The sequence below is a fragment of the Ruminococcus sp. AF17-12 genome (assembly GCF_003479245.1).
In the GTDB taxonomy this organism is placed as follows: domain Bacteria; phylum Bacillota; class Clostridia; order Lachnospirales; family Lachnospiraceae; genus Blautia_A; species Blautia_A fusiformis.
Genome location: NZ_QUGY01000007.1, coordinates 57,672 through 173,014 on the forward strand (window position 1 = coordinate 57,672; position 115,343 = coordinate 173,014).

The window sequence follows — 115,343 nt, forward strand, 5'->3', positions numbered from 1 at the left end:
TTGAATATACCTCTGATCGTATTCTTATAATTCATAGTTTTTCCCTCGTAACCTTTACTATAACATAAAATCTTCAAAAGCGCAGTTGCTTTTTTTTCTTTTCTCATATAGAATTGTTTTGATGTTACTGAGAATGGAATGAACAGTAACTTGTTTTTGTACTATGTCCGGTACAAAGGGTTGCATTTTTTACATATCATAGTTTTTGGGGAGGTTTTTCTGATGGACAGTATTATTTTTGATGTTGACGGTACGCTCTGGGATTCCACTGGGATCGTAGCTGAGGCCTGGAGCGATTACCTTATCCATACGGAGCACATGGATACCGATGTAAGCGCCAAACGACTGATGGGGCTTTTTGGCCAGCTGCTGCCGGATATCGCAAGGGCTCTTTTCCCTGAGCTTCCGGAAGCAGAACAGCTTCGTATCATCGACGGCTGCTGCCAGGCAGAGCACGAGGCACTGCTTCGCAAATGTGCTCCGCTGTATCCGGATCTTGAGGAAACACTGAAGATTCTTTCCAGCCGTTTTCCTCTTTTTATCGTCAGTAACTGCCAGGCCGGATATATTGAAGTGTTCCTGAAATCCACAGGCTTCGGACACTATTTCAAGGGCCATCTCTGTCCCGGTGACACCGGCATGGCCAAAGCGGAAAATATCATGAAGATCCGCGAGGACAATAATCTATCCGATCCGGTTTATATCGGTGATACCTTAGGAGACTTTAATGCCTGCCGGAAAGCAGGAGTTCCTTTTATCTTTGCCGAATACGGTTTCGGGCAGGTGGATAAACCGGATTACCGGATCACCAGGCCTTTTGACCTTACGGAGATATGCAGATGAGTATGAAAAGATCAAAATCCATAGACCTTACTTCCGGTCCGATCTTGAAAACGCTTTCAGAGCTTGCTCTGCCAATCATGGCATCTTCCCTTCTTGGAACTGCCTATAATATCACAGATATGGCCTGGATCGGACTTCTGGGCTCCAAGGCAGTTGCCGGTGTCGGTGTGGGCGGCATGTATGTGTGGCTTTCCCAGGGACTGGTAGCCCTTCCGCGAATGGGCGGACAGGTAAACACAGCACAGTCCTGCGGCCGGAAGGATTATAAAGAGGCACGTTCCTACGCGGCCAGTGCCCTGCAGATGACCATTCTGTTCGGTCTTTTATTTGCTGCAGCAAGTATTATATTTCTTGATCCTCTGATCGGATTTTTTAATCTGACAGACCCGGAAGCATATTCTTCTGCCAGATCTTATATGCTGATCACCTGCGGACTGATCATTTTTTCCTTCCTGAACCTGACTCTCACCGGACTTTTTACAGCCCAGGGAGACTCCAGGTCTCCGCTGATGGCCAATTTTCTTGGACTTGTGGGAAATATGTTCCTGGATCCGCTCCTGATCCTTGGCATTGGACCTTTTCCACGGCTTGAAACGGTAGGTGCTGCCATTGCCACAGTAACTGCACAGTTCCTGGTTTTTGCAGTGCTGTTTTTCCGGATCTTTACTTCCGGGCTGGAACCAAATGTACTTCGTGAACTTCATCTTTTTTCACGTTTTCCGGGAAAATTTTATAAAAATATCTTCCGCATTGGTTTTCCAACCGCTATCCAGAGCATGATCTACTGTATGATCTCCATGGTACTGACCAGAATGGTTTCCGCCTTCGGTGCTGCTGCCATTGCTGTCCAGCGTGTGGGCGGACAGATCGAATCCGTTTCCTGGAACACCGCGGACGGCTTTGCCTCTGCCTTAAATGCTTTTACCGCACAGAATTTCGGTGCAAAAAAATACGACCGCATCCGCCATGGCTACCGTATTTCCTTTGGTATCCTGACAATCTGGGGCCTTATCATAACTGCAGCCTTTGTGCTGCTCCCACGCCCGATCTCCGGTTTATTTTTCCATGATCCGGAATCCCTTGGGATTTCTGTAAATTACCTGATCATCATCGGCTTCTGTGAGGCTTTCATGGCCATTGAGCTGATGACCATCGGTGCACTGTCCGGCCTTGGTATGACCAAGCTCTGCAGTATCATCAGTATTATCCTGACAGGGGCCAGAATCCCGCTTGCCATGCTGCTGACTCATGCAGGAATGGGACTTAATGGTATCTGGTGGGCACTTTCCCTTACTTCCATCGTAAAGGGAATCATCTTTACTCTGACATTCCGACAGACCAGCCGAACGAAATTAAAATAAATACAGACAGAAAAACTCCCCGCAAATACCGGAGCCTGATCAGACAGGTTACCGTTTCACGGGGAGTTCTGATATTTTTGATCATTTTTTGATACATTTTGTTCTGAGTACAAACAGAAATACCACAAGTATCACAAACAGAATTACTACATAGGCGATCTTTGCTGCTACACTTGTGGTGAATGCGTCAACTCCTGTAGCCACTCCGATAAGTATCAGACAGATTCCTGAAGCCTTTTCCATTTTTTTCTCATCATACTTCTGGTTTCTGGCCTGTGTGTTTCCGCCTTTCATAAAAATGGAACCGTGTCCGGTAAAAAGCATAAAGCCTACTACCAGTGCTGCGATTGTAAGTATAAAGCTGAATGACTGATCAAACATAATATTTTCCTCCTGCTAAAGAACAGGAGCCACACACCGGATCACCGGCTGGCTCCTGTTTGTTTTTTGATTACAGATCCGATCAATAGAAACAGACGATCGGTACATTATACTGGATAATGTTGTAAAGCTCTCCCGCTTTATCCGGTGGCATATTGATACAGCCGTGGGAACCTCCGGTCAGATACCGGTCGCCTCCAAAATACGGCTGCCAGTCTGCATCATGGAATCCAATGCCTCCGTTAAACGGCATCCAGTAGGTTACCGGCTGTTCATAGGAATAGGTTCCGTCTGCTTTCTTGGTGCCACGGAGCACATCCGGGCTCTTCTTATAGTACAAGGTGAAGATTCCAGGAGGTGTTTTTCTCTCCGGATCACTTGCAAGTCCGGATACGATATCTGATTCAAAGATCACATTTCCATCCTGATAATACCACATATACTGTTCTGTAAGGTCCACTTCAATGTAGGTATTTCCCAGATCATTCACACCATAAGAATTGGCTCTCATGGAATAAACCGGCTCTCTGGTCGTCTGAGCCCCGGACTGGATCTCCTGGGTAAGCTGTGCCACCTCTCCGTCCTGATCGATTTTCCAGCCATATGCAGAACCGGAAACCGAAACAGTTCTTCCGCTTGTTGTCTGGAACTGACGCTCTGTACCTACTGTATCATGATCCGCAGCAAGCTGTGCCACATAATCCACGATATGCTGTTTGAAGGATGCATCATCCTGGATCAGCTGCCCCTTTTCGCCAAACTGCAGCCAGTTTTTGATGGTGCTTCCATCAAGTGTTACTGTCTCATCTCCAAATGTGTAGGTGATGCTTGCCCTCGCAAAGTTATTATATGCATCCACCGTTGCCTGCAGATCTGCATTGTCACTGGTCACATCTGCCTTCACATAAGCATCCGGGTTACTGCCAAGATCTACTTCACCTTCATCGCTGCTGATAGCATCACTGATCATCTGATAGGCTTCTTTTACCTTCAGCTGACTTCCCTCTGTATCCGGCACGATCGTAAATTCGGAATCATTAAAGCTTACGTACGCGTTCTCCGGTGCTACCTGATTCTCTTTCCGGGCACAATTCAGTCCTTTCACTTCTGTCTCCAGCTTTAACTTGTCAAAAGCAGTCTGCTCACTGGCCGTGTAAGTCGTCTTTTCAAAAAATCCTTTCACCCATTCGTAGGGCTTCTGCTCTTTCAGAAGCTTCAGAACTTCACCACTGGATATATAACGATAATCAATATCCGCTCCCTCTATGGTCTGCGTATCCTGATTTCTGGCCTTTACCTGGATGGAATAGCCTTCCATTTTTTTTGCGATTTCCTGCTCCACCTCATATGCAGTCCTGTTGGAGCTGTCAATCCCGTTGATCGTTGTGCCCTCAAAGAAATGACTGGTGTAATAATAGGATAATCCTGCATATGCACAGCCCACCACTACAAAAACCATGGCAGCGATCATTCCGGTCACCTTCAGTGCCTTATGCTTTTTCTTTTCGGGTATAACGATAGGTTCAAATTCAGATTCATCGATAGGTACGTAGGTGATTTTCCTTGGCCTTGCTGATTTCGAAGGTCTTGCCGACTTGTGAGCAGCTGATCTGTCTTTTTTATTTTCAGGATGAGGCTCTCCTACAGTATCACTGACGATCTTTGCCATGGCATCATTGATCCTGTCCTCGATATCCCTCTTTTCATCGTTGCTCATATTTATCCACCTCTATGTTCATGTGCCTTCAAAAAGGCACCTTTCCATTGATACTTTCTGGTCTTACTCACCAGCCTTTTCATTATATCATACTTTCCAGAAATTGCATCTCATTTCATGTTTTTTTTATAACTTATTTGTACCGTACAGCTTCCGCGCCATATCTTTCATAACATAGAAGTACATTACCCAAAGGAGCACCGTCGCAAAGATCCAGGCCACCGGACTTGCAAGACAGGTACCGATATAGCTGCTTTTTCCGGCCGCAATGGTAGCGGTGATCCCTCTTCCTGCAAGCTCAGCCACACCGGCCATCATAGGAAGAAGACCATAGCCCATTCCCTGGATCCCGTTTCGCAGCACATTGACAAAATACAGAGGAATAAAAAACAATGCCACACATTTTACATAGATTGCTACCATAGGAAGTACTTCTCCAATGTTGTCTGAGATAAACAGATATGCGAAATATTTTCCCGCAAAGAACAGAAAACCACCAACAACAACAGAATATACAATTCCTATAAAATGCGAAGCTCGAAAACCTTCCCGCACTCTCTCAAGCTTTCCGGCTCCGATATTCTGTGCATTGTAGGTAGCGCTGGCAGTTCCCTGTGCCACAAATGCCTGGGTGAAGATCTGCTCGATCTTACTTCCTGCTGTAAACGCCGCCACCGCATAGGAGCCAAGCATATTTAAGGCGGACTGTACCATCATGGTTCCGATCGCCGTGATAGAATACTGCAGTCCCATTGGGATTCCCACACCGATCTGCTTGGCTGCGAGGTTACGTCTGAAATACCAGTCTTCTTTTTTCATACGGAGCTCCGGCACAAACTTCCAGATATATACCAGACATAAGACTCCTGAAACTCCCTGAGAAATAATGGTAGCCCAGGCTGCTCCAGGTGCTCCCAGTTTAAACACGATGATAAATACAAGGTCAAGCACAATATTCAGCATTGCAGACAAGATCAGAAAATACAGTGGTACCTTACTGTTTCCCAGTGCACGAAGAATACTGGCCAGGATATTATATAATGCCTGGGCAAAAATCCCTCCGCAGATGATCATAACGTAAGCATATGCATCCTTGAAAATATCATCCGGCGTGTGCATAAATTTCAGAAGTGCATGCATACCTGTCATGCTGACTGCTGTCATCACTGCCGAGATCAGCGCTGTCAGGATCAGTGCATTTCCCACGGTCTGACGCATCTCATCCATTTTTCCCGCACCGTACTTCTGTGCAGTCAGTACGGTAAAACCGGCAGTAAGTCCCAGAAGAAAGCCTATGATCAAAAAGATGATAGTTCCTGTTGAGCCAACTGCCGCCAGTGCCTTTGTTCCTACAAATTTTCCTACAACCACCGCATCTACCATATTGTAGAACTGCTGAAATACATTACCGATAAATACCGGGATCGTAAATCCCAGGAGCACTTTTACCGGTTTTCCCTGCGTCATGTCTGTTTTCATGAAATCTTCCTTCCCCCCATTTAATTTGATCGTTCATAAACTTTGTGCTGCTTTTTGTTATTCTTTTTATTATTCTTTCTGTAACTTTACAGTTAATCAAAAGTTACCTGTTTTTATGTATCAGAGGGATTATAGTTGAAATGGAATGATTTTACAAGATGATTTTGAAAATTTTTTTCATGTGTGGAAGCAGGAACGATCGGATAAAAAAACCCGGCAGATCCGTAAAAATCTGCCGGGATTCCGTGAAACTTATTTATTTCTCAACAAGAAGAGACTCTCCTGTCATTTCCTTCGGCTGCTCCATACCCATAAGCTGGATCAGAGTCGGAACGATATCTGCAAGACATCCGTTCTCACGAAGTGTGTATTTCGGATCTGCGTTTACAAGGATAAACGGTACCGGGTTAGTTGTATGAGCTGTCCATGGCTCACCTGTTTCATAATTTACAAGCTGCTCTGCGTTACCATGGTCAGCGCAGATAAAGAGCTGTCCGTCAACCTCTTTGATCGCCTCTACAGCCTTACCGACACACGCATCAACAGTCTCAACAGCCTTGATCGCAGCTGCCTCAACACCTGTATGGCCAACCATATCCGGGTTAGCAAAGTTGATGATGATCACATCATACTTGTCAGACTTGATCGCCTCTACAAGCTTTTCACAAACCTCCGGTGCGCTCATCTCCGGCTGCATATCGTAGGTCGGAACCTTCGGGGATTTTACAAGGATTCTGTCCTCTCCTTTGTTTGGCTCCTCAACACCACCGTTGAAGAAGAATGTAACATGTGCATATTTCTCTGTCTCGGCGATACGTGCCTGTGTCATATCGTGAGCTGCAAGGTACTCACCGAAGGTATTGTGAAGAAGAACCTTGTGGAATGCTACCAGCTTATTCTGGATGGTATCATCATACTCTGTGAAGCATACGAATGTGGTATCCAGTCTCTTTGCTCTCTCAAAGCCCTTAAAATCGTCATCACAGAAAGCTCTTGTGATCTCTCTTGCACGGTCCGGACGGAAGTTGAAGAATACAACGGAATCCTTATCGGAAATAGTTGCAACCGGTTTGCCGTCTTTCTCGATAACAGTCGGAAGCACAAATTCATCTGTCTTGTCAGCATCATAGGAAGCCTGAACTGCTGCTGCAGCATCTGTTCCCTTTACGCCTTCGCCCTGTGTAAGAGCTTTATATGCAAGCTCAACACGATCCCAGCGGTTATCACGATCCATTGCATAATAACGTCCGGAGATCACACCGATCTCACCAACGCCGATCTCTTTCATTTTGGCTTCCAGCTGCTCTACAAACTCTTTACCGGATGCAGGCGGTGTGTCACGTCCATCCAGGAAGCAGTGTACGTAAACTTTCTTAAGTCCCTCTCTCTTTGCCATCTCAAGAAGTCCATAGAGATGTGTATTGTGGCTGTGTACGCCACCGTCAGAAAGAAGTCCCATAAAATGGATCGCGGAATCATTGTCTTTTGCGTTCTTCATAGCAGCAAGAAGTGCCTCATTCTTGAAGAAATCGCCGTCCTGGATCTCTTTTGTGATTCTTGTAAGCTCCTGGTATACGATACGGCCTGCGCCCATGTTCATATGACCAACCTCGGAGTTACCCATCTGTCCGTCCGGAAGACCTACCGCAAGACCGCTGGCATTGCCTTTTACAAACGGATAATCTTTCATGAGTCCGTCCATAACCGGTGTTTTTGCCTCATATACAGCATTTCCGTCATGTCTGTCATTGAGTCCGTATCCATCAAGGATCATTAAAACTGTTGGTTTTTTGCTCATAATTTTCCCCTTCTTATCTTTGATCGAAAATCTGTCCGGCACAGCTCTTCAATGATTCTGAAACCCTCTGTACCATTCAGGATTCTTTTGTTTTCCATTTTATATAGTACCAAAATCCAGAAATTTTGCAACGTTTTCTTTGACAAAAATTTGTCTGTTTCCAATTTCCTGACAACTAATGCGGCTGATCTGTAAATTTACGCGAAAGATATTATTTCTGGTATACACGGATCATAGAAGAAATCTTTCTTACAGATGCGCTATTTTCCAGCTCTTCCTTGACCTTAAAGAAAGCGCCCTCACTTACAAGTTTAGTGATCACAACAACCTCTGCAGTATCCGGTCTCTTGCTTTCTTTCTGCATGATCTGTGCCACGCTTGCCTGATATTTTGCAAAATGCTCCAGGATCTCAGCCAGCACACCGCAGCGGTCCTCTACCTGCAGGCGGAGGAAATAGCGGTTATGGGTATCTGCCATATCTTTTACCGGAAGTGTCTTATAGCAGGTGCAGCCTACTCTTCCGCAGCAATCTGCCTTCATATTACGAACTACCTCAAATACATCACCGGCGACCGCACTTGCTGTAGGAAGCTCACCTGCTCCACGTCCATAGAACATGGTATCTCCTACTGCATCTCCGTGTACAAAAACTGCATTATAAGAATCATTGACGGATGCAAGGGGATGCTCTGCCGGGATCAGCATCGGGCAGACATAGGCCTCAACGCCGTCCTCCTGACAGCGTGCAACACCCAGAAGCTTGATCTCGCAGCCCATTTCTTTTGCGTAACGGATATCCTTTGCCGTGATCTTTGTGATTCCTTCTATATGAACATTATCAAGGGTAACTCTGGAATTGAAGGCAACTGATGCAAGGATGGCAACCTTTCTTCCTGCATCAATTCCTTCGATATCTGCAGTAGGATCCGCCTCTGCATATCCAAGCTCTGTAGCAAGCGCAAGTGCATCTGAAAATTCCATTCCTTCCTGGGACATCTTGGTAAGGATAAAGTTCGTAGTTCCGTTTACGATTCCCATAACTTCCGTTACATGGTTGGCCTCAAGACTGTTCTTCAACGGGCTGATGATCGGGATTCCTCCGGCAACTGCTGCCTCAAACAGAAAATCCTTCTGTGCTGCCCTGGCAGTTTCCAGGATCTCTTTTCCGTGGACTGCGATCAGATCCTTATTTGCAGTTACAACGTTCTTGCCGGCTTTCAGTGCTGCAAGGATATAAGTACGTGCCGGCTCGATTCCACCGATCAGCTCGATCACAATATCAATGGAAGGATCTCCCTCAATATCTGCCCAGTCCGTTGTAAGAACAGAAGGATCATCTACCTTCCCGGATGCTTTCTCAAGGTTACGCACCAGGATCTTTGTGATCTTTACCTGGCATCCAAGCTTAGCTGTCATTTCCTGCTCCTGGCTTTTGATCACTTTATATACACCGGTCCCTACTGTTCCGAGACCAAGAAGGGCCGCATTTACGACTTTTTCGTTCATTTTCTGATGTCCCCTTTCCGTTTTTTCCAATTTTATCAGAGTAACTCCTATGTTATGGCAGAAAACGCTTTTTGTCAAGTTCCGGCAGAGGAAGCAATTCCAGCCAGCTGCCAAAAAGTCCGGTGATCAGCTCCTGCACCATAGCTTTTGACTGTGGTTCCAGTTTATCCAGCTGGCGCACCATGGCAGCCAGACTTTTCAGACCGCCTTCCTGGATTTGGGAAATGGTATCTGCTCCGGTTGCTTCCAGCACAGAAAAGAGTTCCCCGATGAGATGCTCTCTCTGCTTTTCATCCATATGGTCGATCCATTTATGAAGACTTCGGTCTGACGCCGCAGCTCTTCTTGTCAAACTTTCTTTCTCTATAAAGGATGGCCCCATTACCTCCCAGGTAAAAGCATCATGCTGCAGGATTCCCTTCTGTGTACTGGCTACGATCAGCGGATCTTTCTGGTGGCTGAGCAGCATCCCGATCACAGATGCCTCGGGAATGATACGAGTGACTTTTGGCAAAACCCTTTCCACTCTTCCGGGACTGAAAAATCCTTCCGGAAAACCCGGACCATCATTATCATAGACAGAAAGAATCTTTTCCTGCAGGATGTCACTGCACTGCATCGCTGTATACATAGCCAGATTTCCTCCTTTGGAATGACCGCCGATCCGCAGCATGGACTGTATATAAGTTCCATGCGTTTCCAGATATTCCAACGCTTTTCTGTGCGAAGGAACAACTCCGTTGCTTAAGTTAAAATCCTCCTTCCACCCCACAATGGTATCATCGGTTCCACGAAATGAAATATATGTGGTTCCATCATCCAGTCCTATAGTCACTGCCGCAAACTGCTGAGCCTGACGGGAAAGGATTTCATTGACAAAGCCTCCTACTGTACATTTCCGGAATCTCTCCGCACAGGCCATTTTTTCAAGGAGCACCGGTGTATTCTGCAGAAATGCGCTTTCTGCTTTCAGATCCTTCTTTATTTCCCGTCTGGAAAAAGCCGCAAAGAGTTCTTCTACAGAAAGAGTATTTCCGTTTTTTACTTCTGCCATCTCATCCAGATCAAGATAGGAAAAACACGCCAGTATCAGATTGTCAACTTCATTAAAGGGTGACTGCTCAAAGGTAATATCTCCTCTCCAGTCAAGATAATCCAGAATATTCCCCATAAAATCCTCCACAAATGATCATATAAGCGTCTTACGCACAGCTGCAGGCTTTCTTTCTATTATAATACGTAACGGCTGCATCACAGTACAGCCATCTGATGCGTTTCTGCCGTTATCAGATAACCGTTTTCTGAAACGACATACCCTGCCAGATATTTATTGTTATCATACCATAAATCCTGATCATTTGCGCCTTTCATCCATTTTTTTTCTGAGATAAAGGATGTAATGAATGCAGCCGCAGGTAAAAGCCGGAAACAGTATCGACAAGCCTGCTGCTGACATCATATAGATCACTGCCCCTTTTCCACCATCCGGTGTTCCTGCCACAAAGCAGTAGAACATGGTAGCTGAAAAATACAGTGTGATCACCACTGAAATTAAGATTTTAAAAAACTTCCTCATTGCTTCTCCTTTCTGTAGTGTCGATATAAGGACACTGTTGTGATTCCAATTTTACCTTCATAATAAGATTAATTCAAGGATGAATCGGACAGGATATATATATGATAAAATATGACAGATTTTGGGTCACGATGAAGGAGCGTGGGATCACTCAGTATGATCTTTATGAACATTACCAGATTACCCGTTCACTTCTGGACAGACTTCGAAAAAATAAAAATGTTGAAATTTATACCATAGACAGGCTGTGTTCCATTCTCCACTGCGAGATCGAGGACATTGTGGAACATGTTCCCGAGCCTGACGAAAGGAACGAACATACAGAAAAAGCTTCAGTGAAAAACAATCCTTACTCTGAAGATAAGAAAAACTCTCTCTGACTGTGATCAGATGCAGCTTTTTGTTGGCTGTGCTATCCGTGTCAGGGAGAGTTTTTCTGGTTTTTTCTATAAGAAGATATAAAAAAAGGGGCCGAAGCCCCTTTTTAAGTGGATCTTATTTGTAGTTTACGATCTTTCCGAAATCTGGTTTCAGGGAAGCGCCGCCTACAAGACCGCCGTCGATGTCAGCCTGAGCGAATAAGTCAGGAGCTGTTGCAGCGTTTACAGATCCGCCGTACTGAATACGGATCTCTGCTGCTGTAGCATCATCATAGATCTCAGCGATGCATTTACGGATATCAGCGCAAACCTCCTGAGCCTGCTCTGTTGTAGCTGTCTTACCTGTTCCGATAGCCCAGATCGGCTCGTAAGCGATAACTGCTGTCTTAGCCTGATCAGCTGTAACACCCTGGAATCCAACCTTAACCTGCTGACGGATGAAATCCATTGTCACGCCCTGCTCTCTCTGAGTAAGTGTCTCGCCGCAGCACATGATCGGTGTGATACCATGCTCGAAAGCTTTGAGCATTTTTTTGTTAACGTCTTCGTTTGTCTCACCGAAGTACTCTCTTCTCTCGGAATGTCCAAGTACTACGTACTTAACGCCTGCATCTACGAGCATAGCCGGAGCGATCTCGCCTGTGTAAGCACCTTTCTCCTCGAAGTACATGTTCTCAGCGCCAACCTGGATGTTTGTTCCTTTAGCTGCCTCAACAACAGGAATGATGTCGATAGCCGGTACGCAGAACACTACATCAACTTCGTCGTTAACAACAAGCGGTTTTAAAGTCTCAACCAGCTTTACAGCCTCGCTTGGTGTCATATTCATTTTCCAGTTTCCAGCAATAATTTTCTTTCTTGCCATTGTTTTATCTCCTTTTTTGTGTTTATGGAACACTTTATTTTTTTATCAGTCTTTATCGTTAGCTGCAGCTACACCCGGAAGCTCTTTTCCTTCAAGGAACTCAAGAGATGCACCGCCACCTGTGGAGATGTGTGTCATCTTGTCGCCATATCCAAGGATATTTACTGCTGCTGCGGAATCACCGCCACCGATGATCGTTGTTGCATCTGTCTCAGCAAGAGCTTTTGCAACTGCCTCTGTACCATGTGCAAAGTTCGGCATCTCGAAGCATCCCATCGGTCCGTTCCATACAACTGTCTTAGCATCTTTAACAGCATCTGCAAAAATCTTCTCTGTCTCTGTTCCGATGTCCATTCCTTCCCATCCGTCCGGAATTTCACCACGTTTAACGATCTGGATGTTGCAGTCGTTGGAGAAGGCATCACCGATTCTGTTATCTACAGGAAGAAGAAGTTTCACACCCTTCTCCTCTGCTTTCTTCATCATGTCGAGAGCATACTGAAGGTAATCATCCTCGCAGAGGGATGTTCCGATGTGTCCGCCCATAGCTTTGGAGAATGTATAGGACATACCACCACCGATGATCAGTGTATCTACCTTATCAAGAAGGTTGTTGATTACAGAGATCTTGCTGGAAACCTTAGCACCGCCAAGAATTGCAACGAATGGTCTCTCTGGATTATTTACAGCGTTTCCGAGGAAATCGATCTCTTTCTGCATCAGATATCCTACAACTGCTGTCTTAACATATTTGGTAACACCTACGTTGGAGCAGTGAGCTCTGTGAGCAGTTCCGAATGCATCGTTTACGAATACATCGCAAAGAGAAGCAAGGTCTTCGCTGAACTTATCTTCGTTCTTTGTCTCTTCTGCACGGTAACGTGTATTCTCAAGAAGAATTACATCGCCATCTTTCATCTCAGCAACAGCAGCTTTTGCGTTTGGTCCTACTACCTCAGGATCTGCTGCAAATTTCACTTCCTGTCCAAGAAGCTCAGAAAGACGAACAGCTACAGGTGCAAGAGAAAGCTCCGGTTTCGGCTCTCCCTTCGGTTTTCCGAGGTGGGAGCAGAGGATAACCTTTCCGCCGTCTGCGATCAGTTTCTTGATTGTAGGAAGAGCAGCCACAAGACGATTCTCGTCTGTGATCTTTCCATCCTGAAGCGGAACGTTAAAGTCACATCTTACAAGTACTCTCTGTCCTTTTACATTGATATCATCAACACTTTTTTTGTTCAGCATTTCTATATCTCCTTAACTTTTATTTCTGCCGGAAGCAGATCAATAAGGGCGAGCGGTATTGTTGTCCGCTCTGTCAACAGTCATTTCCTCAGATATTCTTTTGTTTGATCTTTTGGAAAAAAAGGGCCCGGTCCTCTTCAGACCGGACCCTTTCTGAGTCTATTCTTCTACACTCGTTCGCTGAAAATTAAGCGTTCAGAAGGCTTCCGAAGTGCTTGATTGTACGAACCATCTGGCTTGTGTAGGAGTTCTCGTTGTCATACCAGGAAACTACCTGAACCTCTGTTGTGCCATTCTCAAGTGGAAGTACCATTGTCTGAGTAGCATCGAAGAGGGAACCAAATCTCATACCAACGATATCGCTGGATACGATCTCATCCTCGTTGTATCCGAAGGACTCGTTAGAAGCTGCTTTCATAGCTGCGTTGATCTGCTCTTTTGTAACATTTCCTTCAACTACTGCTGTAAGGATTGTTGTAGAACCTGTTGGGGTAGGAACACGCTGTGCAGAACCGATAAGTTTGCCGTTAAGCTCTGGGATAACAAGTCCGATAGCTTTAGCAGCACCTGTGCTGTTCGGAACGATATTAACTGCAGCTGCACGGGATCTTCTCAGATCGCCTTTTCTCTGCGGTCCGTCAAGTGTCATCTGATCGCCTGTGTAAGCGTGGATTGTGCACATGATACCAGATTTGATCGGTGCAAGATCGTTAAGAGCCTTAGCCATTGGTGCAAGGCAGTTTGTTGTACAGGAAGCTGCGGAGATGATCTTGTCCTCGTTTGTAAGACCCTGATGGTTTACGTTGTAAACGATTGTCTTAAGGTCGTTTCCAGCCGGAGCGGAAATAACTACGTGCTTAGCACCTGCATCGATATGAGCCTGAGCTTTGTCTTTAGATGTGTAGAAACCTGTGCACTCAAGAACTACGTCTACACCGATCTCTCCCCAAGGAAGCTCTGCAGCGTTAGCCTTAGCATAGATTTTGATCTCTTTTCCGTCTACTGTGATGGAATCCTCTCCTGCTTTAACTGTATCAGCAAGAGCATATCTTCCCTGTGTAGAATCATATTTTAATAAGTGAGCAAGCATTTTAGGAGATGTAAGGTCATTGATTGCTACAACCTCGAATCCCTCTGCTCCAAACATCTGACGGAATGCAAGACGACCGATACGTCCAAAACCATTAATTGCAACTTTTACTGCCATGATAAATTCCTCCTATGAATTGAATGGTGATTAAATCGTTCCTTTGTTAAAGAAACATCAACCTGTTTCATATTGTACCTAATTCCAAACAAAAATTCAAGAGCATTTTATAAAAAAGAACATTAAAATAAATATTAAGAAAATTTCTGAAAAATGTGCTATAATTCTCTGATAGAAAGTTCTGTCCTGCTGAGCGCCAAAAGAGATATCCCTGCTCCCTTCCGGGAGCCTTACTTTTCCGGCTTCATAGCAGGCAGATATGATCATTGTCACAGAATATAAAGGCTTGAATATGGAGGTACAAAATGGACCAGAAAATTTTATGGGACTGCCATATGCACTCCTCTTTTTCCGCAGATTCCGATACACCGATGGAAAAGATGATCCAGACTGCCGCAGACAAGGGTCTCATGGGAATCTGTTTTACTGAACATTTTGATCCGGATTATCCTGATACTCCGGAAAATCTTGATTTTTCCCTGAACATCCCTGCATACCGCCAGAAGCTTGAGAGTCTTGCGGATGCTTTTAAAAACCAGATCCAGGTTAACTTCGGGATCGAGCTTGGACTTCAGCCTCAGCTTGCAGAATCTTTTTCCGATCTTCTGAAGGAAGTTCCTTTTGATTTCGTTATTGGTTCCTCCCATGTGGTGCACGGATACGATCCTTATTATCCTTCTTATTTTGAGGGCCGTAAGGAATCCGCATGTTACATGGAATATTTTGAATCCATCCTGGAAAATATCGCTGCTTTTGATGAGATGGATGTGTATGGACATATCGACTATGTAGTACGTTATGGTCCAAATCAGAACCGTCAGTATTCTTATGGAAGATATAAGGAGATCCTGGACGAGATCCTGCGGACACTGATCCGCAAAAATGTGGGGATCGAGCTGAACACAGGCGGTTATCACTATGGGCTTGGTGAACCAAATCCATGTGTCAATATTATCCGACGCTACCGTGAGCTTGGCGGTGAGATCATCACCATTGGTGCAGATGCCCATACTCCGGATAAGATCGGCTATGCTTTTGACAAGGCAGCTGATATTTTCCGTGAATGTGGTTTTTCCTATTATGCTGTATTTAAAAATCGTCGCCCTATTTTTCATAAACTGTAGCTCTGTTTCTCTCTCACGTGAGAGAGTTTACACTTTTATACCGAAAATATCATTTTATCTAAGGAGGAACTCTATATGTCAACAAAAAGACTCCAGAAAAAGAAAGCTGCCATGCAGGCAAAAAAAGAAAAGCAGCTGAAAAAAAATACCCCTGCTGCCAAATCTGTTGAAAATACTAAAGTCGAAGTAAAAAAACTTGAAACCGTAAAGAAGGAAACGCTTAAAGTCGAGACCTCTAAAACTGAACCGATCAAGGTTGAAACTTCAAAGACTGAGCCGATCAAGGTTGAGACTTCAAAGACCGAGCCGATCAAGGTTGAGACCTCTAAGACTGAACCGATCAAGGTTGAGACTTCAAAAACTGAGCCGATCAAAGTTGAGACTTCAAAGACCGAGCCGATCAAAGTTGAGACTTCAAAGACTGAGCCGATCAAAGTTGAGACTTCAAAAACCGAGCCGATCAAAGTTGAGACTTCCAAGACCGAGCCGATCAAAGTTGAAACTTCAAAGACTGAGCCAATCAAGGTTGAAACTTCTAAAACCGAGCCGATCAAAGTTGAGACTTCTAAAACCGAGCCGATCAAAGTTGAAACTTCTAAAACTGAGCCGATCAAGGTTGAGACCTCTAAGACTGAACCGGCGAAAGTTACTACTTCCAAGACCGAGCCTCTGAAAGTCGAAACCTCCAAGGAGGACACAGCTTACGATGCCCTCTACGAGAAACGTCTGAAACACTACTACAATGATCTGAAATGGCTCTACTGTGAACTGTTCCGCGATCATCCGGAAGTTGCCGGCACATTCTCAAGCCTCACAAAAAAGATGAAAGAGATTTACCGTGAGCGCTCTCTTTCCATGAAGGAAGCTGACCAGACCTGCGTTGCTGATCCTGACTGGTTCCGTAAGACTACTTTCACCGGAATGGCTGTAAATCCTGCTGACTTCGCAGATACTCTTTCCGGTCTATCTGATAAACTGGACTATATCAGCGAATGCAAAGCAGACACTCTGTACCTGACAGATCTTTTCCAGGCAACCTCCAATTGCTCCCTTTGCATTATCCCGGAGATCGGAACCTCCGAAGATCTGTACACACTTGCAGCTAACTGTAGGAAAGCAGGTATCCGCCTGGCTCTTGAGATCCCGTTAAGCCTTTCTGTGGATGACCCACAGTCCGGTGCGCCGTGTGTGCTCCAGACTCCGGCTTATTTCAATGCAATGCTTCTTCAGATCCTGGAACTTGCAAATGAAGGTGCTTCTGTATTCAGCCTTGGTGTCCTTCCGATGATGCCGGAAGAAAATCTCTGGAAGCTTCACTCTCTGCTACGTATGACCAGAATGGTGTGTGTGATCGTATGCCCCGGAATTCTTCTCCTTGGCGAAACAGACCGCCCACCTGCAGAGGCTGCTGCATTCGGCGGAACTTCCGATATGCCGGAACTTCACATTGTAAACAGCACCCGGCTGATGTCCGATCTCTGGCATACCGTTGCCACAAAGGACACTGCCCTTCTCCGCCGGGGAATTGACAGAGCTGCAGACCTTCCGCAGGCACCGGTATTCCAGAATTACCTCCGTAACCGCAACACTGTACGTTGGAACCTAGACTATGATTTCCTGAAAGGAAGCTTTATCACAGAAGGACCTCACAGAGATTATCTGAATGAATTCCTGGCAGGTATTTTCCCTGATTCCTTTGCCCGGGGTGAAATTTATGTAAATCCGGAAAACGAGGAATCTGAGCTCTGCGGAACAACCGCATCTCTTGCAGGAATTGAGCGTTTTGATTATGAAGGAAATATGGAGGGTGTCAGCCGGGGAATCCGCTATGACGTAACACTTCATGCATTGCTTCTTTCCCTCCCCGGAATTCCGGTACTTCGAAGCGGTGACGAGGTCGGACAGCTGAATGACTACACCTATAAAGCAGACATTTCCAAAGCATCTGATCCCCGCTGGCTCCACAACGGACGTTTCAACTGGGCACTTGCCAGGAACAGAGCCGATGCCGAAACGATTCAGGGACGCATTTTCAACAGCCTTGAGCAGCTGGAATCCATCCGCGCCAGCCATCCGGTATTTGCACCTGAAGTTCCTGCACATACGGTGGAAACCTGGGAAAGGGCTCTCCTTGCCCTGGTAAGAGAAACTTCTGAAGAAAAGCTGATCTGCATCTACAATTTCAGTGATCAGGATAAGGTAGCCTGGATCAACGAACAGGACGGTACTTACACAGATCTTCTCACAGGAGTTCAGAGAGACGCACAGGCTGTAGAGATCCCTGCCTTCGGATTTATCTGGCTTATGCACACGAAATAATAACTTCGTCAGGCGGATATCCACAATCTGCATTCTCTACACAGATCTGCACCGGATAACTTCTCCACAGTTTATTCGCCCAAAAAAGGTTACTGTTCACTCCGTTCTCAGTAACACACCTCGCGGGATATTACCAGTGAACAGTAATCAAAAAAGAACACTGCCATTTTCAACGGGCAGTGTCCTTTTTTATTTCTCATATTATTATTTTCTCAGCTTATCAATAAATGCGGCAAATTTCCCCTGTTCCCCACTATCCAGCGAACGACTGTAAATATTTCTGAGCCAGGCCGTGATCACATCGATCAGGATCGGAGAAAATGTCATCAAAAGGAACACCAGAATGATCATTCCGAATTCCAGAGATCCCAGTGTCAGAAGATTCTGCAGAACCACCGCCGCACCGAAAAAGATCACCTGCATACTGTAAATGATCACCTTTCGATAGGTATTCAAAGGCGCATAAACCGTCTTAAGTGCCGCCATATAATTCCATCCTGTCACAAGCACACAGGCTGTATTCAGCATGGCATTGGAATGGTATACATTCTGGCATACCAGCATCACACTGAACACACAGCCCGTGATGGTCACAGCAGCCGGAAATGCATTCATAAACACATGACGCAAAAATGTATGGTCGATCTTCTCATAATTATTCTCCTGTGCCAGAAGGAACGTAGGAATACCAACAGCACAGGCACTGATCAAAGACATCTGGATCGGCTCAAAAGGATAAGAATCCCCGAAGAAGATCGTAATCAGTGACAGCAGCACGGAAAAAATCGTTTTGATCAGAAACATAGATGCCGCAGTACGGATATTATTTACAACCCGGCGTCCCTGATTCACGATTTCCGGCATTGCTGCAAAATTAGAATCCAGCAATACCACATTGGCAATATTCTTGGCGGCATCACTGCCCTCAGCCATGGCAATACTGCAGTCCGCCTCTTTAAGCGCCAGAACATCATTGACACCATCACCGGTCATGGCAACCGTATGCTTCTGAGCCTGCAAAGACTTCACCATTGCCTGCTTCTGCTGAGGTGTTACACGTCCGAACACACTGTATTCTGCAACTGCCTCGTCCATCTGTTCCTGGGTTGTGATCGTTGTCGCATCTATATAATGCTCTGCATTTTTAAGACCTGCACGTCTGGCAATTGCAGAAACTGTCACCGGATCATCACCGGAGATCACTTTCAGATCAACACCCTGACTTTCGAAATATGCCAGCGTATCCGGTGCCTCTGCACGGATCACATCCGTAATAAGCAAAAGTCCGACAGGTTCCAGTCCCCCCGGAAGCTCCGCACCCTCACTCACATTTACACTATGGGCAAGGACCAGCACACGAAGACCTTCCTCTGCAAATCCGCCACAATACTCCATCAATTCCGGGTTCCCTTCCGGGAAAAGAAACTGCGCTGCACCCATCAGATAAGTACCTGCATCTGTAAATGCAGCTCCGCTGTACTTCCTGTCAGAAGAAAACGGGATCACATGATCCAGCTCCATATCCTGAGATACTTTAAATCTTGCCCTGAGTGCATCGGCAGTGGCATTCTGATCCTTCAGCACAGAAAGCAGATTTCCCATGATATGCTCGATCTCCCGGAGCTTCTCCGGATTTTCCTGACTGTGTTTCTCCGGGTCAGTGTCTGACTTTTCCTGCAATACGAGATTCGCGCTTCCATCCTCCTTTGCGATAGCATCTGTTGCTGAAACTGCAGAGGCAGCAGAACTTTCAGTTCCATCGCTGTCACCTTCGCCGGATCCAGGATCTTTCCCGGATATTTTCTCGGAAATCTCATCATACACCGGCGGATAGCTTTCCACCGCTTCCACACACATGGTACCCTCTGTGATAGTTCCTGTCTTATCCAGACAGAGCGTATCCACGCGTGCAAGAGTTTCTATACAGTACAGTTCCTGCACCAGCGTCTTCTTCTGAGCCAGCTTCAGTGCCCCCAAAGTCAGTGCCACACTGGTAAGAAGGACAAGCCCCTCCGGGATCATTCCCAGGACCGCTGCAACCATATTGACAACAGAATCCCGGATATTATCTCCCACAAAATAGTACTGTTTATAAAAAAGCAGCGCCCCCATTGGTACGATAATGATACTGATCACCTTCAGAATGGCATTCAGGGAATTTCTAAGCTCTGAATTATGGCGTTTGAATTCCTTTGCCTCGCTGGTGATCCTTGACGCATAGTTGTCGCTTCCCACATGGATGATCTGGCAGCAGGCCTGTCCCGCCGTCACAAAGCTTCCTGAAAAAAGCTCATCTCCCGGATTCTTCGGAAGATTGTCTGCCTCACCGGTAAGCAGGGATTCATTGACCTCAAGGCTTCCCTCCAGGATCTTCGCATCTGCCGGAACCTGTTCTCCGGTCTTCAGGAATATCAGATCATCGACAACCAGCTTCTCTGTAGAAATTTTCCATTTTTTTCCTTCACGCAGAACAACCGTCTTGGATTCTGTCAGGATTGCCAGCTTGTCAATAGTTTTCTTAGCACGGACCTCCTGAATGATCCCGATCACGGTATTAATAAAAATGATTCCTACAAACATGGAGTTTTTGTAGGAACCAACCAGCAGTACGAGAACCAGCAGCACCAGGTTCAGAAAATTGAAGAATGTCAACGTATTCTCCAGAATAATCTGCTTATATGTCCTGGTGTTGGGGTTTTCGTTATTATTTACCTGACCCTGCGCAATTCTTTCCTGAACCTCTTCGTTCGTAAGTCCTGTCATGCTTCTTACTTACCTGTCCTTTCAATGGCTTACGGTTCTGTTCAACTGAAGCTTGCTCATGCCCCGGTTATGATCGTAAATAAAAGGGATCAATACTCCTCTTCTGTATCCTCTTCACCCTCGTGGATATCAGACTTCGGTTTGGAAAGACCCTCGATCTTAATGTGATGTTTCTCTGCATAATCCCAGAGAGCTGCATGAATTGCTTCCTCAGCAAGCAGGGAACAGTGGATCTTCACCGGCGGAAGTCCGTCCAGAGCCTCCATAACGGCCTTGTTGGTTACTTCCATAGCTTCCTCAATGGTCTTGCCCATTACAAGTTCTGTTGCCATGCTGCTTGTTGCAACTGCTGCACCGCATCCAAATGTTTTAAACTTGCAGTCTTTGATAATATGAGTTTCGTCATCGATATCAAGGAATATTCTCATAATATCACCGCATTTTGCATTTCCTACAGTACCCACGCCGCTTGCGTTCTCGATCTCACCTACATTACGTGGATGCTGAAAATGATCCATTACTTTTTCACTATACATTATTTTTTCCTCCTGGCAAGTATTTTTATTATTTTTTCTGTTTTTTAATAAAATCTTCATATAACGGAGACATGCTTCTTAAGTTTGCAGTAATATCTTTCAGCTTATCTACTACAAAATCAACATCCTCCATTGTCGTCTCCTCGCTTAAGGTCATACGGAGAGATCCGTGTGCGATCTCATGAGGAAGACCGATAGCTAACAGAACATGTGACGGATCCAGAGAACCGGATGTACATGCAGAACCGCTGGATGCACAGATTCCAAAATTATCAAGCATCAGAAGAAGTGACTCTCCCTCGATGAACTGGATGCTTACATTTACGTTGTTCGGAAGACGTTTTACTTTATCTCCATTGAGGCGTACGTACGGGATCTCTGTGAGGATCCTGCTGATCATATGATCTCTGATCTCGATTTCTTTTGCAGTACGTTCTTTCATGGACTTGTTTGCACGCTCTGCTGCAAGACCGTATCCTACGATACCAGGAACGTTCTCTGTACCTGCACGACGTTTTCTCTCCTGTGCTCCGCCATGTACAAAGGAGCGGATCTTAACGCCCTTACGGATATAGAGGAAGCCGATTCCCTTCGGTCCGTTGATCTTATGTCCGCTGGAGCTGAGCATATCAATATTGAACTCATCTACATTGATCGGGATCTGTCCAAATGCCTGAACAGCGTCTGTATGGAACAGGATTCCATGCTCATGTGCGATCTGTCCGATCTCTTTCAGCGGCTCAAGAGTACCGATCTCATTGTTTGCAGCCATAACAGAGATCAGGATGGTCTCCGGTGTGATGGCTTTCTGAAGCTCATCCAGGTCAATGAAACCATTCTCATCTACATCCAGGTATGTGACCTTGGCACCACGCTCTTTTTCAAGGTATTCGCAGGTATGAAGGATTGCATGATGCTCGATCTTTGTTGTGATGATATGGTTTCCTTTATTTTTATATGCCTCAAAGGTCGCTTTCAGAGCCCAGTTATCAGACTCGGAACCACCTGCAGTAAAATAGATCTCCTCTTTTTTGGCTCCGATCACATCTGCGATCTGCTGTCTTGCCTTTGCGATGGCAGCCTTGCTGTTTGCCGCAAAATCATAAACGGTTGAAGCATTTCCATAAAACTCTGTAAAATACGGCAGCATAGCCTCCACAACTTCCGGTGCGGTCTTTGTGGTAGCCGCATTGTCCAGATATATCATTTTTCCCATTTTCTTTTCCTCCTGTTCAGGATAATTATTTTTCGTGTATTCTCCGGCTTTCTTCGATCAGCTCACTGAGCATCAGTGTATCCACTGCATCTGTGATACTGTCGTTGATCCTCTTCCACACTAATTTAGCCACGCAGAGATCAGAACCCTGGCAGCCACCGTCACCTTCTGTTCCCGGACATGTTGCAGCCTCCAGGCCACCCTCCAGGACACGAAGGATATCTCCCACTGAAATCTCTTCTGCCGGTCTTCCAAGGAAGTATCCTCCGGCTGCGCCGCGGACACTCTTCACAAGGCCCGCTTTCTTTAAAAGTGCCATCAGCTGCTCCAGATAGCTGACTGATATATTCTGACGGCCCGCAATACTCTGAAGCGAGACCGCTTCTTTCTCACTATAAAGACCAAGGTCTATCAAAGCCTTAAGTCCGTATTTTGCTCTTGTTGACAGTTTCATCCGCTCACCTCTTTTTCAATTCCCAGTGTTTTCCTCGGATTTCATGTTTACTCTATCAGAAACATATGGTTCTGTCAAGACTAACTTCTTCATATACTGACAAAAAAGACTCAAGGTTATCCATGTCAAAAAAAATATTTCTCAAAGGAACCCTGATTCTTGCCTGCACAGGCCTTATCAGCCGTATCGCAGGTTTCTTTTATAGAATATTCCTCTCCCATGCCATTGGTGCGGAAGGTCTTGGTTTGTATCAGCTGGTTCTTCCTCTCCAGGGACTTATGGCCGCTTTATCCTATACAGGGATCCAGTCTGCCCTTTCACGCCTGATCGCGTCCAGACTTGCCCTTCAGGAGAAAAAGGAGGCACGTTTTTCGCTGGTCACAGGAACACTTATGGCTGTCTTTTTTTCTGCTGCAGCCGGTTTTCTGCTTTTTCAGCACGCATATTTTTTTGCTTCCGCAATTCTGAAAACACCGCAGACTGCCGGTCTTCTTCGCATAACAGCTGTCAGTATTCCTCTCTGTGCCATTCATTCCTGCATTGACAGCTATTATTATGCCCGGAAAAAAGCCTCTGTTCCGGCAGCCGTGCAGCTTTCGGAGCAGTCTGCACGGATCGGCACTACCTATATCCTGTATCTGATCTTTCTTTCCGAAGGACGTCCGATCACTGCATTGATCGCAGCGGGAGGTTCCCTTGCCGGAGAGACTGCCGCTTCGCTGGTGTCGCTGCTGGTAGTTTCCTTTCATTTCGGAAATCACCCTGTACACGAAAAGACTCCCGTCAGGATCTTTCCGCTGATAAAGGACCTTTTCACACTGTCTTTTCCCATTTCCCTGAACAGGATCCTTCTGACACTTCTCGGCAGCATAGAAGCGGTCCTGATCCCACAGATGCTTCTGCGTTCCGGCATGACAGCCTCAGACTCACTGAAGATCTATGGGATCTTTACAGGAATGGCACTGCCCCTGCTCCTGTTTCCTTCCACACTTACCTCTTCCGCCGCTGTGATGCTGATGCCTTCCATCGCACAGCTTGATGCACTGGGAGAGCAGAAGCAGATCCGCCGTGTCACAGATCAGACCTTTTTTCTGTGCATGTTCCTGGGATTTCTATGCGGAAGCGGATTCTTTCTTTTTGGCCCATTCCTCGGAACATTGCTTTTTCACAGCCAGACTGCCGGAACCTACATACGGTATCTGTCTTTTATCTGTCCTTTTCTTTATACAAACACCATGCTCACCAGCATCCTGCAGGGACTTGGAAAACCGGGGCTCTGTCTGATCCACAGTATTGCCGGCATTCTCATCCGTATTTTCTCCGTTGTTTTTATAATTCCGGCAACAGGGATCCGAGGCTATTTTTACGGAATTTTTCTGGGTGAGCTGCTGCTTACTCTTCTACACGTGAAAGCGCTAAAATTTCCCTATCGACAATCGGCCAATAATCGTTTATAATAAATAATCGAAATGTCTATAGTTATGGAGGAATAAAGTACTATGAGTTTTGAATTCATAAAAAAACTGCCAACTCCTGAGGAAATCCGCAATCAGTATCCGCTCGATGCTGAACTTCAGGCGCTCAAGGAGAAACGCGATGCTGAGATTCGCGACGTTTTCACCGGAAAATCCGATAAATTCCTCGCTATCATCGGACCATGTTCTGCAGATAACGAAGATGCCGTATGCGATTATCTTTTAAGACTTCGCAAAGTTCAGGAAAAGATCGAGGATAAAGTCCTTATCATCCCGCGTGTTTACACAAACAAACCACGTACGACCGGTGAAGGATACAAGGGAATGGTCCATCAGCCGGATCCTGAGAAAAAACCGAACCTTCTTGCCGGACTGATCGCGATCCGCAAGATGCACATGCGTGCTATCCGCGAAAGTGGCTTCACCTGTGCAGATGAGATGCTTTACCCGGAGAACTACCGTTATCTCTCTGATCTGCTTTCCTACGTTGCTGTAGGCGCACGTTCTGTTGAAGATCAGCAGCACAGACTCACTGTCAGCGGCATGGATGTTCCGGCTGGTATGAAGAACCCTACCAGTGGTGACTACAGCGTTATGCTGAACTCCATTGTTGCAGCACAGGGCGCTCATCGTTTTATTTACAGAAGCTGGGAGGTTGAGACCACCGGCAACCCACTCTCTCACGCAATCCTTCGCGGTGCAGTAAACAAGCATGGGGAAGCGATCCCGAACTACCATTACGAGGATCTTCGTCTTCTCTATGACAAATACCATGCAAAGAACCTTGCCAACCCGGCAGTGATCGTGGATACCAACCACTCCAACTCCAACAAGCATTACGAGCAGCAGGTTCGTATCGCAAGTGAGGTTCTTCACAGCCGTCAGGTAGATCCTGAGCTTCACTCCATGGTAAAAGGTCTCATGATCGAGAGCTATATCGAGCCAGGCAATCAGAAGATCGGTGGAGATCACATCTACGGAAAATCCATCACAGATGCCTGCCTTGGTTGGGATGAGTCTGAGAAGCTGCTTTACACGATTGCTGAAAATTGCTAAGATCTGTCTGATCTGCAGTTCAGGAAACGGATATTTGTGATCCTTTTACACTTTATGTTCAAAAAAAGAACCGGCATTCTTCCATTTTGGAAGCTGCCGGTTCTTTTTTGAACGCGTTTTTTATATTATTTCTTACAGATCAATGCCTCGGATGTGCTTTCATATATACGTCTCGCATTTTCGCAACGCCAAAATTCAGATAGACCTGTGTGGTGGAAATATCCGAATGTCCAAGCATTTCCTGCACACTCTTCACGTCCGCTCCATTCTGCAGCATATGTGCGGCAAAAGAATGTCTCAGTGTATGCGGCGTGATATCATGCTGGATCCCGGCTTCCTCTGCATATCCCTTCAGAACCTTCCAGAATCCCTGTCTGCTCATGGATTTTCCTGAACAGTTGGTAAAAAGACTCTCCGTCTCATTTTCTTTCACAAATTTTCCACGGGCTTCCTTCAGATATTTCTCCATGGCTGTTTTGCATACATTTCCTATCGGGATCACCCGTTCCTTATCCTCATCGTGACAGACTACATAACCAAGCCGCAGATTGAGATCCTCCAGATTCAGCCGCAAAAGTTCACTGACGCGCATTCCTGTAGCATACAAAAGCTCCAGCATGGCACTGTCCCGGATTCCCTTCGGTGTATTCAGATCCGGCTGTTTCAAAAGGCGGTCTACCTCATCCACAGTAAGGATCTCCGGCATCCGCTTCTCAACCTTGGGCGGCTTCAGTTCCAGAGACGGATCCCTCTCGATCCTGTTCTCCTGATAAAGATACTGAAACAAGGCACGGATAGATGCTACATTTCTGGAGATCGTTGAGGAAGCGAACTGTCCTCTCTCCATATAGCTGAGATAGCCTTCCAGCTCCAGTTCTCCTACATCTCGGATATCATAAATCCCACGATCTGCAAAATACACTGCCATCTTCTTCAGGTCTCTCTGGTAAGATACTTCTGTATTATGTGACGTTCTTTTTCTATTATGTAAATATGTAATAAATTCCCGTATCTCTATATCCATTTCTCTGCATCCCGTTTCTCTAAAATCATACTCGTTTATGACTGAATTATACTGTGAATTTTACATAAAATCAAACAGTTTTTCATCGTAAAACCGCACAATTTCAACACTTTCCGGCACAAACCACCAAATATCGCAGATTTTATGGAAACCATCACTAGATATTGTGGAAATTTTCCTCAAAAAAATTTCAGGCCCTTTATAACTTTTTCTACGACCCAGGGATTCAGAAAACTTTCTGAGAGGATTCCTCCTGTATACAGCAGAAAAACTGTGATCCCCTGCCGAAAATAAGCCCCTGTTTTCTGCGGCACAAGTCCGTAATTTTTCCAGATCCCATACGATTGTCTGTATACGATACCTGCAAGATAAAAATACGCCGGAATATAGACCAGATACTGCGGCATCAGAAGTCCGGCGCCGGCCACACCGCCATAAATACCAAATTCCAGAACCGATAATGCCAGGATCATTCCTGTCTCCATTCCCAAAAACAGCATATATGCGACCGTCAAAGGCACTCCGAATATTGTAAATCCGCATAAAAACAACAGAAGAAAAAAACCTCCTCTTCGTCGCAGCACTTCCAAGAAATAAGCTCCGCCGGAAATATCTTTTCCTGCAAAGCTGCGGATCAGATAAAAAGAAGCCAAGGTTTTCTGCTTCCACTCCATTTTCCAGATCAGATTCGGCAACACATTTCCCGCAAAAAATCCGGTCATAAAAAGAAGTTCCGCCGGAAAACGTCCGGCATTTTTCCACTTCCGGTTCTCTGTCTTACTCTCCATTTACTCACCCTGTACCAGTTTACGCCTGTTTTTCCGGTAATATGACCGTTTTTCCACATGACAAAAAAAGGCCAGCCAGCTAAAAAGCTGTCCGGCCTTTGATATTTCCAGAACTTTCTTCCATTGAAAGCTTATTTTGCGTAGTCAACCGCTCTGCTTTCACGGATCACATTAACTTTGATCTGTCCAGGATACTCAAGCTCTGCCTCGATCTGCTTTGCAATATCTCTTGCAAGGAGAACCATATCTGCATCACTTACATGATCCGGCACGACCATAACACGAATTTCTCTTCCTGCCTGAATAGCAAAAGATTTCTCTACACCCTTGAATTCATTGGTGATATCCTCAAGCTGTTTCAGACGATTGGTATAGGTTTCCAGGGTCTCACGTCTTGCTCCAGGTCTTGCTGCGGAAATTGCATCAGCAGCCTGTACAATACACGCGATCAGAGATTCCGGCTCCACATCACCATGATGAGACGCAACCGTGTTGATAACGATCGGGGACTCCTTGTATTTCTTGCAGAGATCCACACCGATCTGAATATGAGAACCTTCTACCTCATGGTCAATGGATTTACCAATGTCATGAAGAAGTCCGGCACGCTTGGCCATACGCACATCCACACCAACTTCTCCTGCAAGAAGTCCGGAAAGCTGTGCAACCTCAATTGAATGTCTCAGAGCATTCTGTCCATAGCTTGAACGGAATTTCATACGTCCAAGAAGCTTCAGAAGTTCCGGATGGATTCCATGTACCCCTACATCCATGGCAGCATTCTCACCGTCTTCCCGGATCTGTGCTTCCACTTCTTTCTGGGCTTTCTCTACCATCTCTTCAATTCTTGCCGGATGGATACGTCCATCCACGATCAGTTTCTCAAGAGCCACTCTGGCGATCTCTCTCCTGATCGGATCAAATGCAGAGAGTACCACTGCCTCCGGTGTATCATCAATGATCAGATCCACACCGGTAAGTGTCTCAAGTGTACGGATATTACGGCCTTCACGACCGATGATCCTTCCCTTCATTTCATCACTTGGAAGCTGTACCACAGAAATCGTTGTCTCGGAAACATGATCCACTGCACATTTCTGAATGGCATTGACTACATATTCCCTGGCTTTCTTATTGGCATCTTCCTTGGCTCTGTTCTCAAGCTCTTTATAGAGTCTTGCAACATCCACCTTTACGTCATCTTCTACAGATTTCAGTAATTCTTCTTTTGCCTGTTCGGAGGTAAGACCTGAAACTCGTTCCAGTTCCTGTACTCCTTTTTCCTCAAGTTCATTTACTCGTTTTTCTTTTTCTTGTAACTCGTTAAATTTCGCTGTACATTCCAGCTCACGCTTCTCCACTGCATTGGCTTTTTTGTCAACAGATTCCTCTTTTGACAAAACTCGCTTCTCGTATCTCTGCAGCTCGTTTCTCCGTTCCTTGGTTTCCCTTTCCAGTTCATTTTTAGTTCGCAGAGATTCTTCCTTTACTTCAAGTAAAGTTTCACGTTTCTTGGTCTCTGCTGCTTTCAATGCTTCATCAAGAATATTCCTTGCCTTATCCTCTGCTGTACCTATGATTTCCGCATCCTTGCGTACTTTCTTGTCAACAGCAACCTTGCAAGTAACAGGAACTGCAATAAGTAGCGTGACTACCACAGCGACAATAACACCGATAATTGTGCCTGCCACAGGAGCACCTCCTTATTTAGTTTTCATTGTACAAATACAACAATACAAGTTTAGCTGTTTTTCACATTTATGTCAAGTTTTTCTCATGAAAAAGCAGATTTTGGTTAGCATATATAAACTGGCTCTTTTTCTCCGCAGAGTTATTGTTACTGTTCACTCCGTTCTCAGTAACACGCTTTGCGATGCACAGAATTTATGCTGATCGCATAAATTCGCGCGGTATGTCTCGGGTTTTCTGTGACCTTCGCTCACAAAAAACACCTCGCGGGACATTACCAGTGAACAGTAACGAGTTATTCCATATCACGGTTCACCCGGATGTTCATTTCTTCCAGGGTATGGGAAATATCCTCATACCGGAACGCTCGTCTGGCCAGATATCCATACAGCCTTCGCATCTGTCCTTCATCAAGCTCTGTGTCCGGCGCATATTTCTTCTCGATCGTCCTGCGTAATACCTCCCGCTCGTCCGGTTCCATAAGCTCTTCCATCTCATTCCAGGCATCCAGGGCAGTCTGACGGTCCACACCCTTTAACTGAAGTTCCGAGAGGATCTTCTGACGGCTCCTGGTTTCCATGCGGAAGGAGATATAGGTTCTGGCATAACGGGCATCGTTGATATACCCATAGGACTTCACATAAGCAATGGCATCTTCTACTGCCTCCGGTGAAAATTCAGCCTGACGGAGTTTATCCGTCAGGCCTTTCTCTGTGCGGTCCATATGTTCCAGAAGCCGCATGGCTTTCTTTCTTGCACGGTTTTGTTCTTCCAGATCCAGCATGGATTACTCTTCCTTCTCTGTATCTTCTGCCTGTACTGCTGCTTCTGCTGTCTCATCTGCCGGATCCAGATGATAATGTACACGAACCTTCTTCTCGATCTCATCGCGGATCTCCGGATGCTCTCGCAGGAATAATTTGGCATTCTCACGTCCCTGTCCGATCTTATCCCCTTCATATGCATACCAGGCTCCGCTCTTGTTTACGATGCAGCATTCTGCAGCCAGATCCAGGATATCTCCCTCTCTGGAAATACCGGTTCCGAACATGATATCAAACTCTGCCTGCTTAAATGGCGGAGCCACCTTGTTCTTAACTACTTTCACACGGGTGTGGTTTCCGACCATCTCACCACCCTGCTTCAATGTTTCCACACGGCGTACATCCATACGGACAGATGCATAGAATTTCAGCGCACGTCCACCGGTTGTAGTTTCCGGATTGCCAAACATCACTCCAACCTTTTCACGAAGCTGGTTGATAAAGATCACCACGCAGTTGGACTTGCTGATAACAGCCGTCAGTTTACGGAGTGCCTGTGACATCAGACGGGCCTGCAGACCTACATGGCTGTCTCCCATATCTCCTTCGATCTCAGCCTTGGGGACCAGGGCTGCAACAGAGTCCACGATCACGATATCCACAGCACCGGAACGTACCATAGTCTCTGTGATCTCCAGCGCCTGCTCTCCGTTATCCGGCTGTGAAATATAAAGGTTGTCGATATCAACACCTATACTCTTGGCATAAACAGGATCAAGAGCATGCTCCGCATCGATAAATCCTGCGATTCCGCCTCTCTTCTGCACTTCAGCGACCATATGTAAGGCTACCGTTGTCTTACCACTGGACTCCGGTCCGTAGATTTCCACGATACGTCCCTTAGGAACACCACCTACACCAAGGGCGATATCCAGGCTTAAGCATCCTGTGGGAACTGCCTCCACCTGCATATGGGAACTGGAATCTCCAAGCTTCATGACAGAGCCTTTACCGAACTGTTTCTCAATATTTCCAAGAGCCGCTTCCAGCGCCTTCTGCTTCTCTTCACTGATCATTATGTAATCTCCTATTCTTTATTCTCTTTCTAATCAGGTTTCCTTTAATTCGAACCTTTGTTCGTGTTTTCTGTATTACATAGTATTATAAAACGGAATGATTGTCAATAAGATACTTGAAAATCCCTTTGTTTTTTTGTTGACAGGATCTCTGAAAATCCGACAAAAGGCTTCCCATACATGATTTCTTTTTCCTCTCTGAACGCAAAAAAGCAGATAAAAAGATTTCCCTCTTCATCTGCTTTTTATGCAATATATTTCCTGTCACTGATCGTTGGTCAGCTTCAGTTTGTCCAGAATATAGAATACAAGGCTTAATGCCATGGCAACCACACATGCCAGCACCATACCGGTAAGCTCAACATTTCCAAGCTTCAGGGCAATTCCGGAAAGACCTACAACAAAGACAACGCTTGTCAGCGTCAGATTTCTGGACTTGCTGTAATCCACGTGATTGTCAACCAGCATACGAAGGCCGGAGGTTCCGATCATTCCGTAAAGAAGGAAAGAAATCCCACCGATCACCGGACCGGGAATGGTACTGATCAGGGCTGCCAGTTTACCAAGGAAGGAACAGCAGATAGAAAGCACTGCCGCACCACCGATCACCTGTACACTGTAAACCTTTGTCACTGCCATGACACCGATGTTCTCACCGTAAGTAGTTGTCGGCACAGAACCAAGGCATCCGGAAACTGTGGTAGAGAAGAAATCCGCAAACAGGGATCTGTGGAGACCCGGATCTTTCAGAAGATTTCTTCCAACGATCTTTCCAGTTACGATCTGATGGCCGATATGCTCGGAGGTTACCAGAAGCAATGCCGGAAAGATCGTCATAATGGCCTCAAAATTAAATTTCGGAGATGTAAAGTTGGGAAGAGCCAAAAATGCCGCTTCCCTTACCTGTGTAAAATCCAGAAGCCCGCATGCACCTGCTGCCACATATCCCACAATGATCGCGATCAGGATCGGAATAACAGAAAGGAAGCCCCGGAACAGGATCTGCCCGAATACCGCAACTCCAAGTGTGACCAGAAATACGATCACATTCTTCGGATCTACCTTCTCGTCCAGAAGTCCTGCCGTACTTGCTGCATTTCCCGCAAGTTCCAGACCGATCAGTGCCACTACCGGTCCCATTGCCGCTGTAGGAAGCACGATATCGATCCAATCTGTTCCGCACTGGCGGACGATCAATGCCACGCACATACCAGCAATACCCAGAACAACGAACCCACCAAGGGCATACTCATATCCATACTTGCTGATCACCAGAAGAGCCGGTGAAAGGAAGGCAAAACTGGAGCCCAAATAAGCCGGTGCCTTTCCTTTTGTGATGAAAATAAAAAGGAGTGTTCCCACACCATTCATCAGAAGCACAATAGCCGGACTGATACCAAAAAGGAATGGCACCAGTACGGATGCTCCGAACATGGCGAACATATGCTGGATACTTAACGGTATCAGCATCTTTGCAGGTACTTTTTCTTCGACCTGTATGATTCTTTTTTCCACTCTCAAATCCTCCTGTTTTTTATTATCTCACAGATTATAGCACAGGTTTTCACATCGTGGGAGATTTTTTACATAAATATGCAGGTATTGTGTGTTATACTGTTATTATCTCCGTAAAAACAGGCGGATTCCATAAATACAGCTGCCGTCTGTTCCGGAAGGAATTTTTCAGAAAGGAATATTCTTCTATGAAAGCATACCAACGACTTCTATCCTATGTAAAAATATCCACACCCAGCAATGAAGAAAGCTCTTCTTCCCCCTCTTCCCAGTGCCAGTTTGACCTGGCCCGGCTTCTTGTGGAGGAACTGAAAGGCCTTGGGATCTCTGATGTGTCTCTGGATGAACACTGTTACGTTTATGCACATCTTCCTGCTACAGAAGGTCTGGAGCACTGCAAAGCACTGGGCTTTATCGCTCATATGGATACGGTTTCCGATTTCTGCGACCATGCAGTCACACCGGTGGTCACAGAAGATTACGATGGAAAAGAGCTTCCTCTCGGCACAAGCGGCAGAACTCTTTCCCCGGAAATGTTCCCCCATCTTGCTTCACTTGCCGGGCGTACCCTGATCACCTCAGACGGAACCACGATCCTAGGCGCAGACGACAAGGCCGGCATTGCAGAGATCCTCACTGCGCTGGAGCATATCCTTACGGAAAAAATACCTCACGGACCTCTCTGCGTTGCTTTTACTCCGGATGAAGAGATCGGCATGGGACCGGCCCACTTTGATGTAAAAAAATTCGGTGCGGATTATGCATATACCCTGGACGGTGATACGGAAGGCGAGATCCAGTACGAAAACTTTAACGCCTGCAGTGCAAAAATAACCTTCCAGGGTGTTAATGTACATCCCGGTTCTTCCAAAAATACTATGATCAACGCAGCCCTCGTTGCCATGGAATTTAACTCCATGCTTCCGGCGGCAGATACTCCCAGGAATACAGATAATTACGAAGGATTTTTCCATCTGTGTTCCATGAAAGGAGATGTTTCCCAGGCTGAGCTTCAGTATATTGTCCGGGATCACGATGCCGCTTCTTTTGAGATCCGTCAGAAAACGCTCACACATATCACGGAGATCCTCAATGAAAAATGGGGGGAAGGTACCGTAACTCTTACCATCACCCAGCAGTACCGCAATATGAAAGAGATCATCGATACCTGCCCATGGCTGATATCTCTGGCTGAGGAAGCCTGCCACAGCTGCGGTGTCACACCGCTGATCCTGCCTATCCGCGGCGGCACAGACGGTGCACAGTTAAGCTTTATGGGACTGCCCTGCCCGAATCTCGGAACCGGCGGACATGCCTATCACGGGCCTTATGAGCATATTACAGCAGAAGGAATGGATGCCGCTGTGAACGTTACTCTGGAGATCATAAGACTGTTTTCACAGAAAAAAGCCTAAAAGGAATCCATTCTTCAAAAGCCTGCATTTCCAGAGACCTGATATAATAAAAAAATACTCACAGATCCTCCGGCTGGAAATCTGCCGGAACAAATCTGTGAGTATTTTTTCCTGTGCTAACTGTGTTCACTTTGAGTTCTGCACCGAATAACTGTATTGCCGTTTACTGATCGGACTTACAGATCAGATGATCTTCATCATTCTCGCCAGCTTCTTCATATATCTTCCACCAGGCATCATACCCAGTTCTTCTTCACCGGGCTTGCTTACAAACAGATATACAATAAAGTATACAACTGCTGCCAGGATCACGGAAATACCTAGGCAGATCACATTGGAATGGATCAGTGCATACAGACCGTAATACACCACTCCCGCAACAACCCCCATCGGGATAGATGCAAGGAACGGGCTTAAATAAGCACTTCTCCATGGATTCTTATAGCCCATATATTTCTTGATGGAACGATCGTTGAGAAGACACATCACAACTGCATAAACGATCTGGGCGATGACAATGGTATAAACACCAAGATTGGTAAATACCAGAAGCAGGGCCATGGCTATCACATCTGCCACCAGTGCAATGGCTGCATGGATCATCGGGAGCTTCGGCTTGCCGATTCCCTGAAGTACACCGTTGGTGATATTGGAGTTGCCATTCAGGATAATGGTGATTCCTCCCAGGATCAGAAGCTGTCCGCCTACGCCATTGGTTCCCGGGAAGATCAGTCTCGTGATCGATCCGGAAAGAACTGCAAGGCCTACTGCCGCCGGAATGGAGATCAGCATACTGATCCATGTGGCACGGTCTGTCTTCATATTTGCACCTTCAATATCGTGCATTGCATAATGCGCGGAAACCTCAGGGATCATAGATGTCGGTGCTGTACTTGCCAGGGTAAGCGGGATATTGATCAGCGTCATATAATATCCGTACTCGGAATACAAGGTCTGGATCACGTCCTTGGCAGCACCCTTGATATCCATGATACCGGAATACATATAGCTGTTGATATATCCGTTTACATTATAAATAAAAGCACTGAGAATGATCGGCATGATGATGAGCACGATATTACTCATTACATGACCCATACTCTCATTTACAGAATGGCGGTCATTGACGATCCTTTTCCGGATGATCTTACGGTTTACCCCATAAACGATCAGCATAAAGATCAGCGCGGAAGCCACACCTGCTCCGGTACCCATGGTAGCACCTGCCGCACCCCAGCGATGGACCAGATCCATATCTCCTGTTGCGGAAAAATGCTGGATAAATACATGTGACATCAGAAGCGCAAAGGTTGCCACAAAGATCTGCTCAATGATCTGCGAGATCGATGTAGGCATCATATTGCGGTATGCCTGGAAATATCCACGGAATACACCGCAGAGACCGGACATGAAAATTGTGGGCGCAAGCATCTGCAGTGCCAGACGGGCGTTAGCCATACTGTCCGGAACCAGGATTCCTGCACCAAATACACAGATCAGCGCCACGATACCGCCGGCAACTGCCGCATAGATCAATGCACCGTAAAATACCTTCTGTGCATCCTTATATCTGTGAAAAGCGATCTTCTCCGCCATGATCTTGGATACAGCCTGAGGAATACTGAAGGACGCGATCATCAGCAGAATAAAATATACATTCTGTGCAAACTGGAAAAGTGCAAAGCTCTGACTTCCCAGTGTAGTTGAAAGCGGACTCTTGTACAGCATTCCGATGATCTTGGAGATCAGCGCCGCAACCATAAGAAAAGATGCGTTTTTCACAAGTGTGTTATCATTTTTTTTACCCATTTTACTTTCCTTAACTTAAATATTCTCAATCTGCCAGTCAACAGGTTCTACCCCATTGGCTTTCAAAAATTCATTAGCCTTGCTGAAATGCTTGCATCCGAAAAATCCCCGGTAGGCAGAAAGGGGACTTGGATGTGGTGCTTCCAGGATCAGATGCTTCGGATTATGAAGCATGGATGCCTTCATCTGAGCAGGCCGCCCCCAGAGAAGAAACACGATCGGGCGATCCTCCTGGTCCAGGATCCGGATGGCCGCATCGGTAAACTGTTCCCAGCCGATCCCTCTGTGGGAATTGGCCTGATGTGCACGTACAGTCAGCACTGTGTTCAAAAGAAGCACGCCCTGCTTTGCCCATTTTTCCAGATTACCGTTGTTTGGGATGTAACATCCCATATCATCCTCAAGTTCTTTATAAATATTCACCAGGGATGGCGGTGTTTCCACACCTTTTTTTACGGAAAAACAAAGCCCGTGGGCCTGTCCGTCATTGTGATAGGGGTCCTGTCCCAGGATCACAACCTTCACCTGATGCAGCGGCGTAAAATGAAACGCATTGAACAGATCTTCCGGAGGCGGAAAAATCTTTCTTGTTCTGTATTCTGTCATCACGGTTTTATAAAGTTTGGCATAGTAAGGCTGGTGAAACTCACCTTTCAGCGCCTCCTGCCAGTCTCCCGCTATAGGAGCCATATCCTTCACCTCTCATCCAACTTATCTTCTCACGGAAATTCCTTTTTCCGCAAGGTAATCCTTCACTTCCCGGATCTCCAGTTCTTTGTAGTGGAACAGAGATGCTGCCAGTGCCGCGTCTGCTCCGCCTTCAGTCAGTGCATCATAAAAATGCTCCAGAGTTCCGGCACCACCGGAAGCGATCACCGGAATGGAAACCGCATCTGCAACAGCTCTTGTAAGTTCAATATCATATCCTGCCTTGGTTCCGTCACAGTCCATGCTGGTAAGAAGGATCTCACCTGCGCCAAGTTCTTCCACCTTCTTTGCCCATGTAAGAGCATCGATACCGGTATCCAGTCTTCCGCCATGTTTGTAGATATTCCAGCCGCCATCCGGCCTTCTCTTGGCATCAATGGCAACTACCACACACTGGCTTCCGAATTTCTGTGCAGCCTCATGGATCAGCTCCGGGCGGTCGATGGCTGCGGAATTTACAGAGATCTTATCTGCACCTTCACGGAGAAGTTTCCGGAAATCATCCACAGTACGGATTCCTCCACCTACGGTAAAGGGGATAAATACATTGGCAGCAACAGCTCTTACCATATCTACCACCGTATCACGCTCTTCACAGGAAGCCGTGATATCAAGAAAAACAAGCTCGTCCGCACCGGCTGCGTCATAAGCTTTGGCAATTTCCACCGGATCTCCGGCATCTTTCAGATCAACAAAATTCACGCCTTTTACTACACGTCCTTTATTTACGTCCAGACATGGGATAATTCGTTTTGTAAACATGATTATGCCTCCTCCTTTCCGGTGCCTGCCTCAAGTGCCGCAAAATTCTCAAGGATCTTCAAGCCCCACCGGCTGCTTTTTTCCGGGTGGAACTGGCATGCAAATACATTCCCCTTCTCCACAGATGCGTGAATACATGTACTGTACTGCGTGGTGGCTTTCACGATCTCTTCATCTTCTGCCTGAAGATAATAGGAATGTACAAAGTAAACGTATGTGTTTTCTGGAATATCTTTAAATAATCTTCCGCTGTTCTGAAGATGCAGGGAATTCCATCCCATATGCGGGATCTTCAGTCCCGGGCTTGGCGGGATCCGTAAGATCTTTCCCTTCAGGATTCCAAGGCCTTCCACTCCCTGAGTCTCATCACTGCTCTCAAAAAGCAGCTGCAGTCCAAGACAGATTCCAAGAAACGGAGTTCCTTTTTCCACGATCTCATGTATTACCGGAACAAGTCCGTACTTATTGAGATTCTCCATAGCATCGCCAAAACTTCCAACACCTGGAAGAATTACTTTATCTGCTTTCAGAAGCACCTGGGGATCTCTTGAGACGACAGTCTCCTGTCCCAGATACTGAAGTGCTTTTTCCACACTTTTTATGTTTCCTGCATCGTAGTCAATGATTCCTATCATAATAATGCTTCCTCCTGCTCTTTTGTATCTCGATATTCCTCTCTCACCTTCGATTTACATTGATTTAGTATAACGCAAAAACAGGCGGTTGCAAAGACTTTTCTCTGCTGCCGCCCGTTTTTTCGCATTATCACACTAAAGTTTCATTATTTCCGATCCAGGGTAAACCAGAATTCCACCCCATTGTCAAAGTTCTGCACGCCGTATTCCTGGTTCATGCTTTCCATGATAGCTTTTACAATGGACAGACCGATACCGCTTCCACCGTATTCCCTGGTTCTCGCTTTATCAACTTTATAAAATTTATTCCAGAGATTTGGCACATCTGCCTCAGGGATCGGAGTTCCTGTGTTAAATACACTGATCTTCACACGGTTATCCTCATCCTGAAGTTTGATCTCGATCTCTTTCTCACCATCCAGATGATTCAGGGCATTGCTTACATAGTTTGTCACAACCTCTTCGATCTTAAACTCATCGGCCCATACATAAACCGGCTTCTCCGCCTCAAAGATCACGTTTGCCTCTTTCTGTCCGATCATGATATTCATGGTCTGGAGCACACCCCGGATCAGGGATACGATGTCAAACCTCTCCATCACAACTGCGTCTTTACCAGATTCCAGCTGATTCAGCGTAAGAAGATTTTTTACCAGCTTATTCATCTTGGAGGCTTCATCCATAATAACGTCGTAATAGAACTCTCTGCTCTCAGGGTCATCGGAAATGTTTTCTTTTAAACCTTCTGCATAGCCCTGGATCAGCGCGATCGGAGTTTTCAGCTCATGGGATACGTTATCCAGAAATTCTTTTCGCATCTTGTCGATCTTGATCTTATCCTCAATGTCCCGCTGGAGTTCATTGTTTGCGGATTTCAGTTCACTGATGGTTGTTTCAAGCTGTGAAGACATCCGGTTGAAATTATCCCCCAGAACATCGATCTCATTGCCTACTTTGCTCTCATATTTTGCCTCAAAATCAAGATCTGACATTTTTTTTGAAAGATCTGTCAGTTCGCTGATCGGGCGGGTGATCCGTTTCGTCACCAGCATGATCATAAGACCACTCACTACAATAATCGCAAGTCCAACCGCAAAATAAAACTTATTGGAAATGTTTGCGCTCTCACGAATGCTCTCAAGTGGTGTCCTTATAATAAAATAATGTTCATCATCCAGCTGTCCCCAGCATTCCACATAATCCATTCCTGCAAAACGGTCATGAGACTGCTGGATCGTATAATTGTCTCCCTGTTTCAGAGTCCGGCTCTTGTCCCCATCCTCATCCAGATCGTAGACATATCCGAACAGTTTGCTTTGAAGCATTTTTTCATTTTCGCCCCAGGAAAGCCAGCTGGTATTGCTGCTGTCAATGATAACCCAGGAAAGATTGTTTCTGGAGCAGGCTCTCTGGATCTCATCAGGGATACTCTCCGAACCTTCGGAGCTGTCACTGTTCATCATCTTGTCAATGTCTGTATTTTCCAGCGTTGTACGGAGATCAAGAAGTACATCGATTTTTTTTGTCACATAATATTTTTCAAGGAAAGCTCCGTTGATCACGGTGATAGTCAGAATGGACAAAAACAGCAGTCCGATAAAATATGCGGTGATCTGATGGCGTAGACTGTGGATTTTTTTTAGTTTTTTTTCTGGCTTTTTCATTCTCCTACCTCAAACTTGTAACCCATACCCCAGACTGTCTTGATGTACTCTCCTTTGTCGCCCATTTTACTTCTCAGTTTCTTTACATGGGTATCAATGGTTCTGGCATCACCAAAGTAATCATAATTCCATACAGAATTAAGAATTTTTTCTCTGGAAAGGGCGATTCCCTCGTTTTCCAGAAAATAAGTCAGAAGCTCAAATTCCTTGAAGCTTAAATCCATCGTTTTACCGTCCACTGTTGCCTGATGTGCTGCCTTGTCGATGACAATACCGCCTGCGGAAAGTACCTCATCCGGGTTGCTCTGTCCGGTTCTTCGAAGGATGGCTTCTACACGTGCCACCAGGATCTTTGGACTGAACGGTTTGGAAATATATTCGTCTACGCCAAGTTCAAATCCCAGAAGTTCATCACGTTCATCCCCTCTTGCTGTCAGCATAATGATGGGAACTTTGGAATTCTTACGGATCTCACGACATACTTCCCAGCCGTCCATCTTCGGCATCATCACGTCCAGGATCAGCAGTGCAATGTCTTTTTCTTTATAAAAAATATCCATGGCTTCCTCACCGTCACCGGCTTCCAGTACCTGGAAATTCTTTTTGATAAGGAAATCTTTTACCAGTTTTCTCATTCTGCTCTCGTCATCTACTACAAGAATCTTTAATGCGTCCATTCTATCTTCCTCCGTTTCTCAAGTGCTGTTCCGGACAGTTATTTTCAGTCCGAAATGCTCTGTGTTATCCCACTTTCACAGAAAACAGATTTCTTCTCTGCTTCCCGTTCATTCTAAAGCGGATCTTCCCGTTCCGCTTTGCTATATGCTCATAATATATCACAGGTTTGTGTTGTGTGTGTGAACGTAATTTCATTTTTTAAGAAAATTTTGTGTAAAGCAAATATAAAAAAGAGAACCCTTTCACTTTCAAAAGGATTCTCCGATTTTTTCTCCCATAAGTACTCTTGTTTCCATTCCTGCCTGTGAATTTTTGAGGATATCTTCATCTGGCTTTACCGCATTTTTTTCGGTGATCAGCACAATGGTGGAACCACCGAAAGCAAAATTGCCTTTTTCCTCTCCACGTTTCACAGATGCCCTTCTTGGCCGGTTTTCGATCTTCCCCACAAAGAGAGCGCCTACTTCCATCATCAACATCGTGCGGAAATTTTCTGTTTTCAGAAGGGAATATTCCCGGCTGTTTTCTTTATAGATAGGATAGGCATCATTTGCCACAGGGTTGACTGTATGCAGAATCCCGGGGATTCTGATACGCCGGGACTCTGCTGCATTGTCCGGATAAATATATCTGTGATAATCCTGGACACAGAGACGAAGTACCCACACATAGCCACCCTGATATCTTTTCCCAAGGGAAGGGTTCCTTAAAAGTTCCTCCACTGTATATCGGGTCTGTTTGATATGAAGACAGGCTTTTTCATCCACAGGATATACACTGGCCCGGCAGTCACAGGGACTGATAAAATGCCCAGGTTCCATATCGATCCTGCGGGCACCCTCCCGGATCTTTCTCTTGAAAAAATCATTGTAGGAAATATATTTCCGCGTTTCATAATCACTCATATCCAGATGATTGAGCCGGATAAACGGTTCCACTGCTGCTGCCGAAATCCTGGAATCCAGAAGCTTTCCCACAACCGTGGAAACAGCCGGGGTAACCAGCGGCCGGATCATCATACGCCCGGCCACAGAACCGTAGATTTTTTCCAGCAAATTATTCTGAAAAGAATCTTCCTTTTTAATGTTTCCCTTTCGGTCTGCCGTCCGGATCATAAATTACCGCCTCTTTCCATGGAAAGTTTATAGAGATAATTGAATTTCCACCATCCCTCATTATAGAAAAGAACCAGAAGGACTGCCACTGCAACTACCGCAACGATGATCACCAACTCCCGGTTGGTTGGCTTACGGAATTTAAAATCCAGGATAAACAGAAGTCCTACTGCCAGCATTGTGATATGGAGGAGCACCACAAACCATTTATACTCCGGAAAAAGCAGGGAAACCACAAACAGAAGTGGCAGGATCACGGACATGGATGTGATGGGAAGTCCCTGATAATATTTCCGGTTTTCGGAGGTTTCATTCTGGCGTTTTTCTTCCATAACATTGAAATATGCCAGACGGATCAGGCCTGCAAGACCGTAGAACAGAAGAATGGCAATTCCGTAAATATGATACATGCCAAGCTTAAATCCCAGCACAATGGGAAGGATTCCGAAACAGACAATATCCGCAAGAGAATCGATCTGGATCCCGAAGCACTTCTCTTCCTCCGTTCTGTTCTTCTTGGTTCGCGCAATCTTTCCGTCAAACATATCACACAACCCGGAAAATGCCAGACAGCACACTGCTGCTGAAATATGGTCCGTCACAGCGCAGAAGATTCCGATCATGGAAGACACTACGCTTATGTAAGTCATTATTACCGTGTAATCATAAAATCCTATCATTTGCACACCTCATTTTTCTCTTTCAATTACTTTTTTCCAATAGTCAGCTGGGCCACCACTGTAAACGCCGCACTGATCAGAAGCTCCCCATAATATCCAAGCCCTCTGCTAAGTACCATTCCCGGAAGCAGCAGTCCCCCGAACACCGGGCTGAAAATATTAAGGAACAGCGTCTCACTGATTCCCATTCCTCCCGGAAGCGGCAGCATATCCACAGATACCGAGATCACGGCCTGGAGAAAAAGGATCTCCCAGAATCCGGTGCCGTGAAGTCCAAAAGCCTGATATACAAACCAGGTCACCGCAAACAGTGCCATACGCTGGATAAAAGTGATTCCAATAACTTTAACGATCACAAAAGGATTATTCTTCAGATATGCCGCAGTATTTCGGTAAGTATCCATGGAATCTTCCAGTTTTTTCAGACGCCCATCTTTTTTCTTCACCAGATGAAGTCGTTCCAGAAGTTTCATTCCCTTTACCATGATCGCTTTTGCCAGAAGTGGATGGAACACCAGGATGGTCATAAATGTAACGCAGAAAATATTCAGTGCCAGTCCCAGGTAAAACACCGGCAGGATCCCTTCCAGATATTTATGGAGAAATCCCCTTCCGAAAATTGCGATTCCAATACCGATCACCACAAGTACCAGTTTATAGGTGATGGTTACGATCATCAGAATTACCGTTGACACCGGAATGGAAATCTTTTCTTTTTTCATGTAGTAGATCTGCATGGGCTGTCCGCCACTGGCGGACGGTGTGATACAGCTGAAAAAAAATCCCACGGAAGAGAACAGAAAACAGGTTCTCTTTTTCAGCTGGATTCCACTGGATCTCATCATGTACCAGATGATGATGGATTCTCCCCAGATAAAAAACGCTACCAGTGCAATTCCCGGAATCAGCCACCGTTTGTCAGCCCTGTGTATGGCATTCATCATGGAAGACAGGTCTTCTCCGTGAAAAACGCCGTAGATAGTCAGGGCAAAAACTACTGCCAGGAACACTCCGTTAAATATGATCTTTTTTCTGCTCTTCATCACTTGACACCTTCTGTATAGCTGTTGATCTTCTTTTCAATTTTAGTTCCAAACCGTTCATAAATATGCCAGAGTTTTGTTTTCTGTCCCAGAATAAAGCATACCTGAGCCAGGATCACACCACCTGCCACATCCACAAGTACATGCTGCTTGGTAAAAATGGTAGACAGAAAAACCAGCACAGCCAGTGTAAACGATACCCCCTTATACCATGTCGGAATTCTTTTCTGATCCTTGATCCCCAGAAAACAGAACCAGCTTACCAGACAATGGATAGATGGAAACAGGTTATCTGCCGCATCAATGGAATACAGCCAGCCGGCCAGCAGATCCCAGATTCCGTTTCCTTCGATCACCGGTCTTGTATTGGTAGTGGGATATGCCAGAAATATGATCAGACACACACAACGGGATATAATATCCGCAGTAAAAAAACGGTAAACCTGTTCCCGCTCCTGCCTTGCCGCAAGGATATAATTCACTGCCCAGAATACATAACAGCCAAAATAGATAATCAAAAACTGCGGCACAAATGGGAGCCGCAGATCAAGATTACTTTCTATATTGTGATGATACCAACCGCCTGCGATCGCCCTTGAACCGGAATATACAAGACAGTTAAATACAAATGAAAAAACAAGGGGAAAAAGCCCGTACGCAGGTACGATCCCTGTTACATATTTCCAAAAACATTTCATAAATTCACGCCTCATTATTTTATTAATATCAGGAATAAAACATATTCTTCTCCTGCTAACATCTGCTAGTCACAGTATAACAGTCGGGGCGTATGGTTTCAACTAAATATGGAAAGTTTAAGAATTGTTAAGATTTGAGTTCAGTTATTTTTTCTTTTTTGTTCATACTTTTTTCAGAATGACGTCACAGAATGACCACAAAATATGAGTATATTATTAGATGTGCAAAGGGTACTACCTTTGATAACACTTTTTTCTTTTTCATACTGCCGGGGCTACCTCCAAACAAAGCCCCGGCCTCCTTCCTTTTTATTTTCCCATTTTTTAATTATGCCATGCAAGACGTACACTGGATGGATGTACTTCTTTTGTCATCCAGTCCACATCGTTGGTGATCCAGTCCATGATCCCGAGCTGGCGTGTCTCCCATGCGATGGTTGCCTCTCTTGCTTCCGGTGTTTCTTCCACTTCCATAGTTGTGTCGATCTCATCATATCCAAAAATATATCCGCCTGCACTCCAGATGCTGAAGTTGCTGTCCGGGCCCGGATCTATTGTTTCGCCTCTCTGCGCCACAAGTCCGTCATGACGGGCTTTATATTCTTCCTCACAGCCGTCTTTTAATTTTGTCATGAACATTCTGTGGCGGATCAGCTCTTTGTTTTCTCTCACAACACCAAAATTATGATACATCAGGCGCATGTCTTTTCCAGGAGTAGAGATCCAGGTAAAGGTATCTCCGATCTTTTCAGTCAATGCTGCCTTTACTTTCTCCTCTTCCGGAGAGATCACCTCTCCGTCTGCATTTTCGTAATATCCGAAGATCAGGTCTGCCGCATTCCAGATGCTGAAATTATGGATGCCGTTACGGTCAAGATATGCAGTAAGCTCCGGCCAGATCTCGCCTAAGGTCTTACGGTAATCATTCATTTTTCCTTCTTTTACTTTCATTGCAAAAGCATGTCGTTCCATTTATGCTATCCTCCTGTTTTGATGATCCTGTGCTATGTTTTCCACTATGAGCAGATATAGTTCTTCTGCCCTCATATGATTTGATTCTATCACTTTTATTTTGTTTTTACAATTATGAGGGCAGGATTTCCGATCACTGTTCACAGGTAATATCCGCAAAGCATGTTGCCTGACACAAAGTTATCCGTAACGATTCCCTGAGATGCTCAGGCAAGATACAACATGACCATCAGTGGCATGGTTATGATACTTACCAGCGTTGTCATTACATTGATGGTGCTGGCATAGACCGGGTCCTGATCGTAGAGCTGTGCCAGCTGTACAATCGTTGTTGCCGACGGTGTGATCACTGCCATCAGACTGATAAGCAGAATGGTTTTTCCATCCTTTACCATTGAAGCCAAGGGCAGATACTTCAAAAACAACAGTATGAGCAGTGGAGTCACCACCATTTTCAAGATCGTGATCAGATAGATCCTGGAATGGCTGAAAATATCTTTCCATTTTACCTCCGTCATGGTCATTCCAAGCATGATCATACATACAGGTCCCAGGGTGGCTGAAATCTGGCTCATGGTGTTTCCAAGGATCACCGGCAGTCTGATCTGCGTGAAGAACAGAACGATTCCAAGGATAATAGCGATCAGATTGATGTTGCAGAGGATTTTTTTCCAGTTGATGCCGACCTTCGCCTCCATCAGCGACTGTCCGTGGGTCCACATCAGGATCATCTGCACACTCAGGAAAGCACTGGCATAGATCACCCATTTTTCACCAAGAACTACCGTTACAAGAGGGATCACCAGATTTCCGGAATTGGAATAGATGATGGATTCTTTTTCTACCACACTTAATTTCAGTGGCTTGCCGATGATCTGTACAAATACCAGAAGAAAAATATGGATCAGGATGGCCGCTGCCACTGCCAGAAGGAAGCCATTCCGGATGCTTCTGGAATATTCGATCTGAAAAGCATTGATCATTACGCAGGGCATGATGATGTAGATACAGATGACTGAAAGTGTCCTGCTGCTTTTTGCATCGATAAGTCCGCATTTTACCACTGTAAATCCACAGGACATCATCAGAAAAAATACGATGATCTGCTGCAATAATTGTAAAGTTATCATTTTTTCTCCCCTCCGAACGCGTCAGCTCTGTCCGATCTCTTTCAGGGCTGTCTGAAGCTGCGTGTCTTCTTTATGTGTAAGTTCTGTCCAGTCTGTGATGTCTCCGGAAAGCTCTGCTTCCACATCCGGAGTGATTCCTTTTTTGTTGATATCATTGCCCTTTGGCGTAAAATATTTTGCGATGGTGATCTTTACCGCACTGCCATCGGTAAGAGGCTGGATGGTCTGCACCACGCCCTTCCCATAGGTAGTTGTTCCTACAATCGTTCCAATCCCGTAGTCCTTTACCGCCCCCGCAAAGATCTCCGATGCACTGGCACTGTTTCCGTTTACCAGAACAGCCAGCGGCATGTCCAGTTCATTTTTTCCGTCGCAGGTTTCCTCTTCCCTTTTTCCGTTTTTGTCCTCTGTATAGACGATCAGTCCTTCCGGAAGTATTTGGCGGAGTACGCCGCAGACTGCAGTAAGAAGGCCTCCCGGATTATCACGGAGATCCACAACCAGCTTCTTCATTCCCTGATCCTTCAGATCTGCAAATGCTTTTTTATACTGATCGCTGGTCACCTCAGAAAATTCGGAGATCCGGATATAGCCGGTGTCTCCGGAAAGCATCTCATGGGAAACCGTCTGAATCTCCACATCCCGGATCTCCACTTTGACATCCCGGGTTTTCTCTTCGTTTTCCCGCTGTATGGTCAGCATTACGGAATCTTTCTCACTGTCACGGACCATGGCAGCAATATCGGAAGTTTCTTTGTCTGTAACATCAGCTCCATCTACTGCCTTGATCACATCTCCCTTTTTCAATCCCGTCTGTTCTCCAGGGCCACCCTCATAAAGCTGTATAATCTTTGCCCCTCCGGTGTCATCCTTCTGAAGAACGGCACCGATCCCTACGTAGGAGCCTTCATTGGAAGTATTCAGCTCTTTATACTGTTCTGCTGTGTAATAGGTGGAGTACGGATCCTTCAGGCCGGCAAGCAGGCCAGCATAAAGCCCCTCACGCAGGCTGCTTTCGTCTTTTTCATCCAGATATTCTTCATCGATCAGTTCTTCCAGGTAATTCAGCTTCTGAACCGTTTTCACATCGGAAAGCGCATTGCCTTTCGGAAACAGTACTTTCTGATAGCTGGTAAAAACAGCGCCTGTCACAACCAGCGTTGCTGCCACTCCAATGGCTATACCTTTTTTGAATTCTTTATTTTTCATATTTTTCCTTTCTTCTGCACAGCCGGCAAAGCCGATAAGATCACAGATTTTCTGTACTCCTCTATGCGCCGTTCGGTTTTTATATACCGAAAACGGCTGCCGATATTCCGACAGCCGCTGTATATCTTATGATCACACATCATGCGGATACATAAGATTCTCTGCTATTTGGTTATACTCTGAGATGTTTTCTTGTTGTGAAAAAGCTTCCCAAAAGACCGATTCCCACACCAAGTCCAAGGCCCATGGGAACCAGACCCTCATAAATCTGCCAGATCGGAATGAAATCCACGATTCCTGTCAATACATTGAATTTTGTCAGAATAAACTCTACAGCGGAATTATACAGGAAAAACAGACAGATCAGCGGTATCGCCGCACCGATCACACCGAGGATCATACCTTCCAGAAGGAATGGCAGTCGTACAAAAGCATCTGTAGCTCCTATGTATTTCATAATTCCGATTTCTTCCTTGCGGACAGAAATACCCATAGATACTGTATTGCTGATCAGGAATATGGAAATGATCAAAAGGATTGCGATCACGGCAATCGACACATAAGAAACCAGCTTGTTAATGGAACCAAGTGTCCTGGATGCCTGTTCAGACTGATTTACCTTCCGGACATGTTCCAGTCCCTGGATATAATTCACCAGTTCTGTCTGCTTGGTAATATCATTAAGATATACCTGATAATTGGATGAATTGGCAAGAGGGTTATCATCTTTAAATCCATCTGCCGCATCTTCATCTCCAAAATATTTCTGTTTGTATTCTTCCCATGCCTGATCTGCGGACTGATAGTCCATCCTGGCCACTTCCGGCCTGGACTGAATAGCATCGCCGATCGCCTGGATCTCTTCCTCTGAAGTGCCCTCATCAAAGAATACTGTGATCGGTACTTCTTCTTCCACCTTATGGGCAATATTACCGACGTTGTTCACGATGGAATAGAAAATGCCTACCAGAAAAATGCAGGCTGCCATCGTGATGATACATGCCAGGGAAAACATCCAGTTTCTTTTTATATTCTTAAAGCCCTGCTTCAGGGTATACCAGATCGTACTAGGCCTCATGATATCCTCCCTCTTTCTCATCGCTGATGATCTTGCCGTTGTGCATGGTGACTACTCGCTTGCGCATGGCATTGACGATGTCCTTATTGTGGGTAACTACCAGAACTGTGGTTCCTCTGTCATTGATCTGCTCCATCAGAGCCATGATCTCTTCAGAGGTTTTCGGATCCAGGTTTCCGGTCGGCTCATCTGCCAGAAGGATGTCTGGGCGGTTTACCAGTGCTCTGGCAAGAGCAACTCTCTGCTGCTCACCACCGGAAAGCTCATCCGGGTATGCCTTATACTTTCCTGCAAGTCCTACCTCCTGGAGAACCTCCGGCACACGTTTGCGTATCACACGGGTAGGTCTTCCTATGACACGCTGCGCAAATGCTACATTCTCATATACATTACGGTCTTTTAAAAGACGGAAATCCTGAAATACTACCCCAAGCTTTCTGCGATACTTGGCAACGCGTCTGTGTTTCATCTTCTCCAGACGTTCCCCGCTGACTGTGATCGTTCCGCTGGTAGAATCCAGTTCTTTCATCAGAAGCTTGATCAGTGTGGATTTACCGGAGCCACTGCTTCCTACTACAAATACGAATTCCCCTTTGTCAACATGTAAGTTCGCATGATTCACAGCCGGAAGACCCGGGCCGTAAGATTTGCTCACATCTACAAGATCGATCATATATATCCTCCTCTATATTATAAAAGCATAATTTTCTTAATTTTTTTGTAACATTATTGTAATATATTTTCTGTTTAAATGCAAGAATAAATTTCCCGGGCCCTACAACTGTTACTGTTCACTCCATTCTCATTAATGCGCTCCGCGGAATATTACCAGTGAACAGTAATCAACAGCCCTCTTCAAATTATTTATTTTAACGTAAAAATACCAAAATTACAATAGAGTCATGGATGTTATCTGTGAAGTTCATGTGAATTCGTTACTGCTCACTCCGTTCTCAGTAACACACTTCGTGAATGCTTCCAAACAGGAGGGACATTTACACAATATTCCATGATGAAAAACGCTCATACAAAAACTGCCGCCTATTCCGGGAAGGAATAAGCGGCAGTTTAAAAGTTCTAATATGTTACCTTAATATAGCAAACTATCATCTTGCATTCCGAATGCTATTAATACTCTAATGTCTCCATATATTTCATATATCGAACAACCATCAGCGCGATCTTAAATGTAATGGCATCCTCAAACACTCTCAAATCAAGGCCTGTACTCTTCTGGAGTTTATCCAGACGATATACCAGCGTATTTCTGTGGATATACAGCTGACGTGAAGTTTCAGATACGTTCAGACTGTTCTCAAAGAATTTATCGATGGTGACAAGTGTCTCCTCATCGAAATCATCCGGAGATTTGTTGTCAAAGATCTCGCGGATAAACATCTTACACAGAGGAATAGGCAGCTGATAGATCAGACGTCCGATTCCAAGTGAGCTGTATGCGATAACTTCCCTGTCTCCGAAGAAGATCTTACCTACATCAAGGGCCATACGCGCTTCCTTGTAGGAACGTGAAACTTCTTTCAACTCATTGACAATGGTACCGTATGCCATGTGGACATCCTCACCATCTTTATTCAGATCCAGAGTATCCATAATCGTATGAGCCAGCTTATCCATCTCCGGATAGCCCTCTCCCTCTTCCAGTTCCTTGACTATAATGATGCTCTTCTCATCAACAGCAGTGATAAAATCTCTGCTCTTTCCGCCAAAAAGGCTTTTCACGCTCTCTACAGAGCTGTGATCTTTCTCCTGGTTCAGTTCCAGGATCATAACTACACGACGGACATCTGCTTCAATATGAAGCTTCTTCGCTCTGTTGTAAATATCCACCAGAAGAAGATTATCAAGAAGAAGATTCTTGATAAAGCTGTCTTTGTCAAAACGCTCCTTGTACGCAACGATCAGATTCTGGATCTGGAAGGCTGCAAGCTTGCCTACCATATAAGTATCCTCATCATCTCCGTGGGCTACCAGGACATATTCCAACTGATAATCATCACAGACCTTAAAGTACTGAAATCCCTTGACAAGCTGGCTGTCCGCCTGGGATTCTACAAAAGCCTGGATATCTGCCGGCTGGATCTCAAAATCAGAAAAGGTAGACGCAAGTACCTTGCCGTCTGTGTCAATGACACAAAATTCCGTCCTTGATATTTCTTTAAGTCCCTCGAGCGTATTCTGTAACACCTGATTCGATATCATTCCGTTCAATCCCTTCTCACTTATGTGTATGCTTATCTTCTGTCTTTCCCTCTCTATCTATGGCTATTTTAATACAAAATCACCAAAAATGAAAGAGTAAAACTGAAAAAATTTACAAATTTTTGTTGAAATCCGCCTAATTTTTCTCTATAAAACCTTCTCCATGAACTTCTCTTGCATCGGAAACGATCACAAAAGCGTTGGGATCAATATCATCTACCAGCTCTTTCAGCTTCACAATTTCCTTTTTGTTTACCACACAGAAGATGATCGTCTTCTCCTGACCGGAATACATCCCCTTGCCACAGATCCCTGTCGCTCCGCGATCCAGGTCTTCCATAATGACTCTGGCAACCTCATCCGGCTTCTCCGTGATGATAAATGTCTGTTTGGAAAACTTCAGACCTTCGATCAGACTGTCGGATACTTTTGTTACCAGATAAACCGCAATGATGGCATACAGGGCCCGCTGGATACCGAACACATACATTCCTACGATCACAATAAGTCCATCAATAAACTGCATGATCTGTGCGATGGAATAATGACGCATATACTTCTGGATCAGTGCTGCCATCATATCCGTTCCGCCTGTGGTTCCCTGTCCAAGGAAAACCATTCCAATGCCGATTCCCAGGATCACACCACCGTATACAGCAGCCAGAAGGAGATCATCTCCCGCAATATTCCACACCGGCTGAATGGCAAGCCAGGTTGAGAGGGAGATCTCACCGATCAGAGCTTTTTTTACAAAGGAAAAGCCTTTGATCCGCCATCCCAGAAAAAACAGCGGAATGTTCAGCGTGATATTGGTAAGCCACAGCGGAACCCCGCCATCTATGATCTCACCGGTCCAGTGCTTCACCAGGATCGCTATACCGGAAAAGCCGCCTGTTACCAGCCCGGTTGCATCAAAAACGGAATTGATGGCAAGTGCCATCAGCCCGGTTCCTACTATGATCAGAAGATAATCCAGATACCAGTCCTTTTTTTTCACAAGACTCATAAAGTGCTCCTTTCATTTTTTACAGCAATTCCCGGAATTTCTGTCTTGAAGTGTCCTCAATATTTCTATTCCGCTGTGAAAATCCCGGAAATGCTATAGTATCATATGACAACTGCATCAGTTTCCCGCACTGACGTGTCATAAAAAGAACGGGACCGTACACTATTCTGCGTCCGTTCCCGTTCTCCATGCTATTTTTCTGTCTTTTTATTTATAAAATGAACAAATTCATAGCTTTCCATTATCTGAAAGTATTTTACGATTCTCGGATAAAGCGGTTCTGCCTTATCTCCGAAATGCTCTTTCACCAGCAGGGCAAGCTCCTGCACGGTTTTGGCTCCATCGATCTCAGGCCAGATAAAAGTTCCCATTTCATCAAGATGAACCTTGGAAAACCTTGGCTTGCCAAAAACCTTCTGCGCGATGGTATTGAACATACCCTTATTCTCTATCTCAAGAATGATCCGCTGCTTCAGGTCCCGGTGCCACCGGATCGACTGGTTTGTTTCCGGGATCAGATCAAGATAGTTGATATCCTGTTTCTTATCCTTTTTGTTTTTTCTCATCAGGCTTTCTTCTTTCTCCAGATAGAGAATTTAAGCAGTGACAGGATCATGATGATCATCAGCACAACGCCGCCGATATTTCCAAGGTTTACAACGCCGGACATATCAAGGCTGATACCGACAACTGCAAAGATCGCAAGAAGAATTCCAACAAGACCCTCGCCGGCGATCATACCAGCACAGTACAGGGTACCATCTGTGGACTGAGCTGTCTTGGTTTTTTCGTCAACACCTTTTCTGCTGTCAAGTAATCCACGAACGATACCACCGATCATGATGGTTGCGTTCAGGTAGATTGGAAGGTAAAGACCGATTGCGAAAGGCATTACCGGGATACGGAGGATCTCAAGGCAGATTGCAAGGAATACACCTACAAATACAAGTCCCCATGGAAGGTTTCCGCCCATGATTCCCTCAACGATCATCTTCATAAGCTGAGCCTGTGGCGCAGGGATCTCTGCTGTACCGTAGCCCCATGCTGCATCCAGAAGATACAGAACACCGCCGATAGCAAGACCGGAAACAACAACACCGAGCATCTCGCCCATCTGCTGCTTCTTAGGTGTAGCACCGAGAAGGTATCCTGTCTTAAGGTCCTGAGAGGTATCACCGGCGATCGCTGCGATGATACAGATAACAGAACCAACAGCGATCGCTGCTGTCATTCCGTCGATACCTGTTTTACCGGAGCTCTTGATCGCAAATGTAGCAATCAGAAGAGTAGCGATAGCCATACCGGAAACCGGGTTGTTGGAGCTTCCTACAAGACCTACCATACGGGAAGATACTGTTGCAAAGAAGAATCCAAAAACTACGATGATACATGCACCAAGAAGAGTTACCGGGATTGCCGGAACGATCCAGATGATAAATACCATTGCTATAACACCGAGAAGGATGAACTGCATCGGAAGATCCTGTGCGGTTCTCTCTGTGCTTGTGTTCTTGCTTCCCTTCATGCTCTTCATGGAGTCACGGAAGGTTGTAACGATCAGCGGCAGGGATTTGATCAGGGAAATGATACCACCTGTTGCGATAGCACCTGCGCCGATATATTTAACATAAGTAGACCAGATCGCTGATGCTCCGCCGTTTGCGTAAAGCTGGGCAATGGTCGTTCCCTCTGCTGCCGGATACATCCATGTATCAGGTCCGAACAGGCAGATCAGCGGAATGATGACCATCCAGCCGATAAGAGAACCGGTAAACATGTAGGATGCGATCTTCGGTCCTACGATATAACCAACACCGAGAAGTGCCGGATAAACCTCCATACCGATCTCACCCTTGAAGGATTTAAATGCTGCAGAAACATCTGCCGGAAGAAGCTTCAGTCCATCAACAACAAATTTGAAGACAGCTGCAAGTCCCATACCGGAGAATACTGTGGAAGCATTTGCTCCGCCTTCCTCACCGGCAAGAAGAACGTCTGCGCAGGCAGTTCCTTCCGGATAGAGAAGAGTTGCATGCTCTTTAACAATGAGGGCATTACGAAGGGGTACCATGAAAAGTACACCAAGGATACCACCGCAAAGTGCGATCAGAGTGATCTCAACGATGCCTGGTTTGCTTGTAAGTCCTTCCTCTGCCCAGAGGAACAGTGCAGGCATGGTGAAGATAGCACCTGCTGCAAGAGACTCACCGGCTGAACCGATAGTCTGGACCATATTGCTCTCCAGAATGGAGTTTCTGCGAAGAATCACGCGGATAACACCCATGGAGATAACTGCCGCCGGAATGGAGGCAGATACTGTCATACCAACACGAAGACCAAGGTAAGCATTGGCTGCGCCGAAGATGACAGCAAGAATACATCCCATGATCACAGATGTAACTGTGAGCTCCGGAGTGATTTTCTCCGCAGGAATGTAAGGTTTGAACTCTGTGTTTTTGTTCATATTTCCTCTCCCTTTATCTAGTAAATTAGTAACGTTATATAGTATAGCAAATTTCGCAGTATTTTGCAAGAAATTATATCTGAGATATTATATATTATTTACAATTTTCTGTATAATTATAAGCAAATAATTGGTCACTATGCAGCTTTTATGCTAACATAGTGACCTTATTCCTTACAATTGAATATTATACATTTAAAATAAAATACTTTTTTTTTTCAGTTGTCCGTTTCCAGCTGTTTTGTCAGATATCGCCCTACGATCTTCGAGAAATTTCCGATATCCCGGATATAGGCAAAATCCTTTCCAAAAATCTTCTTTTCCGCCGGAAGATCCTTCTCTTCACCTGCAAATACCCCCAGAACACTGACGCCCTGGCTCCGAAGACGCCGCACCTCTGTTGCAGTATCTGAAATGGCATATTTTCCCTGATAAGGGGCCGGATTTTTTGCATTGGGGCGGTTTATGATCACATCGTAGGGGCGTCCGTCACTTAAGATGATCAGGATCTTTTTTTCCTCTTCCCTCTGCAAAAGACTGTATCCCGCTGCTTTTATGGCAAGCCCGTCCCGATTATTGGAGGAAGTCACATAATTGAAAATATCCTCATCCGCCGAAACCGGATCATCATATTCCCGGAACCTGTGCAGGATCGTATGATCCCAGAATGTGCAGTAGCTCATAACCCGATGAGGAATGTCCACATTACTCAGGGCAGAGCTGATCATATAAGCCTGCAGTGCCACATCTCCCTGTCGGCTCATCTGTGAACCACTGGCATCGATCAGTATATCCACCACAAAATCCGTATTGTCTCCACGAAGAATCCTCTTAAAAAGATTTGCCTCACCGCTTCTGCCTATACGCCACAGCCTGGAAGGAACGATAGTTCCCCGGTCTGATAGGACTTCCTGGTTTTCACTTCGGATCACCAGTGCTTTTTTCAGGAGTTCAGTCAATATGGCAATATTTCGTTTTGCAATTCTGTGCTTGTCATGATAGACCCATATGTTCTTATTACGCAGACGCTTTGCATACTGGTACTGATAATTATCACGAACCGGATTTTTCAGGATTCCTTCTGTAAAATACAGGCTGCAGTCTCCGTGTATTCCCCGGCACATAAGATGGTTCATTCTTTTTTCTTCCGCAGGTGTGAGATAGGTTTTTCCAAAATTCAGTTCCACATAGGTATGAGCTTTCTGAAGAGCTTCCTCTGAAATCACCGTGATCTTGTTTTTCACCTTACGTTTTTCTTCCATATCCTGTGTCAGTGAGGAATCTTCAATATCTGTCATCCGGTCTGTGAGCTTTTCCACGTAATTTTCCAGAGCTTCCTCATACATCTCTTCATTAAGATAGTCTTCCCATCCAAATTCCGTCAGTTCTTCCAGCGTCACCGCCATTACCCGTTCAAGGGAACCGTTTTTCTTCTCAAAGTCCGGATCGATGACCGCATTATAGAGGCTGTCGATGATCCGAATCAGTTCCATGGTGTCTCTGCTTTCTGCGCAGGCATAGATCTGATCCCGGAATGCAGACAGTTTTTTCTCCAGAGGCTGTACGCTTCCTGTAAGTACATCACGGAATACTGCAATTTTCAGCCTGTCTAACAGCTTATCGTAGAAAGGCAGGGTTTCATATTCCTGATCCAGGATATCTTCCAGAGCTTTTTTTCTCATGCGGCGAACCCCGGGGCGCTCTTCACAGATCCGCTCTCCCACTGCCGCTTCGATACAGAGCTGTGTCAGCCCGGTCAGCTCCGTCTCAGAGGCATCCAGATAGATTTTTTTTACAAGATAAAGGCCAAGCAGATTTTTGTCAAAATATCTGGCAAAAGCCCCCTGTTTGATCCCATCGTAAAGAGCGATCTCTTTTGAGCGGAGAAACAGCGATACATCCGGCTTCACATCCAGTGTATAGTCGCCGCTTACCGTCCAGAGGAGATTACGGATCCGGTTTTCCAGCTCCATCTTGTAATCTTCTATAGAAAGTTCTTCTGTCAGATCTTTATGCATAGACATCGTCCTTTGTCCACTCTTCCGGGATCCTTGTACGGACTACATCGTCCACGATCTCCTTTTCAAAAATATCGAAGGTTTTGTTCACCACTCCCATCTGCACTGCTGCCAGGGGAGAAAGTCCTGCACGAACAATCTTCATGGCAGCCAGAAGTCCTCGAAGATCCAGCGCTTTTGTGGAGATCTCACTGTTTACGGATTTCTTCTGAAGATCCATAAATACACCGATAAACTGTTCCACTGCCTTTTCCTTTGCCTCCGGGAACATTTTGCGGAAAATAAATCCCAGGGTTTCTTCTGTCTGCGCTGGCATATCGATCACCAGGAAACGAGAAACCAGAGCTTCGTTCAGCTCCTTTGTTCCTGCATATCCGTAGTTCATGGTTCCGATAAAACGTGCCGCAGGATGAAGGTCGATCCGGTCATAGCCCGGAACATCAATGGAGCGGCGATAGTCCAGAGTTGCATGAAGGACAGAGACCGCATCGTTCTTTGCCATATTGATCTCATCCAGAATACCGAAGCCACCATACTCGGCACACTGATAGATGCTGCCCTTTCGGAGGCAGACTTCATTGTTTACAAAGGTATCCGTTCCGATCAGGTCTCCGCTGTTTGTATTGACATGGAAAGATACATTATAAACCGGGCGGCCAAAAGCATATGCCAGATTTTCTGCCAGGATATTTTTTCCCGTGGCCTTTGGGCCTGCAAGAAGAAGATTTTCTCCTTCCAAAAGTCCTGCAATGGCCATTTCCAGGATTTCTTTTCCGTAGAACGGTATAGACGGTCTGGTAACTCTGGCTGCAGCCCCCTTATCAACGTTATAATTTTTTCGAAATTCCTCGATGCCGTGGATCAGGCTTTCGGAAACGTTCTGTTCTTTTAAAAATTCTAATTCTATCATATATACTTACTCCTGAATCTGATTGAATACCGCAGATATCCTCATCCGCAGTTATTATATGATCCTATGACGGATAACCGCTTACAGATTTTTTCTCCACCAGGTAAAAAACGGGACAGATCTTACATCTGTCCCGTCATTTGATTTCAAAGATGCCGCTGCACCCAGGGAACATCTCTTATTTCCTGTATTTTATTTAACCGATCATACCTCAAAGATCAGATCACCGTAGGATGGCATCGGCCACATATCTTTATCTACGATCATCTCAAGCTCGTCTACAGGTTTTCTTAAAGCCTGCATTGCCGGTACCACGCTCTCTCTGAAGAATACAGCACGGTCACGTCCCTCTTCATGGGATTCCGACTCAGCGATCAGTCCGGAAAGCTTATCCATAGCTGTCTTGGTCTCAGCAAGAAGTGCGGAGGATTTTTCCAGAAGACTTGTCTGTACACTGACATCAAGCGCTGCGCTCACTGCTTTCACAGAATTGATGGACTCTGCAAGAACCGTTGTATAACGGATCACTGCCGGGATGATCTGCTTGGTAGCTACATCCACCATGGTCTTGGCCTCAATGTTGATAGCCTTTGCATAGCCTTCATACTGGATCTCTGCTCTGGACTCAAGCTCTGCTCTTGTAAATACATTAAAGGATTCAAAAAGCTTCACAGCCTTATCTGTAGTCAGCGCAGGAATGGCATCTACCATGGACGGAAGGATCGGAAGTCCACGTCTCTTTGCCTCTGCCTCCCACTCCGGTGCATATCCGTTTCCGTTGAATACAATACGCTGATGCTGGATCGCATACTCCTTGATCAGGTCATGTACTGCAGTATCAAAATCGTCTGCTGCTTCCAGACGGTCGCATGCATCGCGGAATACTTCTGCTGCGATCGTGTTCAGAACTACGTTGCACTCGGAAATGGAATCACGGGAACCAACCATACGGAACTCAAATTTGTTTCCTGTGAACGCAAACGGTGATGTTCTGTTTCGGTCTGTAGCATCCTTCATAAAATCCGGAAGTGTCTTAACACCGGTATCCAGGATCTCGCCGGTCTTACTGTGTGTGGCGGTACCTGTGCTGATCAGCTGCTCCAGAACATCCTGAAGCTGCTCACCAAGGAATACGGAGATAACTGCCGGCGGTGCCTCGTTTCCTCCGAGACGTTCATCGTTTCCAACGTCTGCTGCAGACTCTCTCAGAAGATCTGCATGCTCATCAACGGCTTTCAGGATACAGGTGAGAACAAGAAGGAACTGGATATTCTCATGAGGAGTTTTTCCCGGCTCAAGAAGGTTGATCCCGTCATCCGTTGTCAGGGACCAGTTGTTGTGCTTACCGGAACCGTTAACTCCTGCAAACGGTTTCTCATGAAGCAGGCAGCGCATACCATGGCGGCTTGCAACTTTTTTGAGGATACGCATCATGATCTGGTTGTGATCTGCTGCAATATTTACCGGTGCGTAGATCGGTGCCAGCTCATGCTGTGCAGGTGCAACCTCATTGTGCTGTGTCTTTGCTGTTACGCCCAGCTTCCAGCACTCCTCGTTGACTTCCTTCATGTATGCGGAGATTCTCTGACGGATGGTTCCGAAATAGTGGTCATCCATCTCCTGTCCCTTCGGCGGCATAGCACCGAAAAGAGTTCTTCCTGTATAGATCAGGTCTTTTCTCTGGAGCCATTTCTCCTTATCAACCAGGAAATACTCCTGCTCAGCTCCAACGGAAGGAGTTACTTTTTTTGATGTTGTATTTCCGAAAAGACGAAGAAGTCGAAGCGCCTGTGTATTGACCGCTTCCATGGAACGAAGAAGCGGTGTTTTCTGGTCAAGCGCCTCTCCTGTGTAGGAGCAGAATGCTGTGGGGATACATAAGATCCCGCCGGCTGCGTCATGACGTACAAAGGCAGGTGATGTGCAATCCCATGTTGTATAGCCTCTTGCCTCGAATGTTGCACGAAGTCCTCCGGATGGAAATGAGGATGCATCCGGCTCACCCTTGATCAGCTCCTTGCCAGAAAAGCTTAAGAGTACCTTTCCGTCCTCTCTTGGCGCTGTGACAAATGCGTCATGTTTCTCGGCAGTAACACCTGTCAGCGGCTGAAACCAGTGACAATAATGAGTAGCACCTTTCTCAATAGCCCATTCCTTCATCTCATGTGCAACCACATCAGCGATCTCCATGGACAGCTCCTTACCCTCTTCTATTGTCTTTTTCAGTTCGCGGTATACCTTCTTCGGCAAACGGTCCTGCATAACAGAATCGTTAAATACATCGCAGCCAAAGATTTCCTTTACGTTGATATAATCTCCCATTTCTTCCTCCTTTTCGTTCCTGTATATCCAGTCTTTCTTATGAGGAAAGACATTTTCACCTCTGTATGATCACCTTGTCTTCGGATACTCGGATCATTCTTCGCTCTTCTGGGTAATCTCCTTGATCTCCTGCATTTTCTGGTTCAGCCGGCTTTTTTTCTGTTTCTTACTGCTGGTAAGATAAAGGTTCATGGCCTCATGAAGATTATCGATTTCCACACGGGTCTGATCTCCACCGAACTCTCCATCCAGCGTCCACGGAACAGCCTCCTCTGACTCTATCACAACATGCGCAGACTTAAAAGAATAGATCAGATCTGTATTATCCTCTGCAGTAAGAAGCGCAGTCATGATCTCCTGAAGCTCCAGCGGATTCTTCGGATTGGTGATCAGTGTCACCTCAAACAGTCCGTCATTCATATCCACGTTTTTTCCGGTAAGATTCTTAAATCCGCCTACAGATCTGGAATTGCTGATCATACCGTAGATAAAATCATTCTCCACTGTCAGCTCATCGGAGGTTACCTTCAGATGATAGGATTTCACCTCAAAAAGCTGCTTCATCCCTTCCAGCACATAGGCAACATGTCCCAGGATATTTTTCAGATCCTGGTCTGTCTCATAGGAAACATTGGTAAACAGTCCAAACGCAGCCACATAGGCAAATGTCTGGTTATTAAATTTACCGATGTCACAGTGATAGATCTGCTCCTCCATGATCATGGAGGCAGCTGCAGTCATACTCTTCGGCATAAACAGACTGTTGGCAAAATCATTGGTGCTTCCTGCAGGGATATACCCGATCGGTGTCTGGCTGCCCACTTCCACGATTCCGGTAACCACCTCATCCAGTGTACCGTCACCTCCACTGCAGGCGATCAGATCTACCTGATCTGCATATTCCTTCACCTGTTCATAAGCATCCTTCGGTCCCTGCGTGGCACGGATGATCACTTCGTACCCACCTTTATTAAAGATATCCACAATGTCCAGCAGATGCATCTTGATTCTTCCTTTTCCTGCTTTGGGGTTGAAAACAAAAAGCATTCTTTTTTTCACTATACAATCCTCATTTCCCGAAATGATTCGTTATGTCTATTCTTTTACTATGATAAAAAAAACGATGTAAAATGTCAATCTTAACTTTTCACATCTGGTCTTACCACAGGCAGCCGGAATTTTATAACAAAAAAAGTCCAAAAACCCAATAAAATTGAATCTTCAGACCTTTTGTTAAGTAGCGAGAGGGGGATTCGAACCCTCGACACCACGGGTATGAACCGTGTGCTCTAGCCAACTGAGCTATCTCGCCATATTCTTTTGTAACATGGGACCTATAGGGCTCGAACCTATGACCCTCTGCTTGTAAGGCAGATGCTCTCCCAGCTGAGCTAAGATCCCATATAAATAGCGAGAGGGGGATTCGAACCCTCGACACCACGGGTATGAACCGTGTGCTCTAGCCAACTGAGCTATCTCGCCATATCTTTTTGTAACATGGGACCTATAGGGCTCGAACCTATGACCCTCTGCTTGTAAGGCAGATGCTCTCCCAGCTGAGCTAAGATCCCATAACAGTTGTTCGTCTTAGGAACTCTTCCGTTCCGCAACTCGCTTTGCTATTATATAATGGTTTGTGACTTGTGTCAACAGTTTTTTTCACTTTTTTTAATTTTTTAAAAAATATATGTTACTGTTCAAGGGTATGCATAGTCCATTGTAAAAAGTGATGAAATTTATTTTTTTGTTTTGTGGATAACCAGTTCCAGTAGGAAAAATTATGTTTATAGTCTTTCCTGCTGTTTCTTTTTTGAAGAGTTATCCACCGGATTTTATTTTACACAGTACATTTTTTTTATAGCCTTACCATATAGTCCTTATTTTTCAAGATACAAAATACCTGCTTATCCACAGTCATATCGACGAAAGGACAATTCCTGGAAATTCGCTTTTTTCCCATGTTTCTGTTATACTTCTCTATAAGAAAGAGAGGGCTGCCTTATGGACATTGATTTAAAAGAAGAGATCAGAAAACAGGATGAGCTTCTTGCCGAATATCTCAGAGTGATTGAGATCCAGAAAGGACTAATCCAGGAACAGAAAAAAATGATCGAATATCTGGAAGATCATATCTCAAAGATCACAGATATCATAAGCGACATCTGACCCGAACACTTCTGGAGGAACATACATGCCGGATACTTATGATTACATTACACTTCTGTGCCGGCTGAAAGCAGCACAGACCAGAATTAAAGAGCTGGAATCTGGAGAAAGATATATCCATCTTCAGGAACTTCACCAAAAAGAATACATGGCTTATGAACGGAAGCTCCGGAGATTAACGCAGGATCTGGCAGCCGCCCATAGAGAAACGATCCGTGTCCGTAATTATTGGTTTCAGGTACTGGAAGATATGCAGAGGGAACTTGAACAGGCAAAAAGAAAGGCTGAGCAGGAACTGAAAAAAATGGAAAAGCGTGCACTGGATGCTGAAAAACAGCGGGATGATGCACTGGATAAAGCAAAAGAGATCCGTCTGCAGTATTATGAAACAGCTGCTGAACTGGAAGAAGAACGGGGGAAAAACCTGAAACTGCGTGCACAGATCAATCGTGACTATGAAAACTCCGCTATTCCTTCCTCTAAGTCGATCAAACGGAAAAAGATCGCAAACAGCAGGGAAAAAACAGGACGGAAACCGGGCGGTCAGCCGGGGCATCCCGGCCACCGCAGAAAAAAACAGGAACCCACACAGCCGGTTATCCTTCTTCCTGCACCGGAAAAAGTCCTGGAAGACAGTGATTTCAAAAAGACCGGCAGAACGATCATAAAACAGATGATGGGCATCCAGGTGCTCCTGAATGTGGTGGAATATCATGCAGATATTTACTACAACACAAAGACAGGTGAACGGGTGCATGCTGCATTTCCAGACGGGGTTGTGGATGAAGTGAATTATGACGGAAGTATCCGGGCATTCCTGTTCCTTCTGAACAATGACTGCTGTGTTTCTATTGACAAGAGCAGGAAATTCCTGTCAGATCTGACAGGCGGGAAACTGAATATCTCCAAGGGGATGATAAGCAAACTCAGCAGGGAGTTTGCTTTAAAAACTGTGCCTGAACGCAGGGCCACATATGCAGATATGCTGCTTTCTCCCGTCATGCATACAGACTGTACAAATGCGAAAGAAAACGGAAAAAGCTGTCATGTATACGTCTGTGCAGTACCGGATGGAAAAGTCCTGTACTTTGCCCGTGAGAAAAAAGGGCATGAAGGGATAAAAGGGACGGTCACTGAGGATTATCAGGGGATCCTTGTGCACGATCACGATGTTACTTTTTATAATTATGGAGCAGATCACCAGGAATGTCTTGCCCATGTGCTGCGATACCTGAAAGACAGCATAGAGAATGAGCCGGACCGTATCTGGAACAAAGAAATGCGTTCACTGCTACAGGAAATGATCCATTTCCGAAATGGAATCCAGCTGCCCCATAAGCCGGATCCAAAGACGATCTCCGGATTTGAAAAAAGATACCAGGCAGTACTGGAAACAGCCAGAAGAGAATACGGGGACATTCCGGCAAATGATTATTACAGAGACGGGTACAATCTATTCCTGAGAATGGAGAAATACATGCGGAACCATCTGCTGTTCCTGCATGATCTCCGGGTACCTGCCACGAATAACGAAGCCGAAAGGCTTTTGCGGAATTATAAGCGGAAACAGGCGCAGGCCGTGACATTCAGAAGTTTCGAAAGCATCGATTACCTCTGTCAATGCATGAGCATGCTTGTTTTGATGCGCCGGGAAGAACCGGCAAATATATTTGACAGAGTGTCCAGGATATTTGGATAAAGAAGACCGATGGCTCTAACTATTACCAGTTTACACCATCGGTCTTCTTAAGTCCAGCTAACCCTTGAACAGTAACAAATATATGCTTTTTTGTATTTTTACAGTGGCAGGGAGGTCTGAAATCCCCTGCCACTGTAAGGATGTTATGGGCAAAGTATTGCCCATAACTTGATACTCCCGGATTGCTCCGCTGCACGCAGCTCACGCAATCCTCAAACATTCGGAATCCGCTAATTTACTACGTAAATTGCTACTTCCTCATGTTTGGCGGGGTCCAAGTTCAAAAGTCTTATCGTGCAAGCACGAACGACTTTTTGACCTTTTCCCCCTGGTATTATCTGAAGTACTCAACACCAGATTCGAAAATCTTGATATCCTGCTCTCCGTAAATATTGACAGCCACGCCTGCGTCACGACGCTCACTGTGTGCCATCTTTCCGAGAACACGTCCATCCGGGCTTGTGATACCCTCGATGTTCATATAAGAGCCGTTTACGTTAAACTCACCCTCATATCCTGTCTCATCTACCGGTACATACTCTGTTGCGATCTGTCCATTTTCCTTGAGTTTCTTCAGCCACTCATCATTTGCGACAAAACGTCCCTCACCATGAGAAGCCGGATTACAGTATACGCCGCCAAGCTGTGCTTTCTGAAGCCATGGAGACTTGTTGCTGACAACCTTGGTGTAAACCATCTTGGATACGTGGCGTCCAATAGTGTTGTAGGTCAGTGTCGGAGAATCCTCTTTCTGTCCGCAGATCTCACCGTACGGTACCAGTCCCAGTTTGATCAGTGCCTGGAATCCGTTGCAGATACCGAGAGCAAGACCATCACGCTCATTGAGGAGCTTCATAACTGCCTCCTTGATCTTCTCGTTCTGGAACGCGGTAGCAAAGAATTTCGCGGATCCGTCCGGCTCATCTCCGGCTGAGAAGCCGCCCGGGAACATGATCATCTGTGCCTGATCGATGGCTTTCTCAAAGAGCTCTACAGAATCATGGATATCTTCTGCTGTAAGGTTCTTGAATACCTTTACGTCTACCTCGGCGCCTGCTCTCTCAAATGCACGGGTGCTGTCATACTCGCAGTTTGTTCCAGGGAATACCGGAATAAATACACGCGGTTTTGCAACCTTATGTTTGCATACATAGATGCTGTCTGCTTTGTAAAGGGAACCGTCATCTGCCTTGACGTCCTCGGTTCCTGCTGCTGTTTTAAATACATTCTCCAGAGTTCCTTCCCATGTGGAAAGCGCCTCTTTCAGAGTGATCTCTGTATCACCGTAGGTGAACTTCGCATTATCCGTAACCTCACCGATCACAGTATAGGTAATGGCAAGCTCACCGACTTTTCCATCCGGAACCTCACAGATGATATCGCCGAATGCCGGAGCAAAGAAATCTCTTGGATCAAGGTTATGCTCGATCTTTACACCCATGCCGTTACCAAAGGCCATCTTGCTGACTGCAGCAGCGATTCCATGACGGTCAAGTGCATATGCGGAGATCACACGGCCTGCCTGGATATCCTGGTGTAATTTATCATACTGCTCCATAAGAGCCGGGTAATCCGGAAGATCATAGGAATCCTTCGGTGCACGGAGCCATACCAGCTTGCTTCCTGCTTTTTTGAGCTCCGGTGTGATCACATCTTTTACCTTTGCAACATCCACTGCGAAGGACACCAGTGTCGGAGGAACATCAATGTCATTGAAGGTTCCGGACATACTGTCCTTACCGCCGATGGAAGGAAGGCCGAATCCGATCTGTGCCGCATAAGCACCAAGCAGTGCGGAGAACGGCTGGCTCCATCTCTTAGGATCTTCTGTCATACGACGGAAGTATTCCTGGAAGGTGAAACGGATCTTCTTATAGTCACCACCGGTTGCAACGATCTTGGCAACAGACTCGGTTACTGCGTAGGCAGCTCCATGATACGGACTCCATGAGGAAAGGTATGGATCAAAGCCGTAGCTCATCATGGTAACAGTCTCTGTTTTTCCGTTCTGTACCGGAACCTTTGCAACCATGGACTGTGTCTCTGTCAGCTGATATTTGCCACCGTGAGGCATAAATACACTGCCTGCGCCGATGGAGCCGTCAAACATCTCCACAAGACCCTTTTGTGAGCATACATTCAGGTCAGCAAGAGTATCCATCCATTTTTTCTTTACATCTGTTACATCCGGACGTTCCTCGAAAAGATTTCCGTCCTTTGACGGGATCTCAACCTCAACGGAGGTCTCCTGATGTGCACCGTTGGTATCCAGGAATGCACGGGAGATATTTACGATTTCTTTTCCTCTCCAGTTAAGGACAAGGCGTGGCTCCTCCGTTACAACTGCAACCGGAATTGCCTCGAGATTCTCTTCATTTGCAAATTTCAGGAAAGTATCCACATCTTTCGGGTCAACTACAACAGCCATACGCTCCTGAGACTCAGAGATGGCGATCTCAGTGCCGTCAAGACCTGCGTATTTTTTCGGAACCTTGTCGAGGTCGATCTGAAGTCCCGGTGCCAGCTCGCCGATGGCAACGGAAACACCGCCTGCACCAAAGTCGTTACATTTCTTGATGATATGGCTGACTTCCTCTCTGCGGAACATCCTCTGGATCTTACGCTCGGTAGGCGCGTTACCTTTCTGCACCTCAGCGCCGCAGACCTCGATGGAAGCCTCTGTGTGGACCTTGGAGGAACCGGTTGCACCGCCGATACCGTCACGACCGGTACGTCCGCCAAGAAGGATGATGATATCTCCAGGGTCGGAATTTTCACGGATGACCGCACGTCTCGGAGCCGCACCCATAACCGCACCGATCTCCATACGTTTTGCAACGTAGTCCGGATGATAGATTTCTTTTACAGCACCGGTTGCAAGACCGATCTGGTTTCCGTAGGAACTGTAGCCGTGGGCTGCGCTGCGGACAAGCTTCTTCTGCGGAAGTTTACCCTTCAGAGTTTCCTTTACGGATACGGTAGGATCTGCTGCACCTGTCACACGCATTGCCTGATATACATAGGTACGTCCGGAAAGCGGATCACGGATGGCTCCGCCAAGGCAGGTTGCCGCACCACCAAAAGGCTCGATCTCCGTCGGATGGTTGTGTGTCTCGTTCTTGAAGTTGATCAGCCACTCTTCTTCTTTCCCGTCCACGTCCACCGGTACCACGATACTGCAGGCATTGATCTCATCAGACTCTTCCTGGTCTGCAAGCTTGCCTTCTGCTTTCAGTTTCTTCATTGCCATAAGTGCAAGATCCATCAGGCAGACAAACTTATCATCACGTCCCTTGTACATATCCTTATGGGCATCCAGATATTCTTTGTATGTTTTTTCAATAGGAGTCTTATAATCACCTTCGTCAAACTTCACGCTGGTAAGCTCTGTGGAGAAAGTAGTATGACGGCAATGATCAGACCAATAGGTATCCAGAACACGGATCTCTGTCATGGAAGGATCGCGTTTCTCTTCATTTCTGAAATAATTCTGGATATGCTGGAAGTCCTTAAATGTCATGGCGAGGTTCAGAGAAGCGTACAGCTCCTTCAGATCAGCCTCAGCCATATCCTTGAATCCGTCAAAAATCTTCACATCCTCAGGATCCGGGAATACTGTTACCAGTGTTTCCGGCTTCTCAAGACCTGTCTCACGGGAATCCACAGGGTTGATGCAGTGATGTTTGATTGCCTCAAACTCTGCATCTGTAACGTTTCCTTCGATTACATAAGTAGTTGCTGAACGGATGATCGGTGCTGCATTCTCATCCAGGAACTGTACACACTGCACTGCAGAATCGGCTCTCTGGTCAAACTGTCCAGGAAGGAATTCTACGGAAAATACACGTGCGCCCTCTGCCACATCAAATTTTTCAAGATACAGATCATCTACCGGCGGCTCTGCAAATACGGTCTTGCAGGCTTTCTCAAATACTTCATCGGAGATATTCTCCACGTCATAACGGATCAGCTCACGGACTGCTGTCACAGTGCTGATACCAAGATAATGTTTGATCTCATGTTTCAGTTCCTTTGCTTTTACTGCAAAGGCAGGTTTCTTTTCTACATACACACGTCTTACGTTGCTCATAGAAGGCTCCTTTCTCTATATCCGATAATAAGGATGGTAAACGTGCAGAAAGCATTTCAGTCTTTCTTTTCTGCTGAAAATATAGTATCATAGGAAATATCATTAGTAAAATTAATATATCTTATATCATTTATAAGCGGAGGATTTTTCACATATGGATATCAATCTTGAACTTTACAAAGTGTTTTATTACGTGGCCACGACGCTGAGCTTTTCGGAGGCTTCCAGACAGCTTTTTATCTCACAGTCTGCAGTAAGCCAGGCCGTCAAAAACCTTGAAAAAAAGCTGGGCCATACTCTGTTTGTGCGCAGCACCAAACGGGTCATCCTGACTCCGGAGGGAGAGCTTCTTCTCCAGCATGTAAAGCCGGCCCTTTCCATGCTAAACGAGGGAGAGGCTGTCCTTTCCGGAGAAGGAAATCTTACCGGTCAGCTGCGGATCGGTGCCAGCGATACTCTGTGCCGCTATTTTCTCATCCCCTATCTCCGCCGTTTCCACAAGGATCATCCGGAGGTACGGATCAAGATCATCAACAGTACCTCCATCGGATGTGCGGAACTTCTGGAAAACGGCCAGGCTGAGCTGATTGTCACCAACTACCCGAATTCCCGGCTTTCAGCCCACACCAAGCTTCAGACTGTGCTGGAATTCCGGGATATCTTCGTGGCAAATCCGGACTATTTCACCATGGGCAAATCGCCTCTTTCCATGGAAAATCTTCTGGATTATCCCATCCTGATGCTCGCTCCAAAGAGTACCACCAGCGAATATCTTCATCAGGTGTTTGCAGCCCAGGGACTGAAGCTGTTGCCTGAGGTTGAACTGAACAGCAACGATCTGCTGATCGATCTTGCAGAGATCGGACTTGGTATTGCCTGTATCCCGGATTATATGCTCCGCAACCGTCCGGGTCTAGAACCTGTCCATCTGAAAACACCTCTGCCCGCAAGAAGTGCCGTGATCGCTCATCATGAAGCACTGCAGCTTTCCCAGGCTGCCCAGTGCTTTCTTAAATATTTTTCCCAGATCTAATACGATCAAGTTCCTGCCGCTTACTGCTTTTCGCGATCGAAGCAGGATACTTCCCTGATTCAGTAAAAAAGCCACCGGAATCTGCCATAAGGTTATTACGATCCTTATGTACTCAATTCCGGTGGTCTTTTCTGTTATTGATATCGGTCAGATATTATTCTTATTACTTACGCTTCAGCCTTCGGCATCACGTCTGCTGCCGCAGTGATATACTCATTCTCGATCTTACTGAACAGGCCGCTGTCTGCAAGCTCTGCAAGCTTCACGTCAATCGGCATCTTGCCCAGGACCGGAACCTTCAGTTCTGCAGCGATCTCATCGATATGGCTCTCGCCAAAGACCTTGATCTCTTTTCCGCAGTCCGGACATTTCACATAGCTATAGTTCTCCACGATTCCAAGGACCGGAACCTTCATCATATCAGCCATGTTATAGGCCTTCTTGACGATCATGCGGACCAGATCCTGCGGAGAAGTAACGATCACGACACCCTCGATCGGCAGGGACTGGAATACTGTCAGCGGAACATCTCCGGTTCCTGGCGGCATATCTACAAAGAGATAATCCAATTCACCCCAGATCACATCACTCCAGAACTGTTTTACCATATTTGCAAGGACCGGACCTCTCCAGATCACCGGTGTCTCCTCATCCGGGAGAAGAAGGTTTACAGACATAACCTCGATTCCGTTTGCAGTTGGCATCGGATAGATCCCATTGTCACTGCCCTGTGCATTGCCCTTGATGCCATACATCTTCGGGATGGACGGACCGGTGATATCAGCATCCATAATGCCCACTTTATATCCCTTGGAAGCCATCAGGTTTGCCATGGAGCCTGTTACGAAGGATTTACCCACGCCTCCCTTTCCGCTGACAACTCCGATCACATGTTTTACGTCAGAAAAAACGTTTGGTTCTGCCATGAGGCTCTGGGGCTGTTTCTGTCCGCAGCCTTCACAGCTTGATTTGTTGCAGGATGTATTGCTACACTCTTTTGCCATAATAGATTCCTCTCATTCTTTGTATTTACACAGACAGAACTGGCTCTCTGTCCGTGCATTTTCTCATTCATGAGCTCTCATGAACTCCTTACCTTACTTCATAAATCTGTCGATCGCTTTTTCCAGTTCCTTGATAGCATCCCTGTCTCCATGCTCCACTGCATCCACGATGCAGTGTTCTATATGATCCTGCAGGATGATCTTGCCTGTATTATTGATCGCAGATTTTACGGCTGATAGCTGGATCAGCACTTCGCTGCAGTCACGTCCTTCCTCCACCATACGCTTAATGGATTCCATATGCCCGATGGCCCTGGAAAGTCTGTTGAGTACGGCCTTGGTCTGTGCGTGGCTGTGATGATGAGGATGTGTGCCATCGTGAGTATGCACATGTTCCTGTTCCCCGTGGGTATGTTCAAGAACGGTTCCATCCTCGAGAACGTGCACATGTGTTTCTTTCATGTGTATTTCCTCCTTCAGATCTCCGTGAAAGAACAGCGCTGCCGGATCATAGATGTCTGAATGTCAAAAATGATGGTTCCGTCTTCCAGTACTGTCTTCTCGTAGGAGACATCCTTCCCCTGAAATTTCTGTTTCACATACGCTTCCGGATCTGCAATCTCCACTTCTTCCACAAATACATCACGCATCTGATTTCTCGGACATTTGTTAAAAATTTCCCAGATTACTTCGTACTCTTTCATCTGTGCCTGTTCCTTTCTTAGTCATCCTATCCATTATAATAATTTTATGTTTTTTTGTCAAAAATAATTGCACTCACGCAAATATTGTCGTATGATACATATTAAAAATATTACTGCTCTGTCCGTGGGCAGTAAACATATATTAATGTGATAAATCAAAGGAGATAAATTTCATGCAGCTTTTAAAAGACAGAATTCTGACAGACGGCGTAGTAAAAGAAGGAAATATTTTAAAAGTGGACAGCTTCCTGAATCATCAGATGGATATTGACCTGATCAACGAGGTCGGCAAAGAATTCAAGAAACGTTTTGACCACTGTCCAATCACCAAGATCCTTACCATCGAGGCTTCCGGTATCGGTATTGCCTGTATTGCGGCACAGTATTTCCATGTACCGGTTGTATTTGCCAAGAAAGCACAGAGTGTGAACCTTGACGGCGAGATGTACACCACCAAGGTAGAGTCTTTCACCCACAAGAAAGTTTACGATGTGATCCTTTCCAAGAAATTTCTCGGACCGGAAGATCACGTACTCCTGATCGATGATTTTCTTGCCAATGGCTGTGCACTTCTCGGTCTGATCGACATCGTTAAGAAATCCGGCGCAACTCTTGAAGGAGCCGGAATCGTTATCGAAAAAGGTTTCCAGTCCGGCGGACAGACCATCCGTGACATGGGTATCCATCTGGAATCCCTTGCTATCATTGATTCCATTGCTGATGGCAAACTTACTTTCCGTGAATAAGATTTATCATAAAAAATACTCCTGGAAACTTATATACATTGTTTCCGGGAGTATTTTTATTTTTATCACAGCCAGATCATGATATCATTTCTGATCTATGCATCTGCACCCTTTTCCGCTTTCTCTGAAGGTGTCGGAGTTACTGTTTCCTCCGGTGTCGGTGTTCCGGAAATTTCCGTTTCTTCCTTTTCCGATGAAGCCGATGCAGTTTCCGGTGTATTTTCATCTATATCCGGTTCTTCCGTCACCGTAGCTTCCGATGTCACTGTCGGCGTTGGTGTGGCAGTTGCCTCCGGCATGATCTCTTCCTCTTCATAATATCCGTCATCCACAAGCATCTGATAATTATCTGCATCGATCAGCTGGATATCACTGGTCACAGTTCCCACGATCTTGGTCCCGTTGTCATACTGCTCATAATCGGAGATCTCCGGCTTCTCCCCTTTCAGAAGAGCATCCACCATCGTCACACAGTCATTTGCCAGTACACGGTTATCAAACAGCAGATCATCCTCAATCTTTCCCTGGATCACAGCGGTCACTGCTTCTGCCTCACAGCCGCCTCCTGTGATCATAGGCCAGCCATCCTCTCCAGACACATGTCCTGCATCCTCCAGGGCATTCACAGCCCCAAGTGCAAGGTCGTCAGCACCTGTGCAGATAATATCCGGCGCACCCTCTGTATAATTCTGAGAAAGGATCTCCGCCATATCATTCTTTGCGGTATTTCTTCCGGAACGCATCACTGCAGTATCATCAAAGGTCAGCTTTCCTGAAGTACATACCAGTGTTCCGTCGTCGAAATATTCCTGAAGCTTCTCCATCACGCCATTATAAAAAAACAGTGCGTCACGATCATCCGGAGAGCCCATAAGGAACTCAATGGTCAGAGTTTTCTTTTCTTCCCGGGCTTTCTCCAGATCCATTTTTTTTATGATGGAATCTCCCACCATTTTTCCGGCTTTTCTTGTATTAAAGGTAACATAATAGTTGACCTTATCTGTATCCATGATCAGCTGATCGTAAGAAATCACAGGGATAGATTTCTCATACACCTGCTCCAGCACATCGTTCAGGCTGTAAGCATCTGAAGGTGCGATGACAAGTGCAGAAAGCTCTTCATCGTCCAGAATGGACTGGATCTGTGATACCTGCGTATCACTGTCTTCATCTGCCCAAAATATCTCTGCATCATATCCATCATCTTCCAGTGTATTCTGAAGAGTTTCTCCATCAGCAGACCAACGGGGATCATCTGCTGATGAAGGCAGAAACACACCTACTTTCTTATCTGCTGCCGCAGTTTCTTTTGCTTCTTCTTTTTCTTCTTCCTCTGCATCATTGCTGTTTTTGGCTTTTCCTTCCGGGTCTTCAGACTCCACACTTTCATTGGCTGCCTCTGTCGCCTCTTTGTTTTTTCCACAGCCGGAAAAGGCTGCTGTAAAGACAAAAGCTCCCACAAGCAGGATTGCTGTTTTTTTCTTCATGATCAAATCTCTCCTATAAGCCTTTATAGTCCTTTGCCAATAATTTCAGATAGTCTCTGTAGGCGGCTGCAGATTTCTTGGGTTTCAGGATACGTACACTGCCGCCCATCCCGGTCAGCCAGCCGTAGAATTTTCCATTTTCCGGAAGCTCTGCAATTACCGTCAGATCTCCGCTATCTTTCATCTTATATTCTGCATCTGTGCCGAAAAAGTCACGCACCTCCGCCTGTACAGCTCCGGTACAGAGAAGTTTTATTTCTTTTTTTATGGTTCCAGCTGAAGCCTCAAGAAGCTTCCGGTACCCTGTCACAGAGGTCTCATGAATATCTTTAGTTTCATGAATCTCCTTAGCTTCCGCAGTCAGCCCGGGTTCTTCAGACGGCTGTTCCTCTCCGGCACTCTCACCGGCAAGATAATACCCACCCGGCCGTTCTCTTGTATAACGGATATCCATTCCAAAAGAACGTAATACCTCCACATCATCATAAATGCTCTTTCGCTCTGCACGGATTCCCTGTTTCTCAAGATTCTCAAGGATCTTCTGCATAGATATTACCCGATGCTCCCCTGTTTCCCGCAGCATTTTTTCAAGGTACAGGATCTTCGCCTTCTGATTGTTTGATTTTGCCATACTGTCCTCTTATCCTTCGTTTTTTACAAAGCGATGGAAAATATAGGAGTTTGCCTCCTGTTCCTCGCTGTCGTCCAGTTTCTCAAGTTCGATCTTTTTACCGTATTTCTTTTCCAGTGCACGGCTGATCAGAAGATCTGCAAGCTGCGGGTTCTTGGGAAGAAGCGGTCCGTGAAGATACGTACCGATCACATTTTTGTATACAACCCCTTCCTCACCGGATTGTCCGTCATTTCCGTATCCTGACAGAACCTTTCCCAGGGATCTGTTGTTTCCGATGGTGGTACGCCCTCCATGATTTTCAAAACCTACGATGGGCATATCAAAAAGATCGCTCTGCATCACAATGTTTCCAATAAGGCGGCCTTTTCCCTGCTCAGTGCTCATATCTACAAGCTTCAGACCCTCGATCATTCCCTGATCCGTCTTATAATAATTTCCAAGGAGCTGATACCCTCCACAGATTGCGATCACAACTCCATTGTCTTCCACATACGCCTTGAAATCCTTCTGGATTTCCTTCAGCTTTTCACATACCAGCATCTGTTCTCTGTCGGAGCCACCGCCAAGAAGTACGATATCCAGTTTGGAAAAATCGATTCTGTCATCCAGTTCATAAGCTATGGTTTCTGCCTCGATTCCTCTCCAGAGACAGCGCTTCATCAGACACTGGATATTTCCTCTGTCACCGTAAAGGTTCAGAAGATCCGGATATAAATGCCCTATCGTTATCTTCATTTCTCACCCTCCAGTTTCTTCAGGATATTTCTGGTGCCAAACAGCGCCGTATAATTTACAAGTACATAAAGATTGCCGCATCCATCCCCGATTCGTTTGCGGATGGCTGTCTCCACATCATTTTCCAGTATGGACGGGATATCCACATATTTCAGACGGAGGCGCATATCCTGACACCGGATACCACTGACTGTGATGGAATTGATATTGTCCCCTCCGAAAAGATCAAAATCCACATCCCAAAGCCAGGAGATATCTTTTCCATCCTGTGCATTATCATTGATCACAATGATGATATCCTTTGGTGATCCGTCCTGCATCACAGCTGAAATGTTCTGGTTAAAACCGGCCGGATTCTTGGCAAGATTCAGAACAACACTGGTGCCCTTGATCCGAAACTGTTCATTGCGTCCGTTTTCCGGATTAAACTTCCGGAGCATCTCATTAAAATGCTCCGCCTTAAAGCCTGCGGTACGAATTCCCGCATAGGCAGCCAGAATATTATACACATTATAGAATCCCTTATAATTGGCCACGATCCGTTTATCCTCCACTGTAAAGGCAATCTGATCATCCACCTTCACATCTGTGGCATCAAAGTCGATCTCCGGACGTTTAAAGCCGCATTTCGGACATCTGTAGTCTCCCAGCTGACTGTAATGATAGAAGCTGTAGATCAGCCTTTCTCCACAGCACTTACAGAACCGGCCCTCACGGATCTCGTTTGTTTTGTTCTCGATCACCGGTTTGCTGATCCCGTAGGTTACAAAAGGATTTCCGCAGTCCATGGCAAGATATGCAGACAATGCATCATCACCATTGACAATGACCTTCATATCCGGAACCTTTTTCATCATTTCTTCCAGGATATTCATAGTGATATCGATCTCGCCATAACGGTCCAGCTGATCACGGAACAGATTGGTCATAACCATATAATCCGGTCTGATCCTTGTGAACACATGTCTTGTGGATGCCTCATCCACCTCGATACAAGCATAATCCGCATCCAGTTTTCCGCTGAATTTTGCCCCCAATACAAAGGCTGCCACAACTCCGTTGAGCATGTTGGAACCGGTATGATTGCAGATGACCTTTTTTCCCTCTGCCTCAAGGCCTGCGCACAGCATGTTATTGGTTGTGGTCTTTCCGTTGGTTCCGCATACTACAAATATTTTTTCTCTTACCTGAGAAGAAAGCTCTTCCAGGATATCCGGACAGATCTTCATCGCGACCTTACCGGCCCAGGTCACACCCTGCCGGCCCATAAGCTTACAGACATGTCCTGTGATCTTTGCTGCCATCACAGCAATGGTTGTTCTTATTTTCATAATCTTCTGATTCCTTTGTTTTTATTTCTCTTACCACAGATCTTCCGCTGTCAGGAAATCGGTACAGATTCCTTCTGCTCCCTGCGAAATGTATCTTCTGGCCTGGTCACGGTCATTAACCGTATAAACATACAGACTGATCCCGTTTTTTTCAAAGATCTTCTCCGTTTCTTCTGACCAATACTCCCAGTATACTGTTGCTGCCGGAATTCCCTTTTCTTTACAGAAGGATGCAATATACTCCAGCTCTTCCACAGAATACTCCTGCCACAGTGAATATACATAGGAAGGAAAAGAATAGAGCATGGCCGTTCCGGGAAACATTGCTTCATTGTAGATTTCCGGAATGATCCGATCCAGCGTCTCACCGGCACCTGCATTCCTGGCGATTTCCACATAATCACTGTAATCCTCCAGTGTTCTCTGATAATTGCGAAGAGAATACTGTTTGGAATCGATCAGCACATATGCATCCGGATAATCTTTCAGAAGAAGGAAAAAATCCTCCAGTGTCATGGGGGTGTATTTCCCATATATTTTACTTTGTCTGAATTCCTTTTCTGTAAGGACTTTTTTTCCGTTGCCATCCCACTGTCCCATGGAATCGTTCCAGTTATGCCTGCAGACCCATACTCCATCGGATGTCCTGGAAAGATCCAATTCAAAAAGACGAACTCCCTGTTCATACATGAACAGAAATCCCTCTCTGGAATTCAGGTAATCCTTTCCGTCCATACCTCCCAGAGCATGTGCAATGGTCCTGTAGTCCTTCCAGCTAAATCCTCCTGATGTATTCCGGGCAGTTTCTGTTTCCGTGAAACTACCTCCCAGAAGAAAAAGTGATACAAACAGTATTTCCAATGTCAGTATAAAACGTCGCATCATCTCAGGCAACAAAAAAATGCACAAGACGTAAAGGAAAACATTTCCTCGCTGCTTTCCTTTTTATCTTCTGCAAATTTATCATATCCGGGAACCTGTCCCAAATCATTCCTATATTGTTTCTGTCCGGTAATACCAAAAGTCCCACCGACCATGTTTATCATCCTTTCGCATACGTGTAGTCGTATTTCATACATTACCGATTGTACGCTAAAAAAGGATAATAATCAAGTTAATCCTCTTCTTCCTCGTCATATTCCTGCTGAAGCCTCAGATATTCATCATATTTCTCGTGTGCATTCCGATTATAGGATCGGGAGATCGGTATTACATGCTCTCCGATATGGAAGCTGTCATTTTCAGCTCCTGTGACCCGTTCCATATTTACTATAAAGCTCTGATGACACCGCAAAAATGTACCGTCGTCAAGCTGTTTTTCGAAGTCTTTCAGCTTACCTCTGCACTGGAGTATACTTCCGTCTGTCCTATGGAAATTCACGATATGGAGACTACTGGTAATATAGCTAACCTGACTGTAGCGTAAAGTATACACACGGGCACGATACTGAAAATGGATCACCCGCTCATCATTCCCGTCGCTAAGTCGCTTCTTCAGTGGTTCCATTACATATTCCAAAGTTTCTTCGGTTACAGGTTTCAGTAAATAGTTATATGCAAACAGGTCAAAAGCATTTCTGTAATATTCATCGCTTCTACTCATAAAAAGCACTGCCACTGACATTTCTTTTTCACGTATCTTCCGTATTGTTTCCAGTCCGTCTACTTTCTTTGAATCAATGTTCACAAAGATTGCATCATAAGGTTTCCTTTTCTTTTCCAATTCTTCCAATAAAAGCTCGCCGCTTTTAAATATCCGAATTTCTGACCCTGGAACGATCCGCTCAAGCTGTTTGTGAAGTCTTCTCGCATCCGCCTGCATATCATCACAAATGGCAATGGTCATCATCGTCATATTTATGTATCCCCTTTTACTCCATCATTGTTACTTTTTGTTCTATATATTATACCATGATTTGTTATTCAAATTATGATATCTTAATGTAATTTATGGTCGAAAACCCACCATTTATGCATTTTTTCGAGTTTTTTGGAATATTAAAAAAGGACATCTGCATTTCTGCAAATGTCCTTTAAATCGGTCAGAAGTAAATTATACAAGCTCGATAAGAACTTCCATTGCTGCATCGCCTTTACGCTGTCCGATCTTAACGATTCTTGTGTAACCACCGTTACGATCTGCGTATTTCGGAGCGATCTCGCTGAACATCTTGTCAACCATGTCAACTTCTTTTGTATTTTTCTTTCTGCCAGCGCCCTTAGCAGGAACCTCTGTTACAGGATAGAAAACTTTCATCATCTCACGACGTGCATGAAGTCTGGAAGGAGCATCTTTCTTGATCTCTTTCTGAACTTCATCGTAAACTGTTTTCTTTTTGCCGTCTACGACTTCTTTTACACGTTTTCCGTCAGCATCTTTACGAGCAACCTTAGCTGTTACTGTAACTGTCTCGAAATTGTCTTTCTCACGTACAGCCATAGCGATAAGTCCCTCAGCGATCTTGCGGATCTCTTTAGCCTTAGCCTCTGTTGTCACGATTTTTCCGTGATGAAGAAGGTTTGTAACCTGATTTCTCAGGAGTGCTTTTCTCTGGTTAGATGTTCTGCTTAATTTTCTATATTTTGCCATTTTATTATCCTCCATCTGTGGGACACCAGGACATGCTTGTTCGGTCTTACTGCCCTGCTGCTGACACCCCACTCATTATTCTGTTTCCGGCGGTGTGCATGTCTTAAACGCATGCTGGTACCGAAACCTGTTATCCAGTTACGGTTCGCGACATTCACCGCGAACCGTCAACATTATTATTCCTCTGTAGGCTGGAGCTGAAGTCCCAGCTCTTTGAGTTTCGCAAGTACTTCCTCTAATGATTTGCGGCCCAGATTACGAACCTTCATCATATCGTCAGAAGTCTTGTTGCATAATTCTTCAACCGTATTGATACCGGCTCTCTTAAGGCAGTTGTAGGAACGAACAGAGAGCTCAAGCTCATCAATGCTCATCTCCAGAACCTTTTCCTTCTCATTGTCTTCTTTCTCGATCATAACCTCTGCGGTCTTAGCATTCTCGGAAAGATCAATGAACAGGCTTAAATGCTCGCTGAGAACCTTCGCTGCAAGGCTGACTGCCTCGTCCGGATCAAGTGTTCCATTGGTATATACATCCAGTGTAAGCTTGTCGAAGTCAGTTACCTGACCAACTCGTGTATTCTCGACGATCATGTTGACTCTGTCAACCGGAGTGTAGATTGCATCAACTGCGATCACACCGATCGGCATGTCATCGGTTTTGCCTTTGTCTGCACTGATATAACCACGTCCCTTGGTAATGGTAAGTTCCATGGCCAGTCTGCAGTCTTTTCCGCCGTTCAGGGTTGCAATTACCTGATCCGGGTTCATGATCTCAATATCCTGATCTGCCTGGATATCAGCTGCTGTAACAACACCTTTGCCCTCACACTCGATGTATGCGGTCTTCGGCTCATTGTCACTGCTGTGATTCTTGATGGCAAGAGATTTCAGATTCATGATGATCTCGGTTACATCTTCCTTCACGCCCGGAATGGAGCTGAATTCATGAAGTACACCATCGATCTTCACCTGGCTTACTGCAGCTCCCGGAAGGGAGGACAGCATAATTCTTCTTAAAGAATTGCCAAGGGTAGTACCGTAACCTCTTTCAAGAGGCTCTACAACGAATCTTCCAAACTTCTTATCTTCGGATATTTCGGTAATTTCGATTTTTGGTTTATTGAAATCAAACACTATAAGGTTCCCTCCTTCTGGGTTAATCAACATTCGAGGGTATTACCAATTTTTATAACTGTAGACACAGTAAACAGTTACTAATTATTTAGAATACAGCTCGACGATAAGCATCTCGTTTACAGGAACATCGATCTGCTCTCTTGTAGGAAGCTCTTTAATTACACCCTTCAGGTTCTCCTGATCAGCGTCGATCCACTCCGGAACAAGTCTTCCACCTGTAACCTCAAGGATTCCTTTATATCTCTCAGAACCTTTGCTCTTCTCTCTGATCTCGATTGTATCGCCTGCTTTGCAGAGATAGGACGGAATGTTTACGCATTTTCCGTTAACAAGTACGTGCTTGTGATCTACGATCTGACGAGCCTCTCTTCTTGTTCTAGCGAATCCCATACGGAAAACGATGTTGTCAAGTCTGCTCTCAAGCATAACCATAAGGTTCTCACCTGTCTGGCCCTGCATTCTGTCGGCTTTCTTGTAGTAGTTACGGAAAGGTTTCTCAAGAACTCCGTAGATGAATTTTGCTTTCTGTTTCTCTTTTAACTGAAGTCCGTACTCAGATACTTTACGGTTTGCACGTTTTAACTGTCTTGTGGACTTTTTATCAATTCCTAAGTAGATCGGATCCAGGCCAAGGGATCTGCATCTTTTCAGAACAGGTACTCTATTTACTGCCATTTCAACTACCTCCTAATTAGACTCTTCTGCGTTTTGGTGGACGGCATCCGTTGTGAGGAACCGGAGTTACGTCACGAATGCTGGTTACTTCAAGTCCGCATGCCTGAAGCGCACGGATTGCTGCTTCACGGCCTGAGCCCGGGCCTTTTACCATAACGTCTACTGTTTTTAATCCATGAATTAAAGCAGCTTTTGTTGCAGTCTCTGCTGCCATCTGTGCTGCATAAGGGGTAGATTTCCTTGAACCTTTAAATCCAAGACCACCGGCACTTGCCCATGAAAGAGCGTTTCCTTCGTTATCTGTCAGTGTAACGATTGTATTGTTGAAGGAAGACTGAATGTGTGCCTGTCCGTGTTCAACGTTTTTCTTGACACGACGTTTTGTCGTTTTCTTTGTAACTTTTGCCATTTTAAAACTAACCTACACTTTCCTTTTTTTGAAATTAATTAGTTATATCTATAAATTATTTCTTCTTGTTTGCAACTGTTCTCTTCGGTCCCTTGCGAGTTCTCGCATTTGTCTTAGTCTTCTGACCACGAACCGGGAGTCCTTTACGATGACGGATACCTCTGTAGCATCCGATCTCCTGCAGTCTCTTGATGTTAAGGGCGATTTCCCTTCTCAGATCACCTTCTACTGTCATTGTCTCATCAATAACAGCGCTCAGTCTCTTAACCTCGTCATCAGTCAGATCTCTGACACGTGTGTCAGGATTAACCTCTGCTTTAGCAAGAATTTTGTCTGCGCTTGGTCTACCAATTCCATAAATGTAGGTAAGACCGATTTCAATACGTTTCTCTCTTGGTAAGTCTACACCAGCTATACGAGCCATGTACTGTTTCCTCCATTTTCTGTTTCTGAAAGTCCTGCATATCGTATGTCACTTGCTCTCGCAAGGTGAAATGGGACATATCAACCTGCCGCTTTCTTTTCTAGTTTCCTAATTGGGGTGCCTCGGTAAAACACCCAGCTGTAATTGGCGAATCACAGCCTTTCCGAAATTGCGGATCTTAACCGCTGTTGCCTCTCGGTATTAGGCAATACATGCTTATTATTCACTCAGCAGAACAACCCTTCCGGGTGTTTCATACTGCAGCCGCACGTTTCACAAACATTCCAAAGAAGTTCCGATATGGAAATCAACCCTGACGCTGTTTGTGCTTCGGGTTCTCACAGATGATTCTGATGGATCCCTTTCTCTTAATGACCTTGCACTTCTCGCAGATCGGCTTTACAGATGATCTTACTTTCACTGGAAATCCTCCTTCCGTAAATTAGTCTCATATCTGCAGTTTCACAGGCGCACTCATACACAGTATTTGCGCGCTTGAAATATATACTAACACCTGTTTTCCTGAAATGCAAGAAAAAATTTTAAAAATTTTTGATTTTTTTTACAGGCTGTATTATAATGGGTGGCAAAGTCCGGCAGACATATGGAATCTGCCTATTTTAATGAAAGGAATCTTTACATATGCATACGGAAATGAAATATCGTTTTCTGATACATTACACCTTATCTTTTATCGGTGGATACCTGGGGCTTTATGCCATTGTGTCAAGAGCTGATCTTTTCGGCAATGCCCAGACAGCCAATCTTCTTGGTGTTGTGCGGGATCTCATAGGCAGGAATTTTTCGGATATGCTTCTGCGTGTGGGTGCGCTTCTCATATATATGGCTGCTGTTATCCTTACGGTCTGGATCCCAGAGCATTTTTCCGCAGATCTTCGTTTTATCAGTATCGGGATCGATATCTTTGCGATCCTGCTCCTGGGATTCTTTCCTTCCGGAATGTCTCCGGTTGTGGCTCTTTACCCCGTGTTCTTTGCAATGCCTTTCCAGTGGTGTACCTTCAAGGCTCCCGGCGGATATAACAGCTCCACGATCTTTTCCACCAACAACCTTCGCCAGTTCACCACAGCTGTCACTCAGTTCCTTATGAAAAAGGACAGCGCACAGTGCGATAAAGCAAAATTCTACGGAATGACGCTGCTTTCTTTTCATACAGGTGCAGCTTTGTCTCTGATCCTGTATATGACCTGCGGTCTCTCAGGCGTATGGCTCTGTCTGGTTCCTGCCTTCTATGCTGTATGGCTGATCAGTGCAGACCGGAATACCGCAGCCGATACACCGGCAGTTACCCGAAGCACAGCTTCTGACGGCAGCAGCCTCAGGAATCTTTCCTATAAGAAAAAAGAGGCCTGACTTTATTTTAGCTTTGATAAAATAAGAGGAAATGTGATCTGTTTTTACACTGTCACATTTCCTTTTTTGTTTACGCATAAGCCCCTCTGGCGCTTACAGCTTATATACGTTCGAAATCCAGTATCATGATTTTGAATGGCCGCAAATTGATTTCATCTATATTTCTCATACTATCCTCATAACATATCAATATGTTCTGCAACTTGTTTAAACATTCCGTAGTATTTACATTGCGCTTACCGGGAAAATCTTTTATAATTATTCCAGAGATCATAAATCCTGCTATATATTTTTGACCGAACATGAATGGAGAATTGAAATGCCCAAAAGTATTTACGAAGATATCTATAAAGATCTGAAAATGAAAATAGAGGACAACACCTTTGCCTATCAGGAGCTTCTGCCTTCCGAAAACACTCTGATCCAGACTTACGGCTGCTCCCGCAATACCCTGCGCCGTGCGGTCAGTCTTCTTGTCAGTGACGGCTATGTACAGACCATGCAGGGAAAAGGTGTCCGCAATATCTACCGTCCAAACGAGCAGACTGCTTTCACCATCGGAGAGATCGAAACCTTCAAGGAATCTGCTGCAAGGAACGGTCAGAATGCCCATACGGAGGTGGCTCTTTTTACAGAGCTTTGTATCAGCAAAAAGCAGTCTGCTTACACAGGATTTCCCGCTGGTGCAGAAGTATATTATATTCAGCGTATCCATTATCTTGAAGATATCCCGCTGATCATCAACCATAATTATTTTCTGAAGGAATCCGTTCCCGGCCTTACTGCCGAGATTGCCAGTCATTCTATCTATGAATATCTGGAAAAGGTGCTTCATATGACCATTGTCAACAGCAAACGTGTCATGACTGTGGAAAAGGTTACAGAAATTGATGAAAAATATCTTCATCTGAATGTGAAGGATTATAACTGCGTGGCTGTAGTGTCCAGCCAGACTTATAACAGTGACGGTGTGATGTTTGAGTATACCCAGTCACGGCACAGACCGGATCATTTTCGTTTTTATGATAATGCCCTGCGCCGATGAGCCCGGCTCATAACTGCTTCGCAGCTATACGGTTATGAGCAGGTGACAAATGTGGCTCACAAATATCCGTCTAGATCTGTATAGATACCTAGATCTGTATAGATGCTGCAGTTTCCTATTTTCCAAAATTATGTTATACTGAAACGATCAACGGAGAGAGGAAATTTTATTTTTATGAAAAAACGAGAATCTTTTAACAGCCGCTGGGGGTTCATTCTGGCCTGCATCGGGTCTGCGGTTGGAATGGGAAATATCTGGATGTTTCCCACCAGAGTTTCCCTGTATGGCGGGGGATCGTTCCTGATCCCATATTTTATTTTTGTGGCACTGATCGGCTTTACCGGGGTGATCGGTGAGATGAGCTTTGGCCGTGGGACACGTTCCGGACCCATCGACGCCTTCGGCATGGCCTGTGAAACCAGAGGCAAACGAAGGCTGGGCGAAACACTGGGCTGGATACCGGTGATCGGTGCACTGGCCATGGCTATCGGTTATACGGTTGTTATGGGATGGATCTTCCGATATATGCTCGGAACCTTTACAGGATCTACCCTGGCACCGGCAAATATTGAGTCCTTTGGCGCCAAATTCGGAGGCATGGCCTCTGCCTGGGGAAATAATCTCTGGCAGCTGGCTGCTCTTGTGATCTGCATGTTTATCCTGATGTACGGCGTTGGAAGCGGCATCGAAAAGGCCAATAAAGTGATGATGCCTATCTTCTTTATACTGTTTGTGATCCTTGGCATCTATGTTGCCTTTCAGCCGGGAGCTGCTGCCGGATACCGCTATATCTTCCGCGTGGAGCCGGAAATTCTGGCAAAGCCTTCCACCTGGATCTTCGCACTTGGACAGGCATTTTTCTCCCTGTCTGTTGCAGGCAACGGTACACTGATCTACGGATCTTATCTTCCAGACAGCGAAGATATCCCTGCATCTGCTGCAAGGGTAGCACTTTTTGATACTCTGGCTGCTATGCTGGCAGCACTTGTTATCATTCCGGCCATGGCTACCACAGGTGCCAAGCTTGACCAGGGCGGTCCCGGACTTCTGTTCATCTACCTGCCGCACCTGATCAAAACCATGCCTGGCGGACGGATCATCGCCATTATCTTCTTCGTAGCCGTTTTCCTTGCAGGCATGACTTCCCTTATGAACCTTTATGAGGCCCCCATCGCCACGGTTCAGGAAAAAACAGGCCTTGGCCGTATCCCTTCCTGTATAGTGATCGCAGCTATCGGAGTCGTGGTTTCTCTTCTGATTCAGGGCATCGTCTCTGACTGGATGGATGTGCTTTCCATCTATATCTGTCCTCTTGGGGCAGGACTTGCAGGGATCATGTTCTTCTGGGTATTTGGCAAAAAATATGTAGAGAGCCAGATCAACAAAGGCCGCGAAAAACCATTTACGAAATATTTTTACCCGGTGTGTAAATATCTTTATATTCCGGTATGCTTCCTGGTGCTGATCCTTGGTATCGTGCTTGGCGGTATCGGATGATAAAACGCTGAAATTTACAGAATGGACTACATAAAAGAATCCCGCGGAAACGGTTTTAAACGTTTCCGCGGGATTCTTTTCATTTATATTTTTGCAAAAGGGATGTTCTTTTTTAGAGGGTATCTGGTTTCTCCACTTCATAATCAGACCAGGAGGCAACGGTATCGCTGCCTGAAGTATCTGCGGTATCTTCGTATTTATCTACGGTGATGTTGTAATCGCTGTCGCCTTCTACATATACAGTTCCGTCTGTTCCTTTGATTGTGACCGTTTTTCCGGAGTCATCCACGATAGTTCCTGCATTGGAAAGTGTGGATACAGTGCTGTCACCGGTCACTGTCCAGGTAGAGTCGTCACTGACATATACGTTGCAGTAACCGTCTCCGCCGTTGCCTGCAAAACTCTCATCGTCTATGATAGCTCCTGTCAGGTTACTTCCATCTGTCATATAGAAATCAAGCTGGCTGATGGTATCCCAGATCACACTGCCTTCCATATCCTGGCTGATCGCTGTAAAGTCGCAGTCTGCTCCGTTAGCTCCGCTTTCGCCCCAGCCTCTTTCGTTGTTATTTCCTGTACAGCGAAGGAAATACTCATTGTCATTGTTGTATGTGATATCTACATCTTTCAGTGTAATATCACTCTCTGTGTTGGTTGTGTAGAACACGCCGCCGTTCTGGGAAGTAAGTGTTCCGCCGTCCATCTGGAAAGTGCTGTTTCCTACTTCAGAATCACCGGACATACTCTGATAGAGAATTACGGTCCAGGTACTGTCATTCTGACTTAAGTCGCTCATATTTCCCGTAAGGTCGCAGTTAAAAAGATGCAGGGAGTTCAGTCCTTCGATGCACACGGCTTCTGATCCGTTTGCTGTAAGTGTGGCATCTTTTACTGCAATATCTGCGGTGCAGTATACTGCCGGTGATCCGACACCGTTGGATGTGTAAGTTCCGCCGTCTACGACCATGGTTCCGCCGCCACGGTCGCTTCGGATGGCTGCTGCAGATTCTCCGTCTGTCTCCACATTCAGATCCCAGGCGTATAATTTACCGCCGCCAGCTGCGTGGATCCCACCGGAAGTATCCTGTGTTGTCTTGATGGTAGTATCTGCCGCATAAACGGTTCCGTCGCCGTAGGCAAAAAGTCCTGCTCCGCCGGCTGCATCAGTGGTTACGGTTCCGCCTTTTACATAGGCATTTCCGTCTGTTGCAAGAAGTGCTGCTCCTACGCCATAAAAGCTGGAGTTGTCGCCGCCTGTACTGTCGGAGTAATTTCTTGTGATATCTACATTATCGAACGTTACATTTGCACCTGAGGAAACAAGTGCCGCATTCTCGTCTGTTCCGGTGGATTCCAGGGATGTATCGGATACCTCTGTATCAGAATCGTACGTATTGGCTGCATCATAGCTGTCTACTCCCTGTGACTGTCCGCCAGGTGCTCCACCAGGTCCTCCCTGGCCGCCGCCCATGTCTGAGCTCTGTACTTTAATAGTAAGGGCGTTTCCATCATCGTCTGTGGTGATGGCTACGATGTCACCTTCCTGGATGTCTGAGAGTTCGATGGTCTTACTCTGGGAATTATTGCCGTCCGGCGCACCGCCCTGATCACCGCCTGGGGCCTGACCATTTCCATTATCTCCGTCTGGCTTCTCAGGGGCTTCTCCCTGACCATTTCCATCTGTGCTGTCACCGTCCGGTTTCTCCTGGGCTTCTCCCTGATTTTCTCCTGGGGCTCCGCCTGGATCTCCGGCGCTTTCTTTTGTGATCACTGTATCGTCTGTTACTGTGACTGTCATCTCATTTCCGGTCAGATCCAGCATGGAAGGCGCTTCTCCCTGATCTCCGCCTGGGGTACCACCATTTCCGCCCATTTCTTTCATCGTTCCAACTGCGATGGTGATCTTTCCGTCTTCCACAGATTTTACTTCACCGTAGGTCACATCTTCCTCATCAGAATCCTCTTTATCCGCATCTGCGCTGCTGTCACTGTCGTCTGCGCTTTCTTCACTCTCTGCCTTTGTATCTTCTGTCTCTTTATTCTCTGAACTTTCCGTTGTATTCGTTGTTGTCTCTGTTGTCGCTGCCCCGCATGCGGTAACAGATGTTGTTGCTATCATAACGCCTAAGATTGCTGCAAGATATTTTTTCTTCATATGAACACCTCTCTCTTTCTTGTATGCTCATACTATATCAGCAAAATCTGTTCACTTTATGTTTAAAGCGTGAAAAACGTGTGAGCGATAAAGTCCACTTTGAGATCTTTTCCCCGGAAAAAGGCATAAAAAAAGACCCAGCAGTTTAAAACCGCCAGGCCCTTTACAGAATTTCTTATTTATCTCTCCAGATGATTCTTCCCTTGGAAAGATCATACGGAGAAAGTTCGATCGTTACTTTATCTCCCGGGAGAATACGGATGAAGTTCATACGGAGCTTACCGCTGATATGGGCAAGTACCACATGTTTGTTTTCCAGTTCTACTTTAAACATCGCGTTAGGCAGTTTCTCCAGAACAGTGCCTTCTACTTCGATCACATCTGCTTTTGACATTTTTTACCTCCTATGTCATGACAACAATTGCTGCTTACAGATTCGTAAGCGTCAGAATCTCTGGTTCCCCATCGGTGATGAGGATCGTATTTTCATAATGTGCGGAAAGTGAACCATCCATGGTTACTACTGTCCACTCATCGTCCAGCCATGCCACGTCCGCACGACCAAGGTTGATCATGGGCTCGACGGCCAGGGTCATTCCCGGAAGGAGCTTGATGCCCCTGCGCTTCTGCGGGAAGTTTGGAATCTGCGGATCCTCATGAAGATGAGTTCCGATTCCATGTCCTACAAGGTCACGTACAATACCGTAACGGTATTTCGCTGCGTGGGCTCCGATGGCTTTGGAAATATCATTTAAATGATTTCCGGCTTTTGCCATTTTCAGTCCTTCAAAAAAGCACTCTCTTGTAACCTTAATGAGCTGCTGTGCTTCTTTGGATACTTCACCTACCGCATAGGTACGTGCTGCGTCAGAATGGTAGCCCTTATAAATCAGGCCGGCGTCGATCTTAACCAGATCCCCGTCCTGGATAATCTTCTCCTCGGATGGAATTCCATGCACAACCTCGTCATTCAGGCTGATACAGAAAGAAGCCGGAAAACCTCCGTAATTCAGAAAGTTCGGAATACAGCCCATAGACCGGATCATTTCTTCACCGATCTTATCAATCTCCTTGGTGCTGACACCTGGTTTGATGTAAGGGATCAAACCGTCGTGCACCTTCTCAAGAAGATGGCCGGATTCTCTCATAAGTTCTATTTCATGCTGTGTCTTAATTGTTACGGACATTCTTATTCTCCTAAGATGTCAACGATCTCCTGGAATACCTCATTCAGGTCCCTGGTTCCGTCTACCGTCTTCAAAACACCCTGTGTGGTGTAATAGTCAATCAATGGCTGTGTCTGCTCATGATAAACATTCAGACGTTTCTGGACTGTCTCCGGCTTGTCATCGTCACGGAGTACAAGCTTGTCACCACAGGTATCGCAGACACCTTCTGTCTTCGGTGCTGCAAATACAACGTGATAAGTTGCACCACATTTCACACATGCACGGCGTCCACCCATACGTTTCACGATGTTATCATCCGGCACATCCACATCGATTGCATAGTCAATTTTGCTTCCAAGTTTATTCAGAGCTTCTGTCAGACATTCTGCCTGCGGAATTGTTCTCGGGAAACCATCCAGAACATAACCTTCTCTTGCGTCATCCTGCTGGATTCTGTCAACAACAAGGTCACAGGTCAGTTCATCCGGAACGAGAAGTCCCTGATCCATGTAAGTTTTTGCTTTTTTTCCAAGCTCAGTACCGTTCTTGATGTTGGCACGGAAAATATCTCCTGTGGAGATGTGCGGAATTCCATATTTCGCCGCAATTTTCTTAGCCTGAGTACCTTTGCCTGCCCCCGGTGCACCCAACATAATAATTCTCATAGCATACCCTCCATTTTCCTGTTTTCTGCCTGATTTTCAGACAGTCCTGTTTACAAATCAAGGCTGCGACACTTTCGCACCGCAACCTTCATTTTCAATTAGTTCAGGAAGCCTTTGTAATTACGTACAAGCAGCTGTGATTCCACCTGCTTAACGGTCTCCAGGATAACACCTACGATGATGATGATAGATGTACCGCCGAAGGAAACATTCGCACCGAACACACCGTTGAAGAAGAACGGGATTACGGCCACGATAACAAGACCTACTGCACCTATAAATATAATATAATTCAGGATTTTAGTCAAATAATCTGAAGTCGGTTTTCCCGGACGGATGCCTGGGATAAAACCGCCCTGCTTTTTGATATTATCGGCTACTTCCAACGGATTAAAGGTAATGGATGTATAGAAGTATGCGAAGAATACGCAAAGTACCACATACAGGATCAGACCCCAGCTGTACTGGATCTGACTTGGATTACACCAGTTATTGGAGGAAAGTCCTCTTAAGATCTCACTTCCAATGCCTGTTCCGTTTCCTTTGCCAGCGAACTGTGCAATGATTGACGGGAAAGACATAATGGAGGAAGCAAAAATAACCGGAATAACGCCGGCAGTATTTACTTTAAGCGGGATGTTTGTGGACTGACCGCCCATCATTTTACGTCCAACCATCTTCTTGGAATACTGAACCGGAATTCTTCTCTCTGCTCCGTTGAGGATAAGTACGAGCACTACAACAACCAGGATGATCACAGCGATGATGCAGGCTGCAAGCATTCCTTTTGCAATTGTTTTGCCCTTGACGAAGTTCTCATAAAGAAGGGATATATCGCTCGGGATCCTGGACACGATATTGATAGTCAGGACAATGGAAATACCATTTCCGATGCCCTTCTCTGTAATACGCTCGCCCAGCCACATAAGCATTGCGGAACCCGCTGTTAAACTTGCAACAACCACGATTCCCTTCAGGAAATTCATATCCGGGATCATACCCTGACGTCCGAATCCGATTGCCATGGCAACAGACTCAAACAGAGCAAGACCGACCGTTACATAACGTGTGATTGCTGTAAGCTTTTTTCTTCCTTCTTCTCCGTCACGCTGCATCTCTTCCAGTGCCGGAATAGCAATGGTAAGAAGCTGAATGATAATGGAAGAAGTAATGTAAGGTGTGATGTTCAATGCAAAAATTGACATCTGAGTAAAGGAACCGCCGGTGAACGCATCAAAGAAATTGAATGCGTCACCGGTATTAGATTCAAACCACTGCTTAAAGAAGTCACTGTCGACCCCCGGTACAGGAAGCTGGGATCCAATTCTGATCACGAATATCATCCAGATCAGATAGAGAAGTTTCCTTCTCATTTCCTTTACTTTGAAAACACTCTTAAGAGTCTCAAACATTAGATCACCTCTACTGTACCACCAGCAGCTTCAATTTTTGTTTTTGCAGTCTCGCTGACAGCGTTTACTTTAACATTGAGTTTTTTTGTAAGCTCGCCGTTTCCAAGGATCTTAACACCATCACCAGCCTTGGAGATTGCACCGCTTGCAAGTAAGCTGTCAACTGTAACCTCTGCGCCATCCTCAAAACGATTGAGAACGTCTACATTGATTGCGATAATTTCTTTAGAGTTTCTGTTAGTGAAACCTCTCTTAGGAAGACGTCTGTATAAAGGCATCTGACCTCCCTCGAATCCCGGTTTCTTGTGGCCGGAACGAGCAAGCTGTCCTTTATGTCCTTTACCAGCAGTTTTGCCGTTTCCTGAACCATGTCCACGGCCTCTTCTGAAGTTATCGCTATGCTTGGAACCCTCTGCGGGTCTTAAGTTTGATAATTCCATTCTGGCACCTCCTTAATCTTCTACTTTTACCAGGTGCTGCACCTGCTGAATCATTCCTCTAGTTGCAGCGTTGTCTGGCATCTCAACTGTTTTATGCATCTTTGTAAGACCCATAGCTTTTACAGTCTTTTTGTGCTTCGGTACTGCACCGATTGGAGATTTTACCAGTGTAACCTTGATTGTATCTGCCATTTCCATTTCCTCCTTAACCCAGAATCTCATCTACAGATTTTCCGCGGAGCTTTGCAACCTCTTCCGGAGTCTTTAACTGGCTCAGGCCTGCGATTGTTGCCAGAACTACGTTCTGTTTATTTCTGGAACCCATACATTTTGTACGGATGTTTTTGATACCAGCAAGCTCGATTACGGCACGTGCCGGGCCACCGGCGATAACTCCAGTACCTTCCGGAGCTCTCTTCAGAAGCATCTCAGCGCTTCCGAATTTTCCGATGAAGTCATGTGTAATGGAATTGTTCTCGTCTCTTGCAACAGTAACAAGTTTCTTCATAGCGTCCTCTTTACCTTTGCGGATCGCCTCCGGAATTTCTGCTGCTTTTCCTAAACCTGCACCAACGTGTCCATTGCCGTCACCTACAACAACTAAAGCTGTGAAACGGAAGTTACGACCACCTTTAACAACCTTGGTAACACGCTTGATTGATACTACTTTATCTTCTAACTCTAACTGACTAGCATCAATAAGATTACGTTTCATGTGTTCTTTTCCTCCTCTTAGAATTTCAGTCCAGCTTCTCTTGCTGCATCTGCCAGTGCTTTAACTTTTCCGTGGTAGATATATCCACCTCTGTCGAAAACAACGCTCTCGATACCAGCCTCAACAGCTTTTTTACCGATTACTGTTCCGACTTTTGCTGCAGCCTGTACATCGTCAGTGTTCTCAAGCTCTGCTTTTACGTCCTTCTGGAGAGTAGAAGCGGATACTAAAGTTTTACCAACTGTGTCATCAATAATCTGTGCATAGATGTGCTTGTTGGAACGAAATACTGCCAGACGAGGAGTAGTTGCAGTTCCGTTTAAATGATGACGTAATCTTCTATGCTTCTTTTCGCGAATTTCGCTTCTGGATGCTTTGTTAATCATATTCTCACTCTCCTTAATTATTTCTTACCGGTCTTACCGACTTTACGTCTGATAACTTCGTCAACGTACTTGATTCCCTTGCCCTTGTATGGCTCAGGTCTTCTCTTGTCTCTGATCTCAGCTGCGTACTGGCCAACTTTTTCTTTGCTGATACCAGATACGATGATCTTGTTTCCATCAACTGTGGACTCAAGACCTTCTGGATCTTCCATCTCTACCGGGTGAGAATATCCGAGGTTAAGTACAAGTTTCTTGCCCTGCTTAGCAGCTCTGTAACCAACACCGTTAACCTCAAGCTCTTTTTTGTATCCTTCGCTTACACCAACAACCATGTTGTGGATAAGGCTTCTTGTTAAGCCGTGAAGGGCTTTGATTCTCTTTAAGTCGTTCGGTCTTGTTACAACTACATGACCGTCTTCAACTTTGATCTCTAACTCTGTCGGGAGTGCTCTCTCAAGTGTTCCCTTAGGTCCTTTTACTGTTACAACGTTTCCATCTGCGACTGTAACCTCAACGCCAGCTGGAATTGCAACCGGAAGTCTTCCGATTCGTGACATAAATTTGTCCTCCTTACTTAGATTGTCGGAGAGGGCCCATGCCCTCTCTGTTTTCAGTTTAAAAGCTATATGACTGCCCTGTATGGACTACCATACAAATGCAAGTACCTCGCCACCAACCTGAAGCTTACGAGCCTCTTTGTCAGTGATAACGCCTTTGTTTGTGGAAAGGATTGCGATACCAAGTCCGCCAAGAACCTTCGGAAGCTCATCCTTGCCTGCGTATACACGAAGACCTGGTTTGGAGATTCTCTTAAGTCCTGTGATGATCTTCTGGTTTTTATCCTCACCGTATTTCAGTGTGATGTGAAGAGTTTTAACAACTCCATCCTCAACCAGATCATATTTTGCGATGTATCCCTCATCTACAAGGATGTTTGCGATAGCAATTTTCATCTTGGATGCCGGTACGTCTACAGTGTCATGTTTTGCAGTGTTTGCGTTACGGATTCTTGTAAGCATATCTGCGATCGGATCGCTCATTGTCATGTAAGTTTCCTCCTCTTTCTTCAGACTTTACATGTCGTGTGAATATTATTTAAATGATTAAAAAGTTGCTTTCGCCTCGGCCTACCAGGAAGCTTTCTTAACACCCGGGATCTGACCTTTGTATGCCAGCTCACGGAAGCAGATTCTGCAAATTCCGTATTTTCTCAGGTATGCATGTGGACGGCCACAGATTCTGCAGCGAGTATACTCTCTTGTGGAGAATTTAGCTTTACGCTGCTGTTTAATTTTCATTGCTGTCTTAGCCATGAATCTTTTCCTCCTATTTAGCAAATGGCATGTTGAATAATGTCAGTAATTCGCGTGCCTCTTCATCTGTTTTAGCAGTTGTAACGAAGATAACGTCCATTCCTCTTACTTTATCAACCTTATCGTACTCAACCTCTGGGAAGATCAGCTGCTCTTTGATACCAAGAGCGTAGTTTCCTCTGCCGTCGAATGCGTTCGGGTTAACACCACGGAAGTCACGTACACGTGGAAGAGCAAGGTTGATAAGACGATCAGCGAACTCATACATCTTCTCGCCTCTTAAGGTAACTTTACATCCGATTGGCATACCCTCTCTGATTTTGAAGTTAGCGACAGATTTTTTAGCTTTTGTAGCGATTGCTTTCTGTCCTGTAACAAGTTCCATATCTGCGATTGCAGCGTCAAGAAGTTTAGCGTTCTCTTTTGCCTCGCCAACACCCATGTTAACAACGATTTTCTCGAGTTTTGGCACTTCCATTACGTTTTTGTATCCGAATTTCTTGGTCATGGCATCCATGATCTCGTTCTTGTAAAGATCTTTTAATCTACTCACCTTTATATGCCTCCTCTCTTAATTAATCGATTGTCTTTCCTGTTGCTTTGGCAACACGAACTTTTTTGTCTCCATCCATCTTGAATCCAACTCTTGTAGCTTTTCCGTCTACAACGAGCATTACGTTGGAGATGTGAAGCGGAGCTTCTTTTGTCACGATTCCACCGTTCTGATTAGCTGCGGACGGTTTAGCGTGCTTTGTAACCATGTTTACGTTCTCAACAACTACTGTGTTGTCTTTTACGTTAACTGCAAGAACTTTTCCGTCCTTACCTTTATCTTTTCCAGCGATAACTTTTACAGTATCACCTTTTTTAATTTTCATAGCTGACATTTGGCACCCTCCTATAATACTTCCGGAGCTAAGGAAACGATCTTCATGAATTTCTTCTCACGAAGCTCTCTGGCAACTGGTCCAAAGATACGAGTTCCTCTCGGAGTTAAGTCATCCTTGATAATTACGGCAGCATTTTCATCGAAACGGATGTAGGATCCGTCTTTACGACGAGCGCCTTTTTTAGTTCTAACAACTACAGCTTTAACAACGTCACCTTTTTTAACAACGCCGCCTGGTGTTGCATCTTTAACCGTAGCAACGATTGTGTCACCGATGTTTGCATATCTTCTTGTAGAGCCGCCCATAACACGAATACAAAGGATTTCTTTTGCACCAGTGTTGTCGGCAACTTTCAGTCTAGTTTCCTGCTGAATCATACTGGTTTCCTCCTTATTTAGCTTTCTCTACGATCTCAACCAGTCTCCATCTCTTGTCTTTGGACAGCGGTCTGGTCTCCATTACCTTAACGGTATCTCCGATGTTGCACTCATTGTTCTCATCATGAGCTTTTAATTTATATGTTCTCTTCACGATTTTCTTGTAAAGAGGATGTTTTACATGGTCTTCAATTGCAACTACGATGGTCTTATCCATTTTGTCGCTGACAACCTTACCCACGCGGGTTTTTCTCAGATTTCTTTCCACGATTTATGTCCTCCTGTCCTATTTGGAAGCGTTTGCCTGCTCAGTGATTACTGTCTGGATTCTGGCAATATTTTTGCGAACCTCTTTGATTCGTCCTGTATTGTCTAACTGGTTTGTTGCATTCTGAAATCTCAGATTGAAAAGCTCTTTTTTAGCAGCTACTAATTCTTCATTCAGTTCTGCAACTGACTTTGCTTTTAAATCTTCCACGAACTTATTAATTTTCACTGTTATCACCGCCTTCTAAGTCTGCACGAGAAACGATTTTACATTTACATGGTAACTTGTGCATTGCAAGACGTAATGCTTCACGGGCAACCTCTTCGGACACGCCTGCAATCTCAAACATAACACGACCTGGTTTTACTACTGCTACCCAGTACTCCAGAGCGCCTTTTCCGGAACCCATTCGAGTCTCAGCTGGTTTAGCTGTTACCGGTTTATCCGGGAAAATCTTAATCCAAACTTTACCGCCACGTTTGATGTAACGGGTCATAGCAACACGGGCTGCCTCGATCTGATTAGATCTGATCCAGCACGGCTCAGTAGCAACAAGACCGAAATCACCATAGTTGATAGCATTGCCTCTAAGGGCTTTTCCTCTCATGGAGCCACGGAATTGTTTACGACGTTTTACTCTTTTTGGCATTAACATTATTTATCGCTCCCTTCCTTAGTTCCTTTTGTCGGAAGAATCTCACCATTGTAGATCCATGCCTTAACACCAACTTTACCGTATGTGGTGTCTGCTTCCGCAAAGCCATAATCGATATCTGCACGAAGTGTCTGAAGCGGGATTGTTCCCTCGCTGTAGAACTCTGTACGAGCCATATCAGCTCCGCCGAGACGTCCGGATACGGAAGTCTTGATTCCCTTAGCGCCAGCCTTCATTGTTCTCTGCATTGTGGACTTCATAGCACGTCTGAAAGAAATACGGTTCTCAAGCTGAAGAGCAATGTTCTCAGCAACCAGCTGTGCATCTTTGTCCGGTCTCTTTACTTCTTTGATGTCAACGATAAGCTTCTTGTCTGTGTATTTCTGAAGCTCAGCTTTAACTTTCTCGATCTCTGCGCCGCCCTTACCGATTACGATACCAGGTTTTGCTGTGTAGATGATGATCTTAACTCTGTCAGATGCTCTCTCGATCTCGATCTTGGAAACACCTGCGCTGTATAATTTCTTTTTAAGGAATGTTCTGATGTTGTAGTCTTCTACCAGGTAGTCAGCAAATTTGTCTTCTGCATACCATCTGGAATCCCAATCCTTGATAACTCCGACTCTAAGGCCATGCGGATTAACTTTCTGTCCCATGCTTTTCCTCCTTACCTTTCATCAAGCACAACAGTGATATGGCTTGTTCTCTTCTCGATTCTGTAAGCTCTACCCTGTGCTCTCGGCTGAATTCTCTTCATTGTAGGTCCCTTATCTGCATAGCATGCTGCAACATAAAGGTTGTCTGCGTTCATTCCGTTGTTGTTCTCAGCGTTTGCTACTGCTGACTCAAGCAGTTTTTTGATCACGCTGGAAGCGTATCTCGGATTGTATGTCAGGATACCAAGTGCTGTCTGTACATCTTTGCCACGGATTGCATCTAATACGTAGCAGGCTTTCTGAACAGAAATTCTTGCATAAGATAACTTTGCAGACGGCCTTGTCTCTCTATTATTCTCATTTCTGGCTCTCTTTATCTGGCTTCTATGTCCTTTTGCCATCTTAAAGTGCCTCCTTTCCTAAATTCGATATCTGAGTTATCTGCCAGCTGTCTTAATCTGACAGCGGGCAGTTATAAATCTGATGACTAGCGTACTCCGGACTTCTTCTCGTCTTTTCCGTGTCCTCTGTAAGTTCTTGTTGCAACGAACTCACCAAGTTTGTGTCCTACCATATCCTCTGTGATATATACCGGCACATGTTTTCTTCCGTCATGAACAGCGATTGTGTGTCCTACGAAAGACGGGAAGATTGTGGAACGGCGAGACCAAGTTTTGATTACGGATTTATCATTTGCAGCGTTAAGAGCATCTACTTTTTTAAGTAAGCTCTGGTCTGCAAAAGGTCCTTTTTTCAGTGAACGAGACATGCTTTCTCCTCCTTATTATTTCGATAATGCTTTTCCATCGCGTCTTCTTACGATGTACTTGTTGGACTGTTTGTTTTTCTTTCTGGTCTTCAGGCCGAGAGCAGGTTTGCCCCACGGTGTGCAAGGACCTGGGCGTCCGATACCGGTCTTACCTTCACCACCACCATGTGGATGGTCATTCGGGTTCATTACGGAACCACGAACTGTAGGTCTGATACCCATGTTACGTTTACGTCCGGCTTTACCGATGTTAATAAGGTTGTGATCTCCGTTTCCGATTACACCAACAGTTGCGCGGCATACGATCGGAACCATTCTCATCTCACCGGAAGGAAGACGAAGTGTTGCATACTTTCCTTCTTTAGCCATGAGCTGTGCGCCGTTTCCTGCAGAACGAACCATCTGTCCGCCTTTTCCAGGATGAAGCTCAATGTTGTGAACCATAGTACCAACCGGGATAAGCTCCAGCGGGAGGCAGTTTCCAACACGAACCTCAGCTTCCGGACCATTGTAAACCTTCTGGCCTACTTTAAGTCCCTCTGGAGCGAGGATGTAAGCTTTCTCGCCATCTGCGTAGCAGATAAGAGCGATATTAGCTGTTCTGTTCGGATCGTACTCGATTGTTTTAACTGTTGCAGGGATTCCATCTTTTCTTCTCTTGAAGTCGATGATTCTGTATTTTCTTCTGCTTCCGCCACCCTGATGTCTTACAGTGATTTTACCCTGATTGTTACGTCCGGCGTTCTTCTTAAGGGAAGTAACGAGGGATTTCTCTGGTTTTGCAGCTGTAATCTCAGAGAAGTCGGAACCAGTCATATGTCTTCTTGACGGTGTATATGGGTTATAGCTTTTGATTCCCATGATGTTTCTCCTTTCAATCTTTATCATCACGCTTTTGACTGCGTATATTCGGACTTAACTGTTAATTAAAGTCCTTCGAAGATCTCGATATCTTTGCTCTCTTCTGTAAGAGCTACGATAGCTTTTTTGGTCTTAGCAGTTTTTCCAACTACCATTCCACGGCGTTTTTTCTTTCCATCGTTGTTGATGGTGTTTACGCTTTTAACTTTTGTTCCCTCGAACATCTTCTCAACAGCCTCTTTGATCTGAGTCTTGTTTGCTTCTGGATGTACAAGGAATGTATATTTTTTCTCACCCATGGCGTTCATGGATTTCTCTGTGATAACCGGACGGATGATTACGTCATAGTACTGAATACTTGCCATTATGCGTATACCTCCTCGATAGATGCAACGGCATCCTTTGTAACAACTACGGTGTTGTGTTTCATAACATCGTATGTGTTGATTGTAGCCGGTGTTGCAGTTTCCACGTCAGCGATGTTTCTTGCAGAAAGAATTACGTTCTGATCGTTATCAGCTGTGATTACAAGAGCTTTCTCTGCTTTCAGGTTTGTAAGAACCTTCTGCATCTCTTTTGTCTTAACCTCAGCAAGTGCAAGGCTGTCAACAACAACAAGTTTATTATCCTGAACCTTGGATGTCAGAGCGGATTTAAGAGCTGCTCTTCTTTCCTTTTTGTTCATTTTTACTTCATAGTCTCTCGGAACCGGAGCGAATACAACACCGCCGCCTGTCCACTGTGGTGCACGGATGGAACCCTGTCTTGCATGACCTGTTCCTTTCTGTCTCCACGGTTTTCTTCCGCCGCCTCTTACCTCAGAACGAGTTTTCGCTTTCTGAGTTCCCTGACGGTTATTTGCAAGCTGACGAACAACTGCAAGATGAACGAGATGCTCGTTGATCTCAACGCCGAATACTGCGTCATTCAGCTCCATTGTGCCAACTTCATTGCCTTCCATATTATAAACAGTTACATTAGCCATTCTGATGCTCCTCCTTTCCTATTATAAGGACTTTACTGTCTCTTTGATTGTAACCAAAGATTTCTTAGGTCCTGGAACAGCACCTTTAACTAACAGTAAGTTATTCTCTGTATCTACACGTACGATCTCAAGATTCTGAACAGTTACCTGAACATGTCCCATGTGACCTGGCATATGTTTTCCTTTGAAAACCTTGCTCGGATCGGAGCAAGCGCCGTTGGAACCTGCATGACGATGATATTTAGAACCGTGAGCCATAGGTCCTCTGGACTGGCCATGTCTCTTGATGGCGCCCTGGAAACCTTTACCTTTGGAGATTGCAGTAGCATCGATGTGATCTCCTGCTGCAAAGATGTCAGCCTTGATTTCCTGTCCAACCTCATACTCGCCGGCATTGTCAAATCTGAACTCTTTTACAAATCTTTTTACAGCTACACCAGCTTTATCAAAGTGGCCTTTCTCCGGTTTGTTGACCAGTTTCTCTCTGATCTCGCCGAAGCCAACCTGAACTGATGTGTATCCATCGTTCTCCTCAGTTTTAACCTGAGTTACAACGCAAGGACCTGCCTGTAAAACAGTTACCGGAATTAACATTCCATCTTCATTGAAGATCTGAGTCATTCCGACTTTAGTAGCTAAAATAGCTTTCTTCATTTCTTTCTTCCTCCTTATAGCGGATTACCATTCGGTAATCATATAGTTAATGTCAAATGACATTATTAGCGGTTTTTCATCTTGATATCGATGTGAACACCAGCCGGCATTTCCAGTCTGGAAAGTGCATCTACTGTTTTCTGAGTTGGTGTCAGGATATCGATAAGTCTCTTATGAGTTCTCTGCTCAAACTGCTCTCTGGAATCTTTGTATTTATGAACAGCTCTTAAGATTGTAACAACCTCTTTCTTAGTAGGAAGCGGAACCGGTCCACTTACCATTGCTCCGTTCTTCTTTACTGTCTCGATGATCTTTGCTGCAGATGCATCAACGAGCTGATGATCATATGCCTTTAATGTGATTCTCATTACCTGATTTGCCATAAAAAAAGTCTCCTCCTATTCGTACTTATATAGCAGTACGACAAGCGGCGACTGTACACATCTCCGTGTGTGTCATGGTATATTTGCACACACGCCCATCCCAAGATGGTTATTGAACTTTGTACAGTGACTTGTCGTCAGTTTCCTAACTTGACATTCGCTCCACGGAAAACCTACCAATGTGGTAGCAACCTCACGCTTCATAGCTATCAATGTCACAGCAAGGATTAGTATATACGATGATTCTTCAGAATGCAAGCCTTTTTTTAAATTTTTTTGATTTTTTTTAAAAAAGAAGAAAATGGATCATTTCTGAACCATTTTCTTCTTATATAATAGGTACTTATTTTATTCTTCCATATCGTCCACATCACCACTGATGATATCCGAGTAATCAAACAGTGTAACCTTCGTGATGTCATCCTTAACGATATCCGGTGCATCACCGGCCTTCTTTACGCGGCTTGCAAGCTGCGCTGCGGAATAAGACGGCATCGCAAGGCTTCCAATGGTAACCGGCTCCTCTTCCTCTTCCGGAACCTCTTCGACCTTTCCGGCCGGATGCGGCTTTCTGTTTTCTTCAACCGTACGTTCTGCCATTTCCAGTCTGGAAAGCATATCTGCTTCTTCTGAAGTGGCTGCTGCAATCTCTTTCTTAAGTTCCGCATGAGCTTCACTTGCGGCAGTCTGTGCAGTCTGCTGTATGGCAACCTTCTTTTTATTCTCCGAATAGCCTGTAACATCCTCTTCGTCAATCTCATCTACGAAACCGCCCGTACGGACCTTACGCTTATCTGCTTTTTTATTTTTGTGTTTTCGTGCCTTTTCTTCCTGAATGATCTCTTTTTCTTCTTCCTTCATTCTTCTGGCACGTGCTTTTTCTTCCTGCTTCAGTTCTTTCCTGGACTTCACATAACCCGGTTCCGGATCGTTCACATCTTCCTCAATATCATCCGGCTCTTTCTTCCAGAGTTCTGCGATCACATACAGGATGATCAGGAACAATACGACCAGACCAAGAATGATCAGGCCTTCAATACTTTCTGTAGCCACCATAAGATATCCCACATAGCCAATGGTAACTACAACTTTCGGAACATAATCTCCAACCTTAATGGTAAAAGTCTTTCCTCCGGAAACGGACTGATCTGTTACTGTTCCGGTTCCCTTGGAGGCATCGAGATTGGTGATCGTATATTTATATGTCTCGGAATCTTTCTGTACAAGGATCGGAGTACCTGCGCTGATCGCAGAACTCTTCTCCGGGATCGCATATGTAACAGATCCGACTGGGAGGTTCGTTGCCTTATCGGATTTATCCACGATCACTGTTCTCACCCCGAAGAACGGCGGAAGAACAAGTCCCAGTACACAGATCAGTGTGCATATCACAACAAAATGTACGATAAATTTCAATACTTTTGACATAGGTAATCTTCCTCTTTCATATTTGTAGGTACTTTGAAGCGGAAAGGGATACAGCGGGAATCGGTCTTCCTTTCCGTCTGTATCCCTTTATATTCCACATCCGCAGGAATCTACCCTTTTCCGCGGACTGCTCTGTCCCAACTGATTACTGGTTGCTTAAATACTGTTCAATGCTCTCCATCGCTGCATTCTCATCATCACCGTTGGCAGACAGTGTAATCTCTTCTCCAGCGTCAAGTCCCAGGGTCATCATTCCCATAATGCTCTTTGCATTGACTCTTTTTTTGCCAATCTCAACATAAATTTCACTGTTAAACTGGCTTGCCACCTGAACAAGCTGTGCTACAGGTCTTGCCTCCAGTCCAGTGGATAAGTTGATAGTGATTGGTTTTTTAATCATAATAGCTCCTCCTTGTTCTCCCGCAGCTCATCTGCGATCTCACTCAGCTTGCGAAGCCGGTGATTCACACCTGATTTGCCCACCTGCGGATTCAACATCATACCTAATTCTTTCAGTGTGGCATCCGGATACTGCAGTCTCAGCCTGGCTATCTGTGCCAATCCATCACTTAAGCTCTCAAAGCCGATAGTTCTGCTGATCAGCTGTATATCTTCCACCTGTCTCACTGCCGCATTTACCGTTTTATTGATATTCGCAGCCTCACAGTTCACCTTACGGTTTACCGTGTTACGCATTTCCTTAAGTATCCGGATGTTCTCCAGATCCATAAGGGCTACGTTCGCCTCCATGACTGCCAGCATGTCAACGATCTGCGCGCCTTCCTTCACATAGACCACATATGATTTCTTGCGCACCACAATTTTAGCTTCTACGTGAAAACTGCGGATAATCCCCTGTAATTGTTCTGCTTTCCTGCTGTCCGGACAAACGATCTCAAAATGATACCCTTTCTCTGGATCACTGATCGAACCGGACGACAAAAAAGTACCGCGAATAAATGCCCGCTTGCAACAGTTCATCTGAACCACAAGCGAATTATCCATTTCAAGTAAACCGGTTTCGTTATCCACAGAAAGCTTTGTCCCCTGCAGTACTTCCTCTGTTCTGGCAGGATCCGTAACCTCAACAAGATATACCTTACCCCGTTTGAGATGAGACCCTTCCCGGATAACAATCGCTGTCTCTATATTAAAGGTTTTTCGCAATAATGTAAAGCTTTTTCTTGCAACTGCTTCATTTTCTGTCTGGATCCATAGTTTTCTGTTTCCATCCGACATTTTTTCCACACGGCCGCAGCCGCAGAGCAGTGCCGCCAGTTCTGCCACCTGACAGTGCCTGGCCAGACTAAGCTGTCCTGCAAGTTCTTCTTTGACTTTTCCTGAAAATGACATCCCGAACCCTCTTTTACTGTTTCCCTGCCACCCTTTTCATCGCGGCAGTTATTTTTTCAGAAGTCTGTCCTTCTCCGCATCCCTGTGCTCCAGGCGGATGCCGTATTCATCCGATTTGGAAAGCCTGGAAAAAAGTTCTCTGGCAATAGTAACAGAACGATGTTTTCCCCCTGTACATCCGATACCGATCACAAGGCTTGTTTTCCCTTCTTTAATGTAGTTAGGGATCAGAAAACGGATCATATCCTCCAGTTTGTCCGCGAAGGCTTTCGCCGTATCACTGGCCATCACATAATTGAACACTTCATCGTCAAGGCCTGTCAGAGGACGCAGTTCATCCACATAATAGGGATTGGGAAGAAATCGCACATCAAACACAAGATCTGCATCTGCCGGTATTCCATACTTAAAGCCGAAGGAAAGCACAGAGATCATGATATTGCTGAACTCTCTGTCATCCACAAAGATCTTTTCGATTTCCTGGCGAAGCTCCCTGGTAAGCAGATGACTGGTATCAATGATATAATCCGCACGTTTCCGGAGAAATTTTGTTTTCTCACGTTCCAGGCGGATTCCCTCATCCACTCTCCCTGCTCTTGCCAGCGGGTGGCTTCTTCTGGATTCTTTATAGCGTTTTACAAGGACAGAATCCTCTGCATCCATAAACAGGATCTCGTAATCATACCCGGTCTGCTTCATACGGTCCAGAACTACTTCCAGTTCATCAAGGGCACTTCCGCTTCTGGCATCAATCCCCAGAGCCACATTTCTAACATTTTCGCTCTGCATCTCAGGAAGAAGGGAAGCAAATTTTTCCAGAAGCTGGATTGGAAGATTATCCACGCAGAAATATCCCATATCCTCCAACATTTTAAGTGCAGCTGTTTTTCCTGCTCCTGACACTCCTGTAACGATCACAAAACGCATAGTCTCTCTTCCTTTCCATTTCTTCTTCCGTTATCTGTAAAGCGTACATACGCATTCCTGTTCCCTCTGTTTCGTATCCTGGGTATCTGAAAGCCGGGCTACGCTGAGCCTTTTAGGTCTGTGCGATCGGATTCACAGACAAGTAAGTGGTATAATTATTTTGAAAACGATGTACCGGAAATGGTCATCAGGATTCAAAATCACCCAGGAACTTCACCTCGGGTTCCAGCGTAACTCCATATTTCTTATAAACGATATCCCTGACATTATCCATCAGCGTGCGGACATCCCTGGCAGTTGCACCGCCTGCATTGATCACAAAGCCACAGTGTTTCTCAGAAACCTGTGCACCACCTACCTGATATCCAGCAAGACCGCTGTCCATGATCAGCTTACCCGCAAAATATCCCTCCGGTCTCTTAAAGGTACTTCCAGCACTGGGATACTCCAACGGCTGTTTGGTGGTACGACGGATCGTCAGATCTTTCATGGTCTCACGGATCACTTCCGGATTTCCCTCCTTCAGCTGCAGCTTTGCTTCCAGCACGATATAACCTGCGGTTTTGATGATGCTGGTACGATATCCCAGTTCCAGTTTATCTGCCGGAAGGGTAACGATCTCTCCCTCCTCATCCATCACAGTTACCTCTGTAAGAACATCCTTCATCTCGCCGCCATAGGCACCTGCATTCATCACAACCGCACCGCCCATAGTTCCCGGGATCCCGCCTGCAAACTCAAAGCCTGTAAGAGCTGCATTTTTTGCTGCTGCTGCCACCGATGAAAGCAGCGCACCTGCCTGTACGGTGATCTCTGTTCCTTCTACGGTAACGGCAGACATATTTTTGTAGATCTGGATAACCGCGCCACGGTAACCGCCGTCTCCTACCAGAAGATTACTTCCGTTTCCGAGGATAAAATAAGGGATCGCACTTTCTTTACAGATTTTTACGATACGCCCCACATCTGTGTCTTTATCCGGCATCAGAAAATAATCCGCCGGACCTCCGATCTTAAAAGTTGTATGACGGCTCATTGCTTCGCCTGTAAAAACACGTTCTTCTCCAAGAAGATCGCAGAACTTTTTTATGATTTCTGAATTCACTTTTTATTTCCTCAGTCTTTCTGTTTTATTTCTGTAAAGCAGACATTACTGTTCCGCCTTGACTCATGCTCATGAACTGGATCTGTCCGTGATCTGCGCTCAATTTCTCATTTGCTGTCAGCTGTGTGAAACGTTTCCGGCTGACAGTATATCCCGCACAACTTCTCCCGCCAGCAGATATCCCGCAGTCCCTGTCACAAAGGAAATATTTCCTTCGGCAGGCTTCTTCACCATAGTTCTTCTCCGTCTGAAAAGCTTTTCTTTTGCCGGTTGTTCTCTGGAATACAGTACTTTGAGTTTACGTATTCCCTGTTTACGCAGTTCTTTTTTTATGATCCTGGCCGCCGGGCATACTGTGGTCCTGCTGATATCCGCAACCTCAAGTCTGGACGGGTCTATCTTGTTCCCGATGTCCAGGCAGGAGATCACAGGCACACGTCCCTCCCTTGCTCTGCTGATCAGAAGCAGTTTTGATGACAGTGTTCCCATTGTATCCACAATATAATCAAAGGAACGCAATTCAAACATTCCCGCAGTCTCCTCATTATAAAAGGTTTCGTAGGTATGCACCAAAATATTCTCATCAATATCCCGGATTCTCTTCTTGGCCGCCTCTACCTTGCTCATTCCCAGAGTAGAATGAAGTGCCAGCACCTGGCTTCCGATATTCGTCAATGTGATCTTTTCATGATCGACCAGTGTCAGACTCCCCACACCGCAGCGCGCAAGTGACTCTGCCACCTGTGATCCGGCTCCGCCAAGACCGAATACTGCAATTTTCGCCCTGCTGAGTTTTTTTACACCTGTATTTCCAACGAGCAATTCCATACGTGAAAAAGCATCCTGCATATCCGTCCTCCTGACACTGTTTTTTCTTTTGATTGAGAAAGACAGCGCCTGTCCGCCGCTGTCTATATTCCTTTTTATTATACTATCTCTGTCCGTAAATGTACAGATATTCTTGTTTTTTAAGATTTTCGCATAAAAAATTTATATTTTCTCATACTATTCCCATACAATCCCACAAGGAGGTTCTGTCCATGCTTCAACAGCTGATTCTGTGCTTTATCGGTTTCTGTGCCGGGATCATCGTTGCAGGAGGTGTCTCCGGACTGCTGATCGGCCTTTCCATTGTTCCCCGCTATGCAGGTATCACGCATACAGCTGACCAGATTTTTCTTTATGAAGATCTGACACTTCTGGGAACAGTTGTCGGAACCGTCGTCACCCTGTTTCCGATCAGAATTCCGCTGGGACCTTTTTTCCTGGCTGTCTGCGGAGTATTTTTCGGAATTTTCCTGGGCGGCTGGATCCTTGCACTGGCAGAGATCGCAAAAGTCTTTCCCGTCTTTGCCAGACGGCTGAAGCTCTCTCAGGGGCTTTCTCCGGTAATAATTTCCATTGCTGCTGGAAAAGCCCTGGGCTCCCTGTTTTATTATGCCATGAGCTGGATGTAATTCTTACTGTCACTCTACCATCTCACGAAAGGATTTTCCATATGCAAAATATCAACGAAAAAAAATATGAACAATACGTCAAGCAGCTTACTCCCAACCACAGTCTGCCGCTGAATATGGCAAAAGCTTTTCTCACAGGCGGACTGATCTGTCTTCTTGGACAGGTTATCTTAAACGCAGCACAGGCTCTCGGTGCAGATGCTTCCGATTCCAGAACCTGGTGTTCTGTCCTTCTCATTCTCTTAAGCGTCCTTCTCACGGGCTTTGGTATTTATCCCAAAATCGGCAAATTCGGCGGTGCAGGAAGTCTTGTTCCCATTACCGGATTCGCCAACTCAGTGGCTGCATCCGCCATTGAGTTCCGGGCAGAAGGACAGGTTTTCGGCATAGGGTGCAAGATCTTTACTATTGCAGGTCCTGTGATCCTCTACGGCATCTTAAGCGCCTGGGGACTGGGTGTGATCTATTATATCCTGAAGATCCTGGAGGTGATATCATGAGCAAAAATCTCAGACTTGGCGCAGCCAGCATTGCATTTTCACAGCCTTTGTATATCGAAAGCGCCGCCTCCATCGTCAGTCAGAAAGAGGCGGACGGTCCTCTTGGAGATCTTTTTGACCTGGTCTGTGAAGATCCCATGTTTGGCTGTGACACCTGGGAATCTGCGGAAAGCACACTGCAGAAAGAAACTGCCACTCAGGCCATAAGCAAAGCCGGACTGAGCTCCGAAGATATCCATCTGATGTTCGCCGGAGATCTTCTCGCTCAGACATCAGCCACCTGTTTCGGCTCCGCTGGACTTGGAATTCCCTTTTACGGTCTTTACGGCGCCTGCTCCACCATAGGGGAAGCACTTTCTCTCGGTTCCCTTGCTCTGACCGCCGGATTCGGCACACGGGTCTTATGTGCCACCTCCAGCCATTTCGCAAGTGCGGAAAAAGAATTTCGTTTTCCTCTGGGATACGGAAACCAGCGGCCGTTTTCTGCCACCTGGACAGTAACCGGAAGCGGTGCCTGTATCCTAAGTACATCTCCTCCCGGAGAAAAAGCTCCTCTGCGCTCCGGCAAAGGCTGTGCTGCTATCACTGGCCTTACTGCCGGCCGTGTGATGGATTACGGTCTCAGGGATTCCATGAACATGGGAGGCTGTATGGCTCCTGCAGCCTGCGATACCATTGCACGAAGCTTTTCGGATTTCGGGCGGACGCCTTCGGATTATGATGCCGTCTTTACCGGGGATCTGGGAATCATCGGGCAGAAAATTCTCCTGGATCTTCTGGAGGAACAAAATATCCGGCTTTCTCCCATTCATAAAGACTGCGGTATCCTGATCTATGACAATCCTTCTCAGGACACCCACGCAGGAGGAAGCGGCTGCGGCTGTTCTGCTGTAGTCCTTGCCTCCTACATCCTTCCGAAGATTGTATCCGGAGAATGGAAGCGGATCCTTTTTGTACCAACAGGAGCGCTTCTTTCCAAAGTAAGCTTTAATGAAGGTGACAGTATTCCGGGTATTGCCCACGGAGTTGTCATCGAGCATATGGAGGTATGAGCATGGATTACTTTAACGCATTCTGGTTCGGCGGCCTTGTCTGTGCCCTGATCCAGATCCTTCTGGACAAGACAAAGCTGATGCCCGGCCGTGTGATGGTACTTCTGGTATGCAGCGGCGCCCTGTTAAGTGCCGTTGGCGTCTACCGGCCGCTGGTGGATTTTGCAGGTGCCGGGGCCTCCGTCCCGCTGATCGGTTTCGGACATGTATTATGGGAGGGTATGAAAAAAGCCATTGAAGAAGACGGCATCCTTGGGCTTTTTACAGGAGGCTTCACTGCCTGTGCTGCCGGAGTTTCCTCCGCCCTGATCTTCTCTTATCTGGCCAGTCTCTTCTTCCGTCCAAAAATGAAAAAATAATATTCCGGGAAAGGAGTTTTTTCTCATGAGTGATACTCTTTATCTGCAGCTGGATCAGAACATTGAAGTCACCAACCCACATGTATATCTTCAGGATATCGCTGCACTTTCCATGAGTGACCCCAAAATCCTCAATCGTCTGCGGGTCATGCCTGTGATCATTCTGGATGCGAAAAAGCCCGGACGCTATGTGATGTCTGTCTCGGATCTTCTGAAAAAGATCCAGAAGCTGGAACCCTCCATTGATATTTCTCCCATCGGGGAAACGGATTTTATCATCACCTACCGCATCAGCTCTGCCACAGGGAAAATTTTCCGGTATGTAAAAATCCTTTTTGTATGCCTGGTTTCCTTTTTCGGCGCCGCTTTTTCCATTATGACCTTTAATAATGACGTAGATATGGGCAGCCTTTTTAGCCAGTTTTACACTCTTGTTACGGGAAAAAGTTCCTCCGGCTTTACCATCCTGGAGATTTCCTACTCCATCGGGATCGGCCTCGGCGTACTGATCTTCTTTAATCATTTCGGGCAGCTGAAGCTAAGCGATGATCCCACACCTATGCAGGTGCAGATGCGGACCTATGAGGATGATGTAAACCGGACACTGATCGAACAGGCTGCACGAACAGAAAATCCAGAAACTGAATCATAACCAGAGCCCACTCTCATATCCGTACAATTCCGCCGCCTGTCGCACCAAAAAAGCTCCCTGCAGATTTCTCTGCAAAGAGCTTTTTTTATATAATATGGGTTTACTTTTTTTCTGAAATGATATTTACAGAAGTCCTCCGATGGATAAGAACAGAGGAGCAAATACCAGTGATACAATAGTCATAAGCTTGATCAGGATGTTAATGGAAGGCCCTGATGTATCTTTGAACGGATCGCCGACTGTATCGCCGACAACGGCTGCTTTGTGCGCCTCGCTGCCTTTTCCGCCATGATGACCTGTCTCGATGTATTTTTTGGCATTATCCCATGCACCACCTGCGTTGGACATGAAGATCGCCATCAGTACACCTGTTACAAGAGCACCGGAAAGAAGTCCTCCAAGAGCCTCAACGCCAAGAACAACACCTACGATAACCGGAACAACGACCGCCATGATTCCAGGAAGCATCATCTCGTGAAGAGCTGCTGTTGTGGAGATCGCAACGCATGATTTGTAATCCGGTTTCTCGGTACCCTTCATGATACCCGGTTTCTCACGGAACTGGCGTCTTACTTCCTCGATCATCTTGTAAGCAGCCTTGGAAACGGATTCCATTGTGAAGGCCGAGAAGAGGAATGTAAGCATACCACCGATAAAGATACCGATCGTAACACGAGGAGCAAGGATATTGATCGCATCCAGATTTACTGCATTCGCATAAGATACAAACAGAGCAAGCGCTGTAAGAGCTGCGGAACCGATCGCAAAGCCTTTACCCATAGCTGCTGTTGTGTTACCTACAGAATCAAGCTTATCTGTGATCTCACGAACTGACTCATCCAGACCTGACATCTCTGCAATACCACCGGCATTGTCAGCGATGGGTCCATACGCGTCAACGGCAACTGTGATTCCTGTTGTGGAAAGCATACCAACTGCTGCAAGAGCGATTCCGTATAATCCATCCACACCGTATGCTACAAAAATACCAACACAGATCAGCAGGATCGGGAATGCTGTAGATTTCATACCTACTGCGATACCACTGATGATAGTTGTAGCTGCACCTGTCTCAGACTGCTCGCCGATTCCCTGAACCGGTTTATAATCTGCAGATGTGTAATACTCTGTAATGTTTCCGATGATGACACCGACAACAAGACCTGCGATCACAGCGATGGCTACCTTCATGTCTCCGAAGAGAGTCTTGCTGAGGATCAGGGACACGATGATAACAAGTGCTGCAGATACATAGCTTCCTCTTGTGAGGGCTTTCTGCGGATTGGAATTATCATCACCTTTTACAAAGAATGTTGCAATGATGGATGCGATCAGTCCACAGCCTGCAATAGCCAGCGGATAGAGAACACCGGAAACTGCTCCGGCTACCGCACCAAGTGTAAGGGCAGATACCAGAGATCCTACATAGGACTCAAAAAGGTCTGCACCCATACCGGCAACATCACCTACGTTATCACCTACGTTATCCGCGATAACAGCCGGGTTACGAGGGTCATCCTCCGGGATTCCTGCCTCAACCTTACCTACAAGGTCAGCTCCTACGTCAGCTGCCTTTGTATAGATTCCACCACCAACACGTGCAAACAGTGCGATGGAAGAAGCACCAAGGCTGAATCCGGAAAGTACGTCAACGTTCTTTGTGATGATATACACAACGCTGACACCCAGTGCACCAAGACCTGCAACACACATACCCATAACAGCACCGCCGGAGAATGCAATGGAAAGAGCCTTGTTCATTCCTCCCTCTTTTGCTGCATTTGCTGTTCTTACATTAGCCTTTGTTGCAACGGTCATACCGCAGTATCCTGCGATTGTTGAAAACAGAGCACCTACTACGAAGCAGATTGCTGTTACCCAGCTTCCAACTCCGATTCCGATCAGTACAAAAAGTACGGCTACAAAAATAACCAGGATCTTGTACTCTGCTGTTAAGAAGGCGCGGGCACCTTCTGCGATCGCACCTGCGATCTCCTTCATTCTGTCTGTTCCTGCATCCTGCTTGCTGACCTTCGCTGCAAGGTATGCTGCGAACAGAAGTGCCAGTACTGCTGCCACCGGCACCAAATACATGTAGTTTTCCACTCTTTTTACCTCCGTTCATGTATTGTTAATACTTTATCACATTATTTTGCATATTTCAAATAGAATTTTCACTTAGTTTTTTGTTAATATTGTGATATAATAAAAATTTATATAAATGAAATAAAAATTTTTTATATTATTGCTCGCATTTTTTCAGTTTCAGACAGCTTATATAATAGGAAGTTTTTTATATCTCTATTTGGACAAAATTTCCATTTTTCTTTCCAGAAGATTTTTTTCCAATAATTGTTTTTCTGCATTTTCGAATCCAATTCGTTCTATAGTCTCGGCAAAACGTTCTCCCTTTAATCCCCGGTCCTTAAAAAGCAGGATTGCCTTCTCAATAACATCAAGTGCCTCTTCCTCTGACGTAAAGATCCGGTTCAGGGCCTTTCCATGAGAAATTTTCTTTCCCCAGCGTCCACCGATATAGATCTTGAATCCGTAGGTACCGTCCGGGATGGAGTGGAACGGGCATTTTCCCACACATCTTCCGCAGTGTCTGCAAAGCTCCTCATCGATGTGCAGCTTCCCGTCAACGACCTTCGCAACTTTATTCGGACATGCAGCTTCGATGGCACATTTTTTACAGCCCTTGCAGGCCTCGCTGTCAAAGTGTGGAATTCTCTGTCCGATGATTCCCACATCGTTCAGATTTGGTTTCACACAGTTATTCGGGCATCCGCCTACTGCGATCTTAAATTTATGCGGCAGTGCAACCTGACGGTAGCCTTTATAGAATCTCCGGAAAATCTCTTCTGAAATTGCATAGGAATCCAGAAGTCCATACTGACAGGTGGTTCCCTTGCAGGATACTACCGGTCGGACCTTTGCTCCTGTTCCTCCTGTCTCAAGACCTTCCTTCGCAATAAATTCCTGAAACTCTTCGATCTTTTCATAGGGGATTCCCTGGATCTCCACGGAGAGCCTGGTCGTGTAGGTAAGATTTCCGTTGCCGAATTTCTCTGCTGCTTCCGCCATACATCTGTGCTGTGCCGCTGTCACCTTTCCGTTTACAGTGATCACCCGTGCAGAAAATTCATCGGTTCCCCGGTTATTTAAAAAACCCTGCCCCTTCAGTCTTTTCTCTTCCTCTTTGCTTACAGTTAATGCTGACATATTTCCTCCTGGTCTCACCGGTATTCCGATACTTTCCCATGGTATCGTTGCCCTGTATTTTGCAATGTTGAAATCGTTTTCACGTACTTCCTACTATACCACTTGAAGATGTATTTGAGAAATGATATTATTTTATAAAAATGATAGGTTTTACCTATATACCAATTTACAATAAAAGGAGATTCCATATGACCATCCGCCATCTCACTGTTTTTGCGGCCGTTGCGGAACAGGGCTCCATGAGTGCTGCTGCCAAACATCTTTATCTTTCCCAGCCAACAGTCAGTCAGGCCATCCGTGAGCTGGAAGCTCATTATAACGGCCTTCTCTTTGAACGTCTTGGAAAAAAGCTTTATCTCACAGAACGGGGAAAGCTTCTTCTTCCCCATGCCCGTGAAATGATCCGCCAGTTTCAGCAGCTGGAAGAGCTGATGCAGAACCAGGGACAGTCTTCCACCCTGAAGCTTGGCTCCACCCTCACTGTGGGAACCTGCCTGACCCCATCCATTATCCTGGATCTGCAGAAAAAAATCCCGGACCTTGACGTTTACTCCTTTGTCACCAACACGCAAAATATCGAACAGAAGCTTCTGCGTTCTGAACTGGACGCTGCTGTGGTAGAAGGTGAGATCCACTCTCCGGATCTTATCGTTCTTCCCATCATCGACGACTGCCTGGTCCTTGCCGCCGGAAAAAAACATCCCTTTTACCGCAGAGGCCGCATCCATGTCCAGGAACTGAATGACCAGAAATTTGCGGTCCGTGAATATGGCAGCGGTACCAGGCAGCTTTTTGAGGATTATACCCTTCGCCATGGCCTTAAGATCCGGACTGCCTGGGAAGCCAACAGTCCCCAGGCTCTGATGAACGCAGTGCTGTATAACCAGATGCTCTCTGTTATGTCCATCCGTCTTATGCATCATGAGATCCGTCACCGTTCAGTCCGGGTCTTCTGCAACGAAGCAGGGGAATGGAACCGGAAATTCAAGCTGGTCTATCACAAGAATAAGTTTCTTACCCCTGCTATCTTTGAGCTGGAAAAGATCCTTCACACCTATCAGCAGCTGGAACTACCCTCTGTCATGGGTGTTCTGGAGCAGGAATAAGCAGGGGACTCACCTGATTTCGTTAAAAAACGGCCGCACATATCGTTCTTACGATATGTACAGCCGTTTTTCGTTTTTTATCTCACCCGAAAGGGTCGGATCTTTTTCTGAACCGGATATTTAGTTTGATTCGTTGAACACTTTTCTATCCAGTGCATTGTTCTGGTGTGCAACGATGGTTGTGCAGACTGCATCACCGGTAATGTTAACTGCTGTTCTGGTCATATCCAGGATACGGTCAATACCCATGATCAGACCAATGGCCTCAACCGGAAGACCTACAGAGTTAAATACCATGGTCAGGGTAACAAGACCAACACTTGGTACACCGGCAGTTCCTACGGAAGCAAGGGTTGCAGTTCCGATAACTGTCACATAATCCATCGGACTTAAGTGGATACCAAAAGCCTGTGCCGCAAATACTACGGCAACACCCTGCATGATAGAGGTACCGTCCATGTTGATAGTAGCTCCAAGAGGAATGGTAAATGAAGAGATCTTCTTGGAAACACCCACTTTCTTGGACAGGGTATCAATGGACATCGGGATCGTGGCATTGGATGTAGCTGTTGAGAATGCAAATGCCATAACCGGGAAAAATTTCTTGATGAATTTTATCGGATTCAGTCCTGTGAAGATCTTCAGCAGGATCTGGTATACGCCGAAGCACTGGATTGCCAGTGCAAGGAGAACACCGATCATATATTTTGCCAGCGGGATAAATGCGCTGAAACCGATGTTTGCAAAGGTTCTGCTGATAAGGCAGAATACACCGATCGGTGCAAGTGCCATGATCATCATGGTCATCTCCATCATGATGTCATTGAACTGGCTGAAAAAGTTCGCTACTGTCTCTGCGCGCTCTCCCATTTTCGCAAGGATCACACCCACGATCAGGGCAAATACGATAACCTGAAGCATGGTTCCGCTTGCCAGGGAATTGATCGGATTGTCCGGAATGATATTCAGGATGGTATCCGTAAGAGAGGTCGCCTCCATAGTCTCCACAGAGGAAGCAGAGGACTGAATAGAGCTCATATCAAGTCCCACACCCGGATTGATCAGATTACCTACCGTCAGCGCAACCGAAACAGCCAGAGCTGTAGTCGCCAGATAAAATACCAGTGTTCTCACACCTACGGTTCCAAGCTTCTTGGTATCACCGATGGACATACTTCCGCAGACAAGGGAACAGAATACCAACGGTACAACCAGCATTTTCATCAGACGGATAAATCCCTGTCCGATCACATAAAGGATTCCCTCCACGATCACATCTTTCTTGAAGCTGCTGTCAGGAACCAGGTAACAGAGAATGATTCCCAGTATCGCACCTGCGATCAGCGCCACAAAGATCTTCGTGGTAAGGCCTATTTTCTTTTTCTGCTGTGTTTTCTCTTTTATATTTTTCTCTTTCATTCTAGTCCTCCGCTCTTTCATCCATATATTCTTTCAGCGATGCTTTCCAGTCCGGCATGTCATACACTTCAATAATACGGAGGATAAAATTATCAAGGACGGCATATGGCGGTCTGACAGAAGAAAGATCTGACTGCTCTGTCGGCACGGATCTCAGTTCGATTTCCTTTCCTGCAAGGCGAAGGATCTCGGTTGCAAACTCATAACGGTTGCATACACCGCTGCAGGTTACGTGATAAGTTCCATATTCGTTGGTATCGATAAGATACAGGATCATTCTTGCCAGATCCTTGGCGCTGGTCGGTGATCCGAACTGATCCGAAGCAACGGAAAGCGCCTGGCCTTTTTCTGCTGTCTCCAGCACACGGTTTACAAAATTGTTTCCGCCTTTTCCGTATACCCAGTTGCTTCGGATAATGAAATGTTTGTGTGTAAACTCTTTTACATAGTTTTCTCCGGCTCTCTTGGAACGGCCGTAAACAGTCAGCGGATTGGTATCGTCAAACTCTGTATACGGTTTTTTGCTCTTTCCGTCGAAAACATCATCTGTGGAAAGCTGGACGATCTTTGCCCCGCATTTTCTTGCCACGATGCTTAAGTTTCTTGCTCCCAGTGCGTTGACACGGTATGCATGTTCCGGATTCTTCTCACACTCATCGGTATCTGTGATACCGGTGCAGTTGATGATCACATCCGGACGGTTAATGGAACCGAAGTTGATCACTTCATCTGTGTCTGTGATATCCAGCTCATCAAGATCTGTGTTCAGAGTCTCGATCTGCATTGGATCCAGAACATCATTCAGTGCCCGTCCGATCTGTCCGTTGGCACCTGCGATCCATACTTTTAACATCTTTCTACCTCCCTGGTGTAATGTGTGTGATACATAAAATAAAGAGACATCGATTTAGATCAAAACCAATGCCCCTTTAACCTATATACTGAAATATATTTTATCAATATCACAAAAAGCTGTCAAGAAAAAAGCCCCTGTTTCCATAAGGTTCCTGCTGCTGATGTTACTGCCCACCGGCAGTATTTCCTCAAGATGTTTTTGTGAACAGAATTTACAGAAATCCTGAGGATCGGGAGTTCCATAACTCCCGATTTTGTATTGTAAATTCTGTCCCATGAATTATAATCTAAACAGGAGATCATCTAAAAACACATACAAAGGAGAAACTTATGAAAAAGCTAAAAGAATTAACATCTCTGCTATTTCTGTTCTGCTGTCTTTGCTTCTGTCTGATCCTGTTTCCACAGACAGCCCGGGCAGGCTCTCTTACGCCAACCGCACAGGACAATCTCAATGTCAGGTTACGCCGTACCTCTGATCTTATTCCTGTTTCCGGCGGATACATGAGGGTCTTCCACCAGAAAAATTCTGTCGGCGTTGAATATTACGATAATGATCTGAAGATCAGAAGCAAGCGCAAGATCAACATGGAGCTTCCACTGTGGGGTGGCTTTTATGCCGGATCTGACGGATATTATCTGGTAGAAGGCCAGACAAACAACAAAGAAAACGATTCCGCTGAGGTCATCCGCGTTATCCGCTACGATACAAACTGGAACCGGAACGGTGCGGCAGCAATTACCAGTAACCCGGAGCTTTTTGGCGGTGAGGTCCGCACGCCCTTTGACTATGGCTGTGTGGAAATGACAGAAAGCAACGGCAAACTCTATGTTGTTACCGGTCACGAAGGATATGTGGATCCCTCTGTCGGTCAGGGACATCAGGGCTTCCTTATGGTCGAGATCGACCAGGCAACCATGAAAGGAAAGATCGTTTCCTGCGATCTGTGGCATTCCTTTGCACAGTATATCAAATCACAAGGTTCTTATCTCTACGTACTGGAGCAGAGTGAGGGTTCACGATGTACAATTCTTTCCAGATACGACAGCACTACACTTGCCTGCACCACCATAGAGCTTTTGCCATACGGAGGCTCACATACTTCTGTGTGGGCACTGGCCTGCTACGCAAGCGTTGACGGCATGGCTGTTTCCTCTGACAGTGTATTATGCGTTGGCACTTCCATCGATCAGTCCAAATATGATAAGGTATCTGAAAACACGCCTCATAACCTTTATCTGTCCGTCACACCAATGTCTGACTTTTCCGAAAAAGCAACCACTACCAGGAAGCTTACCAACTTTACAGGCGGAGGAAAAAGCTTTGCGGGCGTAAAGATCACCAAAATAAATGACAACCGTTTTATGATTTCCTGGGAAGAATACGTCTCCGACGATAACAAGAAAAACTCTTCCGCTAACGATCCGCTCTCTTCCAGCACCCTTCATTATCTTTTTGTGGACGGAAAGGGAAAGAGTCTCAGCAAAGAGTTTACAACAGCTGCTCCGATTTCTGACTGTCAGCCTGTGGTAAAGGATTCCAGGGTCGTTTATTATGCTTCAAACTCCAACACCTTGAACTTTTATTCCATTAATTCCGACAACGGAAAAGCTGACAAAAAAACTTACCATATCGCAGGTGACAACGCAACCTGGAATTTCAAAAACGGTATCCTTAC

General features: G+C 45.6%; 118 protein-coding genes and 4 tRNA genes (2 of these 122 cut by a window edge). 22 read left to right on the top strand and 100 right to left on the bottom strand.

What is annotated here, in order from left to right; genetic code table 11:
• On the bottom strand, positions 1-35 hold the 5' portion of the coding sequence (gene sfsA / locus DWW77_RS18320) for a DNA/RNA nuclease SfsA (protein ID WP_118608578.1). The gene continues 646 nt to the left of window position 1, outside the view; only the first 35 of its 681 coding nucleotides appear in the window; it begins with the start codon at positions 33-35; the stop codon falls past the left edge of the window.
• 187 nt (positions 36-222) lie between these two features.
• Between sfsA and DWW77_RS09300 the strand changes: the two genes are divergently transcribed.
• Entirely contained in the window at positions 223-843 is a 621-nt protein-coding gene (locus DWW77_RS09300; RefSeq protein WP_118513058.1) for an HAD family hydrolase, read from the top strand.
• On the top strand, positions 840-2,204 hold the full coding sequence (locus DWW77_RS09305; RefSeq protein ID WP_118608579.1) for an MATE family efflux transporter: 1,365 nt from the start codon (positions 840-842) through the stop codon (positions 2,202-2,204). Before DWW77_RS09300 ends, DWW77_RS09305 begins: the two co-directional genes overlap by 4 nt.
• An 81-nt stretch (positions 2,205-2,285) precedes the next feature.
• Here the strand turns inward: DWW77_RS09305 and DWW77_RS09310 are convergent, their stop codons facing one another.
• The 7 genes from DWW77_RS09310 to DWW77_RS09340 all read right to left on the bottom strand — a co-directional run bounded on the left by DWW77_RS09310 (position 2,286) and on the right by DWW77_RS09340 (position 10,662).
• Positions 2,286-2,585, bottom strand: a complete 300-nt coding sequence (locus DWW77_RS09310) for a DUF3784 domain-containing protein (protein ID WP_118608580.1) — start codon at positions 2,583-2,585, stop codon at positions 2,286-2,288.
• Between the two features lie 82 nt (positions 2,586-2,667).
• Complete coding sequence (locus DWW77_RS09315) at positions 2,668-4,302, bottom strand: L,D-transpeptidase family protein (RefSeq protein WP_243119085.1); 1,635 nt, start codon at positions 4,300-4,302, stop codon at positions 2,668-2,670.
• 126 nt (positions 4,303-4,428) lie between these two features.
• Positions 4,429-5,781 (bottom strand): MATE family efflux transporter, encoded by a 1,353-nt coding sequence (locus tag DWW77_RS09320; RefSeq protein ID WP_118513055.1) that lies wholly within the window; start codon positions 5,779-5,781, stop codon positions 4,429-4,431.
• 256 nt (positions 5,782-6,037) lie between these two features.
• Complete coding sequence (gene gpmI, locus DWW77_RS09325; protein ID WP_118513054.1) at positions 6,038-7,579, bottom strand: 2,3-bisphosphoglycerate-independent phosphoglycerate mutase; 1,542 nt, start codon at positions 7,577-7,579, stop codon at positions 6,038-6,040.
• A gap of 211 nt (positions 7,580-7,790) precedes the next feature.
• Positions 7,791-9,086, bottom strand: a complete 1,296-nt coding sequence (locus DWW77_RS09330; protein WP_118513128.1) for a homoserine dehydrogenase — start codon at positions 9,084-9,086, stop codon at positions 7,791-7,793.
• A 52-nt stretch (positions 9,087-9,138) separates the two neighbouring features.
• Entirely contained in the window at positions 9,139-10,257 is a 1,119-nt protein-coding gene (locus tag DWW77_RS09335) for an Mbeg1-like protein (RefSeq protein ID WP_118608581.1), read from the bottom strand.
• A 183-nt stretch (positions 10,258-10,440) separates the two neighbouring features.
• Positions 10,441-10,662, bottom strand: a complete 222-nt coding sequence (locus DWW77_RS09340) for a hypothetical protein (RefSeq protein WP_118608582.1) — start codon at positions 10,660-10,662, stop codon at positions 10,441-10,443.
• A 101-nt stretch (positions 10,663-10,763) separates the two neighbouring features.
• On the opposite strand from DWW77_RS09340, the gene DWW77_RS09345 reads away from it, so the two are divergent.
• Entirely contained in the window at positions 10,764-11,042 is a 279-nt protein-coding gene (locus DWW77_RS09345; protein WP_118608583.1) for a helix-turn-helix domain-containing protein, read from the top strand.
• Positions 11,043-11,157: 115 nt separating this feature from the next.
• Here DWW77_RS09345 and tpiA read toward each other — a convergent pair whose 3' ends face one another.
• The 3 genes from tpiA to gap form a co-directional block, all read right to left on the bottom strand.
• A complete protein-coding gene (gene tpiA / locus DWW77_RS09350; RefSeq protein WP_015527001.1) occupies positions 11,158-11,907 on the bottom strand; it encodes a triose-phosphate isomerase in 750 nt (249 codons plus the stop codon).
• Positions 11,908-11,952: 45 nt separating this feature from the next.
• Positions 11,953-13,149, bottom strand: coding sequence for a phosphoglycerate kinase (locus DWW77_RS09355; protein ID WP_118608584.1), 1,197 nt, complete (start codon positions 13,147-13,149; stop codon positions 11,953-11,955).
• Between the two features lie 187 nt (positions 13,150-13,336).
• Positions 13,337-14,356 carry a type I glyceraldehyde-3-phosphate dehydrogenase gene (gap, locus tag DWW77_RS09360; RefSeq protein ID WP_118513051.1) on the bottom strand — a complete coding sequence of 340 codons (1,020 nt, stop codon included), beginning with the start codon at positions 14,354-14,356 and terminating at the stop codon, positions 13,337-13,339.
• 305 nt (positions 14,357-14,661) lie between these two features.
• Between gap and DWW77_RS09365 the strand changes: the two genes are divergently transcribed.
• The gene (locus tag DWW77_RS09365; protein ID WP_118608585.1) at positions 14,662-15,480 is read left to right on the top strand and encodes a histidinol-phosphatase HisJ family protein; all 819 of its coding nucleotides are present in this window, start codon (positions 14,662-14,664) and stop codon (positions 15,478-15,480) included.
• Between the two features lie 75 nt (positions 15,481-15,555).
• On the top strand, positions 15,556-17,799 hold the full coding sequence (locus DWW77_RS09370) for a hypothetical protein (RefSeq protein WP_118608586.1): 2,244 nt from the start codon (positions 15,556-15,558) through the stop codon (positions 17,797-17,799).
• Positions 17,800-18,003: 204 nt separating this feature from the next.
• Here DWW77_RS09370 and DWW77_RS09375 read toward each other — a convergent pair whose 3' ends face one another.
• From DWW77_RS09375 to DWW77_RS09390, 4 genes are all read right to left on the bottom strand, one after another.
• Entirely contained in the window at positions 18,004-20,562 is a 2,559-nt protein-coding gene (locus DWW77_RS09375) for an HAD-IC family P-type ATPase (RefSeq protein ID WP_118608587.1), read from the bottom strand.
• Positions 20,563-20,651: 89 nt separating this feature from the next.
• A complete protein-coding gene (nifU, locus tag DWW77_RS09380; protein ID WP_015526995.1) occupies positions 20,652-21,098 on the bottom strand; it encodes a Fe-S cluster assembly scaffold protein NifU in 447 nt (148 codons plus the stop codon).
• 28 nt (positions 21,099-21,126) lie between these two features.
• Positions 21,127-22,314 (bottom strand): cysteine desulfurase NifS, encoded by a 1,188-nt coding sequence (nifS, locus tag DWW77_RS09385; RefSeq protein ID WP_021650819.1) that lies wholly within the window; start codon positions 22,312-22,314, stop codon positions 21,127-21,129.
• A gap of 25 nt (positions 22,315-22,339) precedes the next feature.
• Positions 22,340-22,768, bottom strand: a complete 429-nt coding sequence (locus DWW77_RS09390; protein ID WP_015526993.1) for an RrF2 family transcriptional regulator — start codon at positions 22,766-22,768, stop codon at positions 22,340-22,342.
• Between the two features lie 122 nt (positions 22,769-22,890).
• Between DWW77_RS09390 and DWW77_RS09395 the strand changes: the two genes are divergently transcribed.
• Both DWW77_RS09395 and DWW77_RS09400 read left to right on the top strand, forming a co-directional pair.
• Positions 22,891-24,225 (top strand): polysaccharide biosynthesis protein, encoded by a 1,335-nt coding sequence (locus DWW77_RS09395; RefSeq protein ID WP_118608588.1) that lies wholly within the window; start codon positions 22,891-22,893, stop codon positions 24,223-24,225.
• 42 nt (positions 24,226-24,267) lie between these two features.
• Positions 24,268-25,299, top strand: a complete 1,032-nt coding sequence (locus DWW77_RS09400; RefSeq protein ID WP_015526991.1) for a 3-deoxy-7-phosphoheptulonate synthase — start codon at positions 24,268-24,270, stop codon at positions 25,297-25,299.
• A 139-nt stretch (positions 25,300-25,438) separates the two neighbouring features.
• On the opposite strand, the gene xerD is transcribed toward DWW77_RS09400, so the two are convergent.
• The 6 genes from xerD to uraA all read right to left on the bottom strand — a co-directional run bounded on the left by xerD (position 25,439) and on the right by uraA (position 32,155).
• Entirely contained in the window at positions 25,439-26,323 is an 885-nt protein-coding gene (xerD, locus tag DWW77_RS09405) for a site-specific tyrosine recombinase XerD (protein ID WP_015526990.1), read from the bottom strand.
• Positions 26,324-26,502: 179 nt separating this feature from the next.
• Positions 26,503-27,111, bottom strand: coding sequence for a stage II sporulation protein M (locus DWW77_RS09410; RefSeq protein WP_118608589.1), 609 nt, complete (start codon positions 27,109-27,111; stop codon positions 26,503-26,505).
• Between the two features lie 131 nt (positions 27,112-27,242).
• A complete protein-coding gene (rny, locus tag DWW77_RS09415; RefSeq protein WP_021650814.1) occupies positions 27,243-28,802 on the bottom strand; it encodes a ribonuclease Y in 1,560 nt (519 codons plus the stop codon).
• Positions 28,803-29,095: 293 nt separating this feature from the next.
• Positions 29,096-29,584, bottom strand: coding sequence for a regulatory protein RecX (locus tag DWW77_RS09420; RefSeq protein ID WP_015526987.1), 489 nt, complete (start codon positions 29,582-29,584; stop codon positions 29,096-29,098).
• Positions 29,585-29,587: 3 nt separating this feature from the next.
• On the bottom strand, positions 29,588-30,640 hold the full coding sequence (gene recA, locus DWW77_RS09425; RefSeq protein WP_118608590.1) for a recombinase RecA: 1,053 nt from the start codon (positions 30,638-30,640) through the stop codon (positions 29,588-29,590).
• Positions 30,641-30,904: 264 nt separating this feature from the next.
• Positions 30,905-32,155, bottom strand: a complete 1,251-nt coding sequence (gene uraA, locus DWW77_RS09430) for a uracil permease (RefSeq protein ID WP_022426696.1) — start codon at positions 32,153-32,155, stop codon at positions 30,905-30,907.
• A 188-nt stretch (positions 32,156-32,343) separates the two neighbouring features.
• Here uraA and pepT point away from each other — a divergent pair, with 188 nt between their 5' ends.
• On the top strand, positions 32,344-33,570 hold the full coding sequence (pepT, locus tag DWW77_RS09435) for a peptidase T (protein WP_118608631.1): 1,227 nt from the start codon (positions 32,344-32,346) through the stop codon (positions 33,568-33,570).
• Between the two features lie 183 nt (positions 33,571-33,753).
• Here pepT and DWW77_RS09440 read toward each other — a convergent pair whose 3' ends face one another.
• From DWW77_RS09440 to DWW77_RS09570, 27 genes are all read right to left on the bottom strand, one after another.
• Entirely contained in the window at positions 33,754-35,379 is a 1,626-nt protein-coding gene (locus tag DWW77_RS09440) for a putative polysaccharide biosynthesis protein (RefSeq protein ID WP_118608591.1), read from the bottom strand.
• Positions 35,380-35,394: 15 nt separating this feature from the next.
• Complete coding sequence (gene ung / locus DWW77_RS09445) at positions 35,395-36,069, bottom strand: uracil-DNA glycosylase (RefSeq protein ID WP_118608592.1); 675 nt, start codon at positions 36,067-36,069, stop codon at positions 35,395-35,397.
• Positions 36,070-36,090: 21 nt separating this feature from the next.
• Positions 36,091-36,849, bottom strand: a complete 759-nt coding sequence (gene hisF / locus DWW77_RS09450) for an imidazole glycerol phosphate synthase subunit HisF (protein WP_021976885.1) — start codon at positions 36,847-36,849, stop codon at positions 36,091-36,093.
• A 2-nt stretch (positions 36,850-36,851) separates the two neighbouring features.
• On the bottom strand, positions 36,852-37,484 hold the full coding sequence (gene hisH / locus DWW77_RS09455; protein WP_021976886.1) for an imidazole glycerol phosphate synthase subunit HisH: 633 nt from the start codon (positions 37,482-37,484) through the stop codon (positions 36,852-36,854).
• Positions 37,485-37,630: 146 nt separating this feature from the next.
• Positions 37,631-39,148, bottom strand: a complete 1,518-nt coding sequence (locus tag DWW77_RS09460) for a sensor histidine kinase (RefSeq protein WP_118608593.1) — start codon at positions 39,146-39,148, stop codon at positions 37,631-37,633.
• Positions 39,145-39,825: a response regulator transcription factor gene (locus DWW77_RS09465; protein WP_021976888.1), complete on the bottom strand. Its 681-nt coding sequence runs from the start codon at positions 39,823-39,825 to the stop codon at positions 39,145-39,147. The genes DWW77_RS09460 and DWW77_RS09465 overlap by 4 nt, the downstream gene beginning before the upstream one ends.
• A gap of 249 nt (positions 39,826-40,074) precedes the next feature.
• The gene (locus tag DWW77_RS09470) at positions 40,075-40,941 is read right to left on the bottom strand and encodes a phosphatidylserine decarboxylase (protein WP_021976889.1); all 867 of its coding nucleotides are present in this window, start codon (positions 40,939-40,941) and stop codon (positions 40,075-40,077) included.
• Positions 40,938-41,621, bottom strand: coding sequence for a CDP-alcohol phosphatidyltransferase family protein (locus tag DWW77_RS09475; protein WP_021976890.1), 684 nt, complete (start codon positions 41,619-41,621; stop codon positions 40,938-40,940). The genes DWW77_RS09470 and DWW77_RS09475 overlap by 4 nt, the downstream gene beginning before the upstream one ends.
• Positions 41,622-41,647: 26 nt before the next feature.
• Positions 41,648-42,664, bottom strand: coding sequence for a lysylphosphatidylglycerol synthase transmembrane domain-containing protein (locus tag DWW77_RS09480; protein WP_118608594.1), 1,017 nt, complete (start codon positions 42,662-42,664; stop codon positions 41,648-41,650).
• Positions 42,664-43,362, bottom strand: coding sequence for a phosphatase PAP2 family protein (locus tag DWW77_RS09485; protein ID WP_118608632.1), 699 nt, complete (start codon positions 43,360-43,362; stop codon positions 42,664-42,666). Before DWW77_RS09485 ends, DWW77_RS09480 begins: the two co-directional genes overlap by 1 nt.
• A 324-nt stretch (positions 43,363-43,686) precedes the next feature.
• A complete protein-coding gene (locus DWW77_RS09490) occupies positions 43,687-44,334 on the bottom strand; it encodes an L-rhamnose mutarotase (RefSeq protein WP_015526977.1) in 648 nt (215 codons plus the stop codon).
• A 206-nt stretch (positions 44,335-44,540) separates the two neighbouring features.
• Entirely contained in the window at positions 44,541-45,464 is a 924-nt protein-coding gene (locus DWW77_RS09495; protein WP_118608595.1) for an AEC family transporter, read from the bottom strand.
• A 21-nt stretch (positions 45,465-45,485) separates the two neighbouring features.
• On the bottom strand, positions 45,486-46,673 hold the full coding sequence (locus DWW77_RS09500; RefSeq protein WP_118608596.1) for a S41 family peptidase: 1,188 nt from the start codon (positions 46,671-46,673) through the stop codon (positions 45,486-45,488).
• A 172-nt stretch (positions 46,674-46,845) separates the two neighbouring features.
• Positions 46,846-47,751, bottom strand: a complete 906-nt coding sequence (gene ftsX, locus DWW77_RS09505) for a permease-like cell division protein FtsX (protein WP_015526973.1) — start codon at positions 47,749-47,751, stop codon at positions 46,846-46,848.
• A complete protein-coding gene (gene ftsE / locus DWW77_RS09510) occupies positions 47,741-48,424 on the bottom strand; it encodes a cell division ATP-binding protein FtsE (RefSeq protein ID WP_015526972.1) in 684 nt (227 codons plus the stop codon). The genes ftsX and ftsE overlap by 11 nt, the downstream gene beginning before the upstream one ends.
• A 455-nt stretch (positions 48,425-48,879) precedes the next feature.
• Entirely contained in the window at positions 48,880-49,971 is a 1,092-nt protein-coding gene (locus DWW77_RS09515) for a PucR family transcriptional regulator (protein ID WP_015526970.1), read from the bottom strand.
• 136 nt (positions 49,972-50,107) lie between these two features.
• Positions 50,108-50,977 (bottom strand): YitT family protein, encoded by an 870-nt coding sequence (locus DWW77_RS09520; protein ID WP_118608597.1) that lies wholly within the window; start codon positions 50,975-50,977, stop codon positions 50,108-50,110.
• Between the two features lie 191 nt (positions 50,978-51,168).
• The gene (locus tag DWW77_RS09525) at positions 51,169-51,543 is read right to left on the bottom strand and encodes a PqqD family protein (protein WP_021650789.1); all 375 of its coding nucleotides are present in this window, start codon (positions 51,541-51,543) and stop codon (positions 51,169-51,171) included.
• Positions 51,543-53,441, bottom strand: a complete 1,899-nt coding sequence (locus DWW77_RS09530; RefSeq protein ID WP_044961039.1) for an OPT family oligopeptide transporter — start codon at positions 53,439-53,441, stop codon at positions 51,543-51,545. The genes DWW77_RS09525 and DWW77_RS09530 overlap by 1 nt, the downstream gene beginning before the upstream one ends.
• A 218-nt stretch (positions 53,442-53,659) precedes the next feature.
• On the bottom strand, positions 53,660-55,459 hold the full coding sequence (locus DWW77_RS09535) for a vWA domain-containing protein (protein ID WP_182431211.1): 1,800 nt from the start codon (positions 55,457-55,459) through the stop codon (positions 53,660-53,662).
• Positions 55,452-56,369 carry an AAA family ATPase gene (locus tag DWW77_RS09540; protein WP_118608598.1) on the bottom strand — a complete coding sequence of 306 codons (918 nt, stop codon included), beginning with the start codon at positions 56,367-56,369 and terminating at the stop codon, positions 55,452-55,454. Before DWW77_RS09540 ends, DWW77_RS09535 begins: the two co-directional genes overlap by 8 nt.
• A 204-nt stretch (positions 56,370-56,573) precedes the next feature.
• Positions 56,574-58,691 carry a glutamine synthetase III family protein gene (locus DWW77_RS09545; RefSeq protein ID WP_110102533.1) on the bottom strand — a complete coding sequence of 706 codons (2,118 nt, stop codon included), beginning with the start codon at positions 58,689-58,691 and terminating at the stop codon, positions 56,574-56,576.
• Between the two features lie 93 nt (positions 58,692-58,784).
• Positions 58,785-59,750 (bottom strand): diacylglycerol/lipid kinase family protein, encoded by a 966-nt coding sequence (locus tag DWW77_RS09550; protein WP_059085348.1) that lies wholly within the window; start codon positions 59,748-59,750, stop codon positions 58,785-58,787.
• Between the two features lie 179 nt (positions 59,751-59,929).
• A tRNA-Met gene (locus DWW77_RS09555) sits at positions 59,930-60,003 on the bottom strand.
• Between the two features lie 16 nt (positions 60,004-60,019).
• Positions 60,020-60,092: transfer RNA gene (locus DWW77_RS09560), tRNA-Val, on the bottom strand.
• Positions 60,093-60,099: 7 nt separating this feature from the next.
• Positions 60,100-60,173 (bottom strand) — tRNA-Met (locus tag DWW77_RS09565).
• A 16-nt stretch (positions 60,174-60,189) separates the two neighbouring features.
• Positions 60,190-60,262 (bottom strand) — tRNA-Val (locus tag DWW77_RS09570).
• A gap of 430 nt (positions 60,263-60,692) precedes the next feature.
• Here DWW77_RS09570 and DWW77_RS18055 point away from each other — a divergent pair.
• Both DWW77_RS18055 and DWW77_RS09575 read left to right on the top strand, forming a co-directional pair.
• Positions 60,693-60,857: a hypothetical protein gene (locus DWW77_RS18055; protein ID WP_173906393.1), complete on the top strand. Its 165-nt coding sequence runs from the start codon at positions 60,693-60,695 to the stop codon at positions 60,855-60,857.
• 25 nt (positions 60,858-60,882) lie between these two features.
• On the top strand, positions 60,883-62,556 hold the full coding sequence (locus DWW77_RS09575; protein WP_117640293.1) for an IS66 family transposase: 1,674 nt from the start codon (positions 60,883-60,885) through the stop codon (positions 62,554-62,556).
• Between the two features lie 334 nt (positions 62,557-62,890).
• Here the strand turns inward: DWW77_RS09575 and DWW77_RS09580 are convergent, their stop codons facing one another.
• Positions 62,891-66,646, bottom strand: a complete 3,756-nt coding sequence (locus tag DWW77_RS09580) for a phosphoribosylformylglycinamidine synthase (RefSeq protein WP_118608599.1) — start codon at positions 66,644-66,646, stop codon at positions 62,891-62,893.
• Positions 66,647-66,800: 154 nt separating this feature from the next.
• Between DWW77_RS09580 and DWW77_RS09585 the strand changes: the two genes are divergently transcribed.
• Positions 66,801-67,679, top strand: coding sequence for a LysR family transcriptional regulator (locus DWW77_RS09585; protein ID WP_021650784.1), 879 nt, complete (start codon positions 66,801-66,803; stop codon positions 67,677-67,679).
• 167 nt (positions 67,680-67,846) lie between these two features.
• On the opposite strand, the gene DWW77_RS09590 is transcribed toward DWW77_RS09585, so the two are convergent.
• The 3 genes from DWW77_RS09590 to DWW77_RS09600 form a co-directional block, all read right to left on the bottom strand.
• Positions 67,847-68,683, bottom strand: a complete 837-nt coding sequence (locus DWW77_RS09590; protein WP_118608600.1) for an Mrp/NBP35 family ATP-binding protein — start codon at positions 68,681-68,683, stop codon at positions 67,847-67,849.
• Between the two features lie 93 nt (positions 68,684-68,776).
• Positions 68,777-69,145, bottom strand: a complete 369-nt coding sequence (locus DWW77_RS09595) for a metal-sensing transcriptional repressor (protein ID WP_015526957.1) — start codon at positions 69,143-69,145, stop codon at positions 68,777-68,779.
• Positions 69,146-69,159: 14 nt separating this feature from the next.
• Entirely contained in the window at positions 69,160-69,387 is a 228-nt protein-coding gene (locus tag DWW77_RS09600) for a hypothetical protein (protein ID WP_015526956.1), read from the bottom strand.
• A 173-nt stretch (positions 69,388-69,560) separates the two neighbouring features.
• Here DWW77_RS09600 and DWW77_RS09605 point away from each other — a divergent pair, with 173 nt between their 5' ends.
• Positions 69,561-70,133, top strand: a complete 573-nt coding sequence (locus tag DWW77_RS09605) for a xanthine phosphoribosyltransferase (RefSeq protein WP_015526955.1) — start codon at positions 69,561-69,563, stop codon at positions 70,131-70,133.
• Positions 70,134-70,228: 95 nt separating this feature from the next.
• Here DWW77_RS09605 and DWW77_RS09610 read toward each other — a convergent pair whose 3' ends face one another.
• The 12 genes from DWW77_RS09610 to rpmJ all read right to left on the bottom strand — a co-directional run bounded on the left by DWW77_RS09610 (position 70,229) and on the right by rpmJ (position 79,978).
• Complete coding sequence (locus DWW77_RS09610) at positions 70,229-71,620, bottom strand: substrate-binding domain-containing protein (RefSeq protein ID WP_118608601.1); 1,392 nt, start codon at positions 71,618-71,620, stop codon at positions 70,229-70,231.
• 13 nt (positions 71,621-71,633) lie between these two features.
• Positions 71,634-72,251: a WYL domain-containing protein gene (locus DWW77_RS09615; protein ID WP_118608602.1), complete on the bottom strand. Its 618-nt coding sequence runs from the start codon at positions 72,249-72,251 to the stop codon at positions 71,634-71,636.
• Positions 72,252-72,260: 9 nt separating this feature from the next.
• The gene (locus tag DWW77_RS09620; protein WP_015526951.1) at positions 72,261-72,989 is read right to left on the bottom strand and encodes a type 1 glutamine amidotransferase; all 729 of its coding nucleotides are present in this window, start codon (positions 72,987-72,989) and stop codon (positions 72,261-72,263) included.
• Positions 72,986-74,320, bottom strand: coding sequence for a MurT ligase domain-containing protein (locus DWW77_RS09625; protein WP_118608603.1), 1,335 nt, complete (start codon positions 74,318-74,320; stop codon positions 72,986-72,988). The genes DWW77_RS09620 and DWW77_RS09625 overlap by 4 nt, the downstream gene beginning before the upstream one ends.
• Before the next feature lie 30 nt (positions 74,321-74,350).
• Positions 74,351-75,055: a phosphatidylinositol-specific phospholipase C/glycerophosphodiester phosphodiesterase family protein gene (locus DWW77_RS09630; protein ID WP_227588377.1), complete on the bottom strand. Its 705-nt coding sequence runs from the start codon at positions 75,053-75,055 to the stop codon at positions 74,351-74,353.
• A gap of 379 nt (positions 75,056-75,434) precedes the next feature.
• A complete protein-coding gene (locus tag DWW77_RS09635; protein ID WP_092069558.1) occupies positions 75,435-76,175 on the bottom strand; it encodes a LytR/AlgR family response regulator transcription factor in 741 nt (246 codons plus the stop codon).
• A gap of 198 nt (positions 76,176-76,373) precedes the next feature.
• Positions 76,374-76,910: a bL17 family ribosomal protein gene (locus DWW77_RS09640; protein WP_021976084.1), complete on the bottom strand. Its 537-nt coding sequence runs from the start codon at positions 76,908-76,910 to the stop codon at positions 76,374-76,376.
• A gap of 176 nt (positions 76,911-77,086) precedes the next feature.
• Positions 77,087-78,046, bottom strand: coding sequence for a DNA-directed RNA polymerase subunit alpha (locus DWW77_RS09645; RefSeq protein ID WP_021976085.1), 960 nt, complete (start codon positions 78,044-78,046; stop codon positions 77,087-77,089).
• An 84-nt stretch (positions 78,047-78,130) separates the two neighbouring features.
• Positions 78,131-78,724, bottom strand: coding sequence for a 30S ribosomal protein S4 (rpsD, locus tag DWW77_RS09650; protein WP_021976086.1), 594 nt, complete (start codon positions 78,722-78,724; stop codon positions 78,131-78,133).
• Positions 78,725-78,740: 16 nt separating this feature from the next.
• Positions 78,741-79,133, bottom strand: coding sequence for a 30S ribosomal protein S11 (rpsK, locus tag DWW77_RS09655; RefSeq protein ID WP_015526942.1), 393 nt, complete (start codon positions 79,131-79,133; stop codon positions 78,741-78,743).
• Between the two features lie 55 nt (positions 79,134-79,188).
• Positions 79,189-79,557, bottom strand: a complete 369-nt coding sequence (gene rpsM, locus DWW77_RS09660; protein ID WP_008707282.1) for a 30S ribosomal protein S13 — start codon at positions 79,555-79,557, stop codon at positions 79,189-79,191.
• Positions 79,558-79,864: 307 nt separating this feature from the next.
• Positions 79,865-79,978: a 50S ribosomal protein L36 gene (gene rpmJ, locus DWW77_RS09665; RefSeq protein WP_003022746.1), complete on the bottom strand. Its 114-nt coding sequence runs from the start codon at positions 79,976-79,978 to the stop codon at positions 79,865-79,867.
• Between the two features lie 221 nt (positions 79,979-80,199).
• Here rpmJ and DWW77_RS09670 point away from each other — a divergent pair, with 221 nt between their 5' ends.
• The 3 genes from DWW77_RS09670 (at position 80,200) to DWW77_RS09680 (ending at position 83,473) form a co-directional block, all read left to right on the top strand.
• Positions 80,200-80,931 carry a YoaK family protein gene (locus DWW77_RS09670; protein ID WP_118608604.1) on the top strand — a complete coding sequence of 244 codons (732 nt, stop codon included), beginning with the start codon at positions 80,200-80,202 and terminating at the stop codon, positions 80,929-80,931.
• Positions 80,932-81,250: 319 nt separating this feature from the next.
• Positions 81,251-81,976 carry a UTRA domain-containing protein gene (locus DWW77_RS09675; protein ID WP_118608605.1) on the top strand — a complete coding sequence of 242 codons (726 nt, stop codon included), beginning with the start codon at positions 81,251-81,253 and terminating at the stop codon, positions 81,974-81,976.
• A gap of 174 nt (positions 81,977-82,150) precedes the next feature.
• Positions 82,151-83,473: a sodium-dependent transporter gene (locus tag DWW77_RS09680; RefSeq protein ID WP_118608606.1), complete on the top strand. Its 1,323-nt coding sequence runs from the start codon at positions 82,151-82,153 to the stop codon at positions 83,471-83,473.
• Between the two features lie 112 nt (positions 83,474-83,585).
• On the opposite strand, the gene DWW77_RS09685 is transcribed toward DWW77_RS09680, so the two are convergent.
• From DWW77_RS09685 to DWW77_RS09840, 32 genes are all read right to left on the bottom strand, one after another.
• Complete coding sequence (locus DWW77_RS09685) at positions 83,586-85,628, bottom strand: autotransporter outer membrane beta-barrel domain-containing protein (RefSeq protein WP_118608607.1); 2,043 nt, start codon at positions 85,626-85,628, stop codon at positions 83,586-83,588.
• Between the two features lie 175 nt (positions 85,629-85,803).
• The gene (infA, locus tag DWW77_RS09690; RefSeq protein ID WP_005428560.1) at positions 85,804-86,022 is read right to left on the bottom strand and encodes a translation initiation factor IF-1; all 219 of its coding nucleotides are present in this window, start codon (positions 86,020-86,022) and stop codon (positions 85,804-85,806) included.
• Between the two features lie 34 nt (positions 86,023-86,056).
• Entirely contained in the window at positions 86,057-86,815 is a 759-nt protein-coding gene (gene map / locus DWW77_RS09695) for a type I methionyl aminopeptidase (protein ID WP_021975812.1), read from the bottom strand.
• A gap of 2 nt (positions 86,816-86,817) precedes the next feature.
• Positions 86,818-87,462 (bottom strand): adenylate kinase, encoded by a 645-nt coding sequence (locus DWW77_RS09700; RefSeq protein WP_118608608.1) that lies wholly within the window; start codon positions 87,460-87,462, stop codon positions 86,818-86,820.
• 98 nt (positions 87,463-87,560) lie between these two features.
• Entirely contained in the window at positions 87,561-88,874 is a 1,314-nt protein-coding gene (gene secY / locus DWW77_RS09705) for a preprotein translocase subunit SecY (RefSeq protein ID WP_118608609.1), read from the bottom strand.
• A complete protein-coding gene (gene rplO, locus DWW77_RS09710; protein ID WP_118608610.1) occupies positions 88,874-89,314 on the bottom strand; it encodes a 50S ribosomal protein L15 in 441 nt (146 codons plus the stop codon). Before rplO ends, secY begins: the two co-directional genes overlap by 1 nt.
• Positions 89,315-89,326: 12 nt before the next feature.
• Entirely contained in the window at positions 89,327-89,506 is a 180-nt protein-coding gene (gene rpmD, locus DWW77_RS09715; protein WP_015526932.1) for a 50S ribosomal protein L30, read from the bottom strand.
• 13 nt (positions 89,507-89,519) lie between these two features.
• Entirely contained in the window at positions 89,520-90,029 is a 510-nt protein-coding gene (gene rpsE, locus DWW77_RS09720; protein WP_015526931.1) for a 30S ribosomal protein S5, read from the bottom strand.
• 17 nt (positions 90,030-90,046) lie between these two features.
• Positions 90,047-90,415 carry a 50S ribosomal protein L18 gene (gene rplR, locus DWW77_RS09725; protein ID WP_015526930.1) on the bottom strand — a complete coding sequence of 123 codons (369 nt, stop codon included), beginning with the start codon at positions 90,413-90,415 and terminating at the stop codon, positions 90,047-90,049.
• Between the two features lie 17 nt (positions 90,416-90,432).
• Entirely contained in the window at positions 90,433-90,972 is a 540-nt protein-coding gene (gene rplF, locus DWW77_RS09730) for a 50S ribosomal protein L6 (protein WP_015526929.1), read from the bottom strand.
• Between the two features lie 87 nt (positions 90,973-91,059).
• Positions 91,060-91,461 carry a 30S ribosomal protein S8 gene (gene rpsH / locus DWW77_RS09735; RefSeq protein WP_015526928.1) on the bottom strand — a complete coding sequence of 134 codons (402 nt, stop codon included), beginning with the start codon at positions 91,459-91,461 and terminating at the stop codon, positions 91,060-91,062.
• A gap of 81 nt (positions 91,462-91,542) precedes the next feature.
• Positions 91,543-91,728, bottom strand: a complete 186-nt coding sequence (locus DWW77_RS09740) for a type Z 30S ribosomal protein S14 (RefSeq protein WP_015526927.1) — start codon at positions 91,726-91,728, stop codon at positions 91,543-91,545.
• A 13-nt stretch (positions 91,729-91,741) separates the two neighbouring features.
• Positions 91,742-92,281 carry a 50S ribosomal protein L5 gene (gene rplE / locus DWW77_RS09745; RefSeq protein ID WP_021650765.1) on the bottom strand — a complete coding sequence of 180 codons (540 nt, stop codon included), beginning with the start codon at positions 92,279-92,281 and terminating at the stop codon, positions 91,742-91,744.
• A 22-nt stretch (positions 92,282-92,303) separates the two neighbouring features.
• Positions 92,304-92,615 (bottom strand): 50S ribosomal protein L24, encoded by a 312-nt coding sequence (rplX, locus tag DWW77_RS09750; protein WP_021650764.1) that lies wholly within the window; start codon positions 92,613-92,615, stop codon positions 92,304-92,306.
• An 11-nt stretch (positions 92,616-92,626) separates the two neighbouring features.
• A complete protein-coding gene (rplN, locus tag DWW77_RS09755) occupies positions 92,627-92,995 on the bottom strand; it encodes a 50S ribosomal protein L14 (protein WP_019162495.1) in 369 nt (122 codons plus the stop codon).
• A gap of 13 nt (positions 92,996-93,008) precedes the next feature.
• Positions 93,009-93,266 carry a 30S ribosomal protein S17 gene (rpsQ, locus tag DWW77_RS09760; RefSeq protein WP_173762681.1) on the bottom strand — a complete coding sequence of 86 codons (258 nt, stop codon included), beginning with the start codon at positions 93,264-93,266 and terminating at the stop codon, positions 93,009-93,011.
• A gap of 15 nt (positions 93,267-93,281) precedes the next feature.
• A complete protein-coding gene (gene rpmC / locus DWW77_RS09765) occupies positions 93,282-93,491 on the bottom strand; it encodes a 50S ribosomal protein L29 (RefSeq protein WP_021650762.1) in 210 nt (69 codons plus the stop codon).
• Complete coding sequence (gene rplP, locus DWW77_RS09770) at positions 93,481-93,918, bottom strand: 50S ribosomal protein L16 (protein WP_118062095.1); 438 nt, start codon at positions 93,916-93,918, stop codon at positions 93,481-93,483. Before rplP ends, rpmC begins: the two co-directional genes overlap by 11 nt.
• Positions 93,918-94,574, bottom strand: a complete 657-nt coding sequence (gene rpsC, locus DWW77_RS09775; RefSeq protein WP_015526923.1) for a 30S ribosomal protein S3 — start codon at positions 94,572-94,574, stop codon at positions 93,918-93,920. Before rpsC ends, rplP begins: the two co-directional genes overlap by 1 nt.
• An 11-nt stretch (positions 94,575-94,585) precedes the next feature.
• Complete coding sequence (gene rplV / locus DWW77_RS09780; RefSeq protein WP_015526922.1) at positions 94,586-94,975, bottom strand: 50S ribosomal protein L22; 390 nt, start codon at positions 94,973-94,975, stop codon at positions 94,586-94,588.
• An 86-nt stretch (positions 94,976-95,061) separates the two neighbouring features.
• Positions 95,062-95,343, bottom strand: coding sequence for a 30S ribosomal protein S19 (rpsS, locus tag DWW77_RS09785; RefSeq protein WP_015526921.1), 282 nt, complete (start codon positions 95,341-95,343; stop codon positions 95,062-95,064).
• A gap of 15 nt (positions 95,344-95,358) precedes the next feature.
• Positions 95,359-96,204, bottom strand: coding sequence for a 50S ribosomal protein L2 (gene rplB, locus DWW77_RS09790; protein ID WP_015526920.1), 846 nt, complete (start codon positions 96,202-96,204; stop codon positions 95,359-95,361).
• A gap of 65 nt (positions 96,205-96,269) precedes the next feature.
• On the bottom strand, positions 96,270-96,569 hold the full coding sequence (gene rplW / locus DWW77_RS09795; RefSeq protein WP_021976670.1) for a 50S ribosomal protein L23: 300 nt from the start codon (positions 96,567-96,569) through the stop codon (positions 96,270-96,272).
• Positions 96,569-97,189, bottom strand: a complete 621-nt coding sequence (gene rplD / locus DWW77_RS09800; protein ID WP_021976669.1) for a 50S ribosomal protein L4 — start codon at positions 97,187-97,189, stop codon at positions 96,569-96,571. The genes rplW and rplD overlap by 1 nt, the downstream gene beginning before the upstream one ends.
• A gap of 21 nt (positions 97,190-97,210) precedes the next feature.
• Positions 97,211-97,843, bottom strand: a complete 633-nt coding sequence (gene rplC, locus DWW77_RS09805) for a 50S ribosomal protein L3 (protein ID WP_118608611.1) — start codon at positions 97,841-97,843, stop codon at positions 97,211-97,213.
• Positions 97,844-97,908: 65 nt separating this feature from the next.
• Positions 97,909-98,226, bottom strand: coding sequence for a 30S ribosomal protein S10 (gene rpsJ, locus DWW77_RS09810; RefSeq protein WP_015526916.1), 318 nt, complete (start codon positions 98,224-98,226; stop codon positions 97,909-97,911).
• Positions 98,227-98,574: 348 nt separating this feature from the next.
• Positions 98,575-99,654 (bottom strand): hypothetical protein, encoded by a 1,080-nt coding sequence (locus DWW77_RS09815; RefSeq protein WP_021650760.1) that lies wholly within the window; start codon positions 99,652-99,654, stop codon positions 98,575-98,577.
• Between the two features lie 145 nt (positions 99,655-99,799).
• Positions 99,800-100,054, bottom strand: a complete 255-nt coding sequence (locus DWW77_RS09820; RefSeq protein WP_015526913.1) for an HPr family phosphocarrier protein — start codon at positions 100,052-100,054, stop codon at positions 99,800-99,802.
• Positions 100,051-101,007 carry a DNA-binding protein WhiA gene (gene whiA / locus DWW77_RS09825; protein ID WP_015526912.1) on the bottom strand — a complete coding sequence of 319 codons (957 nt, stop codon included), beginning with the start codon at positions 101,005-101,007 and terminating at the stop codon, positions 100,051-100,053. The genes DWW77_RS09820 and whiA overlap by 4 nt, the downstream gene beginning before the upstream one ends.
• Positions 101,008-101,055: 48 nt before the next feature.
• The gene (gene rapZ / locus DWW77_RS09830) at positions 101,056-101,934 is read right to left on the bottom strand and encodes an RNase adapter RapZ (protein ID WP_015526911.1); all 879 of its coding nucleotides are present in this window, start codon (positions 101,932-101,934) and stop codon (positions 101,056-101,058) included.
• Between the two features lie 187 nt (positions 101,935-102,121).
• Positions 102,122-103,039, bottom strand: a complete 918-nt coding sequence (murB, locus tag DWW77_RS09835) for a UDP-N-acetylmuramate dehydrogenase (RefSeq protein WP_118608612.1) — start codon at positions 103,037-103,039, stop codon at positions 102,122-102,124.
• 117 nt (positions 103,040-103,156) lie between these two features.
• Positions 103,157-103,888, bottom strand: a complete 732-nt coding sequence (locus tag DWW77_RS09840) for a tRNA threonylcarbamoyladenosine dehydratase (protein ID WP_118608613.1) — start codon at positions 103,886-103,888, stop codon at positions 103,157-103,159.
• 191 nt (positions 103,889-104,079) lie between these two features.
• Between DWW77_RS09840 and DWW77_RS09845 the strand changes: the two genes are divergently transcribed.
• From DWW77_RS09845 to DWW77_RS09865, 5 genes are read left to right on the top strand one after another with little or no spacing between them, the layout of a single operon-like run.
• Positions 104,080-104,496, top strand: a complete 417-nt coding sequence (locus DWW77_RS09845) for a stage V sporulation protein AB (protein WP_118608614.1) — start codon at positions 104,080-104,082, stop codon at positions 104,494-104,496.
• Positions 104,497-104,537: 41 nt separating this feature from the next.
• Entirely contained in the window at positions 104,538-104,996 is a 459-nt protein-coding gene (locus tag DWW77_RS09850) for a SpoVA/SpoVAEb family sporulation membrane protein (RefSeq protein ID WP_182431212.1), read from the top strand.
• Positions 104,993-106,048 carry a stage V sporulation protein AD gene (locus tag DWW77_RS09855; RefSeq protein WP_015526906.1) on the top strand — a complete coding sequence of 352 codons (1,056 nt, stop codon included), beginning with the start codon at positions 104,993-104,995 and terminating at the stop codon, positions 106,046-106,048. Before DWW77_RS09850 ends, DWW77_RS09855 begins: the two co-directional genes overlap by 4 nt.
• Before the next feature lie 2 nt (positions 106,049-106,050).
• Positions 106,051-106,407 (top strand): SpoVA/SpoVAEb family sporulation membrane protein, encoded by a 357-nt coding sequence (locus DWW77_RS09860; RefSeq protein WP_059085334.1) that lies wholly within the window; start codon positions 106,051-106,053, stop codon positions 106,405-106,407.
• A 25-nt stretch (positions 106,408-106,432) separates the two neighbouring features.
• Complete coding sequence (locus tag DWW77_RS09865; RefSeq protein WP_118608615.1) at positions 106,433-107,059, top strand: stage V sporulation protein AA; 627 nt, start codon at positions 106,433-106,435, stop codon at positions 107,057-107,059.
• Positions 107,060-107,182: 123 nt separating this feature from the next.
• Here DWW77_RS09865 and DWW77_RS09870 read toward each other — a convergent pair whose 3' ends face one another.
• The gene (locus DWW77_RS09870) at positions 107,183-109,153 is read right to left on the bottom strand and encodes a sodium-translocating pyrophosphatase (RefSeq protein ID WP_502696227.1); all 1,971 of its coding nucleotides are present in this window, start codon (positions 109,151-109,153) and stop codon (positions 107,183-107,185) included.
• Between the two features lie 207 nt (positions 109,154-109,360).
• Positions 109,361-110,284, bottom strand: a complete 924-nt coding sequence (locus DWW77_RS09875) for a ferredoxin-like domain-containing protein (protein ID WP_118608617.1) — start codon at positions 110,282-110,284, stop codon at positions 109,361-109,363.
• A 188-nt stretch (positions 110,285-110,472) separates the two neighbouring features.
• Between DWW77_RS09875 and DWW77_RS09880 the strand changes: the two genes are divergently transcribed.
• Entirely contained in the window at positions 110,473-111,390 is a 918-nt protein-coding gene (locus DWW77_RS09880) for a LysR family transcriptional regulator (RefSeq protein ID WP_118608618.1), read from the top strand.
• A gap of 120 nt (positions 111,391-111,510) precedes the next feature.
• Here DWW77_RS09880 and DWW77_RS09885 read toward each other — a convergent pair whose 3' ends face one another.
• Positions 111,511-112,809, bottom strand: coding sequence for a dicarboxylate/amino acid:cation symporter (locus tag DWW77_RS09885; RefSeq protein ID WP_118608619.1), 1,299 nt, complete (start codon positions 112,807-112,809; stop codon positions 111,511-111,513).
• A 1-nt stretch (position 112,810) separates the two neighbouring features.
• Positions 112,811-113,662, bottom strand: coding sequence for a dTDP-4-dehydrorhamnose reductase (rfbD, locus tag DWW77_RS09890; RefSeq protein WP_015526899.1), 852 nt, complete (start codon positions 113,660-113,662; stop codon positions 112,811-112,813).
• A gap of 332 nt (positions 113,663-113,994) precedes the next feature.
• On the opposite strand from rfbD, the gene DWW77_RS09895 reads away from it, so the two are divergent.
• Positions 113,995-115,343 carry the 5' portion of a leucine-rich repeat domain-containing protein gene (locus tag DWW77_RS09895; RefSeq protein WP_118608620.1) on the top strand. Its footprint extends 1,180 nt past the window's final position, so 1,349 of the gene's 2,529 nt are visible here — the first part of the coding sequence; the start codon lies at positions 113,995-113,997; its stop codon lies off the right edge, out of view.

Excerpts from the sequence above, each read along its gene's own strand:
- DWW77_RS09340 (WP_118608582.1), bottom strand. The coding sequence starts at position 10,662 with ATGAGGAAGTTTTTTAAAATCTTAATTTCAGTGGTGATCACACTGTAT.
- DWW77_RS09670 (WP_118608604.1), top strand. The coding sequence starts at position 80,200 with ATGCATACGGAAATGAAATATCGTTTTCTGATACATTACACCTTATCT.
- DWW77_RS18055 (WP_173906393.1), top strand. The coding sequence starts at position 60,693 with ATGGACATTGATTTAAAAGAAGAGATCAGAAAACAGGATGAGCTTCTT.
- gap (WP_118513051.1), bottom strand. The coding sequence starts at position 14,356 with ATGGCAGTAAAAGTTGCAATTAATGGTTTTGGACGTATCGGTCGTCTT.
- DWW77_RS09480 (WP_118608594.1), bottom strand. The coding sequence starts at position 42,664 with ATGAAGAGCAGAAAAAAGATCATATTTAACGGAGTGTTCCTGGCAGTA.
- DWW77_RS09400 (WP_015526991.1), top strand. The coding sequence starts at position 24,268 with ATGAGTTTTGAATTCATAAAAAAACTGCCAACTCCTGAGGAAATCCGC.
- DWW77_RS09625 (WP_118608603.1), bottom strand. The coding sequence starts at position 74,320 with ATGAAAATAAGAACAACCATTGCTGTGATGGCAGCAAAGATCACAGGA.
- DWW77_RS09465 (WP_021976888.1), bottom strand. The coding sequence starts at position 39,825 with ATGGACGCATTAAAGATTCTTGTAGTAGATGACGAGAGCAGAATGAGA.
- DWW77_RS09680 (WP_118608606.1), top strand. The coding sequence starts at position 82,151 with ATGAAAAAACGAGAATCTTTTAACAGCCGCTGGGGGTTCATTCTGGCC.
- DWW77_RS09320 (WP_118513055.1), bottom strand. The coding sequence starts at position 5,781 with ATGAAAACAGACATGACGCAGGGAAAACCGGTAAAAGTGCTCCTGGGA.
- DWW77_RS09345 (WP_118608583.1), top strand. The coding sequence starts at position 10,764 with ATGATAAAATATGACAGATTTTGGGTCACGATGAAGGAGCGTGGGATC.
- DWW77_RS09395 (WP_118608588.1), top strand. The coding sequence starts at position 22,891 with ATGTCAAAAAAAATATTTCTCAAAGGAACCCTGATTCTTGCCTGCACA.
- DWW77_RS09315 (WP_243119085.1), bottom strand. The coding sequence starts at position 4,302 with ATGAGCAACGATGAAAAGAGGGATATCGAGGACAGGATCAATGATGCC.
- DWW77_RS09420 (WP_015526987.1), bottom strand. The coding sequence starts at position 29,584 with ATGCTGGATCTGGAAGAACAAAACCGTGCAAGAAAGAAAGCCATGCGG.
- DWW77_RS09540 (WP_118608598.1), bottom strand. The coding sequence starts at position 56,369 with ATGATAGAATTAGAATTTTTAAAAGAACAGAACGTTTCCGAAAGCCTG.
- nifU (WP_015526995.1), bottom strand. The coding sequence starts at position 21,098 with ATGTATAGTGAAAAAGTAATGGATCATTTTCAGCATCCACGTAATGTA.
- DWW77_RS09580 (WP_118608599.1), bottom strand. The coding sequence starts at position 66,646 with ATGAGCAACGTAAGACGTGTGTATGTAGAAAAGAAACCTGCCTTTGCA.
- rplR (WP_015526930.1), bottom strand. The coding sequence starts at position 90,415 with ATGATTAACAAAGCATCCAGAAGCGAAATTCGCGAAAAGAAGCATAGA.
- rfbD (WP_015526899.1), bottom strand. The coding sequence starts at position 113,662 with ATGTTAAAAGTATGGATCGCAGGTGCCAACGGACAGATCGGACGGGCA.
- DWW77_RS09330 (WP_118513128.1), bottom strand. The coding sequence starts at position 9,086 with ATGAACGAAAAAGTCGTAAATGCGGCCCTTCTTGGTCTCGGAACAGTA.
- DWW77_RS09365 (WP_118608585.1), top strand. The coding sequence starts at position 14,662 with ATGGACCAGAAAATTTTATGGGACTGCCATATGCACTCCTCTTTTTCC.
- rplC (WP_118608611.1), bottom strand. The coding sequence starts at position 97,843 with ATGAAGAAAGCTATTTTAGCTACTAAAGTCGGAATGACTCAGATCTTC.
- DWW77_RS09470 (WP_021976889.1), bottom strand. The coding sequence starts at position 40,941 with ATGATCCGGACGGCAGACCGAAAGGGAAACATTAAAAAGGAAGATTCT.
- DWW77_RS09370 (WP_118608586.1), top strand. The coding sequence starts at position 15,556 with ATGTCAACAAAAAGACTCCAGAAAAAGAAAGCTGCCATGCAGGCAAAA.
- recA (WP_118608590.1), bottom strand. The coding sequence starts at position 30,640 with ATGATCAGTGAAGAGAAGCAGAAGGCGCTGGAAGCGGCTCTTGGAAAT.
- DWW77_RS09500 (WP_118608596.1), bottom strand. The coding sequence starts at position 46,673 with ATGAAAAATAAAGAATTCAAAAAAGGTATAGCCATTGGAGTGGCAGCA.
- rplX (WP_021650764.1), bottom strand. The coding sequence starts at position 92,615 with ATGTCAGCTATGAAAATTAAAAAAGGTGATACTGTAAAAGTTATCGCT.
- rpsJ (WP_015526916.1), bottom strand. The coding sequence starts at position 98,226 with ATGGCAAATCAGGTAATGAGAATCACATTAAAGGCATATGATCATCAG.
- DWW77_RS09525 (WP_021650789.1), bottom strand. The coding sequence starts at position 51,543 with ATGAGAAAAAACAAAAAGGATAAGAAACAGGATATCAACTATCTTGAT.
- rpsM (WP_008707282.1), bottom strand. The coding sequence starts at position 79,557 with ATGGCTCGTATAGCTGGTGTAGACTTACCAAGAGAGAAACGTATTGAA.
- rplP (WP_118062095.1), bottom strand. The coding sequence starts at position 93,918 with ATGTTAATGCCAAAAAGAGTAAAACGTCGTAAACAATTCCGTGGCTCC.
- nifS (WP_021650819.1), bottom strand. The coding sequence starts at position 22,314 with ATGGGAAAAATGATATATCTGGACAATGCGGCTACCACAAAGACCGCA.
- DWW77_RS09615 (WP_118608602.1), bottom strand. The coding sequence starts at position 72,251 with ATGGCAAAATCAAACAATCAGAAGGCGAAGATCCTGTACCTTGAAAAA.
- DWW77_RS09740 (WP_015526927.1), bottom strand. The coding sequence starts at position 91,728 with ATGGCTAAGACAGCAATGAAAATTAAACAGCAGCGTAAAGCTAAATTC.
- DWW77_RS09640 (WP_021976084.1), bottom strand. The coding sequence starts at position 76,910 with ATGGCAAAATATAGAAAATTAAGCAGAACATCTAACCAGAGAAAAGCA.
- DWW77_RS09495 (WP_118608595.1), bottom strand. The coding sequence starts at position 45,464 with ATGATAACTTTACAATTATTGCAGCAGATCATCGTATTTTTTCTGATG.
- DWW77_RS09535 (WP_182431211.1), bottom strand. The coding sequence starts at position 55,459 with ATGCATAAAGATCTGACAGAAGAACTTTCTATAGAAGATTACAAGATG.
- rplV (WP_015526922.1), bottom strand. The coding sequence starts at position 94,975 with ATGGCAAAAGGACATAGAAGCCAGATAAAGAGAGCCAGAAATGAGAAT.
- DWW77_RS09865 (WP_118608615.1), top strand. The coding sequence starts at position 106,433 with ATGAGTGATACTCTTTATCTGCAGCTGGATCAGAACATTGAAGTCACC.
- rpsK (WP_015526942.1), bottom strand. The coding sequence starts at position 79,133 with ATGGCAAAAGTTACAAAGAAAACGACAAAACGTCGTGTCAAGAAAAAC.
- DWW77_RS09815 (WP_021650760.1), bottom strand. The coding sequence starts at position 99,654 with ATGTCAAAAGTATTGAAATTTATCGTACATTTTGTTGTGATATGCACA.
- DWW77_RS09840 (WP_118608613.1), bottom strand. The coding sequence starts at position 103,888 with ATGCAGGATGCTTTTTCACGTATGGAATTGCTCGTTGGAAATACAGGT.
- DWW77_RS09410 (WP_118608589.1), bottom strand. The coding sequence starts at position 27,111 with ATGGAGAGTAAGACAGAGAACCGGAAGTGGAAAAATGCCGGACGTTTT.
- DWW77_RS09545 (WP_110102533.1), bottom strand. The coding sequence starts at position 58,691 with ATGGGAGATTATATCAACGTAAAGGAAATCTTTGGCTGCGATGTATTT.
- DWW77_RS09355 (WP_118608584.1), bottom strand. The coding sequence starts at position 13,149 with ATGCTGAACAAAAAAAGTGTTGATGATATCAATGTAAAAGGACAGAGA.
- DWW77_RS09600 (WP_015526956.1), bottom strand. The coding sequence starts at position 69,387 with ATGAAAGAGTACGAAGTAATCTGGGAAATTTTTAACAAATGTCCGAGA.
- ftsE (WP_015526972.1), bottom strand. The coding sequence starts at position 48,424 with ATGATCGATCTTGTAGATGTGAGCAAATCTTACGGCCCGGGTCTTCCG.
- rapZ (WP_015526911.1), bottom strand. The coding sequence starts at position 101,934 with ATGCGTTTTGTGATCGTTACAGGAGTGTCAGGAGCAGGAAAAACAGCT.
- DWW77_RS09585 (WP_021650784.1), top strand. The coding sequence starts at position 66,801 with ATGGATATCAATCTTGAACTTTACAAAGTGTTTTATTACGTGGCCACG.
- DWW77_RS09460 (WP_118608593.1), bottom strand. The coding sequence starts at position 39,148 with ATGAAAAAGCCAGAAAAAAAACTAAAAAAAATCCACAGTCTACGCCAT.
- ftsX (WP_015526973.1), bottom strand. The coding sequence starts at position 47,751 with ATGAGGCCTAGTACGATCTGGTATACCCTGAAGCAGGGCTTTAAGAAT.
- DWW77_RS09590 (WP_118608600.1), bottom strand. The coding sequence starts at position 68,683 with ATGGCAAAAGAGTGTAGCAATACATCCTGCAACAAATCAAGCTGTGAA.
- DWW77_RS09575 (WP_117640293.1), top strand. The coding sequence starts at position 60,883 with ATGCCGGATACTTATGATTACATTACACTTCTGTGCCGGCTGAAAGCA.
- rplB (WP_015526920.1), bottom strand. The coding sequence starts at position 96,204 with ATGGGAATCAAAAGCTATAACCCATATACACCGTCAAGAAGACATATG.
- DWW77_RS09880 (WP_118608618.1), top strand. The coding sequence starts at position 110,473 with ATGACCATCCGCCATCTCACTGTTTTTGCGGCCGTTGCGGAACAGGGC.
- rplD (WP_021976669.1), bottom strand. The coding sequence starts at position 97,189 with ATGGCTAATGTAACTGTTTATAATATGGAAGGCAATGAAGTTGGCACA.
- DWW77_RS09605 (WP_015526955.1), top strand. The coding sequence starts at position 69,561 with ATGCAGCTTTTAAAAGACAGAATTCTGACAGACGGCGTAGTAAAAGAA.
- DWW77_RS09700 (WP_118608608.1), bottom strand. The coding sequence starts at position 87,462 with ATGAGAATTATTATGTTGGGTGCACCGGGGGCAGGCAAAGGTACTCAG.
- DWW77_RS09685 (WP_118608607.1), bottom strand. The coding sequence starts at position 85,628 with ATGAAGAAAAAATATCTTGCAGCAATCTTAGGCGTTATGATAGCAACA.
- DWW77_RS09885 (WP_118608619.1), bottom strand. The coding sequence starts at position 112,809 with ATGAAAGAGAAAAATATAAAAGAGAAAACACAGCAGAAAAAGAAAATA.
- rplO (WP_118608610.1), bottom strand. The coding sequence starts at position 89,314 with ATGGAATTATCAAACTTAAGACCCGCAGAGGGTTCCAAGCATAGCGAT.
- DWW77_RS09530 (WP_044961039.1), bottom strand. The coding sequence starts at position 53,441 with ATGAACAAAAACACAGAGTTCAAACCTTACATTCCTGCGGAGAAAATC.
- infA (WP_005428560.1), bottom strand. The coding sequence starts at position 86,022 with ATGTCAAAAGCAGATGTGATCGAAGTAGAAGGCACTGTTCTGGAGAAA.
- DWW77_RS09860 (WP_059085334.1), top strand. The coding sequence starts at position 106,051 with ATGGATTACTTTAACGCATTCTGGTTCGGCGGCCTTGTCTGTGCCCTG.
- rpsE (WP_015526931.1), bottom strand. The coding sequence starts at position 90,029 with ATGAAACGTAATCTTATTGATGCTAGTCAGTTAGAGTTAGAAGATAAA.
- pepT (WP_118608631.1), top strand. The coding sequence starts at position 32,344 with ATGAAAGCATACCAACGACTTCTATCCTATGTAAAAATATCCACACCC.
- DWW77_RS09850 (WP_182431212.1), top strand. The coding sequence starts at position 104,538 with ATGCAAAATATCAACGAAAAAAAATATGAACAATACGTCAAGCAGCTT.
- rpsS (WP_015526921.1), bottom strand. The coding sequence starts at position 95,343 with ATGTCTCGTTCACTGAAAAAAGGACCTTTTGCAGACCAGAGCTTACTT.
- ung (WP_118608592.1), bottom strand. The coding sequence starts at position 36,069 with ATGGCTCCTATAGCGGGAGACTGGCAGGAGGCGCTGAAAGGTGAGTTT.
- DWW77_RS09845 (WP_118608614.1), top strand. The coding sequence starts at position 104,080 with ATGCTTCAACAGCTGATTCTGTGCTTTATCGGTTTCTGTGCCGGGATC.
- rplW (WP_021976670.1), bottom strand. The coding sequence starts at position 96,569 with ATGGCAAGTATTCAGTACTATGACGTAATCATCCGTCCGGTTATCACA.
- whiA (WP_015526912.1), bottom strand. The coding sequence starts at position 101,007 with ATGTCATTTTCAGGAAAAGTCAAAGAAGAACTTGCAGGACAGCTTAGT.
- gpmI (WP_118513054.1), bottom strand. The coding sequence starts at position 7,579 with ATGAGCAAAAAACCAACAGTTTTAATGATCCTTGATGGATACGGACTC.
- DWW77_RS09635 (WP_092069558.1), bottom strand. The coding sequence starts at position 76,175 with ATGACGATGATGACCATTGCCATTTGTGATGATATGCAGGCGGATGCG.
- hisF (WP_021976885.1), bottom strand. The coding sequence starts at position 36,849 with ATGTTTACAAAACGAATTATCCCATGTCTGGACGTAAATAAAGGACGT.
- map (WP_021975812.1), bottom strand. The coding sequence starts at position 86,815 with ATGTCCGTAACAATTAAGACACAGCATGAAATAGAACTTATGAGAGAA.
- rpsD (WP_021976086.1), bottom strand. The coding sequence starts at position 78,724 with ATGGCAGTAAATAGAGTACCTGTTCTGAAAAGATGCAGATCCCTTGGC.
- DWW77_RS09870 (WP_502696227.1), bottom strand. The coding sequence starts at position 109,153 with ATGTATTTGGTGCCGGTGGCAGCAGTACTGGCACTTCTGTTCGCAGCA.
- DWW77_RS09595 (WP_015526957.1), bottom strand. The coding sequence starts at position 69,145 with ATGAAAGAAACACATGTGCACGTTCTCGAGGATGGAACCGTTCTTGAA.
- DWW77_RS09490 (WP_015526977.1), bottom strand. The coding sequence starts at position 44,334 with ATGGAACGACATGCTTTTGCAATGAAAGTAAAAGAAGGAAAAATGAAT.
- DWW77_RS09620 (WP_015526951.1), bottom strand. The coding sequence starts at position 72,989 with ATGAAGATAACGATAGGGCATTTATATCCGGATCTTCTGAACCTTTAC.
- DWW77_RS09375 (WP_118608587.1), bottom strand. The coding sequence starts at position 20,562 with ATGACAGGACTTACGAACGAAGAGGTTCAGGAAAGAATTGCGCAGGGT.
- hisH (WP_021976886.1), bottom strand. The coding sequence starts at position 37,484 with ATGATAGGAATCATTGACTACGATGCAGGAAACATAAAAAGTGTGGAA.
- DWW77_RS09390 (WP_015526993.1), bottom strand. The coding sequence starts at position 22,768 with ATGAAACTGTCAACAAGAGCAAAATACGGACTTAAGGCTTTGATAGAC.
- DWW77_RS09820 (WP_015526913.1), bottom strand. The coding sequence starts at position 100,054 with ATGATTAAAAAACCAATCACTATCAACTTATCCACTGGACTGGAGGCA.
- xerD (WP_015526990.1), bottom strand. The coding sequence starts at position 26,323 with ATGGATATAGAGATACGGGAATTTATTACATATTTACATAATAGAAAA.
- DWW77_RS09520 (WP_118608597.1), bottom strand. The coding sequence starts at position 50,977 with ATGAGTCTTGTGAAAAAAAAGGACTGGTATCTGGATTATCTTCTGATC.
- rpmD (WP_015526932.1), bottom strand. The coding sequence starts at position 89,506 with ATGGCAGATACAATCAAGGTTACACTGGTAAAATCTCCAATCGGTGCA.
- rpsH (WP_015526928.1), bottom strand. The coding sequence starts at position 91,461 with ATGACAATGAGCGATCCGATCGCAGATATGCTTACAAGAATCCGTAAC.
- DWW77_RS09300 (WP_118513058.1), top strand. The coding sequence starts at position 223 with ATGGACAGTATTATTTTTGATGTTGACGGTACGCTCTGGGATTCCACT.
- rplN (WP_019162495.1), bottom strand. The coding sequence starts at position 92,995 with ATGATTCAGCAGGAAACTAGACTGAAAGTTGCCGACAACACTGGTGCA.
- DWW77_RS09875 (WP_118608617.1), bottom strand. The coding sequence starts at position 110,284 with ATGTCAGCATTAACTGTAAGCAAAGAGGAAGAGAAAAGACTGAAGGGG.
- DWW77_RS09675 (WP_118608605.1), top strand. The coding sequence starts at position 81,251 with ATGCCCAAAAGTATTTACGAAGATATCTATAAAGATCTGAAAATGAAA.
- DWW77_RS09485 (WP_118608632.1), bottom strand. The coding sequence starts at position 43,362 with ATGAAATGTTTTTGGAAATATGTAACAGGGATCGTACCTGCGTACGGG.
- DWW77_RS09630 (WP_227588377.1), bottom strand. The coding sequence starts at position 75,055 with ATGGACGGAAAGGATTACCTGAATTCCAGAGAGGGATTTCTGTTCATG.
- DWW77_RS09440 (WP_118608591.1), bottom strand. The coding sequence starts at position 35,379 with ATGGGTAAAAAAAATGATAACACACTTGTGAAAAACGCATCTTTTCTT.
- rplF (WP_015526929.1), bottom strand. The coding sequence starts at position 90,972 with ATGTCACGAATCGGAAGACTTCCGGTTGCAATTCCAGCTGGCGTTGAG.
- DWW77_RS09515 (WP_015526970.1), bottom strand. The coding sequence starts at position 49,971 with ATGATATCGAATCAGGTGTTACAGAATACGCTCGAGGGACTTAAAGAA.
- DWW77_RS09335 (WP_118608581.1), bottom strand. The coding sequence starts at position 10,257 with ATGGGGAATATTCTGGATTATCTTGACTGGAGAGGAGATATTACCTTT.
- DWW77_RS09310 (WP_118608580.1), bottom strand. The coding sequence starts at position 2,585 with ATGTTTGATCAGTCATTCAGCTTTATACTTACAATCGCAGCACTGGTA.
- rpsC (WP_015526923.1), bottom strand. The coding sequence starts at position 94,574 with ATGGGACAGAAAGTTAATCCGCATGGCCTTAGAGTCGGAGTTATCAAG.
- secY (WP_118608609.1), bottom strand. The coding sequence starts at position 88,874 with ATGTTTGAGACTCTTAAGAGTGTTTTCAAAGTAAAGGAAATGAGAAGG.
- DWW77_RS09305 (WP_118608579.1), top strand. The coding sequence starts at position 840 with ATGAGTATGAAAAGATCAAAATCCATAGACCTTACTTCCGGTCCGATC.
- DWW77_RS09475 (WP_021976890.1), bottom strand. The coding sequence starts at position 41,621 with ATGATAGGATTTTATGATTACACGGTAATAATGACTTACATAAGCGTA.
- DWW77_RS09855 (WP_015526906.1), top strand. The coding sequence starts at position 104,993 with ATGAGCAAAAATCTCAGACTTGGCGCAGCCAGCATTGCATTTTCACAG.
- tpiA (WP_015527001.1), bottom strand. The coding sequence starts at position 11,907 with ATGGCAAGAAAGAAAATTATTGCTGGAAACTGGAAAATGAATATGACA.
- DWW77_RS09610 (WP_118608601.1), bottom strand. The coding sequence starts at position 71,620 with ATGAAGAAAAAAACAGCAATCCTGCTTGTGGGAGCTTTTGTCTTTACA.